This is a genomic window from Arthrobacter sp. 179 (assembly GCF_052379645.1).
Lineage (GTDB): Bacteria > Actinomycetota > Actinomycetes > Actinomycetales > Micrococcaceae > Arthrobacter_H.
The window spans coordinates 1-102525 of the sequence record NZ_JBQSYU010000012.1 but is presented as its reverse complement, the minus strand read 5'-3'; the positions used below and the strand labels follow the sequence as shown (position 1 = coordinate 102525).

Below are 102525 nucleotides of genomic sequence, written 5' to 3'. Positions count from 1 at the left end.
TTTGGTGGTGCCCCGCCCTACTGCAGCATGGTGCGGTCGTCGAGCTGGGCGCCCTTGATCTTCTCGAATTCCTTGAGCAGCCCGGGAACGGTCATCTTCGATTTGGCCTCGGCATCGAGATCCAGGATGATCTCCCCGTCGTGCATCATCACCAGCCGGGTGCCCAACCGCAGCGCCTGCTCCATGTTGTGGGTGACCATCAGCGTGGTGAGTCCGTGGCGTTCGACGATCTCCTCGGTCAGCCGGGCCACCAGGGCCGCCCGTTGCGGGTCCAGTGCCGCGGTGTGCTCGTCGAGCAACAGGATCTGAGGTCCACTGAACGTGGCCATGAGCAGCGAAAGTGCTTGCCGCTGTCCACCGGAGAGCAACCCGACCTTGGCCTTGAGCCGATGTTCGAGGCCCAATTCCAGAGATTCGAGCTCAGTGGCGAATTGCTCCCGCCGTCGTTTGGTCACCCCCAGGCCCAGCCCACGGAATTTTCCGCGGTTCAGGGCCAGGGACATGTTCTCTTCGATCGACATGCTCGGCGCGGTGCCGGCCATCGGGTCCTGGAAGACCCGGCCGATGTATTTCGCCCGCGCATGGTCCGCCAGTTTGGTGACGTCCTTGCCGGCGATCTTCACGTTGCCGACGTCGGGCTGGAGCTTGCCCCCGACCATGTTCAGGACAGTGGATTTCCCGGCACCATTGGAGCCGATCACGGTGACGAATTCGCCTTCGGTCAATTGGAGGTTGATGTTGCGTAGCGCCTTGCGCTCGTTGACCGTCCCGGCGAAGAACGTCTTGGACAGGTTGTTGACTTCCAGCATGCTAGGACACCGTCTCCTTCTGCTTCTCCGCGGCGTTGTTGATGGTGCGCATCCGGCGACCGAACTTATTGAAGCCCTTCCACTGCGGCAGAACGAGCGCGAGGACCACGAGGATCGCGGAGATCAGCTTCATGTCATTCGGCTCGAGACCGGCGTCCAGGGCCAGTTGGATGAAGACGCGGTAGAGGACGGCACCGAAGATGACGGCCAGCGTGGCGATGAAGATGTTCCGGGTCCCGAAGATCGCCTGGCCGATGATGACCGAGGCCAGACCGATCAGGATCAGGCCGATACCCATACCCACATCGGCGAAGCCCTGGTACTGGGCGACCATCGCGCCGCACAGGCCCACCAGGGCGTTGGAAATGGCCAGCCCGAGGATCTTCTGGTTGTCGGTGCTGACGCCCAGGCTGCGGATCATCTGTTCGTTGTCACCGGTCGCCTGCATGGCCAGACCGGTGTCGGTGTGCAGGAACCAGTCCAGGACGAACTTCAGCACCAGGGCCACCACGAAGAAGATCAGGATGGATACGACGCCACCGGTGAGCTGGGCCTCCCGCAGCGGGGAGATCAGGGTGTCCTCCCCCAGCAGCGGGACGTTGGCTTTGCCCATGATGCGCAAATTCACCGAATACAGGGCGATCATGGTCAGGATGCCGGCCAGCAGGCCGTTGATCTTGCCCTTGGTATGCAGCAGACCGGTCACGACACCGGCTGCCGCGCCGGCCAGCAGGGCCAGCCCGGTGGCCAAAAGTGCCGGCATGCCGTTGACGATGGTGATGGAGGCGACGGCGGCGCCGGTGGTGAAGCTTCCATCAACCGTCAGGTCGGGGAAGTCGAGGATGCGGAAGGTCAGATAGACCCCCAGCGCCATGATCGCGTAGATCAGGCCCAGTTCAACCGCAGTAAGCATGAAGAGATCCTTGGGTAGAGAGGGAAGAATGCGGGGTGCCCGGCCGCTGGAGGGCGGCCGGGCACCGTGATCCGGAAGATCGGCGCGGGCTACTTCTTGTAGACCTCGGCGGCCTTGTCGATCATGTCCTGCGGGATCTCCACTCCGGCCTTCTTCGCGGCGGCGGTGTTCACATACAGTTCGACATCGGTCAAGGTCTCCACGGGCATATCGGCCGGCTTCTCCCCGTCCTTGAGGATCTTCACCGCCATGTCGGCGGTCTGGACGCCGAGCTTCTCGTAGTTGATGCCGTAGGTGGCCGTGGCGCCACGCTTGACCGACTCGCCGTCGGCGGCGATGACGGGGACCTTCTTGGACTGCGCGGTCTGCAACAAACCTTCCAACGCGGAGACGACGGCGTTGTCGGTGGGCACGTAGTAGGCATCGACCTTCAGCGACTCGGCTGCCTGCTGGACCTCGGAGGAGGCGGAGATGGCCGCTTCCTTGATCTCCAGGTCGAGATCGGCCGCGGCTTCCTTGGCCCACTTCACCTGGACGGTGGAGTTGACCTCGCCGGAGGAGTAGACGATCCCGACGGACTTGGCGTCAGGGGCCAGTTCCTTGAGCAGTTCCATCTGCTCCTTCACCGGGTTCTTATCCGAGGTGCCGGTGACGTTTCCGCCGGGTTCCTCAACGCTCTTGACCAGTTTGGCTTCCACCGGGTCGGTCACCGCCGAGAAGAGGACCGGGGCATCAGTGATCGCCTGGGCGGCCGCCTGGGCCGCCGGCGTGGCGACGGCGAGGACCAGATCCAGGTTGTCCTGCGAGAACTGGTTCATGATCGCCGTGTTCGTCGAGGCATCCGCCTGAGCGTTCTGCAGATCGTAGCTGATCTTGTCCCCGGTATAGCCGGCGTCCTTCATCCCCTTCTTGAAGCCCTCGGTCACCGCATCCAAGGACGGATGGGACACGTACTGCGAGATGCCGATCTTCACGGGCTCGGTCGCATCCGCGGATCCGCTGGACTCCCCGGACCCTCCCGAGGATCCGCAAGCGGTGGCGAGCAATGCGGTGGCCATCAGGCCTGCGGCAAGCTTGCCGACGCGAGAAACGTTCATGGTGTTTTCCTTTCACGGGTCACGAGTTGATTTCCGGTCAACATCACCTTTGCTGCCACCGGATCCCGTCCCCCACTGCGAGTGATTCGACAATCTTTTGACCACCTCGTGCCTAAAGACACCTCGATACTACCTGTGAATCAACTCACATTGTCCATATGACTCAGGGGCCCATGGACGCCCTTGTGCGCCTCGAGGCCCATTGAAGACAAAACGTGTCCCATGCCACATTTCGGTATCATTCCGTACTTGGCCTCCCGACCACTTCCGGAAGCGCATCGGACGGCCGCTGGGCGCCGTCGTCGAGCGGACCCCCTTAGACTGGTTCAACCATGGCTGTAAAGATCACCTATCCCGAGTCCCTTCCGGTCAGCGCCCGCCGCGACGACATCATGGAAGCCATCCGCGACCACCAGATCGTCGTCATCGCCGGCGAAACCGGCTCCGGCAAAACCACCCAGCTTCCCAAGATGCTGTTGGAACTGGGCTTGGGCGAGGGCGGGATGATCGGCCACACCCAACCCCGCCGGCTGGCCGCCCGTACGGTGGCCGAACGCATCGCCGAGGAGACCGGGGTCGAGCTCGGGGCGGAGATCGGCTTCCAGGTCAGGTTCACCGGACACGTGTCGGCGTCCACCCAGGTCAAGGTCATGACCGATGGCATCCTGCTGGCGGAGATCCAGCATGACCGGCTGCTGCGTAAATACAACGCCATCATCATCGATGAGGCCCACGAACGCAGCCTGAACATCGACTTCCTGCTCGGCTACCTCAAACGGCTGCTGCCCAAGCGTCCCGATCTGAAGGTCATCATCACCTCGGCGACGATCGACCCGGAGAAATTCGCCACGCACTTCGGCTCCCCCGCCTCCGAGGGCGGAGAGGAGATCGTTCCGGCCCCCATCATCGAGGTCTCCGGGCGCACGTTCCCGGTGGAGCTGCGCTACCGTCCGCTGAATCCCGCCGAAGGGCGCGAGGACGACGACGACTACGACACGGACGAGGATCGGGACCCGCTGGACGCGGTCTGCGATGCCGTGGACGAATTGGCGGCCGAAGCCCCGGGCGACGTCCTGATCTTCTTTTCCGGCGAGCGCGAGATCCGCGATGCCGCCGAGGCCCTACGCGCCCGGGTGCGGACCAACCCCCGGCTGAGAGGCACCGAGGTGCTGCCGCTCTTCGCCCGGTTGTCCCTGGAGGAACAGCACAAGGTCTTCCACCCGGGGTCCAACCCTCGTCTGGTACTGGCGACCAATGTCGCCGAAACTTCACTGACGGTCCCGGGCATCAAATACGTCATCGATACCGGGACCGCCCGGATCTCAAGGTATTCGCACCGCACGAAGGTCCAGCGCCTGCCCATCGAACGGGTCTCCCAGGCCAGCGCGAACCAGCGGTCGGGTCGTTGTGGCCGCGTCTCCGACGGCATCGCCATCCGGCTCTACTCCCAGGAGGACTTCGAGGCCCGTCCCGAATTCACCGACCCTGAGATCCTGCGCACCAACCTGGCGGCGGTGATCCTGCAGATGTCCGCCATGGGGGTCGTGGAGTCCCCCCGCGACGTCGCGGGTTTCGACTTCGTCCAGCCCCCGGATTCCAAGGCCGTGAACGACGGCGTCTCACTCTTGCGCGAACTGGGCGCTGTCGGGGAGGGGGCCTCGGCAAAGGTCACCAGGATCGGGCGGCAGCTCAGCCAGCTCCCCGTCGACGTCCGGTTGGGCCGGATGATCGTGGAGGCAGGCCGGCGCGGCTGCGCCAAGGAGGTCATGATCCTGGCCGCCGCCCTGACCATCCGCGACCCCCGCGAACGCCCCTCCGAAGACACCGGTCAACGAGCCAATGCCATCGGCCTGCACCGCCGCTTCGACGACTCGACCTCGGACTTCTCGGGGTTCCTGAACCTCTACGCCTACCTGCAGGAGAAGCAGAAGGAGCTCTCCTCCTCGGCGTTCCGCAGGCTCTGCAAGAAGGAATTCATCAACTACATGCGGGTGCGCGAATGGCAGGACCTCTTCGCCCAGCTCCGCCAGCTCTCCAAACCATTGGGCATCACCCTGTCGACGGGGCCGGTGGACCCGGCAGGGCTGGAACGGGAGATCCACACCAGCCTGCTGGCCGGCCTACTCGGACACATCGGTGCCTGGGATGAGCGCAAACGCGAATATTCCGGCGCCCGCGGCACCCGGTTCTCCATCTTCCCCGGCTCGGCCTTGTTCAAGAAGAACCCCGAATGGGTGATGTCCGCCGAACTGGTGGAGACCAGCAGGCTCTGGGCCCGGGTCAACGCCCGCTTCGATCCCCTCTGGGTGGAGGAGGTCGGCAAGCACCTGTTGAAGTATTCGCATTCAGAACCCCACTGGTCCCGGAAGATGGGTTCGGTCATGGGCTACGAGAAGGCCACCCTCTACGGTCTGACCGTCATCCCCCAGCGCCGCATCCAATATGGGCGCGTCGATCCGGTCGTGGCCCGGGAGCTGTTCATCCAGCACGCCCTGGTGGAAGGCGATTGGAAGACCCACCATAAGTTCTTCCAACGCAACCGGCGCCTGCTGGCCGATATCGACGAACTCGAAACCAGGATGCGTCGGCGTGATCTGGGTGCCACGGACGAGGACCTCTTCGATTTCTACGATCAGCGGGTCGGTTCCGGCGTCGTCTCCGAACGCCACTTCGACCGGTGGTGGAAGAAGGCGCGGGCGGAGGAGCCCACCCTGCTGGACTTCGACCCGGAGGAACTCTTCAACGCCGACGCGGACGAACTGAACCAGGAGGACTTCCCCCGGACCCTGCAGCACGGGGACCTTGAACTGGAGCTGTCCTACGAGTTCAACCCGGCCGCGTCGGCCGGTGAATCCGACGGGTTGACCGTGCGGGTGCCCGTGTTGTTCCTGAACCAGCTGGACCCCGAACGTTTCCGCTGGCTCATCCCCGGTCTCCGCGAAGAACTGGTCACCGCCTTGATCAAGTCCCTGCCCAAGGCCATCCGCAAGAACTTCGTCCCGGCCCCCGACGTGGCCCGGCAGGCGGTGACCGCACTGAATGCCGATTTCGACCCCACGACCGATGACCTCGAACCCTCCCTGGAACTGGTGTTGCGTCGGATGCGCGGGGTGGTGATCCCGCCGGGATCCTGGGACTGGTCCAAGATCCCCGGGCACCTGTTGGCCACTTTCCAGGTCGTGGATGCCAGGGCCCGGATCCTGGATGAATCCACCGACCTGCCCACCCTGCAACGAACCCTGGCGACGCAGAACCGCCAGGCCCTGGCCGATTCGTTGGGAAGCGCGGGGCCTGCCCTGCTGGCGGCGGCCCGCGAGGCCGAACAACGCCACGGCAAGGAATCCTCGGGCGGTTCCGGAGCCGGAACCGGTGGGGCCCGGACCTCGCCCCGGCCCGGACGGGGCCGGGCGGGCACCACCACGCGGGAGCGTCCGACGCCGACGCTGGAGCAGACCGGGCTGACCGCCTGGCCCGAAGGGCTCGGCGACGGGGCCCGGATCGAGCGCCGGGTCAGCACCACGGTGGCGGGGGCGGAAGTCACCGCATTCCCCGGTCTGCTCGATACCGGGGACACGGTGTCGCTGACGGTGTTCCGCAACGAGGATGAACAGCTCACGGCCCATCGGGGCGGGGTGATCCGGCTGCTGCTGCTTCAGGTCCCCTCCCCGGCCAAGTACGTATTGGAGCACCTGAACAACCAGGAGAAGCTGGTCTTCACGCAGAACCCCCACGGTTCGGTGGAGAAGCTGATCGCCGACTGCACGCTGGCGGCCCTGGACCGGCTGGTCCCTGAGGAACTGCCCTTCAGCAAGGCGGAGTTCGATGCCCTGTTCGAGTCGGTGCGGGCCGAGCTGATCGACACGGTCTTCAAGGTCACCGCCATCGTCGAACGCGTCCTCTCCGGGGCCCGCCGCGTGGACCAACGGGTCTCCAAGGCCTCCTCGCTGGCACTGGTGAACGCGCTGGCCGATATCCGCAGCCAGGTGGAGAACCTGGTCTACCCGGGCTTCGTCGCCGGGACCGGCTACGCCCACCTCTCCCAGCTGCCCCGCTATCTGGAGGCGATCGGCAAGCGTCTGGATAAGTTGGAGGCCGGGAACGTGGCGCGGGACCACCAGGCGATGCTGGCGATCCAGGCGTTGGAGGATGAATACGATGCCGCCCGGGCCGCGGTGCCTGCCGGGGCACGGATCCCCGCGCCCCTGGCCCGGATCAAGTGGATGCTCGAGGAGTTGCGGGTGAGCATGTTCGCCCAGGAACTGGGCACCGCCTATTCGGTCTCGGAGAAGCGGGTGCGGACCGCCTTGCGCCAGGCCACCACCAGCTAACCGGCCGGTCCGAAAGGCCCGTCCCCGCCGTCGTCCCCGCGGCAGGGACGACGGCGGGACTGCGGGCCGGGATTACTGGTTCGGCACCATATCGGTATGCCCGTCCTCGCGCAGTGCGGTGCGCAGTCGTTCGGCATTGTCGTCCAGGTGGGCTTCCTTCGGGTCGGTATCGGCCCGGGAGAGGTCGAAGTCGGCCAGCGAGTTCGTCGGCCAGACGTGCACGTGCAGATGGGGGACCTCGAAGCCGGCGACCATCAGGCCGGCTCGTTCGGAGCCGAAGGCCCGCTTCTGGGCCCGCCCCACGACCCGGGCGACCGCGTTGAGCTTATTGAGCAGCTCGGGTTCGATATCGGTCCAGTCGTCGACCTCCTGGCGCGGCACCACCAGGGTGTGACCGTCGGTGATCGGTCCGATCGACAGGAACGCGACGACGTCGGGATCCTTCCAGACGAATCGTCCCGGCAACTCCCCGTTGATGATCTTGCTGAACAGCGTGCTCATGGTGTCCCTCTCTTCGGTAGTGGTCACGAATCTACTTGGCCTGCTCGGCCCCGGGCCAGTCAGCCGGTGGGGCCGGTGGCCACCTCCCGGGCGGGGTCGGAGGAAAACTGCGAATACGAGCCCGGATACAGGGCCGCGTCGATCCCGGCGATCGCCAGGGCGGCGATCTCGTGGGCGGCGGTGACCCCGGAGCCGCAGTAGACGGCTACCGGTGGGCCTCCTGCTGCCGGGCCCAGGGCGGCGAACTTCTCCCGCAGGGCTTCCGCCGACAAGAATCTGCTGTCCGCGTCCAGGTTCGCTGCGGTGGGGGCGTTCAGGGCCCCGGGGATGTGCCCGGGGCGTGGGTCCACCGGTTCGGTTTCCCCGCGGAAGCGTTCACCGGCCCGGGCGTCGAGCAGGACCCCGGTGGAGGGGAAGGCCGCCGCGCCGTCGGCATCCAGGACCGGCAGCGACCCGGGGTGCGGGACCCAGCGTCCCGGTAGCGGGGTGACCGGCCCGGTGGCGACCTCCCCGCCGGCCGCCGGCCAGGCGGCCCATCCGCCGTCGAGCAGGAACACCTCGGCCAGTCCGGCGTCCCGCAGCAGCCACCAGGCCCGCGCCGCCGACAGCCCGCCCACGGCGTCGTAGACCACCACGGTATCGCCGGGGTCGATCCCCCAGCGGGAGGTGGCGGCGGCGAAGGCTGCGGGTTCAGGCAGGGGGTGGCGACCGGCTTGCGGGCGGGCAGGGGCCGCCAGCTCGGTCTCCAGGTCCACATACACGGCCCCCGGGATATGCCCGGCCAGGTGGTCCTCCTCCCCCGTGGTCGAACCCAACGCCCACCGGACATCCAGGATGACGGTGCGCTGCCCGGCGGCGATCCGGGCGGCCAGGGCCTCGGTGGTGATCAAGACGTCCATGTCGGAACTTCCTCCCTCATGCCCCGCCGCCGGCTCCGGGGCGGCCGCCGAAGCGGGCCCGGGTAGGCTGGACGGGTGGATTCAACGATGCTGCCAACACTACCGCCGCCTGCCGGACGGGCTTGGGTCAACCAGGCCGTCCTGGCCCTGGAAGCCGATACCGCCCGCTCGGCGGATACGCACCTGCACCGGATCGGCCTGCCGGTGGTTTGGGGCATCGAGCTCTACCTGAAGGACGAGTCCACCCACCGCTCGGGCTCGTTGAAGCACCGCCTGGCGAAGTCCTTGTTCCTCTACGGGCTGGTCAACGGATGGATCACCGAGCGGACCACCATCGTGGAATCCTCCAGCGGGAGCACCGCGGTCTCCGAGGCGTATTTCGCCCGGCTGTTGGGCTTGCCCTTCGTGGCCGTGGTCGCCGCAACGACGTCGGAGCAGAAGATCGACCTGATCCGTGAGCTGGGCGGGACCTGCCACCTGATCGAAGAGGCCTCGGCGGTCGACGCCGAGGCACGCCGATTGGCTGCCGAAACCGGTGGACACTACATGGACCAGTTCACCTACGCCGAACGGGCCACCGACTGGCGCGGGAACAACAACATCGCCGAATCGATCTTCTCCCAGCTCGAACTCGAACCGCATCCGGTGCCCGCCTGGGTCGTGGCCGGGGCCGGGACGGGGGGCACCAGCGCCACTTTGGGCCGCTACATCCGCTACCACCAGCATCAGAGCCGGTTGGCCGTCGGCGACCCCGAGGGCTCGGCCTTCCTGCCGGCCTGGCAAGCCTGGAACGACGGCGGTGACCCGGCGGCTGTGACCGGGACCCCGAGCCGGATCGAGGGCATCGGCCGGCCGTCGCCCGAACCCAGCTTCGTGCCCTCGGTGATCGATCTGGTCCAGACCGTGCCCGACGGCGCCTCGGTGGCCGCAATGCGCCATCTCTCCGGATGGGCGGGGCTGCACGCCGGACCGTCCACGGGAACGAACATGTGGCAGATCTGGCGTCTGGTGGCGCGGATGCGGGCCGCCGGACAGCAAGGATCGGTCGTCTCACTGATCTGCGACGGCGCCGAACGCTATGCCGGATCACATTACGACCCCGGATGGCTTCACCGCGCGGGCATCGACACCACCCCCTATGAAGGGGTCATCGAGGCCTTCCTCGCCGGCGGCGACTGGGTGGAACCGTAGGATCCCGGCGTAGAATGACCCGGGCTGGTTCTTGGCCCACCCTCCTGAGTCGGAAGAAGTGCCGCATGATCGAAATCCTGAACCACAGCCAGCTAACCCGGGCCCGGACCAGCGGCGCCCTGGTCGCCAGGATCCTGCAGACCATGAAACGCCGGACCACCGTGGGGACGAACCTGCTGGACATCGACCGGTGGACCCGGCAGATGATCACCGAGGCCGGGGCCCGGTCCTGCTATGTCGACTATGCGCCGTCCTTCGGACGCGGACCCTTCGGCCACTACATCTGCACCGCGGTCAACGATGCGGTCCTCCACGGCCTGCCCCACGACTACGCCCTGGCCGACGGGGACCTGCTGACACTGGATCTGGCCCTCATCCTGGACGGGGTGGCAGCGGATGCGGCCATCAGCTTCGTGGTGGGTTCTTCACGCCCCGCCGAAAGCGTCGCGATGATCGATGCCACCGAGGCGGCCCTGGCCGCCGGCATTGCCGCGGCAGGCCCCGGGGTCCGCCTCGGCGATGTCTCCCATGCCATCGGCACCGTTCTGGACCGGGCCGGATACCAGATCAACGTCGAATTCGGGGGCCACGGCATCGGCTCGACCATGCACCAGGACCCGCATGTCCCCAATACCGGGCGCCCCGGCCGGGGCTACAGGCTCCGGCCCGGCTTGCTGCTCGCTCTGGAGCCGTGGGTCATGGCAGATACCTCACAGCTCGTGACCGACGCCGATGGCTGGACGTTGCGCAGCGCAACGGGGTGCCGGACCGCCCATACCGAACACACGATTGCGATCACCGAGGACGGAGCCCGGATCCTGACCCTGCCCTAGCCGCTCCGGGGCCCGGCCGCTCAGGCCTCGCGGGACTCCCCGACCTGCAGGTACTCGAATTCGGTGCCGTACCGGGCCCCGAACCGGGTGACATGCCCGGTCATCATCCCCAGCCCGGTCTCGTTGAGCAGCCCGTCGTGGATCGGGTAGGCATGGGCCGGCCGGACCGACACCACGAAGTCCACGACCTCGGCCAGCTTCGACCACGGGGCATGCAGCGGCACCAGCAGGGTCTGCACCGTGACCCCGTTCGGGACGATGAACGAGTCTCCCGGGTGGTACAGGTTCCCGTCGACGAGGTACCCCAGATTGGCGACCACGGGGATCTGCGGGTGGATCAGCGCATGCTGGCCGCCGAAGACCCGGACGTCGAACCCGGCGATCTGCCGGACGTCGTCGGGGGCCAGCACGTGGATCCTGTCCCCCGCCGCCCCGAGTGCCGGGTGGGCCAGCAGTTGATCGACCACCTCCCGCGGGGCGTAGACATGCACCCCTGCGGTGCGGTCCACGATCGGCAGGACGGCCGCCGCGTCGAGATGGTCGGCGTGCTCGTGGGTCACCAGGATGGCTTCGGCACCGGCCAGGGCCGCCGGCACGTCGGTGAATGTTCCGGGGTCGATGACCATGACGCGTGATCCCTTTTCCAGGCGGATGCAGGCATGTCCGTGTTTGATGAGCTTCATGCCCCCACCCTAGTTCGCCGCCGCCGCGCTGATAAGCTGTTTCTTCCAGTCGTCCGCGGCCCGTCCGGTCGACCCAGGACCCCTCACGTCGGGCCCGAAGCAAGACTCCAGGAGCACAGCAACGCATGTCGGAGAAGATCGTCCCCAAGCGCGGGCGGGAACAGCGTGTCACCAAGCAGCGGCTCGCCGTCGAGGCCGCCATGGGCCGGTTGGAGGACTTCGTCTCCGCCCAGGAACTCCACCGTCTGCTTCAGGACCAGGGCGATAAGGTCTCGTTGGCCACCGTCTACCGGATCCTGCAGTCCATGGCCGAGGACGGGCTGCTCGACGTCGTACGATCCGGCGAGGGCGAGGCCGCCTACCGCCGCTGCGAGGCCGAGACCCACCACCATCACCTGGTCTGCCGGACCTGCGGCAAGGGGGTCGAGGTCCAGGCTCCCGCCGTGGAGACCTGGGCGGCCCGGGTCGCCGCCGAGCACGGTTTCACGGAGGCCTCCCACACCGTGGAGATCTACGGCTACTGCCCCGAGTGCACGCTCAACCGGCAGGGAGCCGACGGCGCCTAGGCTGCGAGTTGCGGTGCCGCTTCCTGGATCCGCCGCACCCGTGAACGGCGCCAGTCGATGACCCGGCACACCACGTAGATCGCGAAGGAAATGGTGGTCACGTAGGGGCTGATCGGCAAGCGTCCGGCCAGGGCGAGCATGATGCCCCCGACCACGCTGGTCATCGCGAACACGATGCTCAGCGCCACCGTCAGGCCCGGGCGCGCGGTCACGCGGATCGCGGCGGCGGCCGGGGTGATCAGCAGGCTGAGCACCAGCAGGGCCCCGACGACCTGGATGGACAGGGCCACCGCGAGTCCGAGTAACAGCATGAACACCACCGAGAGCCGGCCGGCGGGGATCCCCCGGGCAGCGGCGACCGAGGGATCGACACTGACGAACATCAATGGACGCCAGATGATCAGCAGGCCCACGATCACCACGACCGAGCACACCGCCAGGACCCCCAGCTGGACGGAGTCCACGGCGACGATCTGGCCGGTGAGCAAGCCGAACTTATTGGCGCTGCGCCCCTCGTAGAGGGACAGGAACAGGATGCCCAACCCCAGCCCGAAGGGCATGAGGATCCCGATGATGGAGTTGCGGTCCCGCGCGTTGGCGCCCATGAGCCCGAGCACCAGGGACGCCGCGATGCTGCCCACCAGGGAGCCGGCCACCACATTGGCCCCGATGAGCAGGGCGAAGGCGGCCCCGGCGAAGGACAGTTCGGCGATCCCGTGGACGGCGAAGGCCATGTCCCGGGTCATCACGAAGACGCCCACGAGTCCGCCGACCAGGCCCAGGATCGCCCCGGCAATGATCGAGTTGGAAACCAGGGGCAGCAGTTCGGCATAGTTCTCGAAGCTGAAGATCGTCTGCCAGATGTCGTGCGCGTTCATGCCCGGCCCCCGTCCCTGCTGGTCGTCGACGCCGGTTCGGCGTCGGAGGGATGGTGGTGGCTCAGGGTTTCGGGCATCCCGACCACCACGATGCGTCCGTTGCTGCGGAAGACCTCGATCGGGCTGGAGTACAACTCGGAGAGGACCTCGGAGCGCATGACCTCTTCCGGGGTGCCGACGTGGAACCGCCCGCCGGCCAGATAGAGCACCCGGTCCACATATTGCAGGATCGGGTTGATCTCGTGGGTGACGAAGACGACGGCGCTGCCCTGGTCGCAGGCCTGCCGGTGGATCAGGGCGGACACCGCCTGCTGGTGGTTCAGATCCAGCGACAGCAGCGGTTCATCGCACAGCAGGAGTTCGGGGTTCCCGGCCAAGGCCTGGGCGGCACGCAAGCGCTGCTGCTCCCCTCCGGAGAGCAGCCCCACGGGACGGTCGGCATAGGCGGTCGCCCCGACCCGCTCGAGGAGCTCATCGACCCGGGCGTTGATCTCCCGGCGGTGGAAGATCCGTGGGCCCCAGCGGTGCCCGTCCACGCCCAGGGCCACCAGATCCCGGGCACGCAAGGCCGTATCGGGGGGAAACCCGCGTTGCTGGGGGATGCTGCCGATGGTGCGCGAGCCCCGGGTGACCGGGCGTCCGCTGATCTCCACGCTGCCGGTACTCAGTTCCTGCAGCCCCAGCAGCACCTTGAGCAGGGTGGATTTACCGGCCCCGTTGGGCCCGAGCACGGCCAGGAACTCCCCCGGCTGGACCTCCAGGTCCAGCCCGCTGAAGAGCCTCCGCGGGCCGAAGTCCAGGCCGGCGCCCCGCAAGGTCACCGCCGGTGTCGTATCGGGCTGGCTGTTCGGTGGCACGGGCGGCCTTCCTGGAGGGTGGGGGTGGCTGGCGGAGGGGAGCCGCGCCGCCCGTCGGCGGTGTCACGGCACGCATCCAACCCTAACCCAAATGAGACTCATTTTCATTATCGGCTTGTTGGTTGAAGCGACGGATCCCGCGGCGTTCGTTTGAATCGTTGATCTCCCCGACCAGCTGCTCCAGGACGTCCTCGAGGAACAGGATCCCCAGCGTGTTGCCGGCGGCATCGTTGACCCGGGCCAGGTGGGATCCGGTGCGCTGCATGACCCCCAGCGCATCCTCGACCTCGACCTCGGCGCCCAGATTGGCCAGGTTGCGCAGGCGGGTGACCGGGATCGGCTGGTCGTAGCGGGACTGCGGGATGGACATGACGTCCTTCAGGTGCAGGTACCCGGCGAGGTTCTCCTGGGCGTCGGTGATCACGAACCGGGAGAATCCCGTCCGTCCGACGGCCTTTTCGAATTGGGCCGGCGTCGTCTCCTGGGACAGGGTGACGACCTCGTGCAGCGGAACCATCGAGGTCTCGGCGGTGTAATCGGAGAACTCCAGGGCCCCATGGATGATCCCGCTGCCGTCCTCGACCAGGCCGGACCGGGTCGATTCCTGGACGATGGAGTGGACCTCTTCGAGGGTGAAGGAACTGGTCACTTCGTCCTGAGGCTCGACCCGCATCAATTTCAGCGCATGGTTGGCCAGCCAGTTCAACGAGTAGACGACCGGGTGCAGGATCCGGGACAGGAAGATCAGCGGCGGTGCCAGCAGCAGCACGGCCCGATCCGCCACGGAGACCGAGATGTTCTTGGGCACCATCTCCCCGAACGTGACGTGCAGGAAGGTCACGATGAGCAAGGCGATCACGAACGCGGTGGTATCGGCCACCGGGACCGGCACGCCCAGCGCCTCCAGCGGCCCGGCAAACAGATGGTGGATCGCCGGTTCGGCGACGTTGAGGATCAGCAACGAGCAGACGGTGATGCCCAATTGGCAGACCGCCAGCATCAAGGAGACGTGTTCCATGGCGAACAGTGCCGAACGGGCCCGCTTCACCCCGTTGTCGAGCAAGGGTTCGATCTGGCTGCGCCGGGCGGTCATGACCGCGAATTCGGAGGCCACGAAGAAGGCATTGCCCAGCAGCAGGATGATGAGCCACATGATTCCAAGCCAGGGATTCACTGCTCCTGCCCCCCTTCCTGGTCCTCGTCCTCGGAGGCCTCGAAGCTCAGCCGGTCCACCCGGCGGCCGTCCATCGCCTCCACGAACAGCTCCCCGTTGCCGGTATCGACGAAATCGCCGACGGCGGGGATCCGTCCGAGCATGGCCATGACGTAGCCGCCGACGGTTTCATAGGCGGGGTCGTCGGGGATCTTCAGCCCGGGGACCTGGTCCCCGAGTTCGTCCGGACGCAACAGGGCGGGGAAATGCCAGCGGCCCGTGGCCGAAACCAGCACCCCCGGTTGGGTCCTGTCGTGTTCATCGGTGACTTCGCCGACGATCTCCTCGACCAGGTCCTCCAGGGTGACCATGCCGGCGGTTCCGCCGTATTCGTCCAACACCATGGCCACCTGTTGGTTGGCCTCGCGCAGATCGGCGATCAGCGAATCCAGGTGCACGGTCTTGGGGACCGACATGATCTCCTCCATGACGGTCGCCGCCACCAGGCCCGCCCGCTTATGCCGCGGCACCGCGACGGCCTTCTTCACGTGGCAGACCCCTTCGACGTCGTCGGCGGAATCGCCGATCACCGGGAACCGTGAATAGCCGGTGCGGCGGGCCGTTTCGATGACGTCCTCCAGCGGTTCGTCCAGTTCGACGGTCTCCATGCGGATGCGCGGGGTCATCACGTCGGCGGCCGAGCGTTCCGAGAAGCGCAGGGTGCGGGAGAGGAATCGGGCGGTGTCGCCGTCCAAGGTGCCCATTTCGGCCGAGCGGCGGACCAGCGAATTCAGTTCCGCCGGGCTGCGGGCCCCGGAGATCTCCTCCTTCGCCTCCAGCCCCACGGTGTGCAGGACCTTGTTGGAGAAGCCGTTGAGCACCACGATGGCTGGCTTGAAGACGGTGGTGAACACCAGCTGGGGCCGGGCAATGGCCCGGCCGATGCCCAGGGCGCGGGCAATGGCCAGGTTCTTGGGGATCAGTTCCCCGACCAGCATGGAAAGCACGGTGGCGAAGATCATGGCGACCACCAGGGATACCGGGGCGGCGCCCGCACCGAGCCCCGCGGCCTCCAGGACCGGGGTCAGCAGCCGCCCGACCGAGGGTTCCATCACGAAGCCGGTCAGCAACGTGGTCAGCGTGATCCCCAGTTGGCAGGACGAGAGTTGCGTGGACAGTGACTTCAGGCAACGCATGAGCGGTTCCGCACCGCGTTCGCCGTCGGCCACCGAGCGCTGCACCGTGCTCTGGTCCAAGGCGACGAGGGAGAATTCAACGGCGACGAAGAACCCGGTCCCGGCGATCAGGAGCAGGCCGAGCGCCAGGAAGATCCATTCCACCTACGTGCTCACCGCCGTCGTTCCCCGCACGGGCATCACGGCACGACGGCGGGATGCGCGGTAGGTGGGTTTCATCGGTTCGGGGGAACCCGGTCTGGAAGGCTCCGATGAGCCGGCCGATGAGCTGGGCATGCTGAGACGGTTTGAGCCGGCGCTGCGCGTGGACGCGACAGGCCGGCACACTGAGTGGCTGTCCATAAGGGTTCCAGTCTACAGAATCGCACCCACGCCCGCGAGGACACCTCCGCCGGGAGCGGTGTCCTGGCCCGTGGCCCGTCCGTCGGGGCACCGACGCCCGTCATGACGGGGAACACATCCATTCAGGACAGGCCGCGTCTGATTGGCAACGCCGCGCGGAAAGTCATTAGACTGGCCAGAGGTCCAAGGCAAAGCCGGAGGACCGGCCCGGACACGATCGGGACCAGCGACGAGGCAATCAGGGAGAAGAGGCGTAATCGTGCCAGATCAACCACACCACCGACTGACCGAGGAGTTCGGCGGGAACGAGTGGCTCGTCGAGGAGCTCTACCAGCAGTATCTGCGGGACAGGAACTCCGTGGACAAAAAGTGGTGGAGCATTTTCGATTCGTTTGATTCCTCGGGACGCCCCGCCGCCCAGGACTCCGCCCCCGCCCAGAAGGCCCCGGCCAAGACCGGCTCCTCCCCCAGCCCCCGGGCTGCTTCCTCGGCCCGGGTGACCGAGGCCCCCGCGGAGCAGAAGACCGGGGCGGACGCCCCCTCCACGGCCACCACCTCCGGTGACACGCCCAAGGACACCCCCGAGACCCCGAAGGCCAAACCCGCGGATCCCGCCCCGAAGGCCTCCCCGATCCCCGCCGAACTGCCCAAGTCCAGCGCCGGGGAGCAGCAGCCCGAAGAAGACGTCGTGAAGCCGCTGCGTGGACCGGCCAAGGCCATCGCCAAGAACATGGAGGCCTCCCTCGAGGTCCCGACGGCCACCACCGTGCGTGCCGTGCCGGCCAAGGCCCTCATCGACAACCGCATCGTCATCAACAGCCACCTGGCCCGGGCCCGTGGTGGCAAGGTCTCCTTCACCCACATCATCGGCTTCGCCGTCATCCGCGCCCTGAAGCTCTTCCCCTCGCAGAACGTGAGCTACCGCGAGGTGGACGGCAAGCCCTCCTCGGTGCAGCCGGCCCACGTGGGTTTCGGCATCGCCATCGACATCCCCAAGCCCGACGGCTCCCGGATGCTCGCGGTCCCGAACATCAAGAAGGCCGAGACCCTGAACTTCTCGGAGTTCTGGAACACCTACGAGGACCTGATCCAGCGGGCGCGCGGCAATAAGCTGACCGCCGACGACTATGCCGGGACCACGGTCTCGCTGACCAACCCCGGCGGCATCGGCACCGTCCACTCCGTGCCCCGCCTCTCCAAGGGCATGGCCACCATCGTCGGTGTCGGCGCCCTGGAATACCCCGCGGAATTCCGTGGCGCCAGCGAAAAGACCGTGGCGATGCAGGGCATCGGCAAGGTCATCACCCTGACCTCGACCTATGACCACCGCGTCATCCAAGGCGCAGGCTCCGGCGAGTTCCTGCGGCTGGTCGAATCGCTGCTGCTCGGTGAGCAAGGCTTCTACGACGAGATCTTCGAAGCCCTGCGCATCCCCTACGAGCCGGTGCGCTGGGTCGTGGACAACCAGGTCGACGTCGATCTCCAGGTCAATAAGATCGCCCGCATCCAGCAGCTCATCCACGCCTACCGCGTCCGCGGGCACCTGATGGCGGACATCAACCCGCTGGAGTACGTCCAGCGCCGCCACCCCGACCTGGACATCCGCACCTACGGCCTGACGCTATGGGATCTGGAACGCGAATGGGTCACCGGTGGTTTCGGCGGCGCCGACCGCCTGACCCTACGCAAGATCCTCGGCGTGCTGCGCGACTCCTACTGCCGCACCACCGGCATCGAATACATGCACATCCAGAATCCCGAGGAACGCAAGTGGTTCCAGGACGAGATGGAGCATGAATACACCAAGCCCAGCCGCGACGAGCAGTTCCGCATCATGGGCCGCCTCAATGCCGCCGAGGCCTTCGAGACGTTCCTGCAGACCAAGTTCGTCGGCCAGAAGCGCTTCTCGCTCGAAGGCGGCGAATCCCTGATTCCGCTGCTCGATGGCATCATGTCCGACGCCGCGGACCAGGGCATGGACGAAGTGGGCATCGGCATGGCCCACCGTGGTCGCCTCAACGTGTTGACCAACATCGCCGGCAAGACCTACGCGCAGGTCTTCCGCGAATTCGAGGGAACGCAGGATCCCCGCTCCGTCCAGGGGTCCGGTGACGTGAAATACCACCTGGGCACCGAAGGCAAGTTCACCTCCGACAACGGCAACGAGACCCGCGTCTACCTGGCGGCGAACCCCTCGCACCTGGAAGCCGTCGACCCGGTGCTCGAGGGCATCGTGCGGGCCAAGCAGGACCGTCTGGACCACGGCACCGAATCCACCGGCTTCAGCGTCCTGCCGATCCTCATCCACGGCGATGCCGCCTTCGCCGGGCAGGGCGTGGTCTCCGAGACCCTGAACCTGTCCCAGCTGCGCGGGTACCGCACCGGCGGAACCATCCACGTGGTGGTCAACAACCAGGTCGGTTTCACCACCTCCCCGACTGCCTCGCGTTCCTCGGTCTACTCCACCGATGCCGCCAAGATCATCCAGGCGCCGGTCTTCCACGTCAACGGGGACGATCCCGAGGCAGTGGTCCGGGTCGCCCAGCTGGCGTTCAAGTACCGGCAGAAGTTCAACAAGGACGTGGTCATCGACCTCGTTTGCTACCGCCGCCGTGGCCACAACGAGGGCGACGACCCGTCGATGACGCAGCCGATGATGTACAACCTCATCGAAAACAAGCGCTCGACCCGCAAGCTCTACACCGAGGCGCTGGTCGGACGTAACGACATCACCCAGGACGAGGCCGATCAGGCGCTGCGCGACTACCAGGGCCGGCTGGAACGGGTCTTCACGGAAACACATGAAGCCCAGACCTCCCCGATCCCGGTCGTGAACTCCAGCGACGCCTCGGTCAACGACCTGGAGCTGCCGACCTCGCAGCTCGAGGACGCCCCGTCCACGAGCCCGGTCAAGACGGCCATCTCCGCCGAGGCGCTCGCGGCAGTGGGTGCGGCCCACCTGAAGATCCCCGAGGGCTTCACCATCCACCCCAAGCTCAAGGCCCTGCTGGAGCGTCGGGACACGATGTCCCGCGAAGGCGGGATCGATTGGGGCTTCGCCGAGATCGCCGCCTTCGGCGCCCTGTCCATGGAAGGCATCCCGGTGCGTCTGTCCGGCCAGGATTCACGCCGTGGCACCTTCGTCCAGCGCCACTCGGTCTTCCACGACCGCAAGACCGGCGACGAGTGGATGCCGCTGCGCAGCCTCTCCGAGGACCAGTCCAAGATCTGGTTCTACGATTCGCTGCTGAGCGAATTCGCCGCGATGGGCTTCGAATACGGCTACTCGGTCGAACGCCCGGATGCCCTGGTGTTGTGGGAAGCGCAGTTCGGCGACTTCGTCAACGGCGCCCAGACCATCATCGACGAGTTCATCTCCTCCGCCGAGCAGAAGTGGGGCCAGCGGTCCTCGCTCGTGCTCATGTTGCCGCACGGCTACGAGGGGCAGGGCCCCGACCACTCCTCGGCACGCATCGAGCGCTTCCTGCTGATGTGCGCCGAAGAGAACCTGATCGTGGCCAACCCGTCCAACGGCGCCAACCACTTCCACCTGCTGCGGCGCCAGGCGTACACCCGTCCGCGCAAGCCACTGATCATCTTCACCCCGAAGCAGCTGCTGCGCCTGAAGGCCGCCGCCTGCTCGGTGGAGGACTTCACCCAGGGCGGGTTCCAGGAGGTCATCCCCGATGTCCTGGACCTGAAGGGCCAGGAGGTCGAGCGGGTGCTGATGGTCTCCGGTCGGCTGTACTACGATCTGGAATCGGCCCGCAAGAAGGCCGGCGACGAGAAGACGGCGATCATCCGCATCGAGCAGCTCTACCCGCTGCCGGTCGGGCAGATCAATGCCGAACTGGCCAAGTACCCCAACGCCAAGCTCTACTGGACCCAGGACGAGCCGGCGAACCAGGGTCCCTGGCCGTTCATCGGCTTGAACCTGGCCCCGGAGCTGGACCGTCCGGTGGAGTTGGTCTCACGTACGGCGTCGGCGGCCACGTCGACCGGTTCGCATAAGCGCCACGAGGTGGAGCTGGCCGAACTCCTGCAGCACTCCTTCGGGAAGTAGCCGACGGACGAACGAACGCATCAGCCGAAGGGCGGGACCGTACGTCCCGCCCTTCGGTGTAGCAGGCCCCCCGTCATGGTGGGCGTACCGCGCAGAAAGGTCTTTCGTGGAACAACGAACCATTCGCATCGCCGCCATCGGCAACGAGATCCTCGCCGGACACGGTGACCCGCGGTCACTGGGTTGGTATGGTCGGGTCCTGGCCCGCACCACGGGTGATGACTTCCGACTCCAGAGCTACACGCTGGCTTCCCCGGACGAGGGCACCGAGGCACTGGCCGAACGGTGGTTGCAGGAGGCTGGCCGGCGTTTCGGCGAGGGCTGCGACAACCGTCTGGTGGTGGCCCTGTCCGATTTCGACCTCGACCTCGGGCTTTCCACCGCCCGCAGCAGGCTGAATCTGGCCAACATCCTTGATGCCGCGTCACAGATGAGCATCAAGGCCATGGTCGTGGGCCCGATCCCCTCCCTCGATCAGGAGCGCAACGCCCGGTTGGCCGATTTGTCGGCTGCCTATGCCGATGTCGCCTCCCGCCGCCACCACGCGTACGTCGACACCTTCACGCCGTTGCAGAACCACGAACAGTGGCGCAACGACCTGGCCGCCAACGGGGGCCTGCCGGGACAGGCAGGCCACGGTCTCATTGCCTGGCTGGTCCTCCACCGTGGCTGGTACAGCTGGTTGGATCTCGCGGAACCGACCGGGGCGTAGCTCCGTCCGGGTGCCGGTGAATAGGACCGGGTCCCCGGGTGTGACAAGATGGAGGGCAGCTAGAATCCCCGAGAAGAGCAGGAGGCAGCTATGAGCAAGCGTGCACGTAAGCGCCGCGGCCGCGCCAAGAAGGGCGCGAACCACGGTAAGCGTCCGAACACCTAAACCAGGTGAACAGCGAAGAGCCCACATCCTTCAGGATGTGGGCTCCTTTGTGTTGTGGGTCAGTCGTGCCGGGTCTCCACCCGCAGCTCGCTGATCCGGCTCATGATCCGGGTCTTGAGCGTATTCGGTGCCACTTCCTGGCAGCTGCGCTTCACGACCGACCGGATGATGCATTCAAGGTCGTATTCGTGGGTGCATTCCTCACACCCCTCGAGGTGTTCGCGGACGTCCTTGAGGTCATCCACCGACAGTGCACCGTCGAGGTATTCGTACAGACGGGCGATCCGTTCGTCTCCGCAGTCGCCCAACGATTGGCAGTCGCCCATCATTTCCTCCCTTGTCCGGCCGCCGCCGGGCGGTCCGTCTCCTTCTGCGCCGTGCCCAGTCCCCTGGTGGCGGCGTAGTCGGCGAGTAGTTCCCTGAGTTGCTTGCGCCCCCGGTGCAACCGCGACATGACGGTACCGATCGGAATGCCGAGGATCTCGGCCACTTCCTTATAGGCGTAGCCCTCCACATCCGTGAAGTACACGGCCAGACGGAACTCCTCGGGAATCGACTGCAGCGCCTGCTTCACGTCGGAATCCGGCAAGTGGTCCAACGCTTCCGCCTCGGCCGAGCGCAGTCCGGTGGACGTGTGCTGCGCGGCCTTCGCCATTTGCCAGTCCTCGACCGTATCGGTGCTGGAACGCAACGGTTCGCGCTGGCGCTTGCGATAGAGGTTGATATAGGTGTTCGTCAGGATCCGGTACAGCCAGGCCTTCAGATTGGTGCCTGGTTTGTACTGGTGGAACGCCGAATAGGCCTTGGTGTAGGCCTCCTGGACCAGGTCCTCGGCATCGGCGGGATTACGCGCCATGCGCATCGCCGCCGAATAGAGCTGGTCGACATATTGCAGGGCATCCCGCTCGAACCGTGCGCGCTGCTGCGCTTCGGTCTCGCGACCCTCGGGGACGGCTTCGGTCCCTTGCTGTGAAGTGCTCATCACGGCCCAGTCTAGACCGGGAGCCGGACGACTGGGCGTTGGCTGGGCCACTCGTTCGGCGCAAGTCAATGTCGGCATGCTCGGCAGCACCCCCTTTCGAAGTCTCATTAAGCCGCCATCGCGGTTGCGGTGGTTCTCTGCCACCGGCCTCTTGTACTTCACAACAGCACGATTTGGCTGCCTATTCCCTTCCGACGGTGATCGGGGCACCGTCCGAACCGAAAAAGTGCGAGACTAGGACAAGCATGTGAACGCACTCCCGACTCCTTGGAGGAATCGATGTCCCTGGCTCGCCTGATTGCCCGTCCCCTGCTGGCTTCCAGCTTCGTGTTGACCGGTCTGGACCGCGTCCGCAAGCCCGAGGAGAGTGGTGAGCGGTTGCGCCCGAATCTGCGTCGTGCCGCCTCGGTGTTCCCCCAACTGGAATCGGTTGCCGCGAAGCCGGCCCTGGCCGCCCGCTGCATCGGCGCAGCCCAGGTCCTGTCGGGGCTGATGCTGGCCCTGGGCAAGTTCCCGCGTTTCTCGGCCTTCGTCCTGGTCGGTTCCTCCGCCGTCACCGGTTTCAACGACAACGCCGGCGAGTCCAAGCTGTTGACGTCCAGCCGGGTCAAGAATCTTTCCCTCGCCGGAGGCGTCCTGCTGGCCAGCGTGGACACCGATGGTGCCCCGTCGATGGCCTGGCGTGCCCGCCACCTCGGCAAGGATGCCCGCAGGCAGCTGGCCAAGGCCAATAAGGAACTTTCCAAGACGGTGCGTGACGGGGCCCAGGATGCCCGCAAGGCCGCAGAAGACGTGGTCGGCCGCTAGAGCACACGTCATGAGCAGCAACACCATCACCCCCGAGTCCACCACCGACTGGCCGGCCCCGCGGGCGCATGGCCGGATCGATGCCACCGTGCAGGTCCCGGCGTCGAAGTCGTTGACCAACCGATACCTGTTGTTGGCCGCCCTGGCGGATGGCCCCTCGCGATTGCGCAAGCCGTTGCGTTCCCGCGATTCCGACCTGATGATCCAGGCCCTTCGGGTCCTGGGTGCAGGGATCGAGGAACGCCGCAGCCACGACGGGGCCGGGCAGGATCTGCTCATCACCCCCATCGACCGCACGGTGGCCCGTGGTGCGCTCACCGTCGACTGCGGCCTGGCCGGGACGGTCATGAGGTTCGTCCCGCCGTTGGCCGCCCTGCTCGATGCCACCGTGTTCTTCGACGGCGACCCGGCCGCCCGGGTCCGTCCCATGGCCCCCGTGGTCACCGCCTTGAAGGATCTGGGTCTGCAGGTCGTGGACGAGGACCCCGGCATGCTGCCCTTCACGCTCGAGGCCACGGGTGTGGTGGCCGGAGGGGATCTACGGGTCGATTCCAGCGGTTCCTCGCAATTCATTTCCGCCTGGCTGCTCGTCGGGGCCTTCTTCCAGCACGGCCTGCGGATCGAGCACGACGGCGATTCGGTGCCGAGCCTGGACCATATCCACATGACGATCGCCACGCTGCGCGAGGTCGGGATCCGGATCGATGAGCCCGCCCCCAACCAGTGGCTCGTCCACCCCGGGACCGTGGAGGCCTTCGACGTCGCCATCGAACGCGACCTTTCCAATGCCGGCCCCTTCCTCGCCGCCGCATTGGCCGCCGGGGGCACGGTCCGGGTGCCGGATTGGCCCGCCGAAACCACCCAGGTCGGTGCCCGTTGGCCGGAGATCCTCACCCGGATGGGGGCCACGACTTCATATGAGGGCGGGGTACTCACGGTCAACGGCCACGGAACCATCGACGGCATCGAGCTGGCCGACGCCTCGGAACTGGCCCCCACGGTGGCAGCGCTGGCTGCCCTGGCGGGTTCTGAAAGCCGCCTGACGGGCATCGGGCACCTCCGGGGGCACGAAACGGACCGGCTGGCCGCCCTGGTCACCGAGATCAAGGCCCTCGGCGGTGAGGCCGAGGAACTCGCCGACGGGATACTGATCCGCCGACCCGTCGACCGGGGAGGACTCTTCCACAGCTATGAGGACCATCGCATGGCCACCGCCGGTGCGGTGATCGGCTTGGCCGTGGACGGGGTCCGGATCGAAGACATCGGCACCACGGCGAAGACCATGCCCGATTTCCCCGGGTTGTGGCAGGAACTGGCTGCGACCGGCGGGGCCTGACGATGGCGCGTGATGCCCGCAGTTGGGACGAATCAGATGTCAGGATCCGCCCCAATAAGAAAGGATCCCGCCCGCGGACGAAGGACAGGCCCTCCTATGACGAGGCCGTCATCGGGCGGATCATCACCGTTGATCGCGGCCGCTATACGGCGATCCTGGACGAGGACACCGCCACCGAGCGGATCGTCATCGCGGCCCGGGCCCGGGAGTTGCGGCGCTCCCCCGTCGTCCCCGGGGACTTCGTCGCCTTGGTGGGCGACACCACCGGCCAGCCGGATACCCTGGCCCGCCTGGTCAGGATCCAGGATCGCGACACGGTGCTGCGACGCAGCGCCGATGACACCGATCCGGTGGAGCGCATCGTCGTGGCCAATGCCGATCAGCTGGTCATCGTGGTCGCTGCTGCCAATCCGGAGCCCAGGACCGGGTTCATCGACCGGGCGCTGGTCGCGGCCTTCGACGCAGGCATCGACGCCATCCTGTGCGTGACCAAGACCGATATCAAGGATCCGGCCGAGCTGCTGGAAAACTACCGGCATCTGGACATGGACATCGTCACCAGCAAGAGCATCGCCGCCGAGGGGACGGGCATCGACGCCCGTTCGGCCGACGGCGCCTCGGCCCGGCTGGACGAAGGCGCCATCGTGGAACTTCGACGGCTGATGGCAGGACGCGTGACCGTGGTGTTGGGGCACTCCGGGGTCGGCAAGTCCACCCTGGTCAATGCCCTGACCGGGGCGCAACGCGCCACCGGGGGCGTCAATGCCGTCACCGGTCGTGGACGGCACACCTCGTCTTCCGCCATCGCCCTGCGGGCCGAGCAGGCCCCGGCGGGGACCTGGATCATCGACACGCCCGGCATCCGCTCCTTTGGTCTGGCACTGGTCGACCCGGACCACATCCTGGACTCCTTCCCCGATCTGGTCCAGGGTTCGGTGGACTGCCCCCGCGGTTGCCGGCACACCCCCGACTCCCCCGGCTGCGCACTGGATGCCTGGGTCCGTCGCCCCGAGGCGGATGCCTCGGGGGTGGCCCGGCTGGCTTCCCTGCGGCGTCTGCTCGGGGTCGAGGAGAAGGCCAAGGGCAAGGAACTAGGGTCGGTCTAGGAGCACGGTCCGGAGCGGTTCCTGCGGTAGGTTTGAAGGCATGACCCGCGACGTAATGAGCTATAACGACGACCTGCGCCTGGCACATGCCATTGCCGATTCCGTCGATTCCCTGACCATGTCCCGCTTCAAGGCACAGGACCTGCAGGTGGAGACCAAACCGGATCTGACCCCGGTCACCGATGCCGACCGGATGGCCGAGGAGGCCATCCGCAGCCAGCTGGGCCGCACCCGCCCCCGCGACGCGGTGCTGGGCGAGGAATTCGGCAGCACCGGTCACGGCTCCCGCCGTTGGGTCATCGACCCCATCGACGGGACGAAGAACTTCGTGCGCGGGGTTCCGGTGTGGGCCACGCTGATCTCACTCATGGATGAAGGTCGCGCCGTGGTCGGTCTGGTGTCGGCACCGGCATTGGGTCGTCGGTGGTGGGGAGCCGAGGGCACGGGCGCCTATACCGGCAAATCCCTGGCCTCGGCCACCCGTTTGAACGTTTCGGGGATCAACGACCTGGCCGACGCATCCCTGTCCTATTCAAGCCTGGGCGGTTGGCGCGAACGAGGGCAGCTGGAGAACATGCTCGATCTGCACGACGCCGTCTGGCGCACCCGGGCGTTCGGAGACTTCTGGTCCTACTGCCTCCTGGCCGAGGGCGCCGTTGACATCGCCTGCGAACCGGAGCTGAACCTCTACGACATGGCCGCCCTGGTCCCGATCGTCACCGAGGCAGGAGGACGCTTCACGTCCCTGGACGGCGAGGACGGCTGCATGGGAGGCAACGCGCTGGCCACCAACTCCCTGCTGCACGAGGCCACCCTGGACCTGCTCAACGGTTCACCCGATTCCGTGGTGCCCGACTCCGGCGCCCCAGCCGACCAGCGGGCCGACCACGCCTCCCCGTGGGAACGCGCCTAGGCTTCAGCGCGCGGCGCGGCGTCCTGCGGGACGACGCCGGTTGCGGCGTTGGGCCTGCGCGTCGCTAGCCAGTTCCTCGCGCTTGAGCCAGTTCATGACTCCGCTGGCGAGTGTCAGCACCAACATGATGCCGGCGAGCCAGAGGTGTCCTGCACTCCACAACGCCGCCACACCCAGCAGGAACAGCACGTGGGCGACCACAGGGTGGATGGGCCATCCCAGCCGCCACGGCGCCTGGGGCGAGAGCAGGAGCCCCCAGAGGATGACGAGCGGGATCAACACCACGAGGACGGACACCACCGGTGCCAGCGGCAGGAACTCGATCGCCCAGAGCCCGGCGGCACACAGCAGTGCCACCTCCAGGACGAATGCCAAGATCCCGGCGGGACGGATCGGCGTTCCGGAAGGCTTGTCCGCCACGACTTCCGCAGCGTTCTGCGGTTCCTCTTCCATGCCTTCTGCCTTTCCCCTCGAGGGGCAGCCCGGGAGCGGGCAGCCTGAATATTTGGTACACCTTCTGGAACATTCGGGTCCCGGTGTCTCTTCCATTCTAAGCATGCGGCCCGCGATAGCCGGGACAGCACGCAAAAGGCCCCGGAATCACGAGGATTCCGAGGCCTTTCAACCGTGGAGATGGGGGGAATTGAACCCCCGTCCGATGTGGTGTTGCCAGGACTTCTCCGGGCGCAGTCTGCTATGGGTTTTCTCTGCTCCAACAGCCGTCTCACAAACATGCGGCTGGACCCTTTCGGGATACCCCGAGCACAGTCATCTGAATTATGCCCGACACCCCGATGACAAAGGTGTTGAGCAGTGGCTATCTAAACGACGCCAGTATCAGGGCCGATAGCAATCCCTGGCTGACGGACTGTCTGGCTGCTTAGGCAGCGAGAGCGAAGTCAGTGCGCTTTGAGTTGGCACTTGTGTTTTGCAAAGAGCGTTTACGAGATAACTTTGCGTCCTCGGCCCGCTTCTCCTGTCGCGACTCACATCGTCGAAACCGATCATCCCCGTATGAATTTCTCAATGCGGGTTTCCCCGCTCAACCTGCGGGCGAAACCCGCAGGACATCTAGCATAACCCACGATGGGCGGGATTCATTCCCTGCCCGAATCCAGGGGTCAAAATCAGGACACGCCGCGGTTCCGTTCGCGCAGGGCCCGTAGTGCATCGCGGTTGTCCTGCTTCTCGCGCAGGGTCTGGCGTTTGTCGAATTCCCGTTTGCCCTTCGCCACACTGATTTCCAGCTTGGCGCGCCCGTCACGGAAATACAGTTGCAGCGGCACGATCGTGTAGCCGGGGTCCTGGATCTTCCGTGTGATCTTGATGAGTTCCTCACGGTGCAGCAGCAATTTCCGCCGACGCCGGCCCGCATGGTTCGTCCACGATCCGTTGAGGTACTCGGGGATGTAGATCCCCTCAATGTAGAGCTCTTCGTTATAGAACTGGCCGAAACCATCAACCAGGGAGGCCTTGCCCTGGCGCAGGGACTTCACTTCGGTTCCGCTGAGCACCATCCCGGCTTCGTACGTGTCCAGGATCTGGAAATCGTGGCGCGCCTTGCGGTTGGTCGCAATGACCTTGCGCTCGGTGGTGTCCTTGGGCATGCCAACCTCCTCCTGTATACGTCATGGTGTCGGGCCGTGGCCGCGGTGAGTCGAACATCAATCCTACGTCATCGGGGCCGGCGCCCGGGCGGCACGGTTGCTCCTGCATGCGGGCACCATCTGCAGGTTCCCTGCCCGGAGCACCGGGCGCTGCGCGGGGTTGCTAGAGCAGTCCCGCAGGGTTGACGACCTTGCCGTCGAGGATCGTTTCGAAGTGCAGATGGCAGCCGGTGGAGTTGCCGGTGGTTCCGACATAGCCGATCAGTTGGCCCTTGGAGACCTTCTGGCCGCTATGGACGACGTAGCTGCTCAGGTGGTGGTAGCCCGTCACCAGGGCGTGGCCCTTGACGACGCCATGGCTGATCTGGACCTTGTTCCCCGAGGTCGGGGACAGGGTGGCATACCAGACCTCACCTGCAGCTGCCGCGTGCACGGGAGCACCGCACCGACCACCGAAGCCCCAGTCGAGCCCGGCGTGGACGTAGCCACCCCTGCCGCCGTAGTCGATGGTTCCTGCCGGAGTGGGGCGCCAGCCGAACGTGGAGGTGATATGCCCGCCGGAGGTCGGTTTGGACAGGCCCCAACTGCTCGTACTGCTGGAGGACCCGCTATTGCCCTGGCTGGATTTCTTCTTCGCCGGGGCGCTGGTCTTCTTGCTCTTGCTGCGTTCGGAAGCGGCCTTCCGGTCCGCCGCGTCGGCTGCTGCACGCTTCGCGGCGGCATCGGCCGCATTGGCCCGGGCGGCCTTCTCCGCGGCAGCACGTTTGGCCCGCGCCGCGGCTTCGGCCTTCGCCGCGCGTTCTGCGGCTTGTTCGGCGGCGACCTTGGCGGCCTTTTCCGCAGCGGCCTTGGCAGCCTCTTCCTTGCGCTTGCGTTCGGCGGCCTCACGGATCAGACGCTCCTGGCGCTTCTTGATCTTGGCGACCACCTGGTCGTGCTCATCCTCTTGCTTCTTGATCTGGGCCTTGATCTGAGGACGTTTGGCGTTGAGTTCCTCGCTGGCTTCCTGGGCGCCATCGATGAGTTCGTCGACATGGCGTTTTGAGGCTTCAGCCTCGTCCCGGGCCGCCTGCTCCCGGACCAGTGCCGCTTCTGCCTGGCCCTTGAGGTCGCTGATCTCCTCTTCGACGGCGGCCAGTCGTGCCTGGACGTTGGCATCGGTCGCCTGCTGTTGGCTCAGATCGCTCAGTACGGCATTCTGGCTGCGCAGCGCCTGGTTGGCCAGGCCCAGGCTGTCGGCGAGGTTTCCTTGCTCGGAGTTGGAGTTGAGCATCAGGCTCAAGTTGCTGGAGACTCCCCCACGCTTATAGGCCTGGGTGGCGATCTGCCCGATGACCTTGCGGGTGTCTTCCATCTTCTCGGCGTCCTGGTCCATTTGACTGCCGATCTGGTCCTTCGAGGCCTGCGCGGCATCCACGCGTGCGGAGAGTTCGTTCACCTGCTCCGTGGCACTCTGGACGCTGGCCCGGGCGCTCGAGAGCTTCTCCTTCGCCGCCGGAAGCTTGTCCTGGTAGCCCTTGAGCTTCTCCGCGGTCTTCTGGATGTCGGCATCGAGGAATTCCATATCGGTTTCCAGGGAATCAAGTTGCTTCTCGACCTGTTGCTTGTGGTCGTCCAACTTATCGGCCTGGGCCACCGGAGCCATCAGCGACAGGGACAGCAGGCTCACCAGGGCACCACTAATCACGGCACGGGACAGGCTCCGTCTATTGCGGTCCGCCACAGGGTCGGTCCTTTCAGTGGTACGGCAGGTTCATCCTCGAAGGAGCCCGGGGAACACGGGCTCGGAGCAACCTAAACCTTCAGGTAACGCCTTAAGGTCAGGACCGACGATACACCAGCCAGGACGATCCCCAACGCAAGCAAGCCGGGGGCGACCAGGAATACCTCGTTGGTGGCAATGAAGGCAGTGTCCGGATACTCGATCGCCAACTTTCCTTGGATCAGGTATTTCACCACCGCCCACAGCGTCCCCGAGGCCAGCACGGCACCGATGAGGGCGGCGATGACCCCTTCCAGGACGAACGGTAGTTGGATCACCGCCTTCGAGGCGCCGACCAGGCGCATGATCCCGGTTTCCCTTCGTCGGCTGAAGGCCGAAAGCCGGATGGTCGTCGCCACGAGGAGCACGGCGCAGAAGATCATGACCACCGCAATGCCCACGGCCACCAGGGAGGCGACATTCATGACCGAGAAGATCTTCTCCAACAAGTCGCGTTGGTCGATGACGGTGTCCACGCCCTTCATGGGGGTGAACAGTTCGTTGATGACGTCGTATTTTTCGGGGTCCACCATCTTGACGCGGAAGGACTCCGGGAGCTGGTCCGCCGTGACGGTATCCACGATCGGCGAGTTCTTGAACTGCTCGCGGAAATGCTCCAGGGCCTGATCCTGCGACTCGTACTCGTAGCTCTCCACATACGGCTTCACCGCTGCGGAGTCGAGCTGGCTCTTGATGGCCGAACGCTGCGAATCGGTCACTGCACCATCGGCGCAGGTCTGGGAGCCGTAATCGTCTCCACACAGGAAGATGGCTACTTCGACCTTGTCGTACCAGAAGCCCTTCATCTGCGTGATCTGCATTTGCGTCAGCGCGGCGGCCCCGACGAACGTCAGGGAAATGAAGGTCACCAGGACCACGGAGATGACCATGGAGAGGTTTCGACGTAGACCAGAACCGATCTCGCCGAGGATGAATGCGAGTCTCATGCTTCGTCCTCCTCGGTGTCAAAGGGGGCAATGGCCTGGTCCCGCGGGTCGGCGGTCCGCAATTCGCGCGAGCCATCCCGATTGACGATGGGGATCATGGCCGTGTATTCGCCTGCTTGTTCGTCGCGAACGAGTTTGCCTTCGTCCAGTTCGATCACCCGACGGCGCATCGAGTTCACGATGTCCGTATCGTGGGTGGCCATGACCACGGTGGTCCCGTTTTGGTTGATCTTGTCGAGGATGTTCATGATCCCCACGCTGGTGGCGGGGTCGAGGTTTCCGGTCGGCTCATCCGCGAGCAGGATCCCCGGTTGGTTGACGATGGCCCGGGCGATGGCCACGCGTTGCTGTTCACCGCCGGAGAGCTCGTGGGGCATCCGGCGTTTCTTGTCCTCCAGGCCCACGGTCTTGAGGACCTCGGGGACGGTGCTGCGGATCGAGGCCCGGCCCTTGCCGATGACCTGCATCGCGAAGGCCACGTTGGAGAAGACATCCTTATTGGGCAGCAGCCGGAAGTCCTGGAAGACGACGCCGATGCCCCGACGCATGCGAGGGACCCTCCAGTTGGGGATTCCCGCCACATTCTGGCCGGCGACGTGGACGGAGCCCCGTGAGGCCTGGTCCTCGCGCAGGACCAGACGGATGAACGTCGATTTACCGGAGCCGGAGGCCCCCACGAGGAAAGCGAAGTCACCGCGATTGATCTCGACATCGATATCGTCCAGTGCCGGACGGGACTTCTGGTCGTAGACCTTGGTGACGTGCTCAAATCTGATCATGGCAGTTCTGCCCACTCGGACCACCGGTCAGTGTCCGAAAATGCGGGGCTTTGCTGGGGGAACGTACAGCACCGGCATTGAGCACTCTAGCCCCGACATTCTGCCTCCGGGTGCAGGTGGAAGCGTGTGTCGGGGTTCCGGCCCCGAGAGAACGGGCCCGGTCCTTGCCGGACCGGGCCCGTGATCACGGGAGCTGCCGGGGCCTATGCGCCGGCGAGCTCTCCGCCCAAGGTCAGTTCCGGCTCGGTCGCGGCCCGGACCTCCTCGACGCTCACCCCGGGGGCGGTTTCCAGGAGCACCAATCCCCTATCGGTCACCTCGATCACCGCCAGGTCGGTGATGATCCGGTTCACCACGGCCTTGCCGGTCAACGGCAGCGAGCACTCGCGCACGATCTTCGCCGAACCGTCCTTGGCCGTATGGTCCATCAGGATGATCACTTCCCGGGCTCCTTGCACCAGGTCCATGCCCCCGCCGGGGCCCTTGACCATCTTGCCCGGAATCATCCAGTTCGCCAGATCGCCCTGGGTGGAGACCTGCATCGCTCCCAGGATCGCCACGTCGATCTTTCCGCCGCGGATCATCCCGAAACTCATGGACGAATCGAAGAAACTCGCCCCCGGGTTGACCGTCACGGTTTCCTTGCCTGCGTTGATCAGGTCGGGATCCATATCCTCCTCGAGCGGGTAGGGCCCGACCCCGAGGATTCCGTTTTCCGACTGCAGGACCAGGGTCCTGCCGGCGGGGATGTAGTTCGGAACCAGAGTCGGCATCCCGATGCCCAGATTCACATAGGCCCCGTCCACCAGCTCCTGTGCGGCCCGCTCGGCCATCTGCTCACGTGTCAGTGCCATCGTCTCAACCTTCCTTCGTCGTCGAACCGGCGGGGCGCACCGTGCGCTTCTCCACTGGCTTTTCGATGTCCTGGCCCACTTCCAGGACACGGTGCACATAGATCCCCGGCAGGTGAACCTGGTCAGGATCGATCTCCCCGGGTTCCACGAGTTCCTCGACCTGGGCGATGCACACCTTCCCGGCCATCGCCGCCGGCGGGCCGAACTGCCGGGTCGCCTTGTTGAACACCAGGTTCCCGTGCCTGTCGCCCTTGAGCGCGTGGACCAGGGCGAAGTCGGAGACGATCGCCTCTTCCAGGACGAAGTCGTTCTTCTCGCCTCCCGGGGCGAAGGAGCGCACCTCCTTGGGTTCCGAACCCTGCAGGATGTTCCCGTCGGCGTCGTACTTCTGCGGCAATCCGCCTTCGGCGACCTGGGTGCCGACACCGGCTGCGGTGTAGAACGCGGCGATCCCCGATCCACCGGCCCGCAGCTTCTCGGCCAGCGTCCCCTGCGGGGTCAACTCCAATTCGAGTTCCCCGGTGAGGTACTGGCGGGCGAATTCCTTGTTCTCCCCGACATAGGAGGAGGTCATCTTCCGGATCCTGCCGGCGGCCAGCAACACACCCAGCCCCCATCCATCGACACCACAGTTATTGGAGACCACCGACAGGCCCGTCGCGCCTTGTTCCAAGAGGGCCTCGATCAATGCCATCGGGTTGCCCGAGAGGCCGAAACCACCAACCGATATCAGGGAACCATCCCCGATATCCGCTACGGCCTCCGCCGCAGAACCGACACTTTTATCCATGGTCATTTCAAAGACCTCCCTCGCACGATGAAATATTGCCGCGGTCCCGCCGTCGGGCGTTGTGACCGTTATTACGTTCCAACCTATCGCTTTCGGTGGGGCCCGACCGCATTGGTCCGCCCTTCCCGGGGCACCTACATCATCGGGCGCTCCATCCGCCGTCGACGGTGTAGGAAGCCCCGGTGACCATGCCGGCGTCCGGAGAGGCCAGCCATGCCGCCAAGGATCCGACTTCCTCGGGCTCGACGAGCCGTTTGACGGCCGATTCGGTGAGCATGATCGAGGAGATGACTTCGTCCTCGCCGATGCCGTGGATCTTGGCCTGATCGGCGATCTGGTCCTCGACGAGGGGTGTTCTCACGTAGGCGGGTTCGATGCAGTTGCTGGTCACCCCGTACTCTCCCCCTTCCAATGCGGTGACCTTGGACAGGCCTTCTAGGCCATGCTTCGCGGCGACATAGGCACTCTTATAGGCGGAGGCGCGCAGCCCATGGATGCTCGAGAGGTTGATGATCCGCCCGAACCCACGTTCATACATGCCCGGAAGCACCGCACGGATGAGCAGGAAGGGCGCTTCGAGCATGAGCCGGTGGATCAGCCGCCAGTCGTCGGGAACGAATTCGTGCACGGGGTTGATGCGCTGGATCCCTGCATTGTTCACCAGGATGTCCGCTTCCAGGCTGAGGTCCTCCAGCGCCGAGGTGTCCCCCAGGTCGATCTGCCATGCCTTGCCGCCGATCTCGGAGGCGACCTGCTCGGCAGCTTCCCCGTTGAGGTCCGCGACCGTGACCGTTGCACCACGCTCGGCAAAGGCCCGGGCACATGCGGCTCCGATGCCGCTGGCTCCCCCGGTGACGATTGCCTGGCGTCCCTGCAGATATCCGCTCATTGCTTTGCTCCCGTTCTCGCACTTCACGCTGTTCCAGCGATCATCGAAGGCGGCCGGCCAAGCAGCACGCCGTTGATCGCTGCACTCGGATCATTGCACGGCAGCGGTGGAACTGTCAGGGGACGGCGGCCTCTGCGGGGCGTCGTGACGGGTGTTATTCGGCGTGTTCATGCCGGGCGTTGGCCCGCCAGCGGATTCCTGCGTCGATGAAGTCGTCGATCTCCCCGTCGAAGACGGCACCGGTATTGCCGACCTCGTGCTCGGTCCGCAGGTCCTTGACCATCTGATACGGGTTGAGCACGTACGAACGCATCTGATCGCCCCAGGAGGCCTTGACGTCACCGGCGAGCGCCTTCTTCGCCGCGTTCTCTTCTTCCTGACGCGCCAAGAGGAGCCGGGACTGCATGACGCGCAGGGCGGCGGCCCGGTTCTGGATCTGGGATTTCTCGTTCTGCATCGAGACGACGATCCCGGTGGGGATGTGGGTCATCCGCACGGCGGAGTCGGTGGTGTTCACCGACTGGCCTCCGGGGCCGGAGGAGCGGAACACATCGATTTTGAGCTCGTTGTCGGGGATCTCTACCGAGTCGGTCTTTTCGATGAGCGGGATGACTTCAACAGCAGCAAAGGAGGTCTGGCGACGTCCCTGGTTGTCGAAGGGACTGATCCGCACCAGCCGGTGGGTACCTGCCTCGACGGATAACGTCCCGAAGGCGTAGGGGGCATTGACCTCGAACGTCGCGGACTTCAGGCCGGCTTCCTCGGCGTAGGAGGTGTCCATGACCGTCGTCGTGTAGCCGTGGCGTTCGGCCCAGCGCAGATACATGCGCATGAGCATGTCGGCGAAGTCTGCGGCATCAACACCACCGGCGCCGGCACGGATGGTGACCACCGCGGCCCGCTCGTCGTATTCCCCGGCAAGCAGGGTGACGACTTCGAGCTGGCTGAGCGCCTTGCGCAGGGACTTCAGCTCCTTCTCGGCTTCGGCCCGGGAGTCAGCGTCGTTTTCCTCTGCCGCGAGCTCGACCAGGACCTCAAGGTCATCAATGCGGGCTTCAAGCCGCTCGATCTTGCCCAGTTCGGATTGCCGGTGGGAAAGCTTGGAGGTGATGACCTGCGCCGCAGCGGGATCGTCCCAGAGGTCAGGGACACCAGCCTGTTCGGATAGCTCGGAGATATCCGTCTTGATCCGCTCGATGTCGGTGACGGCTTCGATGGAGGCGAATGTATTGCGCAGGTCGCGGATTTCCGCGGGAAAGTCAGTAGAAGCCATGATCTTCCAAGACTACGTCATCTGGTGAGTCCGGTTCGGGCACTGGACTCGACGCTGATGGGAATCCCCTCGGGGACGAACCAACCAATAATGGGTGGGCGCACCACCGCGCTCAGGCGCACGACCGCCGTGGTGTCGTCTCCGCTGGAGCTGGCGCGCGCCAGGGCGAATCCGTCGAACCTCTCCGCCGCACCCACGTCGGCCACGTACTTGGCGGCGGCCGCCGCCACTCCTTCGTCGCTCAGACGCAAGTCCAGGGCACCGTCTTCGCCATTTTCCTCCACTTCGAAGCTGTCGGCCGCAGCCGTGACGGCACTATCGGCAACGCTCAGGAGTTTGCGGGCCTGCGTGTTGACCAGGGTTGCAGCCAGGGTCGCGCTGACGGCGAGGAGCACTATCAGTACATAGCCGATGATCAGGATCATCGATTGTCCGGTTTCCTCGGTCATGGGGGGTCGGTGGCGGCCCCACGCCCCGTGCACTCTGCGGCACCCGGGGTGGTGTCCGGTGAACCATCGTCTTCCGGTGGACATGTTCGACTCACCCATACCGATCAACGCGGACGGTTGCCGACGAGGAAGACCGCCCGAAATCAAGGTCCACTCCTGGTGGCAGGCACGGCAGTCCCACACGAATGGAGACATCCACCGTCACCGTCGACCCCGGCTCAAGGCAGGACGGCGAACACCGGTATTCCATCGTTGCCGCCTGGGAGTCCACGGCAAGATTTCCCAACGCCACCTCAACCGCGTTCCTGGCCCGGGCCGCCCCTTCCGTCTCGGTATCGGCAGTCGCGAACGTCCTTGCAGCATGGTCTGCAGCACCGACTGCAGCGAAGGAGGCAGCCTGCAACTGCGAAGCGCTGATGATGAGGTAGGTGACCGGAACCAGCAGGAGGACCCCGAGGAAGATGAATTCAACCATGGAGGATCCACGTTCCGATGAATGCCCATCGGCCCACGTCTGGCGGATTCGTTTCATGAGCTCCCTATCCGCCATATCGCGCCGCTTCCCCGCTGACATGCAGATGCCCACCCACCGCAAAGTACCCCAGCAGTGGTAAGGGAGTGCTGACTGTTATCTTGAGCCCAGGCTGACCGCCGATGGTCGTGGCTGTGAATTCGACGTCCTTGTTCAGTCCCGGCCCCAGCGAACCATCGATGAGTTCCCTCGTACGCTGCGCCCCCTCAGCCGGTGAACGATCAGCCAGTGTGCCGAACCGCGCTCCCGACGCGGCGGCGTCCATCAACGTGTTGCGTACGTGCAGGACAAGTGCCAGTTGCAGAACGGAGACGAACAGCATCGTCAACAGGGCAGATACCATGACGAATTCCGCGACGGCGGAACCGTTCTCCGGACCGGCTTCCGCGCCGTGCTTCGTGCGACACCTGTCGGCATGCTGCAGAGTCTTCATCGAGGCTATCTCGTCCTGGCTCCTCCTAGCCGAGACCGGATACCCGGTTGATGGCCTGGTTGAACAGATCGCTCAATCGCGGGCCCGCGACGGCGAGCAGCGCCGCCACCAGCACCGCAGACATCAGCGTGATCATGACCCACCCAGGTACATCTCCCCGTTCGTCATCGCGAAACCGCGAGCCGAGGCCTTGGACCCTGGCCATGCAGATCAACGTCGCCGTCAATCCGAGTGCCCTGGCTTGGCTCCATGCGTACTTCATTGTGTTGTGCCTTCCTGCTAGATGGCTGGATGCCGCGGATAAGACCCCATTCGGCATTCAGAGGTTCATGTCGATCAGCGAGAGACCCGGATAGACGGCGAAGACGATGGTGAGCGGGAGCATGCCGAAGACAACGGGGGTCTCCATTTGGGTAAGAGTGTTTAGACATAAGAAAAGCCCCGGCACGGCTGGAACCGTCCGGGGAATGGCAACCGCTTATAAGGAGCGCCTGCAATGCCTAACCATACCAACACCGCGCCGGCCGCAACAGGCTGGCAGCACCTCGACCAGCCAACCACCGGCCCGGCCGACACCCTCCACGCCTCAATCCACCCAGGCGGCCAGCTCGTCACACTCAACTACCGAGGCGGCGACCCGCTCGTCCTCGACGTGACCCACCTCGACGCCCTCGCGTCCCTGCTCGCACAAGTCAAGGCGGCCACCAAGTGAAGCGCACAGTCGACGCCGTCCTGCCCACCCTCGTCACGCTCGCACTGTTCACCGCAGCAGCGGCCCCGAGCCTCATCACCGGGCAAATGTAGCCGGCAACGGCACCCCACCCTCGTGTGGGATGCCTTGACCCGGTCACGGTGGCGGGGACTTCCCCTCCTTGGACAGCCGCCCCCGTGACCGGCTCTGGGTATCTCCCAGCGCGTTCCTGCCGCCCTAGCGCATAACCAGAGGCGGCGCGGTTTAGATATAGCAACGTTTGGCCCCGTACCGCCGGGGCACTGGTCGCAAAGGCCACGCGATCAGGTCCACCCCAGCTCGTCCTCTTTTAGAGGGCGGGCCAGAGGTGCTACTCCGAATGATGGTTGCCGGGGTTCGGGGTGCTTGTTGTGGTGTGGGGGACCTTGCAAAGCCAGCACCCCGCAGGGGTTCAGTTAGGGCCTCAGGCCCCACCCCCACTCCGCTACTCCCCCAGTCAGCTCAGGGTCTGCCCCTACACTGGATACCGTTTCACTCGCACGAAAGGCCAAACCATGAACCGCACAGCACTCGCCGCCCTGCCCATTATCGCCGCGCTCACGCTCACCGGATGCAGCACCAGCCCCGCGCCCTCCACAGAGACGGCCACGCCGGAACCAGTCGGGGCACAGGCCACCTATACCCCACCAGACGAGCCCGGCATGGACCAGGCCGTAGCCGAGGCCGCGTTGAATCGTTGGCTCAGCAACCAAGGCGTGGGCAGCATCGAAGGACTTGACACTCCGTGCAACATGATTCAGGAAGTGGAGAGCATCGAACGCGGGACCATCCTGCTAACCGTGGACGACCATATCGGCATAAGCGCCAATCCCGAGGCGGACTTATACGGAATCGCTGACAAAATGCTGGACAGTATCGGAGCCGACTTTCCCGAAGTCCTCAAAATCACCGCGACCGACCGGAAGGGCCGGTGGTCCTCTTCAGCTTTCTCCATTGTCCGGCCCAAGTGATCGCCGGCTGCAAGTCAGCCCACACACACAGATTCACCCGCACGAAAGGCAACACCGTGAACCGCACAGCACTCGTCGCCCTTCCCATCGTCGCCGCGCTCGCAGGATGCAGCGCCAGCCCCACCGAGACGGCCGCGCCGGCCACCAGCAGCAGCGCCAGCAGCTCCACCAGCGCCCCGGCCAGCAGCTCACCAGCCGCCAGCAGCCCGAGCGAGGCTTTGTCAGCCATCGAACAAAACTCGGGGCTCAACCTCGAAGCCAAGGAATCGAATACTTGGGCAATGGATATCCGCGACCAGTTTTTGGAATCCTACGAACGCACGGACGAGTCCCAGTTCTCAGACGGAACCCCCCACCAGAAAATCGACGGCTGGTACGAAACCAACCCCGGAACGCTCCTAGTTGAGCTGAAGGGTAACGACTGGCACCGCGCGCGTATGCGTTGGCTCGCCACTGAAATCACCGCCCGCGCCAAATCGGACGACCACCGGCTCGCCACGGTCACCGTTTCCACCGAGGACCACCACAAGTTCCGCACCGTTCACCCCGGCGACCGCGTCCAGTGAGCGAAGACACGGGAGTGGTGCGTAGAGTTTGAAATCCACCCTTCACCTATCCCGCATTGGACAATTTCATGGAACCTATTCTCACGTCTTTGATCACTCAGCTAGGATCACTCGTCGCCAAAGGCACGGCCGCAAGAATCACGACCCGTATCCAAACAGTCAAAGCAAATAAAGACAGAGACGCACAGTTCAACGAATTGTCAGAGATCATCAACGAGCTACTAGACGAACGTTCGCAACTCGTAGCGATTGCCCAAAGCTTCAAAGAGGAGCTGACTTCTCAGCGAATCACTGAAGAGGAAATCTCTTACATCACGGAACAAGTGATTCCAAAAGCCGAAGAGTTGTTCTTCACCCTCGACGAAGGTTCTGAAGGCGACGACGAGGACGAGACGAAAAAAATGCTCGAGGCCGTCAAGACGCTACTTTCGCCCGAGCTGCTAACGGTACTGCAGCTCGTTGGCTTCAACTACAAAGCCGCGATCGGTGAGCCACTTACAGACGTTGTGGCTTCATCGATCAGAAGCGCTGGACCGAGCGAATCGTAGAACGAGCCTGAGTAGCGACTCATTGCGTAGACAGACAATACCAGGATGGACCACGGCCGTTCTCCGTGGTCTGTCTAAGCCTTATTGACAAGTGCTCTTCGCGCGCACGCGCACACGCGACCCGGCCGGCACCCTCACGGGGAGAGGGACACTTGCCGGCGACTATTCGGGTCCCTGGGGGTCTCCAGGGATTGAGACGCCCCCTCCCCCACGGGGAGAGACAGGGCAGCCTGATTCTCCAGGGCGGGCCGGCACCAGCCAGGAGAGGCCGGCAACGGACCAGCAACGGCACCGAGGGCCGGCACTGTGCCCGGACACACGACAACGGCCGGCGACTGGACCCGGAAGGGGGAAGCAGTCGCCGGCCGCTGAAGTGGTGGCACGACCGGGCCAGAGAACGGAGGAAGCCGGCCCGGCCGCGCCGGTCTGTTAGGCCGCCGGCTCCGCCACGTCCACCTTGACGAACGCGCCGGGACGCTTCACGGCAACGTCGGCCCGAGTCTCCACGCGGAAGCGGGCCTGGTTCTTATCGAACAGGGCCCCGCCGGTGTCCACGTGCAGCGTGGCCTCCTGCCGCGTGGTCAGCTCCGCGCCGTCCCAGTCGCCCATGACAGCGGTGCCGACAGGCACGGCGACCGAGGGCACGCGAGGCACGCGCCACAGCGCCTGGGCGGCGTCAGCGGCCGGGTCACCGATCAGGTACTTCCCGGTGCCCTCACCTTCACGCAGCAGGTCCAGACGCTCAGCGTCCGCCGGATGCAGCACCAGGGCCGAGGGGTCAACGCCGGACACCTGCAGCGCGGTCACAGCCTTGCGCAGAGTGGTCAGCAGGTCCACGGCCCACGCCTGGGACAGAATGCCCTCCGTCTCCAGAACGCCGGTGAAGTTCTCCCCGAGCCCGTCACCGGTCAACGCCTGCCCCTCAGTGGCGACGGCGAGCCCGTAGCCCATTTCATTCGCCAGGAAGTCCCCGAGGGCCTTGTCGTCGTGGAAGTACCGCAGCGGCACCGGCTCCGAGATATGAGCGACCACCTTGTAGCGGCCCTCGACTTCCTCGAACGAGTACACCGAGGTGGGCTTCTGTGCCCCATCGGCCACCGGGGCGGCCTTGGAATCGCGGACGGTCTGGCGCAGGTAGGTGTAGGTATTGCCTCCGCCGCCGTCGCCGCCAAACACGGACGCCTCGAGCTGCCCCTCGTTTTCGTAGCGCGGCGCGTAGCCGGCCAGCTCACGCCCGTAGTCCGCGCCGGCCATGCCGGCGGCCGACTCACCGCGCAGCAGGTCCAGCACCGTGGTCGGCGCGGCACCCAGCGGCGTCACGCCCTGGGAGACCGGGTTAGCCAGGGAAACGGACCCGGACACGAGGGCCTTGGACCCATCGGCACGGCCCATCGACTCACGCACCGACTTCAGCGCGGACTGGCCCCACGCCTTCCGACCCACCGGGCCGGCGGACGACTTGGAACCGACCGGCCCGCCAACCTCAGCAGCCAGGGCCTTGGCCTGGGCCAGAATGCCCTCGTCAGACTTGGCCTGCTCGTACTTGCCCAGGTAGTCCCGAGCGGACTTCAATTCCGCTTCGAACTTCGCCCGGTCCTCAGCTGACAGGGACCGGCCGCCGGCCTCGCCCTTCTCCGCAATCTCACGGGCATTGGCGGCCGCCTCAGCGGCCTTCTGCTTCAGTTCTACGGACTTGCTCATGGTGTTTCTCCTGATTCTGTGCCGTTGTCCCCGGGTGTGGATAGACCACGACCAGGGGCCGGCAAAAGATGATTGATAGTGGCCCGGCCGGTTCTACGCGGCCCCAAATGAAAGCGGGGCGACGGAACCCTGGGCAGGGCTGAAGATTCGGTGGCACCTATGACGCCGAAACGGCGACCGGTACGGCCTGTCACTACTACGTCCGGCCGTTGACTCAGGTCCTCGAACTTGCCCCGTGGGGTCCTGGTTCTTGCCATCGCAACTAGCGGAACTTTCGCGCTGCCACAACCCTAACTCGACCGGCGTGACTGTCCAATCACCGCGCCGAGGTACCCGACCAGCTCCGCGTGAACCATCCCGGCGACCTCCGCCCGGTCCTGCCCGTCCAGGTCCGCCGGCCCATGCTCCGCGCCGAACTCCAAGCCGGCCCGGTACGCGGCCCGCCAGCTCATCGGCACCAGCGCCGCCAGCGCCAGGACCAGCCCGTCACGCTCGTCCGACGATAGGCCGGCGACGACGGCAGAGACGGCGGCCCCATCATCGGCCTCGAACGCCCGGACCATTGCCGCCGCGTCGCCGCTCAGTGGTGCCAGCTCGTGGCGTGTCTCGTTCGTGTTGCTCATCTCTTGTTCTCCCTTGAATTGCTGTGCGCCCGTCTCCGGGCCGTTCTAAAGTTCAGTGGGCCAATCACCCAGCCGGGGACCTATCAAGCCGCGTCCGTGGCGCTCGTGGACGCTTGCAGCGACTCAGACGCCCCGGCCACAGTCCCGTGCTCCTGCTCGACGGCCTCCGCCATATCGACCAACCGGTCCGCCAGCTCCAACGCGGCCGCCGGCGTCAGGAACGCCCGAGTGGCCCCAACGCCGGCCACCAAGCCAGGAATCCGGCCCTCACCGTCCAACCAGACCTTCCGCCGCAGATGGACCTTCCGCTGATTCATCGGCCGCGCCGCTTCTCGTTTCCGTCGTTCCCAGCTCATCCGTTGTCCTTCCGTCGTTTTCGCCATTCCGCCGCATACGCCCGAGCCCGCTCCCGGTGCCCGGGCCGTTCCCGATACTCCGCCGAGTAGTCCAGGACACAGACCCGGCACCACGTAGCGAGCCCATCGGCCCGCAGCCGGTTCAGGTGGAACCCCTCGACCGGCTTCAGCTCTCGACACCCTGGGCACCACTTCACCGGACCACCTCCCGCAGATGAGGCCGACACGTCAGGCACGGCACCGGCCGGCCCTCCGAGTCCTCACCGAGCCAACCGCCCACACAGGCCGCCGGATGCACCGGAGCCGGCCGGGGATGGTCGGGGGCCGAGGTAGCCGGCGACAATCCAAGGTCCGTAGGGTCCCGCTCAACCTCAACCACGAGGAACACCCCCCGCCGGCTCCTCACCATGCGGCGCGCAATACCAGCCGCCATACTCCCGCCGGGCGTATTCAGTGATGGGAGTCGGACAACCAGGAACCACACAGCCACTACTGGACGCCGGCACCTCCTCGCGTGTGCTCGTGTGTGTAGTCAGAAGCCTGTCCTGGCCTGGCCTAGCCTTTCCTATGTCGTCACGTGTTCCCGTCACGTGATCATCACGTGATTCCGTCACGTGTTCCCCGGCTTTCTTCCGTTGACGGTAGGACTTCGAACGGTCCGCGTCCTGGCGTTTCCGCAGCTCCAGCCCTTCGAGTTTGTCCCGGGAGGTTTGAGTGTTCAGGAAGTCCACGATCTGCCACCCCGTCCCGTCGTCAGCCGGGGTCCAGAGACCGGCGTTCACCAGGGCGGCCGCCGAGTCCAGCGAGCACCCGGGCACCATGTCCAGGTCCGCAACTTCGACCCGCCCATCGGTCCGATTCGACACGGCCCACGACAGGGACAGCACGAACGCCCGGAACACTTCGGGGCTCAGCCGCATAATTCGCCGGTCATTCAGCCACCGGTCAGGAAAACGCGCGTCCGTCACGCGGCATCACCACCTGCTGGCACCAGCTCGGGGCCGGGCTGAGGTATGGTCGACAAGTCCTCTGGTGTGTGTTTTCCGAGGTGACGGCCCTCGTCTTTGACGGGGGCCGTTCTCTTGCCCGCCCTCACTTGGCACCACCGCCGGAAGCCGGCTGGAGCTTAGAGGCAATGCGCGCGGCCTGCTCAGGTGACAGCGGCGGCGCGGCCGCGAGCGTCGCCTCCACGTAGGCAGCGAGTTTGGCAGCCGCTAAATCGCGGCGGGCCCCTGAGATTTCGTCCGCGCTGCCCTTGCGCGTGGCATTTCCGAGGACGGACCGGGCCCGAAGAACGTCGGTATTGGACATAAAAATAGCTCCCGAATGACGGCACCTCAAAGGGTGCAAACGTCACCGAGAGCTTTAGTTGCGCCTGCCCAATTGGGCCTCAGTGCTTGGCCGGTCCATGTGTCGCCGGGAGACAACACGACATTACCTTGACCATCAGGGCTACGGTCAAATACTCGGCCTTCTGCCCCATTCAAACCGCAACGGCCCAGGCCTACCCGATTGTTCCCATTTCACCGACGCCACAACGATCGAGGCCGCTATTTCTCCAACTGTCCACAGTTGGGGAAACGCCAGCCCGCCCGGCCCGTGGAGTTGCCATGTCATCCCCATACTGTTCCCCGGCGCACCTTCCGGAATGTGCGGGACGCTCACAACGCCCCACCGGTTCGCACGGACCTCGAGCGTCTTCGAGTCAACAACCCGAAGATCGAACCGTGCGCCAGTGTCCCGGCCATGCACAGTTGCCCGGGCCTGTTGCGTGAACCCATCCCTCCGTTGTGGCAAATATCCTTCCACCATCCGCACCAACTCAGGACCCACCCAGGCGCTGCGATTCAGCACGTCAGCGGTATCAGGCTCGATCCATTCCGACTCCTCAGGCCAGCCTGCCGATTCGTCCCAACTCATGCCGCCGGCACCTTCCACTCGATCTTGATGTGCTCGGGGCTAAACCGAATCCCCGACCCGGTAGGCAAAATAGTAATCTCCATCAGGTCCTCGACCACGCTCCGTCGAATATCCAGAGTCGCGGCCGCCCAGCGCTCCGCCGCATCCTCGCCGGCCAAGTCCAGAACAGCCGTGACTGGACGAAGTGATGCCAGCCGCCGGCGCAACTCTTCGAGCTGTGGGAGAATTTTCGCGTTAACTCGCCGCAGCTGGTCCCCCGTCATGCCACCGTCCGCGAACTCATCGGCGGCCAACTCCAAGCGCGCTTCCAGGCCCACGACTTGCGCCCGGAACTTTTCGATCTGATCGGAGTTGTCGCCAGCCATAGCCGCCGCCAAGTCCGGCATCAGCAGCCGTCCCAGAACCAGAACGGTGACCAGGTCATCCACTGATTCGAGCTTGCGCCGAACGCGATGGCAGTCCCGGCAAGAATACGCCGCCGGCTGTTTCTTCCCGGCCTTGATCGCGCCTGGCACCTTCCGCATCTTTCCGCCACAAAGACCGCAGCCAGCAATGCCGGTCAAGAGGGACCGGGGCTCCCGGCCCTTGTAATTTGCTTTCCGCACCGGGTCCGCCAGGATCGCCAACACCTGCTCGTGCTCATCCCCTGAAATCAACGGGTCACAGTTAGCACGTCCGGCCACCTCACCCCGGAACACCCGGAACCCGGCATTGATGGGCCGGCGGACGATCTGCCGGACCAACGTGTTGTTCCAATCTCCACCACGCGGGGCCCGAACCCCGCGAACGTTAAAGTCTCTGGCGATAGTGTGCAGCCAATCACCGCGAATGAACCGCGAAACCATCTCCTGGACCACCGGGCCGGCCTCAGGGTCCGGCACCTCCCACGGCGCGCCGTCCCGTTGGACCCGCAAATACCCATAGGGCACATGAGAATGCGGCTCCCCGGCGGCCGCCTTTTGCTCGAACTTCCGTCGAATGCGCCGCGCCTGCTGCTCCGACTCATGGCGCGCCACCATGCCTTTGATCCCCGCCGTCATCTTCCCCTGTGGCGTGGCAAGATCAATCTCACCGCCAACGCTGGCAAGCTCTACCCCAGAGCGCGCAGTCAGGTCGATCACGTCCTCCAGCTCCCGAGGTTTCCGCGTCAGACGGTCCACGTCCCAGACCACAATGGCCTGAATTCGTCCATCCTCCACAGCCTGCATCATCCGCTGATACTCGGGGCGAACCTTGGAGCGCGAGGCACTAACATCGTTGTCCACGAACGTTTCTGCCACCTCCCACTCCTTGCGCTCGGCCAGCTCACGGCAATCGGCAATCTGGCGCTCTACACCGAGGCGTGTGTCGTCTGCGTCGCGCGAGATGCGCGCATAAATTCCGGCCAACATGGGAAACATTCTACCCACAACTTGACTGGGATCATCATGCTGATTTCCTTACGCCCGGCAGTCTCCATCAACTCTCTTTTGGCTGCGTCCCGGACATCTTGGGCTTGGGCCCGCAACACTTCTGCCAATGGCGTCCCGCGCTCTGCTGCGACCGTGATTGCGTCGGAAAATCGGGTCATTGCGTTGAGATCAAGTCTTCTGGCCAGCCGTTGGAACGCCGTTGTCATGGGCGTTCCGGATCGAACATCCGCCAATAGGGCCTTGAATTCGTCCGGTAAATCGCCTTCGGCAGTGCTGCAGATACGCTCGATGGCCCCCACTGTGCTCTCCCCCGCCCCCACGGCCAAGGCGATGAGTTCGGCAATGCTCGGAAATTGCCCCAGAATCCTCCGGCTCCGTCGGGTCCCCAGCTCCGTGAGATGCCATTCTCGGAACGCAAATCCCGCTACCCCCGCGATCAACAGCACCGTGATTGCCAGGACCCCGTTGAAGTTCCCCCTCGCCGCCGATGCGACAACGAAAATGCTTCCCAGCAGAAGTCCGGCACCTGCATAAGTCAATTGCGATATCCGGTATTCGGTAACGCTCGCCACCAGTCCTGCCCGTTGGAGCCGCCGTTGAATTCCTCCCCCAGCCGGATTGAAACGGTTCAACATGGTGACAAGATCCTTCAGGACCGGCCAGAGGATCTTGACCAGCGGACCCAGTGGCGTTTCCGCAGCAACTTGACCGGGGCGGGTCCCGGAAGGATTCGCGGCCGGGCGCAATTGCCCGGAAATGCGATCTGAGAACTTCACCCGACGCAGGGCGGGAAGTCTCACAAAACACAACCAGAGTCCTGAGCCCAGCAGCAGCCCCAACGCCAGGGACCAGGCAATTGAGCCCGTCATTTGAGGATTCTTTCCTCGGAGGGCAATGTCCCAATACCCAGCATGATCCTGTAGCACAAGAAGGAAATGAACAGCCCGCCCAAAAGTACGACGGCGCCTCCGACCGTTGAATATGCTTTGACCGCTTGTGGCTGGGACGCCATGAGTAGCAGGATCACCCAGGGAGCAGCGACGGCCAGGCGCGCCGCGTTCACCGTCCATGACTGTCGAGCTTCGAGCTCGCCACGGGTGCGGGCACTATCGCGGAGGAACCCGCCCAAAGTCCCCAGCATCTCTCCCAGATCCGAGCCACCGACCTCGCGGGTGATCATCAGGGCCGCAACGATCTTGTCGGCGACGGGATCTGCCAGTCGGTACCGTAGTCGCTCCATCGCATCAACAAAATGCGACGTTGCCCGGTAGTCGAGCCCGAATTCCGTAAAGGCCGGCCGGAGTTGCTCGGGGCCTTGAACCCCCAATTGCATCAGCGCCTCCGGCAACGACAGACCGGCCCGGATGGCCGACCGAAGATGGTCGACCACATCCGGCCATTGCTCCCGGAGCACCATTGCTCGCTTGGCTGCACGCCAGCGGACGACCAACATCGGGACGAGTGCGCCAAAAGCTCCGAATATGGGAGCGATCAGCGGCGACAACGTCACAACAAAGACGATCACGGCGACGATGACGAAACAGAGCAGCATGGCAGACATGAAGCCAGCGACACTGACCTTATCCAGTCCGGCACGCAACAGCAGCGCCTGGATTCGGCGCTTCCGTGGTTTCGCCGGCTTCGCTGGTTCGCTCCAGCATGCCTGCCAAACCAATAGGAGTCCCAGGCCCAAGACCAGCCCCCAGACCAAAGTCATTGTCCGACCCCCAAGAGCAAGGTCGGGTCGATTCCAGCGTTGTCGAACTTGTCGTGGGCCAGATCCGCCGACGGAGCCATCCGTAGTTCGCCGTCGGTCCGTTTGAACGTCGTCGAGGACTCGATGATGCCGTTTTCGACCCTGCGACCTAGCTTGATGATCTCGGAAACCCTGCGATGCCCCGCAGCACTCCGCTCGCAGTGCACCACCAGGTCGATGCAGGAGGCAACGGTCGGCAGCACGAAATTGGAGTTGATGTTTTCTCCGGCCAGCAGGGGCAGCGTACAGATTTTCGTGACGGCGTCCCGGGCGGAGTTGGCGTGAACGCTAGCCATCCCCGGAAGTCCCGAGTTCATCGCGATCAGCATGTCCAACGCTTCTGCTTCGCGGACTTCTCCGACAATGATCCTGTCCGGCCGCATGCGCAGAGCCTCCTTGACGATGCGGCGCATGTCGATTTGGCCGTGACCTTCCAAGTTCGACTGGCGGCACTGCATGGCCACTACATCGCGCAGTGGAATCTTGAGTTCAAAGATCTCCTCCACCGTGATGACTCGCTCGCGGCTACCGATCCCCGAAGCCAGGCAATTCAGCAGCGTAGTTTTTCCTGCCTGTGTGGCCCCGGAGACCAGCACATTGAGTCCAGCCCCAACAGCGGAGTGCAAATAGTCAGCGGCCTGTCGGCTGAGCGATCCCAGCTCAACCAGATGATCAAGGCGAGATGCCCTGGCAATGAATTTCCTGATGTTGACCGACCAGTGTTTTCTGGTGATATCCGGGATGACCACGTGCAGACGCGACCCATCCGGCAGCGCGGCATCGACAAAGGGTGTGGATAGGTCCAGGCGGCGGCCCGACGTCTTCAACATGCGTTCCACCAGGATCCGCACATGCCCGTCGTCCAACCGAATCGAGGTCAATTCAGAACTGCCGCCCCGCGCAGCAAAAACCTCCGAAGGAGAGTTGATCCAGATCTCCTCGACCTCCGGGTCATCCAATAGCGGCTGCAACGGCCCGAAGCCCGCGATGGCGTCGAAGACCGATCTGCCTGCTTCCTCCAGGTCCCCGAGTCGTGGCAGCCCTTCCAATAAGGATCGTTCATCGTAGTCACGCACTGCCATGTCCACGATCCGACGGATCTCGGCGACATGTTCGGAAGGGTCCAGTCCCCGGCGCCGAACACGCTCGCGTGCCTCGTCCTCGATGGTGCGTTGTCCGTCCACCTGCATCTCCCGTGCAAAGTTCTGGGCACAGGACTTGATACCCGTGGTGTCCTCCGCTGGGACAACTCTTGTGACGTTACCCACACCGCATGCATCAAACAAGGGATTAGGCCCATGTGTGGAAAATCCTTGTGCATGTTATCCACAATATTTCGCTAATAAATATTGCGCTTGTGAATCCGGGCTAACGTGACCTGGAGCCGGGGATCATTGAGCGAAAGGCGCTTTCACATGACACTTCACGTCGCCGTCGTCCGACAGCCCTGGGGCCCGTTCGACGCTGCCCGGACAACGAGTTTCGAAGTCACCGGCCCCGAAGGTCTATCGGGGGCCGAGCTGGGAAGTGTCCTGACCGATCTGGGCTACGCGCGACTCCGTCTGGCCGGTGGCGGACAGCTGGATCAGGTGGAACAGCTCCCCACCGAGGGGATGGTGACCCTCACACCGTTCAGCCGACCATTTTCACCTCCGCCTACGCCCTCCGAAATATGGCTGGTTGCCATCAAAGGACCGGATTGTGGTCCCCGTCTGCTCCTGACCCGCGGGAGATACTCCATCGGACGCGGTGACTGCGACCTGGCTACTTCCGATCCCGGGCTTTCCCGCCACCATGCCGACATCATCGTCGACAAGACCTCCATTGCACTTGTGGAAACCACTGGTCCACGATCAACCGGACGCGGTGTCTCAAAACCAAGGAAACAGTTCCTCGGCGCCGACGACGAGTTCTCCCTGGGGAACACCACCTTCCGCATTCACTCCGTCCGGGTCGATGGCCATGCGCGGTCCCCCTATGATCGTCCGGCTCCATGGCCGCCACCTCCGACGCAACTATCACGCCCCGCTTCCGGCAGCAGGCCGTGGCTGATGATGACTACAGCGGCCCTCCCCCTCCTCATCGGTATCGTTCTGGCGCTGACCCTGGGTTCATGGTTCTTTTTGGCTTTCAGCGCTTTCGGCCTCGTCACCGGCGGGGTCCCGGCGACCATCGAGCTCAATTCACGTCGTCATTTGCGTCGACGTATCCACGGCATCTCGACGGAATTGATCCAGGACATGGAACACCTGGTCCCACCAGTCGGACTCCAGGTTCTCCAAAACACGAGAAGGGGCAGCGCCTCGCTCAAAGCACGGCAGCCAGCAGCTGTCTCCCACCCCCTGCGTCTTGGGTCAGGACGCGTGGTCCCACCACTCATCCTCCAGCCACCTTCCGACCGAGGTCCCCAGGTGCCTTCCGTCAACGCTCCCGTCATCATCACGATTTCTTCAGGTAAATTGGGGCTCCTGTCGGGACCAGAACCGGGCCTCGGCCCGCTCATCCGCTCGGCCGTCATCCAGCTTTCCCAAGCCTGTTCTCTTGCGGCTTCGACCCTGATGATCATCGGCGGGACCGATACCCTCCCAATGGAAGTACGGCTCATGCCGTGCCTGCGCGTGTGCAACGACGCGGATGAAGCCTTGCTGCTCATACCCGCCCTGCACCCTTCCTCGGTCCTGCTGGTCACGCCAGGGACCCTCGGTGGAGACCGCATCGCTGCGGCGATCCGCGGTATCGACGGGGACCGCCAGCCGCCGGCCCTGATCCTCACCACTCCAATATCCGAGGCCACGGCCGACTGGAGTCTCGACCTCACCACGTCCACGTTGAGCCACGGCGACGACGAGGTTCTGGTCGCGGTGGACGGCATCTCCTCCGCGACTTTCTCCACGGCCTGCAGGTCATCCCAACAAGAGCTGGAGTTTCCTGCTGCGGGGGCAGCCGCACGCGACGACGAACTCGATACACCTCGCGGAGGTTCGGCAGGGCACACCCCCGTCTGGCAGGCCTCCTCGGCAGAATCACTCCTGAGTCGATTTGGTGTCTGTGAGGGGACTGCCGTGTCCTTGGACTTCGTCTGCGATGGTCCCCACGTCCTCGTCACGGGAACCACCGGCTCGGGAAAGTCCGAACTCCTCAAGGCCATGACCCTGGATCTGGTCTGCCGCTACGGTCCGGATCAGTTGTCGCTGCTCCTGCTGGATTTCAAAGGTGGAGCCACGCTGGGGCCCTACGCAGAAACACCACATTGCCAAACCCTGGTGACTGATCTCAATGCCGAATCCGGAGAACGGGTCCTCGGCGGACTACGAGTTGAACTACAGCGCAGGGAATCACTCTTCAAGGAGGCAAAGGCAGAAGACTACGCCCGCTATCGGGCCCTTGCCGATTCGGTGTCCGGACCACTTCCGCGCCTCGTGGTCATCGTCGACGAGTTTCGTGTCCTCAGCGACGAACTGCCCGACGCCGTTCCTGAACTCATGCGCATCGCAACAGTGGGGCGGTCCCTGGGTGTGCATCTGCTGCTCGCCACCCAACGCCCGCAGGGAGTCGTCACGGCGTCCATGCGCGCCAACATCAACACGGTCATCGCCCTTCGTCTGCTCAGCCCACTGGATTCGAGCGAGCTCCTTGGCACTTCGGCGGCCGCCGAACTCCCTGCGTCCAGCCCGGGGCTCGGCTTCATGCGTCGAGCCGGTGATCCGCCCATGCCTTTTCGGTCCCTGCCCGTCGGCGACGACGCACCGGTCTGGAAGGTGTGGGAAACAGGCCCAGGGTTCCAGGACTGCCGTCCCATCACGACGATCCACCGACCACAGCCCGCGGATTCTTCCCCTGCAGGGCTTCTGGAACGAAGGACCTCGGATGTCCAGGAGCCGCCGTCCCCGGTCGCGACGTTCGCTGCACCGCTCCCTGTCGAACTCCATTTCATACCGCGACGGCTCCGTACGCAACGGCCCGAGGGGGCCATCGCGCTCGGCCTGATCGACGACATCGAGCATCAGCGTCTGCTGCCGCTGTGGTGGATTCCTGAATCCCAAAGACGCCTAGCAGTCATCGCCGGTCCAGGAAGTTCCGCTGCCGCTTCGCTCCTCGGACTACTCAACACCCTCGCTCAGGGGGAACCGGAGCGCCACATCTACGTGTTGGACGGGGCAGGACACTTCGGCCCCGGTTCCGGGAACCCACGTGTCGCCGGTTACGTCACTGCCGGGGAACCGGAACGTGTCCATGAACTCCTGGACGTCTTTGATGCACCGCCGGATGCCGCAGACCAACCGACAGCAACTCGGGTCCTGCTCGTCAGCGGACTCGCGGCATGGGCCACGGTGCTGGGGGTTTCGGACTTCGCTTCCCTCGATGACCGGCTCGCGGCCCTGGCCCGTACGACGGAGCGGGAAAACACGTGTCTCATCGTCACCGGGGATCGTGATCTGACCTCCTCCCGGTTCCACGCTTTGGCAGACCATCGGCTGTACCTCCGTTTTGGCCTGGGCGAAGAAACCTTGATGGGCTGGCCACGACTCAAGAACACCGGTCCATACCCGGGGCGCGCCGTATATACGTCCCCCCTTACCCCTGAGCGGGGGGTCGTCGTCCAACTCTGTACACCGGCGCCATCGACCGTCCAGGCCCAGGGCCCGCCGACCAATCTGCCGCTTCGCTCGTGTCATCCCCTGCCTTCACGGGTCGGCACAGACCAGCTGCCGCGCATCGACCGCCACCCGGGCCGATATCAGATCGGGCTCATGGCGCCGGAACACCGGCCGTGGATCTGGGAACCCGGCCGCGTTGGTCTCGTCCTGGGCGGCCCGGGAACAGGAAAATCGAACGTCCTGCGCATGATGGCCGGCCAGCTGGGGTCCGGCCTCGATATCCGCTGGTCCTTGGGCCCGGCCACTGACCCACCGGACTTGTTGTTCCTCGATGACGTTCTGGCACTCACCGACGCCGACCTGGCTCATCTGGATTCCCTGATCCGCTCAGGCACCCATGTCGTCATGTCGGCCTCACCCGAACGGGTCGGGCTCGCTCGGCTCCCCCCGGTGGCACGAATGCTGCCACCGGCTGCGTTTCTTCTGCTCAACCCCCGGCAAGCCAGTGACGGGGACTTCCCCGGATGGAGGCTCCGGCCACATCAACTGGCACTGCCGGGGCGGGCCGTCGTGCTGCGCCAGGGAAGGCTGACCCAGATCCAATGTGCCGTCGCGGATGGTGCCGACGCCTAGTTTTGTGGTGTGCGGTCTCCGAAGAATGCAGTGGCCTTCGGATCAAAAATCAGCAGGATGATCGCTGCCGCCGGGATCAGCAGCGTCAGGCCCAGCACCAGGCTCCACCCCCCGCTCCCGAGGAACGAAACAGCAAAGATGACCTGGAAGACCTGCCAGACCACGGCGGCCGCGCGTGTCCAGGCATTCCCCTTGAACACCTGGACCCCGACGTTGGCCTGCCATGCTGCCGCCCCGAGAATCAGAACGAGCATGAAGATGCGCCCACCCATCGACAAGGGTCCGGGTTCACCCAGCGACGTGGCGTACCAAGCAGCCGCGCCCAGTGCAGCGACGGCCTCGAGCAACAACAACATCGCCACCACGACGATCGATGGCGGGCGCCGACGGACGGCTGCCGGATCGTGGGGAGGGTGGGAGGGGGAACTCGGGGAACTCACCCCCCGAATCTACTCGACGAGCTGGGCAGGCCCAACCAGACGGTGTCCCCAGGGCACCCCCGGAGCGGGCCTTGACATGGGAACGCCTGCCCCGCAAGGCCTTGCTGGGGTGAGAAAAGCCTCAGTGTCATGAAACGATTGGTTGCGGTCCAACCCTTGTTTACACACAAGTAACATGACAATCTTATGGGGCAGGTGAACGGGAGCATTCGTGAGTGCTCTCTTTTGTGCTGCCACCGCCCCACTCTTCGGATTGACCGTGGTGGGTCGTCCCCCGAAACCTATTCCAAGGAGCATCAAAAAGCATGGATTGGCGTAGTCGCGCAGCCTGCCTGGACAAAGACCCCGAGTTGTTCTTCCCCGTGGGGAACACCGGACCAGCCTTGCTCCAGATCGAAGAGGCCAAGAGCGTCTGCCGCCGGTGCCCGGTCATCGACACCTGCCTTCAGTGGGCCATCGAATCCGGCCAGGACGCCGGTGTTTGGGGTGGCATGAGCGAAGACGAGCGCCGCGCCCTGAAGCGCCGCGCAGCCCGGGCCCGCCGCGCATCATAGCGAGACAGAACCTCTAGCCGTTCGGAGGGAGCGAATCCACGGATTCGCTCCCTCCGGCTGTTTAAGGACCTGAGCGTCACCCAACGATTCCGCCTCCCCCGAGCGGATGTCCACGGAAAGGCGCCGGGTTCTGGCTACCATCGTGGGGTGAGTGAACACGGAGCCAGTCCCGACCGGGGCACGATGATCGACGGCCGCTATCGCATTGTCGAGCGGTTGGCCGTCGGCGGCATGTCCACGGTCTATCTCGCCACCGACATCCGCCTCGAACGCAACGTGGCGCTGAAGATCCTGCATCCACACTTGGCCGAGGACCCGGTGCTGGTCGAGCGCTTCCGTGCCGAGGCGATCACCGCAGCCGGTTTCTCCCATCCGCATATCGTCGGTGTCCTGGATACCGGCGTCGACGGACACACCGCCTACCTGGCCATGGAGCTCGTCAACGGCCATACCCTGCGCGACCTGCTCAAGAGCCAGGGACGCATGGCACCGCGCCAGGCCTTGGCCCTGCTGGACGCGGTCGTCGAGGGCCTGGCCGCGGCACACGCTGCAGGCCTGGTCCATCGCGATATCAAGCCGGAAAACGTCCTGCTGTCGAATTCGGGCCAGATCAAACTCGCCGACTTCGGGCTGGCCCGCGCCGCGAGCAACCAGACCTCCACCGGCAACCTCATCGGCACGGTGGCCTACGTCTCCCCCGAACTCGTCACCGGGGCCCCCGCCGACGCCCGCAGCGACATCTACGCCGTGGGCATCATGTTGTACGAGATGCTCACCGGGCGCCAGCCCTTCGTGGCCGAAGCTCCCATTGCCATCGCCTACCAGCATGTCTCCAATGACGTGCCGGCCCCTTCGCTCCTCCTGCCGAACCTTGCTGCCGACCTCGATGAACTCGTGGAGTTCTGCACCCGCAAGGAACCCGAGGACCGGCCCCAGGATGCCGAAGCACTCCTGGGCGAGATCCGGCAGATCCGACGGACGCTCACCGATGAGGAACTCGACCAGCCCGTTGTCGATTCCGACGCCCCGGATACCGGGCCGGGATCCGCACCCACCCGGATCGTCGGGGCCCTGATGTCCCTGCCGGCCGCCGACGACGGCACGGCCCGGACCGAAGCCATCGGCCAGACCGGCCTTCCGGATGGGGCAACCGAGGTGTTGGGCGTCCCAGACAACGCCACCAGCGTCATTTCAACGCCTGCAGGAGCGACACAGGCACTGCCCCGATACAACGATTCCACCGATACCGGAGAACAACCCGCCCTCGACTCCGCGTCCGGAGCCGGCCGGTCGAAGCAGGCCATGCTGTCCCGGCGGGCCCGTGAACGCCAGACCCGCAAGGAGGCCAAAAACTCCCGCCGGCAGTGGGCGCGTGAAGCACAGAAACCCCGGGAGAGCCTTGCTTCCCCCTCGTCTCGACGACGTGGTTGGATCCTGGGCATCATACTTTTCCTGGTGACCGCGCTGGTGGCCACCGCAGCCTGGTTCTTCGGGATGGGCCCCGGTTCACCGGTGCAGATCCCCCAGCTCAGTGGCCAGTCGGCTGCCTCCGCCCAGCAGGCCCTGGAGGCGGGCCGCGTTTCGTCCAGTGCGACCCGGGTCTTCGACGACGAGATCAAGAAGGGCCTGGTGGTTGGTTCCGAACCGGAAGCGGGGACCACCATCCGCCGCTACCAGTCAGTCGAGCTCCTGATCTCCAAAGGTCCGGAGCTTTTTGCGGTGCCCAACGTGGTCGGGCTGGAGGAATCGACCGCCCAAAAAGCCCTGAAGGACGCCGAGGTCGTGCCGGGGAAGGCCAAGAAGGAGTACGACGAATCGATCGCCGCCGGTCAGGTCGTTTCGCAGAAGCCGAAGCCGGAGTCGAAGGTGCGCCGGGGGACCAAGGTCTCCTACGTGGTCTCCCGTGGTCGGGCCCCCGTCAAGGTCCCCGACGTCACCGGCCGCACCGAGAAGGACGCCAAAGCCACGTTGAAGGACGCGGGCCTGGAACCGGAGGTGTCAGGCAAGGAATTCGACAAGAAGGTCGACAAGGGGATCGTCATTTCGCAGGAGCCCTCCTCCGGAAAGGCCAAGCGGGGAACGACCGTCACCTTCGCCGTTTCCAAGGGACCGCGGATGGTCGAGGTGCCCAAGGTGCGCGGCAAGCAGTTGGAGAAGGCCGAGAAGATCCTCAAAGACGCCGGCTTCGAGGTCGAGATCAACGAAGGCAGCTTCGGCATCATCTTCGGCACGGTGGCCACGCAGGACCCGTCCTCCGGCGAACTCCCCGAAGGGTCCACGGTGACCCTCGGGGTCGTCTGAGCCACCCCGCCCGCTCGATCCTCCAACGACAAGGCCACGTCCGGGGTCTTCCCCGGGCGTGGCCTTCGTCGTGTGGCGCTTCAGGTCGATCAGTCGGTGCGCGGCTTGCGCTCGGCCAATGCGCCGGCCACCAGGAACGCCATCTCCAGGGACTGCCGGTGGTTCAACCGCGGATCGCAGACGGATTCGTAGAGATCGTCGAACTGGTCGGCGCGGATCGGGTCGGCACCGCCGAGGCATTCGGCCACGTCGTCACCGGTCATCTCCACATGCAGTCCGCCGGCGTAGGTGCCCAACGAGTTGTGGACATCGAAGAAGCCCCGCACCTCGTCCATGACGTCATCGAACTTCCGGGTCTTGTAGCCGTTCTCGCTGGTCACCGTGTTGCCGTGCATCGGGTCGGTGACCCAGAGGACCTGGGCCCCGGAGGCGGTGACCTTCTCCACGAGGTCCGGAAGCTTCTCGCGGATATTCTTCGCCCCCATGCGGGTGATGAACGTCAGCCGGCCCGGCTCGCGGTTCGGGTCCAGTTTCTCCACCAGGGCCAGGGCATCCTCGGGCGTCGTGTTCGGGCCCAACTTGACCCCCAACGGGTTGCGCACCCGGGAAAGGAAATCGACGTGGGCGCTGTCGAGCTGCCGCGTCCGCTCCCCAATCCAGAGGAAGTGCCCGGAGGTGTCGTAGGGCTGGCCCGTGCGCGAGTCCGTGCGGGTCAAGGCCCGTTCGTAATCCAACAGGAGGGCCTCGTGGCTGGCAAAGAACTCGGTGGTCTTCAGTGCTTCGAAGTCTGCACCGCAGGCGTCCATGAACCGCACCGCGCGGTCGATTTCGGCAGCCAGCGACTCGTACTGGCTGTGGGCCGGGTTGGCCCGGAAGCCCTTGTTCCAATGATGCACGCTGCGCAGGTCGGCAAATCCGCCCTGGGTGAAGGCGCGGATGAGGTTCAACGTGGCGGCCGAGGTGTTGTAGGCCTTGACCATCCGGGCCGGGTCATGACGGCGGGACTCGGGGGTGAACTCGAACCCGTTGACGATGTCACCGCGGAACGCCGGCAAGGTGACCCCCTCGCGGGTCTCCGAATCCGAGGAGCGCGGCTTGGCGAACTGCCCGGCCATGCGCCCCATCTTCACCACGGGCATCGAGGCGCCATAGGTCAGGACGACGGACATCTGCAGGATCGTCTTCACCCGGGCGCTAATGCGGTCGGCGGTTGCCCCGGCAAAGGTCTCGGCGCAATCGCCCCCTTGCAGCAGGAAGGCATGGCCCTGGGCCGCGGCGGCCAGCCGCTCGCGCAGGATGTCCACTTCTCCGGCGAAGACCAACGGCGGCAGGGAGGCCAGCTCGTCGACTGCCTTCGTATATTCCGGGCCGGACCACGTGGGCTGCTGTGAAATCGGGAGCTCGCGCCAGGCGTCGAGGCCGGGATCGGCAGCGGGCCCGGGGATGGGCTGGTGGAACGGGGCGGAAGTCTGGGTCGAATCAGTCACCAACCCAGCGTATCCGGGTCGTGGGCCGGCACCCTATTCGCGGCGTAAAGTTTCGTTTCGGCCGGTCATCCGGGGCAGGACGGTACTGCCGCCCGACCACCGCTCACGCCGGGTTGGAGTTGCCGTTCTTCCCGGGATCCCCGGGTAGTCCGGTGTCGCTGGGAGCATCGTCGTCGTCCGCCTGGCCGGTCCCCGTGGTCTGCTCCGCTGCCGGGGGCTCCTCCGTGGTATCGCCGTCCGCCCCGTCCTTGGGGGTACGGATGTGTTCGACCTCCTTCTTGGCGGCGTCCACCGTGGCCCGGACCTGGGCGCGGGCGTTCTCCGCCAGGGCCTCACGGGCCGCCTTGCGCTCGGCAAGCCGATCGGCAGTGATCCTGGCCTTCACGGAGGCGGCGTAGGAGTCGACGTATTCCTGGCCGGAGAGGCGCATCAGGGCGTACATGATCTCGTCGGTGACCGAGCGCTGGACGAAGCGGTCGTCCTCCATCCCCTCGTAGCGGGAGAAATCCAGTGGTTCGCCCACGATCAGCCCGACCCGTCGGATGTTCGGTACCGTCTTGCCGATCGGCTGGACCTTGTCGGTGCCGATCATGGCGACCGGGATGACCGGGACGCCGGTGGCCAGGGCCAGCTTGGCAACCCCGACCTTGCCCCGGTAGAGGCGCCCGTCGGGGCTGCGGGTGCCCTCCGGGTAGATGCCCAACAGGTTCCCGTCCAGCAGGGCCTGCTCCCCCGCCCCCAGCGAGTTCGCCGAGGCGGCACCCCCGGAACGATCCATCGGCAGCTGGTTGGAGAGGCGGAAGAACAAGGCAGTGAGCTTGCCCTTGATGCCCTTGCCGGTGAAATATTCCATTTTGGCCAGGAAGACGACCGGACGGTCCACCGCCACGGGCAGGAAGATCGAGTCGGAGACCGAGAGATGGTTGCTGGCCAGGATCGCGCCACCTTCGGCAGGGATGTTGTCCATGCCCTTGACCCACGGCCGGAACAGCAGGTTGGTCAGCGGTGCAATGAGCAGCCGCTTCATGATCCAATAAAACACGTGTGGGAGCCTTCCGCCGGGCAGGTCGTCGGGCGCCCGCCTCGCACGGACCCCATGTCGGTTACGCTCTACTCTAGGCACATATCCACCCCGGGGCACGATCCCCGGCCTGCTTGGGAGCGCTATGGAATTCTCGGCAACGGCCCCCTCCGACGCGGCTGAAGGCTTCCGGGTCCGCGGCGGCAACGGTGATGCGGTCCTGGTCATCCACGGTTTCACCTCCACCCCGCGCAGCATGCGCCCCTGGGCCGACGCCCTTCTGGCGGGCGGCTACACGGTCTCCTTGCCGGTGCTGCCCGGGCATGGGACCAGCTGGCAGGAACTGGCCCGGACCCCCCGTTCCGCGTGGACGGCGGCCGTCGAGGCCGAATTCGATCTCCTGGCCGCCGCCCACCGCAAGGTCTTCGTCGTCGGACTGTCCATGGGCGGGACGCTGGCCCTGCATCTGGGCATTGAACGCCGACCCGCGGGGCTCGCCCTGGTCAACCCCGCCCTGAGCATGGTGGACCGCACCGCGGCCCTGGCCGGGATCCTGAAACGGTTCGTCCCCTCGGTGCCGGCCATCGCCAACGACATCGCCCGCCCCGGCCAGGACGAGGGGGCCTACCCACGGACCCCGGTGGCCGCGGTGCACGAGCTGCGTCGGCTCATCCGCACCACCCGGAAGAATCTGGAAGCGATCCAGGCCCCGGTGTTCGTCTTCCGCTCGGTGGTGGACCATGTGGTCTCCGAACCGGGGTTGGATCTGCTGCGGCGCGAGCTGGTCGGCATGCACCCTTCCGGGGTGCCGCGGCTGCAATTGAGGTATCTGGAACGCAGCCTGCACGTGGCGACCCTTGATTACGACGCCGCAGCGATCTTCGAGGGCTCGCTCGCCTTCTTCGACGCGTTGGGAGGTCATGCCCATGGCTGATGACAACGCCCGCTCCCCCCGGGACCGGGCCGCCGACGAGGCCGCCTGGCAGGATCTGGTCAGCCGGCTCGACGACGTCGGGATGGATGTCGATCCGGAAGCCGAGGCCGCCGATCCACCGGGCCCGACCCCGGATCCCCTCGACGAGCCGGTTCCCCTGCTCCGCCCGGCCGGTGGGCCGCGGGACTACGAACTGCTCGAGGAGCCCGAGGAGGATTGGACCCCGGAGGATCCTCCGGCCCTGGGCTCGGGCAATCCGCTGACCGTGCTGGCCTGGACCTGTGCCGCCGGAGCACCGATCGCCCTGTTGCTTCTGGCCATCCTGTGGCGTTCGGCGCCGATGGGCGTCTGGCTGACCCTGTGCGTGGCTTTCGTGGCCGCCGCCGGTTATCTGGCCTTCAGGCTCCCGCGCCACCGGCAGGACGGCGATAACGGCGCCAGGGTCTGACCTCTGCCCGGGGACGGCACGGCCCCGCGGTCGTCACCCTCGGCTCGGGGCGGCTTCCTGCCGGGCGAGGTCGGCGGCTCCGATCAGCCCGGCGTCGGCCCCCAGCCCCGCCTGCCGGATGCCGGCGAACGGCCGGTAGCCCCGTCCGGTGAGGTTCTTCCGGTACGATGTCTCGGCTTCCTCGAGCAACCGGGTGGAGGCAGATCCCAGCCCCCCACCGATGACGAAGGTCCCCGGATCCAAGGCGGCGGCCAGATTGGCCAGGCCCAGCCCCAGCCACTGGCCGGCATCGATGATCAGCTCCTGGCAGGCAGGATCCCCGGCCGCTGCCAGCTCGGTCACCAACGACCCGTTGATGGCCTCCACGTCCCCTTCCACGGCGTCCAGCAGCGTGTGGGCCACCGGCGAGTTGGCCCGGGCTATTTCACGGCCTTCACGCCCCAGGGCGTTGCCGGAGGCATATTGTTCCCAGCAACCGCGGTTCCCGCATTCGCAGCGGTGGCCTCCGGGTTGGATGACCTGGTGGCCGAATTCCCCGGCCAACCCGAACCGGCCCCGGCGCAGCCGTCCCCCGGCGACCAGCGCACCGCCGATCCCGGTGCCCAGGGTCAGGCACACCAGGTTCGGTTCACCCTGCCCGGCCCCGAAACGATATTCCGCCCAGCCGGCCGCGTCGGCGTCGTTGACCACGCAGACCGTCCCGCCGAGCACGGTGGCCAGCCGGTCGCGCAGGGGTTCGTTGCGCCAGGCCAGATGCGGGCTGAAGAGCACGGTGCCCGTCTCGGGATTCATCCAGCCGGCTGCCCCGACGCCGATCGGGGCCCGGGGGGCGAAGCGGCGGAGGCCGGCCACCAGGTCCAGCACTGCCAGTTCGACGTCCTGGGGGCTCGATCCGGGGGTCGAACGCCGGTCGCGGTGCAGGAGGTTCCCCGCCCCGTCGACCACGCCACCGGCGATCTTCGTGCCGCCGATGTCCAGCCCGATGGCCTGGTCCGCTGTCGGTGCCGTACCCATGGCGATGCCCTTCCCTGGCCCGATGTTGGCACCATAAGTTACTAGCGAGTAGGTTAGTGATGCAACACACTATGCTTGGATGACGATCCCCATCGTCAGATGTCCAATCTGAATAGCCTACTGAAGTAGAGGAGCACATCGTGCGAGAGTTCAGCGTACCCCCGCTCGTGGTCAGCCCCGCGACGTCCAACACCACGGATTTCGTGCTGGAAAAAGCGAATGGGACCAACCCGATGCTGTTCTCGCGGCCCGACGGTCACGGCGGATGGATCGATGTCTCGGCCCGGGAGTTCAGGGACGATGCCAGCGCCTTGGCCAAGGGCCTGATCGCCGCGGGGCTCGAAAAGGGCTCCCGGATCGGCATCATGTCCCGGACCCGCTACGAATGGACCCTGGTCGACTTCGCGATCTGGTTCGCCGGATGCATCTCCGTGCCGGTCTACGAGACCTCCTCCCCCAGCCAGGTCGCCTGGATCCTGGGTGACTGCGGGGCCGCAGCGGCCATCGTGGAATCACCGAACCACGAGAACGTGATCCGCCAGGCCTCCATCCAGGAGCAGCTCGAGGACATCGGACACATCTGGCAGATGGACGGCGATGGACTCGACGTCCTGCGCTCGGCCGGAACCGGGGTCAGCGACGAGGAACTGGAGGCACGTCGCTCCTCCATGGGACTCGAGACCGTGGCAACGATCATCTACACCTCGGGCACCACCGGACGCCCCAAAGGCTGCGAGCTGACCCACCTGAACTTCGTGGAACTGTCCCGCAACGCCCAGGAAGCCCTGCCCGAATGTGTTCATGAGGGGTCCTCGACCATCATGTTCCTGCCCCTGGCCCATGTGTTCGCCCGCTTCATCTCGGTCCTGGCCGTCGCCGGCGGCGCCAAGGTCGCCCACACCCCCGACATCAAGAACCTGCTCCCGGATCTGCAAGGCTTCAAGCCCACGTTCATCCTGGCCGTTCCACGGGTCTTCGAGAAGGTCTACAACTCCTCGATGCTCAAGGCCGAGGATGCCAGCAACGTCAAGGCCAGGATCTTCCACGCAGCGGCGAAGACCGCCGTCCAGTTCTCCCGCGCCCAGGGCGAGGGCTCGGTGCCGCTGGCCTTGAAGCTGCGCCACGGCCTGTTCGACAAGCTCGTCTTCTCGAAGATCCGCGAGGCCATGGGCGGGCGCATCCAGTATGCGGTGTCCGGCGGTGGCCCGCTGGGCGAACGCCTCGGGCACTTCTTCAACGGTGCCGGGCTGATGATCCTCGAAGGCTACGGCCTCACCGAGACCACCGCCCCGATCACCGTGAACACCCCGAGCAAGCTGAAGATCGGCACCGTTGGCAGGCCGCTGCCGGGCAACGCCGTGAAGATCGCCGACGACGGCGAGATCCTCACCCGGGGCGTCTGCCTCATGGCCGGATACCACAACCGACCGGATCTGCGCACGGAGGCGTTCGACGACGACTGGTTCCGCACCGGCGACATCGGCGAGCTCGATTCCGACGGGTTCCTGAAGATCACCGGGCGCAAGAAGGAAATCCTCGTGACCGCCAGCGGGAAGAACGTCATCCCCGGCTTGCTGGAGGACCAGATCCGCGCCGACGCCCTCGTCTCCCAGGCCCTGGTGGTCGGGGACAACCGCCCGTTCATCTCCGCCCTGGTCACCCTCGACGAGGAGGCCCTGCCCGGGTGGTTGGGCCGTCACCAGCTCGGATCGCTGACCGTGGAGCAGGCCGCCGAGCACCCCAAGGTCCGTCAAAGCGTCCAGGCCGTCATCGACAAGGCCAACCAGACGGTTTCCCACGCCGAGGCCATCAAGGCCTTCCGCATCGTCCCCACGGACTTCTCCGAGGCCTCCGGCCACCTGACCCCGTCGTTGAAGGTCAAGCGCGCCCAGGTGCTCAAGGACTTCGAAACGGTCGTCGAGGAGATCTACACGGCCAAGAAGCCGTCCTGAGCCCCGGTAGACAACAGGCCGGGCCACGCACAGTGCGTGGCCCGGCCTTTTTGTGTGCTGCGGTGCGGCTCCGCTACAGCGGTGCGTCCTCCCCGGCGGGCAGCTCAAGGCCCAGCAACGCATTCTCCACGACCTCGGTCAACGCCGGGTGGATCCAGTAGGGGCGCCGGGCCATCTCGACGACCCCGAGCCCGGTGGCCATGGCCTGGATGAGCGGCTGGATGAGGATCGAGGCCTCGTGTCCCATCACATGGGCCCCCAGCAACAAGCCGGTCGACCGGGAGGCCACCAGCTTGAGGATGCCTTCCTGGTCCTCCATCGCCCATCCGTAGGCCGTGGAGCCATAATCCTGCACGACGGTGACGACGTCCTCGGGGTCCTGCGCCCGGGCCGTGGCCTGTTCGCCGGTCAGTCCCACCGAGGCGATCTGCGGATCGGTGAAGACCGCTGCCGGGACGAAGGACCGGTCGGTGGAGCGCAGCTGCCCGGGGTGTTCGAGGTTATGCGCCACCACCCGGGCTTCGCGGTTGGCGACATGTTTGAGCTGCTGTTCGTTGGAGGCATCGCCCAGGGCATAGCACCCGGGTAGCGCCTGGCCCCCGGAGAGCACCCGCTGGAACCCGTCCACCGCCAACCGGCCGTCATGTTCCAGGTCCAATCCGGCGGCTTCGGCCCCGATCCGGTCCGAGTTCGGCACCCGGCCGGTGGCCATCAGCACGACGTCGGCGACCACTTCCACGGGCCCTTCAGCGGTCTCGAAGTGCCCGGTGACGGTTCCGTCGTCGTTCTCGGTGACGGCACTGAGGGCATGGTCCAGTTTCAGGGTCCAGCGTCGGGCGGCGGAGGCGGTGAACCGGCGGGAGATCTCCTGGTCGTGATGGCGCAGCAGGGCCGCGGAACGGTTCGCTTGGATGACTTGGGAGCCCAGGCCATGGAAGACGTGGGCGAACTCGGCGGCGATGAAGCCGCCACCGACGATCAGCACCCGTTCCGGCAGCGCGTCCAGGCGCATCACGGTATCCGAGGTGTGGACCTGGGGCAGCTCCACACCGGGGACCTCGGGCAGCACGGCCCGGGAGCCGGAGGCCAAAACAATCTGGTCGGCGGTGATGACCTGCCCGGATTCGGTGACCAGCGTCCGCGGGTCACGCAGCCGGACGCTCTCGGTGTAGACGTCGACGTTCTCGAGCTCCTGGTCCCGGTAGCGCAGACCGTCGGCCGAAATCGCATCGATCCGCCCGAAGATCCTGTCCCGGATCCCCGGCCAGTCGGTTCCACGGTGTTCCAAGTCGACCCCGAGACGGGCCGCTTCCCGGGGGGAGGCGGCCAGGGTGGCCGGGTAGACGAACATCTTCGTGGGGATGCACCCCACGTTCAGGCAGGTCCCGCCGAAGGTCCCGGCGTCGATCATGGCGACCTTCTTATCGTCCCAGAAACCGGTGATCAGTGAATTGCCGGATCCGGATCCGACGATGGCCAGGTCATAATGCGTCAAGTGATTCAGCCCTTCAGTTCGTCCACGACCAACGCCGCGAGCTCCATCACGGCGTCGCGGGTGCCCGGTTTGAGCCGGTCCAGGGAGACCCGGGACCCTTCGGCCAGATGCGGATCATGCGGCAGCCGAACGACCGTGGCGACGCGCGAGCGAAAATGCGATTCGATCTCCTCGACGTTCACCCCGCGACCGGTTCCGGAGGACTGGTTGATGACCACGATCGCATTCTTCGCCAGCTCGGTGCGCCCGTGGGCCTCCAGCCAGGACAGTGTCTCGGAGGCCAACCGGGCTTCGTCGACACTGGCCCCGGAGACCAGGACGACGGCATCGGCCTTCTCCAGGGTGCCCTTCATGACCGTATGGACCATCCCGGTCCCGGAATCGGTGAGCACGATGGAGTAGTACTTCGAAAGCAGCTCGGTGACGGCACGGTAGTCGGCGTCGTCGAACGCCTCGGCCACCCGCGGGTCGGTGTCCGAGGCCAGCACGTGCAGACGTGATCCTTCCCGTGCGGCATAGGAGGAGAGCTTGGCGAAGGTGTCGACGCTGAAACGGTGTTGGACCAGGTTCCGGGCGGTGAACTCCGATTTGCCCGGCGAGCGGTCGCTGAGCGTCCCGCGGTCGGGGTTGGCGTCCAGGGCGATGACCCGGTCCTCCCGGATCTGCGCCAGGGCCATGCCCAGCAGGGTGGTCACCGTGGTCTTGCCGACTCCTCCCTTCCGGGACAGGACGGGGACGTAGCGGGTAGTTCCGGGCAAGGGGGCCGAAATCCGGTGTTGCATCTGCCGGCGGATCCGCACGGCGTCCGAATCCCCGACGTTGACCCGGCCTAAGGAGGCCCGGAACAACAGGCGACGCCATCCGCCCACGGGTTCGCGGTCCCGGGGTTCGAGCAGCCGGTCGGGCGTCAGCTGCGAAGCACTTTCGGGGGCCTTGGGCTGCGGGGCCGCGCCGGCTCCGGCGGTGGTTCCCGCCCCGACGCCGGCGGAGGCGGTGGCGGTGGCGGTGGCTGTGGCCGGGCCGGGGCCCGGGGTTCCCCCCACCGGACCGGCGGTGCCGGCCCCGGGGTCCTGCTGGTCGGTCGGTGCTGCAGGGATGACCATGCCCTGGGCCAGCGGGCGCGGATCGGAGGGATCCGCGGCCGTTGCCTCGTCCTGGTCCACCGGCTGCCAATCGGAGAGGTCCGGCAGGTCGGCGGCCCCATGGCCGGCCCCCGCGGATTTGAGGTCCTCGCCGAGGTCCTCCTCCGGGGTGTCGGTTCTGGGCTCCGACGGGTCCACTTCGTCGTGCGGAGCCGGTTCCGGGGTCTCCGGGGCTTCGTCGTCGTCGTGGTTCTGGTGCGGCTGGGTCATGGCATCCTCTGCGGAAAGTACTGGCTGTAGGAACGTCAGCCATCACCCTAACGCACCGACGGGACGCCCACCGTGTCGTCGGTGGACGTCCCGTCCTGCGGTGGTACGGCGGCCCTAGGCCTCCAGAACCACCAGGAGGTCCCCGCCCTGGACCTGGGCCGTGCCTTCGATGGCGATACGGCTCACCCGGCCACCGGCGGGCGAGGTGATCGCTGCTTCCATCTTCATGGCCTCGATCGTGGCGATGGTGCCGCCGGCGGGGACGGTGTCGCCGACCTCGACGGCTGCGGTGACCGCACCGGCGAAGGGTGCTGCCACGTGGCCCGGATTCGACTGATCCGCCTTCTCCGCGGCCTTGACCGTGGATTCGACGTTGTCGTCGCGAACCGTGATCTGGCGCATCTGCCCGTTCAGGGTGCACATCAGGGTGCGCATGCCCTTCTCGTCGGGTTCGGAGATCGCCTGCAGGGTCACCAGCAGGCGCACCCCCTTGCCCAGGGAGATCACGTGTTCGGCGTGCTGGACCAGCCCGTAGAGGTAGTCCCGGGTGTGCAGCAGCGACACGTCGCCGTATTCGGCCCGCAGCTTCTCGAAGTCACGGGTCGGCCCGGCGAACAAGAGCCGGTTCAGCGTCTGGCGGCGGGTCGACGAATCCCCGGCCAGGCCCTCCTGGTCCTCGGGCTCGAGCTCCTCGACCCGGACCTTGACGTTGCGTCCCTGCAGGGCCTTGGTCCTGAAGGGCTCGGGCCATCCACCGGGCGGATCCCCGAGTTCGCCGGAGAGGAACTGGATCACCGAATCGGGGATGTCGAATTCCTGCGGGTTGGCCTCGAATTCCTTCGGGTCCACGTTCATGCCCACCAGATGCAGGGCCAGGTCGCCGACGACCTTCGAGGACGGGGTGACCTTCACCAACCGGCCCAGGATCGCATTGGCCGCGGTGTACATCTCCTCGATGTCCTCGAAACGCTCGGCCAGCCCCAGCGCCTTGGCCTGCTGGCGCAGGTTCGAGAGCTGGCCGCCGGGGATCTCGTGGCGGTAGACCCGGCCCGTCGGACCGGGCAGCCCCGATTCGAACGGCCCGTACATCGAGCGCACGGCTTCCCAGTAGGGTTCCAGCGAGGCCGCCGCCTCGAGCGGGATCCCGGTATCGCGGTCGGTGTTGGCCAGGGCGGCGACCAACGCCGATTCCGAGGGCTGGGACGTGGTCCCGGCCATGGAGGCCACCGCGACGTCGACCGCGTCGACCCCGGCGTTGGAGGCCGCCATGAGCGTGGCCAGCTGGCCACCTGCGGTGTCGTGGGTGTGCAGGTGCACCGGCAGGTCGAAGCGTTCGCGCAACGCCGTGACCAGCTGTGCGGCGGCCGCCGGTCGCAGCAACCCGGCCATGTCCTTGATCGCCAGGATGTGGGCGCCGGCGTCGACGATCTGCTGGGCCAGATCCAGGTAGTAGTCCAGCGTGTAGAGCTTCTCCTCGGGATCGAGCAGGTTCCCGGTGTAGCACAGCGCCACCTCGGCGACCGCGGTCCCGGTCTCGCGGACCGCCTTGATGGCCGGGGCCATCTGCGAGACGTCGTTGAGGGCGTCGAAGATCCGGAAGATGTCGATCCCGGCTGCGGCGGCCTCCTGGACGAAGACATCGGTCACCTCGGTGGGGTACGGGGTGTATCCCACGGTGTTGCGACCGCGCAGGAGCATCTGCAACGGGATGTTCGGCAGCTCGGCGCGCAGCAGTTCGAGCCGCTTCCACGGGTCCTCGCCCAGGAAGCGCAGCGAGACATCGTAGGTGGCCCCGCCCCAGACCTCCATGGAGAACAGCTGCGGCAGCGTATGGGCGTAGGCCGGGGCCGCGGCAATCAGGTCACGGGTGCGGACCCGGGTGGCCAGCAACGACTGGTGGGCGTCCCGGAAGGTGGTGTCGGTGACCGCCAGTTCGGTGCGCGAGCGCAGTTCGGCGGCGAAGCCCTCGGGCCCGCGTTCGAGAAGGACCTGGCGCCAGCCGGCGGCGGGCTCGTGCTCCGAGGGGCCGTCGAAGGGGCTGCGCATCGGCTGGTCGGATTTGTCCCCCGGGTAGTACGGCAGCTTCTGCCGCGGGTCCAGGCCCTCACGGCGCGGGCCGTTGGGCTGGTTCACGGTCACATCGGCCAGGAAGGACAATGCCTTGGTGCCACGGTCCTGGCTGCGGTTGCCCTCGAGCAGATCGGGGCGCGAATCGATGAAGTCGGTGGCGACGTCCCCGGCGATGAACTGCGGGTCATCGAGCACGTTCATCAGGAACGGGATGTTCGTGGCCACCCCACGGATCCGGAATTCGGCCAGCGCGCGGCGGGCCCGGCGTACGGCGGCCTCGTAGTCCCGGCCGCGACAGGTCAGCTTGACCAGCATGGAGTCGAAGTGCGGTGAGACCACGGCACCGGTGTAGATGGTGCCTCCGTCCAGCCGGACCCCCGAGCCGCCGGCGGACCGGTAGACGGTGATGGTGCCCACATCCGGGCGGAACCCGTTGGCGGGGTCCTCGGTGGTGATGCGGCATTGCAGGGCGGCACCACGGATATGCAGCTGGTCCTGGCGGATGTCCAGATCCGTCAGCGAGGCCCCGGCCGCGATGCGCATCTGGGCGGAGACCAGGTCGATATCGGTGATCTCCTCGGTGACCGTGTGCTCGACCTGGATCCGCGGGTTCATCTCGATGAACACGTGCTCGCCGGCCCGCTCCCCCACCGTGTCCACCAGGAACTCGACGGTTCCGGCGTTCTGGTAGTTCAGGGCCTTGGCGAACTTCACGGCATCGGCGTAGAGGGCCTGGCGGATGCCCTCGTCCAGGTTCGGCGCCGGGGCGATCTCCACGACCTTCTGGTGGCGGCGCTGCAGCGAGCAATCCCGTTCGAAGAGGTGCACCACGTCCCCGTGGGCATCGGCGAGGACCTGGACCTCGATATGACGCGGGCGCAGCACGGCCATCTCCAGGAACATGGTCGGATCCCCGAAGGCGGTGGCCGCTTCGCGCATGGCGGCGTCCAGGGCCTCGGGAAGATCCTCCCGGGTATCCACACGGCGCATGCCGCGACCGCCACCGCCGGCCACCGCCTTGACGAAGATGGGGAAGCCGATCTTATCGGCCTCGCCGATCAGCCATTCGGCGTCGTCGCTGGGCTCGGAGGAGGCCAGCGTCGGAATTCCTGCCGCCTTGGCGGCCTTCAGCGCCTGGACCTTGTTTCCTGCCAGTTCCAGGACATCGGCCGGGGGCCCCACGAAGGTGATGCCGGCTTCCTCGGCGGCACGGGCGAGATCGGGGTTCTCCGAGAGGAACCCGTAGCCCGGGTAGATCGCGTCCGCCCCGGAGTCCTTGGCGACGCGGATGACTTCCTCCACGTCCAGGTAGGCGCGGACCGGGTGGCCCTCCTCGCCGATCTGGTAGGCCTCGTCGGCCTTCTGGCGGTGGATGGATCCGCGGTCCTCGTAGGGGAAGACGGCAACCGTCTTGGCTCCCAATTCGTAGCCGGCACGGAATGCGCGAATCGCGATTTCGCCGCGGTTGGCTACCAAAACCTTTGAAAACATGGTTCTCCTGCATGGTGTCTGTTCGGACAGGACGAACGCAACGGTCTCCCCGGGTCTCGGGGGGTTTTGCCTCCGTGCGTCAGGCGCGAAGCGTAGATTCAAGCCTGCGCTCACCTTACAGTGGGCCATCACACAGCTAAAACTCTATTTCTTCATGACCTGAGCCACACCGTGGCAGGGGGAGGCGCCGAACGGCGGGGCCACCCTATGATGGTTGGGAGCCGAATCAGCGTAAAAAAACAGTAAGGTCGTGGTCCGTTCCGTGCAGGTCGTGAGCATCAGCAGTCTCAAGGGTGGCGTTGGCAAGACGTCGGTCACCCTCGGTTTGGCGTCGGCGGCGCTGGCCGCCGGTATCCCGACCCTGGTGGTGGACCTCGACCCACATGCCGATGCCAGTACCGGCCTGGGCGTGGAACCCAACGGTGACAACGACATCGGACACCTGCTGAAGAACGCCCGTCGTGGCGACATCACCGCCGCAGCGGTCCCCAGCCCGTGGACCGGCAGGGCCCCGGCGTCCTCCGGCAAGACCGGGCCGGCCGTGCTCGACGTGGCCGTCGGCGGGGCCTTCAGCGGCATCTACGACCGTCCCGACCTGCGGTTGCGCCATCTGCGCCGCTTGAAACAGCTGCTCGCGCGCCAGACACGGTACGAACTGGTGCTCATCGACTGCCCGCCCTCGTTGAACGGGCTGACCCGCATGGCCTGGACCGCCAGCAACGACGTGCTCCTCGTCGCCGAACCGAGCCTGTTCTCCGTCGCCGGCACCGAACGCACCCTGCGGGCCCTGGAACTCTTCCGCAGCGAGTTCGTCCCGGGACTGCAGACCGCCGGGGTGGTGGCCAACCGGGTCCGCCAGTCCTCGGCCGAGCAGCGTTTCCGGCTCGAGGAGATGCGCACCATGTTCGGTGATGCACTGCTCTCCCCCGTGTTGCCCGACCAGGCGAACTGGCAGCAGATCCAGGGTGCCGCCTACCCCGTCCACCAATGGCCCGGCGACGCCGCCCGCCAGTCGGCGGAACGCTTCGATGAACTCCTGGCCGGGCTGCGCACCGGACCGGACAGCACCACCACGTCGCGCTAGGGGCTTCCCGGCCCCGGACGAGGAACGGCGCGCACCCCCTTCCCGGGGATGCGCGCCGTTCCTCGTTGACCGGTTCCACGGACCGGAACCGATGACGTCTCTAGCTGGCGGACTTCTTCGCCGCACGACGGCGGGCCAATTCGTCGCCCGGGAAGACCTCTTCCTCGACGACGGCATGCTCGCTGGGTAGTTCGGCCAGACTGCCTTCGACCTCGCGCCAGACACGGCCCACGGCAATGCCGAAGACGCCCTGTCCGCCCTGGACCAGGTCGATGACCTCGTCGGCGGAGGTGCATTCGTAGACGGAGGCCCCGTCGCTCATCAAGGTGATCTGGGCCAGATCCTCCACACCTCGTTCGCGCAGGTGCACGACGGCGGAACGAATCTGCTGCAGGGAGACCCCGGTGTCCAGCAGCCGCTTGACGACCTTGAGGACCAGGATGTCCCGGAAGCTGTAGAGGCGCTGGCTGCCGGAGCCTGCAGCCCCGCGTACGGCTGGTTCGACCAGCCCGGTCCGGGCCCAATAGTCGAGTTGGCGGTAGGTGATCCCGGCCGCCTTGCAGACCACGGTGCCCCGGTATCCCGCCCCTTCGTCCAGGACGGGCAGGTCCTCGGTGAACAGCAGGCCCTGGGAATTGTCTCCGGCGCCCGTCTGGCCGGGGCCTGACGCCCCGCTATGCTCACCTATCGGACTCACGTGGACCCTCCTAGTTGAAAACTCCCCCCAATAGGGAGTTTGCCAGCTGTCGGGGAACCGTGGCGGCATCGGATGCCGTCCACTGTGCCGAGTGATGGGACAGCGAAGCAATGGGATTCTTATGCTTTGACGGTACGGCTGAACCAGTCCCACGTCAAAGACCTTCAAGTTTAACTTGAGGGCGTGTCGCTACTTGTCGAAATCCTCGGGTTCGACGTCGGCGAGGAACTCGCGGAATTCGCGCACCTGGTCCTCTGCGGCCTCTTCGGTGGAGCCCTCGTCGTTGACCAGGACCCCCGCCTCCTCCAGTACTTCCTCGGCGCAGGTGATGGGGCATCCGGCCCGCAGGGCGAAGGCGATCGCATCCGAGGCCCGCGAGTCCACGGTGGCCCCGCCGTCGAACTCCAGTTCGGCGTAGAAGACCGTTTCCTTCACCGACACCAGCCGGGCCTCCACCAGGGGGTGGCCCAGTGCCGAGGTGATGGTCTCCAGCAGGTCGTGGGTCATCGGCCGGGGGGTGCCCATCCCCTGCTGGGTCATGGCGATGGCCGAGGCTTCGGGGGTGCCGATCCAGATCGGCAAGTGGCGGGGGCCGTCGATTTCCTTGAGCAGTACCAACGGCTGGTTGGAGGGTAGTTCGATCCGGACTCCGACGAGCATCAGTTCTCGCATGGGTTCCTCCTGCAGCGCCTAGTGGTCCATCTTTGCGATCGAGCCGTTGACCAGGGCGCTATGCAGGGCCAGGCAGGCGTCGCTGATTTCGCGCGCGGTCTCCGCCGCGCTGGCGCGCGAGGAGACGTCACGACGACTGGCCAGCGGGGCGACGGCCCGTTCGACCAATCCGATTTCACGGTCCGCGGCGGCGCGGAAGCCACGCAGGTGCCGTGGTTCGATCCCGTGTCCAGCCAGCTTGGCGCTGGCGGTGGCTATGCGCACGGCATGTTCGTCGAAGCGCTGGTCGTCCTCGGAGATGATGCCGTAGGCCAGCAGCTCGGAGACCAGGTCGTCCGAGGCCCCGGTGGCCCCTTGGAGTTCGGCCCGGGTCAGCGGCCGGGTGTGCCCGGCGATCTCCTGGGCCAACTGGTCGGTCACGCTGCGCGGGGTCAAGGTCAGCCCGCTGGCCAACTGGTCGGGGCGTTCACCCCGGTCGACGGCGTCCAGATAATCCTTGATGACCTTCAACGGAAGGTACTGGTCCCGCTGCAGGGACAGGATGAAGCGCAGCCGGTCGATGTCCGTGGCCGTGTACTTGCGGTATCCGGCGGCGGTGCGCTGCGGGGTGATCAACCCCTTTTCCTCGAGGAAGCGGATCTTCGAGGCCGTGGTCTGCGGGAAGTCCGCCGAGAGTTCGGTGAGGACCTCGCCGATGTTGAGCACACTGGGCCGGGAGGTGTCGGCGCCTACGCCGACACCCCGGCGGGAGTGCGCGGATGAAACCACAGGGATGACCGTCAGTCCTGCCGTGCGGCGGTCGTGGGGACGGTCCCCGAGTAGAAGGTCAGGCGGAACTTGCCGATGCGGACCTCGGAGCCGGTGCGCAGGCGGACCGCGTCCACCCGGTCGCCGTTGACATAGGTGCCGTTGAGGCTGCCGGAGTCGACGACCTGGAACCCCTCGCCGTCCCGGCGGAACTGGGCGTGCTTCCGCGAGACGGTGACGTCGTCGAGGAAGATATCGGCTTCGGGGTGCCGGCCCACGGTGGACAGTTCCCCGTCAAGCAGGAACCGGGCACCGCGATTCGGTCCGGAATGGGCGATCAGCAGGGCGGAACCTTCGGGCAAGGCGTTGACGGAGGAGCGCTCCTCCGTCGACAGCGAGGTCTCGGGAGAGACCTCGTCAGTGGTCGGAGGCAGGCCGATGCTGGTGGTTTCCGCAGCAGATTCCTTGCGGTCCGCAGCGGTGTCCTCCCAACGGTTTTCGCCACTCATGTGTTTCCTCCCTGAAATGCCATGTCCCTACTTCGGCCACCGGGGGCCATAACGCCCAAATGGCGCGCCCACTTTGTGTTTTATCCAGCCTAGCCTACCGGTTATCCCTCGACGCAAGCCGGTGGTCACGATCCGGGTGCGGACGGTTCACGCTGACGCTTCGGGGCACTTCGGGGCCCATGGCCGGCCGCGGCCTCCCCGGACGCGGAACCGGGGGCGGAAGAGGTTCCGGCCCCGTGGAGCAGAGCACGGCAAGAAGGACCTTGCCTGAACGATAGTTCGTTCTGACAAGGTCCTTCTTAGCCGGTCGGGCTAGCGGGATTCGAACCCACGGCCTCCTGACCCCCAGTCAGGCGCGCTACCAAGCTGCGCCATAGCCCGGCGGTTCCGCAGCCGTTCTCCCGTCCTCGAGGGGCGGGTGCCGTCTGCGAAAAGCTCCTCGGCTACTCTACCCTATTTTCCGTTCTACTTTGACCGCCCACGCTTCTCACGCACGCGCATGCTGACCTCGATGGGTGTGCCTTCGAAACTGAAGGTCTCCCGCAGCCGCCGGGTGATGAACCGGCGGTACCCGGGGTCCAGGAATCCGGTGGTGAACAGCACGAAGCGCGGCGGCCGTGACGAGGCCTGGGTGGCGAAGAGGATCCGTGGCTGCTTGCCCCCGCGGACCGGGTGCGGGTGCGCCGCCACGAGCTCGCCGAGGAAGGCGTTGAGCTTGCCGGTGGGAATGCGGCGGTCCCAGGACTCCAGGGCCAGGTCCAGGGCCGGGACGAGCCGGTCCTTATGCCAGCCGGTGGCCGCCGAGATGTTCACGCGCGGGGCCCAATCGACATGGGCCAGGTCGTGTTCAACTTCCCGCTCCAGGTAGTGCCGGCGTTCGTCGTCGAGCAGGTCCCATTTATTGAAGGCCAGGACCAGGGCACGTCCCGAGTCGATGCTGGTCTGCAGGATCCGCACATCCTGTTCACTGAGGACCTCGTCCACGGCCAACAGGACCACGGCGACTTCGGCCTTCTCGAGGGCCGACTGGGTGCGCAGGGAGGCATAGTAGTCGGAGCCGACGGCCATATGCTGGCGGCGTCGGATCCCCGCGGTGTCCACGAAGCGCCAGGTGCGTCCACCGATGTCGACCAGTTCGTCCACCGGGTCCCGGGTGGTTCCGGCGGTGTCGTCGACGACGACGCGGTCGGTTCCTGCCAATTTGTTCAGCAGCGAGGACTTGCCCACGTTCGGTCGCCCGATGAGCGCCACGCGGCGCGGTCCTCCCGTGGGGATCAGCGCGCTGACCGCCGAATAGGCCGGCAGCTTATCCAACAGGTCATCGAGCAGATCGGCGGTACCGCGCCCATGCAGGGCGGACACGGGGTAGGGCTGCCCGAATCCCAGGCTCCACAAGGAGGCGGCGTCGGCTTCCTGGGCTTCGCCGTCGACCTTGTTCGCCACGAGGAACACCGGCTTCTTCTGCCGGCGGAGCATCTTCACGACCAGTTCATCGGTGGCGGTGGCCCCGACGGCGGAGTCGACGACGAAGATGATCGCGTCGGAGTGCTCGGCCGCGATTTCGGCCTGGTCGGCGACCCGGGCGTGGATGCCTTTTGCATCGTGTTCCCAGCCGCCGGTGTCCACGAGGGTGAAATCGCGTCCGCTCCACTCGGCGTTGTAGGACACCCGGTCGCGGGTGACTCCCGGAACGTCTTCGACCACTGCTTCGCGGCGGCCGATGATCCGGTTGACCAGGGTCGATTTGCCGACGTTGGGGCGGCCGATGATGGCCACCACCGGGGGCGCCTTCTCCTCGACCTCTTCGAAATCATCGTCGTCGAGGTGGGACAGCAGCCGGGTGTCCTCGTCGTCGAGTTCGTAGTCGGACAGGCCTTCCCGCAGGGAAGCGGCGCGCTGCTCGGCTTCCTCATCGGTGATCAGTTCGAGTTTTTCGGCGACGTGGTCCTCTCCCGAGGGGACGTATTCGTCTCCGTCGCCGGTAACGGCGGCGTGATCGGTCATGTTCAGGGGTTTCCTTTGTTCGCCGCTTCCGCCGTACGCGGAAGCACTTACTATTTTTGCACGCTTGGGGCCCGTGGGTCCTCAGGCCGGGGCGTCGACGGCTTCCACGACGCCCAGCACGGCCTGGACCGTCTGCTCGAAGTCCAGGTCGGAGGAATCGACCGTGACCACGCCGTCGGCCGCAGTGGTGAAACTGGTGACCGTGGAATCCTTGGCGTCCCGGGCGACGACCTGGCGTTGCAGGTCCTCCCCGCTCTGGGTGCCGCCGAGCTGCAGGCCGCGGCGGGCCATGCGCACTTCCTCACGCGCGGTGAGCAGGATCCGGGCCGGCGCTTCGGGGGCCACCACGGTGGTGATGTCCCGGCCTTCGGCGACGATGCGCTCGTGGGCGGCAATGATCTCCTGCTGACGACGCACCAGTTCGGCCCGGACCTCCAGGATCACGGCGACGGAGGAAACGGCCTCCGACACGTGCGGTGCACGGATTGCCTCACTGACGTCGGCCCCGTTGACCATCACCTGTTCGGTATCGGTCTCGGTGCCGATCTGCACGGAGGCCGCCTTCACCGCTGCGGTGACTGCTTCGGCATCCTGCAGATCGGTCCCGGCCTCCAGGCAGGCATAGGTCAGCGCCCGGTACATCGCCCCGGTGTCCAGGTAGGCGGCGCCGAGCCGGCGGGCCACCTCCTTGGAGACCGATGATTTTCCGCTGCCTGACGGGCCGTCGATGGCCACCACTAGATTCTGCACTTACTGCACTACCTTCCATGAGCGTTCGGTGAGGGCTTCCATGAGTTCCTGGCTGCGCCCGGGTAAAACGGAGATTTCAACCATGCCGACCTGATGGCCCGAGGAGTGTTCCATCCTCAGGTCCTCCAGGTTGATTCCCGCGTCGCCGACGTCGGCCAACAGCTGGGCGATCTGCCCGGGGCGGTCGTCCACGATGACGGTGACCACGGCGAAGGCCTGCGGCGGGGACCCGTGCTTGCCGGGGATGCGTGCCTGACCGGCGTTGCCCTCCCCCATGAGTTCCGCCAGGTCCAACAGGGCTCCGGGGCCCTCGGGGTCCTCCAGCGTGGAGATCAGCCGGTTCAGGTCCTCCCGCAACCCGTGCAGGATGCCCACCAGCTCGGGGGCGTTGTTGCTCAGGATCTGGATCCACAGCCGGGGATCCGAGGCCGCGATGCGCGTGGTGTCGCGCAGCCCGTTGCCTGCCAGGGCCAATGTATGGGCCGGGGCGTTGAGCAGGCGCGATGCCAACAGCGAGGAGGCGATCTGCGGGAAATGCGAGATCAGTGCGACGGCGGCATCGTGTTCGGCGGCTTCCATCCGGTGCACGGTGGCGCCGAGGTCTATGGCCAGGTCCGCCGCGATGACGGCGCTGGCCTCCCGGGACCCGGGGTGGGCACAGACGACCCAGGGCATGGCGGTGAACAATTCACCGCGGGCGGCCGCGGGACCGGATTTCTCCCGCCCGGCCATGGGGTGGGTCCCCACGTAGCGGGACAGGTCGGCCTCGGTCAGCCGGTCATCGGCCCTCAAGGCCCGCAGGATGGAGGTCTTCACGCTGGCGATGTCCACCACCGTGGCCCCCGGATGGGCCCGCAGGGCATCGGAGACCACCGCAGCACTCACGTCCGGCGGCGCGCCGACGACGACCAGCAGCGGCTCGGGTGAGACACCGGGTTCGTACAGGGTGCCCGCACCGATGTCCTGCGCGACCCGTGCGGCGGTCGGGGAGGTGTCGGCCAACGAGACCTGGACGCCGAGCCGGCTCAGGCCGAGACCGACGCTGGCGCCGAGCAGTCCGGTACCGATCACCAGTACCGGACCTGGAAGATGTGCGGCAACCACCTGCTACATACCTACTTCGGAAAGCAGGTGGCCGACCTCGTGGTTGCCCAGCTGGCGGATGGTGCCCTGCTTCTGGTCACCCAGACGGATCGGGCCCATCTGCACGCGCACCAGGCGCTTGACGGGGTGGCCGACGGCGTCGAAGAGCCGGCGGACGATCCGGTTGCGGCCCGAGTGCAGGACGACCTCCACCAGGACCTTGCCCGGGGTGGAATCGACGAGCTTGAAGGAGTCCACGCTGGCGATGCCGTCCTCGAGCTTGATGCCGCTCTTCATCTCGGCACCCACCCCGTGGGCCATCGGTCCGGGCACCTGGACCAGGTAGGTCTTGGGGATCTCGTAGGAGGGATGGGTCAGCCGGTTGGCCAGTTCCCCGTCGTTGGTCAGCAACAGCAGTCCCTCGGTGTTCACGTCCAGACGGCCGACGTGGAAGAGGCGTTCGCCCTTCTTGCGCAGGAAATCCGAGACGCAGGGCCGTCCCTCGGGGTCCTCCATGGTGGAAACGACGCCGCGCGGCTTGTTGAAGACGAGGTATTTCATCGTCTCGTTGAGTTGGATCCGCATGCCGTCCACATGGATGGTCTCGGAGCCCGGGTCCACCCGGATGCCGAGCTCGGTGACGATCTCACCGTTGACCTCCACCCGTCCGGCGGTGATCATCTCCTCGCTGACCCGGCGTGACGCCACCCCGGCGTTGGCCATGACCTTCTGCAGACGCACGCCGTCCTGGTCCTGCGTCGGTTCGGTGCGCGGAGTCGTCCGTCGCTGGGGAGCCGGGCGGTTCTTCTTCACCGGTCCCAGGTTCCGGCCGAAGCGTTCGCCACCGAAGGCCTGGGGCCCCCGCGGGGCCGAGGATGACTGGTCCTTCTTGGCTGCGCCCTGCTTCTTGGCGCCGTAGCTGCCCCCTGATTTCGGGCCCTGCTTGGGTCCGTCCTGTCGTCGTCCGGAAGCGCCGCGCCCGGCACCCTGGCCGGGCGTCGACCGGCGTTGATTGCCGCGGCCTGCGCCTGAATTGGATCCCTGGGTCATGTCGATTCCTTCGTTGCTTACTGAGATGGTGGCCTAGAAAGGGTCCTCGTCGTAGTGCTCGAGGTCGTCCAGTCCGGGCAAATGGGGGGAGAGCTGCGGCAGGTCCGCCACGCTGTCCACCCCCAATCTTTCCAGAAAATAGCCGGTGGTCCGATACAGCATGGCACCCGAAGTCGGATCCGTCCCCTCTTCGGCGACCAAACCGCGCATCGAAAGGGTCCTGACCACGGAGTCCACGTTGACCCCGCGGATCGCCGCAATGCGGGCGCGGGAGACCGGTTGGCGGTAGGCGATCACCGCCAGGGTCTCCAGCGCCGCCTGGGACAGACGGGAGGTGGCGCCGTCCAGGACGAAGCGGGAGACAACGGGAGCAAAGTCACGTTTTGAATAGACCCGCCACCCTCCGGCAAGCTCGCGCAGCTCGAAACCGTGATGCAGGTCATAGTCGTTCTGCAGCTCGGCCAGCAGTTCGCGGACCCGCTGGACGTCCACCGCCAGGACCTCGGCCAGCCGCTGCGGGGCCACCGGCTCGTCGGCGACCATCAGCACGGCTTCGATGGCCGCCCGCGCCCCACCGGGAAGGTCATCGACGTGGGGGTCCTCGGGCGGTGGCGGCGCCCCGGCGTCGTTGCCGGTCATGGCCCCTCCTCCCCCGCCGCGGGGGCCGCCGCGACGGGTGGAGGCAGCTGATGGTCCCCGGTCACGGTTTCGGGGTCCCACGCCCCGGCATCCTGGTTCCAGCAGACCAACAGTTCCGCCAGCGGACCTGCCTGCTCGAAGCCGATGAACCGGTCACGGAACAAATCCAGCAGCGCCAGGAACCTGGCCACCACCACGGGGGTCCGGGAGTCGTCGGCCACCAGTTCGGTGAAACTGACCTGTCCGCCTCCGATCAAGCGGGTGGCGATCAGTTCGGCCTGTTCACGCACGTTCACGGCGGGGGCGTGCAGGTGCTCGATGCCGACTTCGGTCGGTTCGATCCGCTTGGGTTCCATGGCCTTGCGGGCCAGCCGGGCCAAGGTGGACGCGCTGGTGGTGAAGACCAGTTCGGGCAGCAGGGCCGCGAAACCGGGTTCCAGGGAGACCCGGCGCGGGTAGCGTTCGGCTTCGACGGCGAGGCGGTCGGAGAATTCCCCGGCGATCGCTTTGAACGCCCGGTACTGCAGCAGTCGGGCGAAGAGCAGGTCACGCGCCTCCAGTAGGGCGATGTCCTCGTCGGATTCGACCTCGCCGGTGGGCAGCAACCGGGCCGCCTTCAGATCCAGCAGGGTGGAGGCCACCACCAGGAACGACGTCGTCTCCTCCAGGGCGCCCTCCCCCGCGCCGTCGCGCAGCTCACGCAGGTAGGCGATGAATTCGTCGGTGACCTTCGCCAGGGCGATCTCGGTGACGTCGAGCTGGTGTTTGCCGATGAGGTTCAGCAGCACGTCGAAGGGCCCGGAGAAATTCTCCAGGGCCACGGCGAAGCCACCGCTGCCCTGCGGGTCGGGGGCGGCGGACGGCGACACGGTGTCCGCACGGTCCGCCGTCCTCATTACGGGGCGCCGCCGCGGCTGATGAGCTCCTTGGCCAGCATCCGGTAGGACTCCGCCCCCGGGTGGTTGGTGGCATAGCTGGTGATCGGCTCGGCGGCGACGTTGGCGTCGGCGAACTTGATCGTGCGTTTGATGACGGTCTCGAAGACCTGGTCCCCGAAGGCCTCGACGAGCCGGCCGATGACTTCCCGGGAGTGCAAGGTCCTGGCGTCGTACATCGTGGCCAGGACGCCGTCCACCTGCAGGGAGGGGTTCAACCGGTCCTGGACCTTGTCGATGGTCTCCACCAGCAGGGCCACGGCACGCAGGGCGAAGAACTCGGCGGTCAGCGGGATGATCACCCCGTGGGCTGCGGTCAGCGCATTGACGGTCAACAATCCCAACGAGGGCTGGCAGTCGATGAGGATGACGTCGTAGTCGTCGGAGACCTTGCGCAGGGCCCGTTCGAGCACCTGTTCACGGGCCACCTCGTTGACCAGCTGGACCTCGGCGGCCGAGAGGTCGATGTTCGCCGGCAACAGGTCGATGTTCTCGATGTCGGTGCCCAGGATCGCATCATGGATGCTGGTCTTGCGTTCGAGCAGCACGTTGTAGACGGTGATGTCCAGCTCATGCGGGTTGGTTCCGAATCCGGCGCTGAGGGCTCCCTGCGGGTCGAAGTCGACCAACAGCACCTTACGACCGTATTCGGCGAGCGCGGCTGCGAGGTTGATGGTCGAGGTCGTCTTGCCGACCCCGCCCTTCTGGTTCACCATCGCGATGATGCGGGCCGGGCCGTGGCTTTCCAACGGCTGTGGTTCGGGGAAATTCGTCAGGGGTCGACCGGTGGGCCCGACCACCGGCGGCTCCTTCAGCAACCCTGCTGTCCGAGTCCTCGAACCCTTTTCCTCGCTCACGGTATGAACCACGCTTCCGATCGTTGCTTACTTCTCTCACTGCCTAGCCTCTAGGCTATCGCTGCGACGGTCCGCAACCGCGCAGGTTTGCCGGCAAACGGCGAGCCTTTACCTTGAAGCTGAACTCGAGGGTTGACCCCGGGCGGACGGCTTCCACCGCCGGAAGGGCGCGGTCGACCGGTCCGCCCCATGGGCCGAACCGGTCGACGGCGAGGTGCATGAGGCGGCTAATGCGTGAGCGCCGGTTCGGGCAGGTTTTGCCCGGCTTGCGCCTCGGCCTCGGCCTCGAAAGCCTCTGGTTCCAGCGAGAGCTCATCGAACGGGCGCTGGCCGGAGAGCACCGCGCGGGTTTGCTCCATATCGATTTCGCGGGTCCACTTGCCGATCAGCAAGGTGGCGACGGCGTTGCCGGTGAAGTTCGTGAGTGCGCGGGCTTCCGACATGAACTTATCGATGCCCACGATCACTCCCATGCCGTCGAGTAGCTCGGGACGGTGTGATTGCAGACCGGCAGCCAGCGTGGCCAGTCCGGCGCCGGTGACTCCGGCGGCGCCCTTGGAAGCGATGATCATGAACACCAGCAACGATATTTGTTCGCCCAGGTTCATGGGCATCCCCATGGCGGTGGAGACGAAGAGCGAGGCCATCGTCAGGTAGATCGCCGTGCCGTCGAGGTTGAAGGAATAGCCGGTCGGCACGGTGATCCCCACCACCGGCCGGGAGACCCCGGCATGCTCCATCTTGGCCATGAGGCGCGGCAGGGCCGATTCGGAGGATGAGGTGGAGAAGATCAGCAGGTATTCCCGGGCCAGGTATTTCATCAGCTTCAGGATGTTCAGCCCCGTCACCGCCTTGAGGATCGAGCCCAGGATCACGAGGATGAACAGCGCACACGTGATGTAGAAGGAACCCATGAGGATGGCCATGGAGCCGATGGCCGCCCAGCCGGTGGCCCCCACCACTGCGGCGATGGCCCCGAAGGCGCCGATCGGGGCGGCCCACATGATCATCATCATCAGTTTGAAGACCACGCCCTGGATGTGCTGGATGCCCTTGAGCACCGCTTCCCCGGATTTGCCCATGGACTGCAGGGCGAAGCCGACCAGCAGTGCCAGCACGAGGGTGGGCAGCACCGGGATGGAACCGGGGATCAGGCTCATCAGGAAATCAACGGTTCCGCTGTCCTGATCCCCCGCGGCCGCATCGTAGGGCTGCAGATGCAGTCCTGAACCGGGGTGGATCAGGTTTCCCACGAGCAGGCCGATGGCCAGGGCAAAGGTGGACATCGTGATGAAGTAGCCCAGCGCCAGACCGCCGACCTTGCCGACCGTCGCGGCCCGGGCCACCGAGCCGACACCGAGGACGATGGTGCAGAAGATGATCGGGGCGATGATCATCTTGATCAGTGCGACGAAAGCGGTGCCCAGTGGCTTGAGCGATTTGCCGACCTCCGGGAAGACCAGTCCGATCGTCGCGCCCAGGACGACGGCGATGATGACCATGATGTACAGCCAGTGGGTCCTGTCCTTCTTCCGCACTGGAGGCTGACCGGCCGCCACGCTTCCGGGACTGGGTTCATATGCTGCTGGCTTCGTTGCCATGCCGGCTCCTTCTGCTCTTCGAAATATGGGTTCCCTCCATGGTCGGACCGAAAGTGATTCACCTCACGCTTGCGTTCATATTGGTCACGCGTCTCCGCGCCGGGTCCGCCGGTCCCCGTGCGAAACTTGGTGACGGATTCCAAGGAGGACCCCATGGCGGCGAAGGCACATCCAACGGTGCAGGGTACTTTTTCGCTGGCCAGCCGGTTGTTCCTGGCCCAGCTGCTGCTGGTCGTCCTGATCTGTGCCGCCGTCAGTGCAAGCAACTACGCCACGGCACAGACCCAGGCCCGGGAGGCGACGGCGGACCGGGTCCTCGGCATTGCGGTGACCCTCGCCAACGACCCCTTCGTGGAGGACTCCGTCACCGGTCCTGCCCCTTCTGACGCACTGCAGCCCTACACGCGGAAGGTCGATGCCATGGCACACGTCGACTTTGTGACGATCATGGCTCCCGACCGCACGCGGTTCACGCACCCGAATCCCGACGAGCTGGGCCGCCCCTATATCGGCAGCATCGATCAGGCCTTGGCCGGGCACAGCCAGGTCGAGGAATACGAGGGCACCCTCGGCCCCTCCGTCCGGGCGATCGCCCCGGTGCACGACGACGGGGGCGGGGTGATCGCGATGGTCGCCGTCGGGGTGACCCTGCAGAGCCTGTCCCTGGCTCAGGCGGCCTCCTTGCCCACGGTCCTCTGGGTGGCTCTGGCCGCGACGATCCTCGGCAGTCTCGGTTCCTGGCTGCTCAGTCGGTATTTACGCCGGGTGACCCTGGGATATGGTCCCGAGGAACTGCGCAGCCTCTTCGCCTACTACGATTCGGCACTGCATTCGCTGCGCGAAGGCCTGGTGCTCATTGATGACCACCGTCGCCTCGTGCTCTACAACGACCAGGCTGCAGACCTGTTGGCGCTCCCGCCGGCCGGAGCATTGAAACCTGCTCCGGTGGCGGAGCTGGGACTACCCGAGACGGTCCTGGAGCTCTTCGCGTCGGGCCGCAGGGCCACCGATGAGATCCATCTGACCCGCGAAAGGATCCTGGTGATCAGCCAACAGCGCGCGAGCGAACCGGATATCGGCCCTTCGCCCGTCTTTCCGTTCCGCAGGTCCGGTGGGCTGCGCCGGGGAGAGCCGGCGGCCCGTCCAACCCCGCGCCAGCTGGGCACGGTGGCCACCTTGCGTGACCACACGGAGCTGCAGGCGCTGACGGGGGAACTGGAGTCGATGAAGACGCTCTCCGAGGCGCTGCGGGCCCAGACGCACGAACATGCCAACCGGCTCCATACCGTGGCGACCATGATCGAACTTGGTCGCGAACGGGAGGCGCTGGAATTCGCCGTGCAGGACCAATACGAGTCCCAGCGGCTCACCGACGAGTTCGTGCAGTCCATCGACGAGCCGTTCCTGACCGCCCTGATGATCGGCAAGGCGGCCCAGGCCCACGAACGCGGGATCCGTTTGACGATGTCTGCCAGCGGGGACCTTCCTCCGGGGGCGCTGGATGCCCGGGATCTGGTCACCTTGACGGGCAACCTGCTCGATAACGCCTTCGATGCCGCCGCCACCTCACCGCTCCGCACCGTCTGGGCCGACTTCTCGGTGGCGGACCAGATGCTGATCATCTCCGTTGCCGATTCCGGGCCGGGGGTCGACACCGACCAGCTCGAGGAGATCTTCCGTCTCGGTGGCACGTCCAAGGGCCCCGGGGCTCCTGGGGGACGCGGACTCGGGCTGGCCCTTGTCCGGCAGGCCGTGGCCCGGCTCAACGGAACGCTCGAGGTTGAATCCGACGGTGGCGCAATCTTCACCATCACCTTGCCACTGGGCCGCCAGATCCCCGACCACCCATCATCAGGAGGTGTCGACCATGGCCACTGACCGCGAATTGCGCACGCTCATCGTCGATGACGAACCGATGACCGCCCAGGCCCACGCAGACTATGTGCGCCGGATCCCGGGCTACGTGGTCGATGCCGTCGTGCTCACCGGCGGCGGGGCGCTCGCCAGGCTCGACGCGGCGGCCACCGTCGGGGCCCCGATCGATCTGGTCCTGCTGGATATGAATCTAACCGACCTCCACGGCCTCGATGTGGCGCGGCGGATCCGCGGCCGCGGGCATACCGTGGACATCATCGCCATCACCGCCGTCCGGGATCTCCACGTGGTCAAAACGGCACTGTCGGCCGGGGTGACGCAGTACCTGATCAAGCCGTTCAGCTTCGCCGTGTTCCGGGAGAGGCTGGACAACCACCGGAACTTCCGGCTCAACCTTGCCGATGCGGAGGGCACTGCCACGCAGGCCTCGATCGACAGCGCCTTGGCTGCCTTGCGCACGGTGGCCCCCACCCGGTTGCCCAAGGGGTTGCAGGAGGAGACGCTCGCGGCGGTCTCCGGTGCCCTCCAGAGCAAACCGACGGCTTTGTCAGCCACCGAAGTCGCCGACGTCGTGCAGCTGTCCCGCGTGACCGCCCGCCGCTATCTGGAATACCTTGCCGGGGCCGATCAGGCGATCAAGTCACCGCGATATGGCACCCCGGGCCGGCCGGAATATGAATACCGTTGGCGGTAGGCACACCCGATCCTGCCGCCTCACTCCATCCGCAGGAACGGCAGCAGCGCCTCGATGACCGCGGGGTCCTCGATCGTCGAGGGTACCGAGTAGGCCTTGCCGTCGGCGATCTGACGCATCGTCTTGCGCAGGATCTTCCCGGAGCGCGTCTTGGGCAGGGCCTCGACCACCCGGACCCGGCGGAAGTCGGCCACTGGTCCGATCCGCTCACGCACCAGGGCCACCAGCTCGGTGGCGAGTTGTTCCTCGGAGGTGGAGATCCCCGATTTGAGCACCACGAAACCGCAGGCGCTCTGGCCCTTGAGGTCGTCGGCCACCCCGATGACCGCGCATTCGGCCACCGCGGGGTGGGCCCCCAGGACCTGTTCGATCGCCCCGGTGGAGAGCCGGTGCCCGGCGACGTTGATCACGTCATCGGTACGACCCATCACATAGAGATAGCCGTCCTCGTCCAGGTAGCCCGAGTCACCGGTGGTGTAGAAGCCGGGGAACTGGTCGAGGTAGGCCGAGCGGTAGCGCTCGTCTTTGCCCCACAGGGTCCGCAGCGCCCCCGGGGGCAGCGGCAGCTCCAGGACGATGTTCCCCTCCTGCCCGGGCCCGACCGGTTCGCCCAGCGGATCCAGGATCGTCACGTGGTATCCCGGGACCGGCACGGTCGGGGACCCCGGTTTGATCGGGAGTGCCTCGAGGCCCAGCAGGTTGGAGGCGATCGGCCAGCCGGTCTCCGTCTGCCACCAGTTGTCGACGATGGGCACCCCCAGGACCTCTCCGGCCCAGCTGAAGGTGTCCGGGTCCAGCCGTTCACCGGCGACGAAGAGCGCCCGCAACCGCGAGGTGTCGTAGTTCTCCAGCAGTTCCGCCCGAGGGTCCGCCTTGCGGATCGCCCGCAGCGCGGTCGGGGCCGTGAACATGACGTCGACCTCGTGTTCTGCCACGACCCGCCAGAAGGCACCGGCATCGGGGGTGCCGACCGGCTTGCCCTCGTACAGCACCGTCGTCGCCCCGGCGATCAGCGGCCCGTAGACGATGTAGGAGTGGCCCACCACCCAACCGACGTCGGAGGCGGTGAACATGGTCTCGCCGGCTTCGACTCCGTAGATGTTGCGCATCGACCATGCCATGGCCACCGCGTACCCGCCGGTATCGCGGACCACTCCCTTGGGGGACCCGGTCGTTCCGGAGGTGTAGAGGATGTAGAGGGGGTCCCCGGCGGCCATGTCCACCGGGCCCGCGGGCTCGGCCGCTGCGGTGAGGTCCTCCCAATCGAGCCACCCGGCAGGGGTGCCTCCGTATTCGGAACGGTCGTGCTGGAAGCCCTCACGGTGGTGCACGACGACGGTGCCCATTTTATGTGCCGCCGTCTCCATCGCCTCGGCAACCACCGGCAGGTATTCGACACGGCGGGCCGGTTCGACCCCGCCGGTGGCGGTGACAATGGCCTTCGGGCGGCAATCGTTGATCCGGGCCGCCAGTTCCTTCGCGGCGAACCCGCCGAAGACCACCGAGTGCACGGCCCCGATCCGGGCACAGGCCAGCATGGCGATCGCGGCCTGCGGGATCATCGGCAGATACAGGATGACCCGGTCCCCCGCCTCGATCCCCCGGTCCCGCAGGACCCCGGCGAAGCGCGAGACCTCGTCGAGCAGCTCCGCATAGGTGTAACTGCGCCGGGTCCCCAGGACCGCGGAATCGTAGACCAGGGCCGCCTGGTCCCCGCGACCGGCGGCCACATGGCGGTCCAAGGCGTTCACGGTGAGGTTCAGCCTCCCGTCCGGATACCATCCGTACAACGGTGCCCGGGAGTCGTCCAGCCCGCGTTCGGGGCGGGTGCTCCAGTCAACCAGCGTGGCCGCTTCCAGCCAGAAGGCGGCGGGATCCTCGGTACTGGCGGCATAGGTTTCACGGTAGTCAGACATCAGGCACTCCCTCGTAGATGGGCAGGTAATGGGCCCACTCTATGGCCCGGGTCACAGAGGCTCAACCATTATGTATACATAGATCCCGAATCTACTCACGAAAACTCGATAGGACCCCCAATCCTCTGGGCATCATCTCGAGTTCTTGTATACACTGATGGCATGAAGGCAAGTGATAAGGCCTACGCGGCGCTGCGACGGGACATCGTCTCGTGGGCCCTGCCGCCGGGCTCGGTGCTCGGTGAGGTGGAGCAGGCCGAACGACTCGGCGTTTCCCGCACCCCGCTGCGGGAGGCCTTGTCACGACTGGCTGCCGATGGTCTGGCCGTATCCCAACGAGGTCGCGGGGTCGTGGTCTCCGATGTCTCCCTGGACCATGTCGATGACCTGTTTTCGCTCCGCCGGGCCCTGGAGGTCGAAGCCGCGCGCAGCGCAGCCAGGACCGGCCGTCCGGCCGTCTTCAACGAACTGGCCCGACGCTTCGACGCCGCGGCCCGCACGCTCAGTGCCGCCGCCGAGCGCGATGGCTATTATTCCTTGGCCGGCGAGCTGGATGCCGCCATCGAGGACGCCGCATCCAATGCCTATCTCGCGCAGGCACTCCAGGGCCTGCGCGTGCACCTGGCACGGTTGCGCCGGCTCTCCCATGATGCCCCGGCGCGGCTGCGTGCCTCGGCCCGCGAACACGCCCAGATCGCCCGGGCCGTGGCCTCCGGGGATCCCGGACTCGCGTCGGCCGCCACGCTGCTGCACCTGCACAACAGTCTTGAACACATCAAATCCCATGCCCTACCGAAAGAGGCTTCAGCATGATCAACCACCCAGTCCGCGTCTACCGTTCGGAAGAGAACCTGCCCCGCGAGGAGCAGCTGGCCCATAAGATCGCCACCGTCGCCGCCGATCCGGTGGAGGTTTCCGCCGAGGTCACCGACATGGTCATCAACCGGGTGATCGACAACGCCTCGGTCGCCGTGGCCTCGCTGAACCGCGGCCCCATCATCGCCGCCCGTGCCCAGGCCCTCTGCCACGCACCCAGCTCCGGCGGCGCGGGCGCATCGGTCTTCGGGATCACCGAGAAGGTCTCCCCCGAGTGGGCTGCCTGGGCCAACGGGGTCGCCGTGCGTGAACTCGACTACCACGACACCTTCCTGGCCGCCGAGTATTCCCACCCCGGCGACAACATCCCTCCGATCCTCGCCGTCGCCCAGCACACCGGTGCCACCGGTGCCGACGTCGTGCGCGCCATCGCCACCGGCTACGAGATCCAGGTCGACCTGGTGAAGTCCATCTGCCTGCACGAACACAAGATCGACCACGTCGCCCACCTCGGCCCCTCCGCTGCCGCCGGAATCGGCACCCTGTTGGGTCTCGAGGTCGAGACCATCTTCCAGGCCGTCGGCCAGGGACTGCACACCACCACGGCGACCCGCCAGTCGCGCAAGGGCGAGATCTCCACCTGGAAGGCCCACGCCCCGGCCTTCGCCGGCAAGATGGCCGTCGAGGCCGCCGACCGTGCCATGCGCGGCCAGACCTCCCCCGTGCCGATCTACGAAGGCGAGGACGGCGTCATCGCCTGGATGCTCGACGGACCCGACGCCTCCTACACGGTGCCGCTGCCCGCCCCCGGTGAAACCAAGCGCGCGATCATGGATACCTACACCAAGGAGCACTCCGCCGAGTACCAGGCACAGGCGTGGATCGACCTGGCCCGCAAGCTCCATGGCGAACACCCCGAGGCCACCGACCCGGCGAACGTGAAGTCCGTGCTGATCAAGACCAGCCACCACACCCACTTCGTCATCGGTTCCGGCGCCAACGACCCGCAGAAGTACGATCCGACCGCCTCCCGAGAGACGCTGGACCACTCGATCCCGTACATCTTCACCGTGGCCCTGCAGGACGGCTCCTGGCACCACGTCGATTCCTACGCCCCCGAGCGCGCCGGGCGGGCCGACACCGTGGAACTGTGGCATAAGGTCACCACCGAAGAAGATGCCGAATGGACCCGCCGCTACCATTCGAAGGACATCGCCGAGAAGGCCTTCGGCGGATCAGTGGAGATCACGCTGAATGACGGCACGGTCATCACCGATGACATCGCCGTCGCCGACGCCCACCCCCTCGGGGCCCGTCCGTTCGCCCGCGAACAGTACATCAACAAGTTCCGCTCGCTGGCCGAAGGAATGGTCGCCCCGGAGGAGATCGAGCGTTTCATCGCGACCGCCGAGCGGCTGCCCGAGCTGGCCGCAGGGGAAATGGACCAGCTGAACATCGTGGCAGCACCGGGTGTCATCGACGCTGCCGCCGCACCGAAGGGACTGTTCTAGATGTTGTATTCCACCACCACCGCCGAGGCCAAGCGCCGCGCCCTGCGCGAGATGCTGGTCCCCGGGACTGCCCGCCAGTTCCCCGGAGCCTTCAACCCGCTCTCGGCCCGGTTGATCGAGGAAAAGGGGTTCGACGGCGTCTACATCTCCGGTGCCGTGCTCGCCAACGAACTCGGTCTGCCCGATGTCGGGCTGACCACGCTGAGTGAAGTAGCCGGCCGGGCCGGGCAGATCGCCCGGATGACCGATCTTCCGGCGATCGTCGATGCCGACACCGGTTTCGGTGAACCGATGAACGTGGCCCGCACCATCCAGGAACTCGAGCATGCAGGTCTGGCCGGTTGCCATATCGAGGACCAGTTCAACCCGAAGCGCTGCGGCCACCTCGATGGCAAGAACGTCGTGGATCTGGAGACCATGGTCAAGCGGATCGCTGCCGCCGCCGATGCCCGCAGGGATCCTAACTTCCTGATCATGGCCCGGACCGATGTGCGGGCCGTGGATGGGCTGCAGGCCGCCGTGGAGCGGGCCAAGGCCCTGGTCGATGCGGGAGCGGACGCCATCTTCCCCGAGGCGATGAAGGACCTCTCGGAGTTCGAGGCCATCTGCCAAGCCGTGGATGTGCCGGTGCTGGCGAACATGACCGAATTCGGCAAATCGGAATTGTTCACCCGTGACGAACTGGCCGCGACCGGCGTCTCCCTGGTGATCTACCCCGTGACCTTGCTGCGCAGCGCCATGGGTGCCGCCGAGCGCGTCCTGGACACCATCAGCGCCCAGGGGACCCAGCAGGAGCAGGTCCCGCAGATGCTGACCCGCGCCCGGCTGTATGATCTGGTGGACTATGAAGCGTACAACCGCTTCGATACCGGGATCTTCAATTTCCAGGTCCCCGGGCTCGAGATCGACGGCAATGGCGCAAATCTCCCATCGGGTTCAAAGGAGCAGTAAGCATGAGCGAAACCGAGACCGACATCAAAAAGGGCCTGGCCGGGGTCGTCGTCGACTACACCGCCGTCTCCAAGGTCAACCCCGAGACCAATTCCCTGCTCTACCGTGGCTACCCGGTCCAGGACCTGGCCGCCCGGAAGAGCTTCGAGGAAGTGGCGTTGCTTCTGTGGACCGGGGAACTCCCCAGCGCCTCGGAACTGGAGGAGTTCGTCTCCTTCGAGCGGTCCAATCGTGCCTTGCAGGACAACGTCAAGGCCGCAGTGGACCTGTTGCCGTTGGATTGCCACCCGATGGACGTGGCCCGGACCGCGGTTTCGGTGCTCGGGGCCAACCACCCGTTGGCCGAGGACGCATCCCCGGAGGCGGAACTGGAAAAGGCCAAGTCGTTGTTGGCCCGTTTCCCCGCGGTCCTGGCCTACGACCAGCGTCGTCGCCGGAACCAGGACGTGGTCGCCCCGCGTGATGATCTGGACTATTCGCAGAACTTCCTGTGGATGACCAACGGAGAAGAAGCACCCGCGGAGGTCGTGGACGCCTTCCGGGTGTCGATGGTCCTCTACGCGGAGCATTCGTTCAACGCCTCCACCTTCACCGCACGGGTGATCACCTCGACCCTGTCGGATATGCATTCGGCGGTCGTCGGGGCCATCGGTGCCTTGAAGGGCTCCCTGCACGGGGGTGCCAACGAAGCCGTCATGGACACCTTCGAGGAGTTGGGCATCCGCAAGGACGAGACCCGCGAGGACGCGGCCATCCGCGCCAAGAAGTGGATGGAGGAGGCCCTGGCCGCCAAGAAGAAGGTCATGGGCTTCGGACACCGCGTCTACAAGAACGGCGACTCCCGGGTGCCCACCATGAAGAAGGCACTCGATGCGATGGTCGCCTACTACGGCCGCGCCGAGCTCCTGGGACTGTATGACGGGCTGGAGTCCGCCATGGCCGAGGCGAAGGACATCAAGCCCAACCTCGACTACCCCGCGGGGCCGACGTACCACCTGATGGGCTTCGACACCCAGATGTTCACCCCGTTGTTCATCGCCTCGCGTATTTCCGGCTGGACCTCGCACATCATGGAACAGCGCGCCAACAACGCGCTGATCCGCCCGCTATCGGCCTACAACGGCCCGGATCAGCGCGAGCTCTAGCGCCGGATCTACTCTCCGGCGACGGCGGTGTCGGCCCCCAACGGGGGTTCGGCACCGCCGTTCTCCGTGTCGGGGCCCCGGTGCTCGGCGGTCGGCCAGACCTGCGCGAAAAAGGGGTTCACGGCGGCGATCCGGTCGAAGTCCCACGGAGGTGCCTGGCATTCCGGGCACCAATGCCCCGCGCGGAGGACCAGGTAGGGGGTTGCCGAAAATTCGTGGCCGAAGGCGCACCGCCAGAAGGCCGGGGTATGCAGCTCACCGGGTTCCAGGGACGACCCCAGATACTCGCCTCCACGGAACGCCGCGGCCGATTGCGCCTGGACGACCCCGAGTTCGGCGTCGGGGAGCTGGTCGTCGAAGCCGTGGCTGAGCGATCGTGGCGGGCCGGGTTCGCCGATCTCCTCCGCCCATCCGGGAATGGATTCCCAGTTTGTGCGCGTCCCGAAGAAGGCCGCGATGCGCTCGTGGTCGTTTCCCTGGATCCAGTGCAGAGGTCCTTCGGGCCTCCTGGCGATCCGTTTCATCAGCAGCTCCCTCAGCAGCCAGCCCGGCACGAGCCGCGCGACCCCTGCCTTCAGGTACCAGGAGGCCTGTGAAGCGACCTGGTCAAGATATTCCTCGAAGCCGTCGCGGCGGAATTCCAGGTGCTTTTCGAGGACGTCCGAGTCAAGGAACCACTGGCAATGGAAGTTCTTCAACGCGAACCACGAACGGCGGAAGAGTTTCCGGCTCGGGGGCAGGCCCAACCTGCTGAACACCCGGTCCAGGTATTCCAGGTACCCCACGCGGCAGTCCTCGCCACCACCGATGTTGTAGACGTGGCGCCAGAAGTCGCCTCCGACCCCCTCCTCGCAGGCGTTGGCCAACAGCCGGCCCGAGTCACGTGCCGTCACGAGCTCGAAGACGGTGTCCAACGGCTGGTGGAACAGGATCGGGTGCAGGAGGCTCAACAATCGCGGGATGCAGATGAAGGTCTGGCGCAGTGAGACCCAGTGGGCCAAGCCGGATTCCACGACGAGCCGTTCCGCCTCGATCTTGCTGACGGCGTAGTGGTCCCCCACCGCCGGGGCGATCGGATCCCCCACACGTCCCCAATGGATCGGCGGCAGCCTGCTGCCCGTCATCGCCACGGAGCCGATCGACACCAGGTGCACGGCATCGGGATCGGGTTGTGCCCGGATCGCCCGGAGGATGTTGATGATCGACCCGACGTTGATCTGATCGGTGGCCACCGGATCACGATCCGCGGCCGGGGAAATGAGGGCGGCCGCATGGAGGACGTAATCGGCTCCGTCGACCCCTTCGAGCACCGCGGCGTAGTCACGCAGGTCGCCCCAGATGATCCGGAGTCCGGGCATGGCCATGTAGCGCCGCAAGGCACGCCGGGCCCGGAGCGAATGCTGGACCAGTATCACGAGGTCGAACTTGTCCCGGCGTCGGACCAGTTCGGCCAGTGCGGCGGAACCCATCGATCCGCTAGCCCCCGTCAGGAAGACCGTCCTCTTCGGCACGGCGCGGCGTGTGCCCCCTGCCTGATGAGCCCCGACCGGCATCGGTGTCCTTCCGTTGAAAACCGTCCTTCCGCCTCGGGGCGGTCCCCCGGTGGCAGCTGGAGTCCGGGCATTGGACCGACACCCCCTTGCAGACATCCTGCCCGAACCGCGGGCGTTCGGCCATCGACGACGATGATTGGTCGTTCGGGACATCGCAGGGCCTCGAAAATGAGGAGTCAGGTCTCCTAGGCTACTTATCCACTAGATTATGAACGCCGCCCCTGGCTGCCGTCCTGCCGGGCCCGCCCGCGAAGGCTTGGTCCCGAGACGCGTTATGCCGGGGTGGGGAAATCGGATTCCGTGGCAGGGGCATCAGGCATTGTGCCCTCCGGCCAGGCAATCGTGGCAAAGTGCGCCACCGATTCGTTGTCATCACCCAACCGGACCAGGGCATCGAAGCGTTCACCACGGAACAGCCGGTCCAGCCACAGCGGGGAATCCTCCCACATCCGGTCCAACGGCAGGTGCCCGACCGGATACCAGCCCGGGAGGAGTTCGTCCGAGGCGGCGGCCATGCCGGAGAATTCCGTGGTCAGGAAGACCTGGCAGTCCATATCCGCCGCGGGGTTGGCCGGGAAACGGAAATAGACCCGGGCGGCAGGTTCCAGCGTGGCCGGATCGGTGAGCACCGAGGTTTCCTCGTGCAGTTCCCGTGCCGCCGCCTGGGCCGGGCTCTCCCCCGGCTCGATCTTCCCTCCGGGGGCCACCACGTGGCCGGCGCCGAAGCCCCGTTGCTTCAGCCCCAGGAGCACTTGGCGTCCGGTGAGCCCATTCAGGATGGGCAGGCACAGGACGACCTGCACGGGTGGGGTTGCCGGTGTGGGTGCCATGATGTCGAAGATCCGTTCCTAGTGGTTTGCCCGGGGGTGCGTGGCGGCGTACACCTCGCGGAGGGTCTGGGCATTGAGCATGGTGTAGACCTGTGTGGTCGTCACCGAGGCATGGCCGAGCAGTTCCTGGACGACCCGCACATCGGCTCCGCCTTCAAGCAGATGGGTGGCGAAGGAATGCCTCAGCGTGTGCGGGGAGACGTCCTTCCCGATGCCTGAGCGTTCGGCGGCGACCTTGAGCACCGACCAGGCAGACTGCCTGCTCAACCGACCGCCCCGGAGGTTCAGGAACAGCCCGGGTGTTCCCTGGCCCTTGGCGGCCATGCCGGGGCGTCCCCGGATCAGATAGGCCTCCAGCGCCGCGGCGGCATAGGATCCCAGCGGGACCACGCGTTCCTTGGAGCCTTTGCCGAACAGACGAACGACCGCAGGACCATCGGCGGGGCGTTCCAGATGCAGGTCATCGACGTCCAGGCCCACGGCCTCGCTGATGCGCGCACCGGTGGAATACAAGAACTCCAGAAGTGCCCGGTCGCGGAGACCTGCTTCGGAGTCGGTGGGAACCGCCTCGAGGATCGAGGTCACCTCGGCAACACTGATGGCCTTGGGCAGGCGCTGCCCGGCGGCCGGGGGGTGCAGATCCGCAGCCGGGTTGTCGGTGGTGGTCCCCTCCAGGGCCCAGAACCGGTGCAGACCCCTCACCGCGACGACACAACGAGCCGCCGAACGGGCGCTGAGAGGGGCCCCTCCATCCGATCCGTCACGCAGGGATTGGGTGAACTCGGTCAAATGATGGCGGGTGATTCCCGCCGCGGACTCGATGTCCCGGCCGGCGAGAAACGTGGCGTAGCGCTGCAGGTCCCGGCGGTAGGCGGCCACGGTATTGGCCGCCATCCCCCGTTCGACGGCGACGTGCTGGAGGTAGGAGGCCAGCTCTCGAGCCAGCGGTCCGGGAATCCCCCCGCCGTCACCGGTGGCTGCCGGTTCCGGTGTCACGGCCATGGACATGTGCTCACCCGATCCCTATCCCCCGGAAGCCCGCAGACGAGGGTGGGCCGTCCATGGTTCGTCGGCAGGGCGCAGGCCGGTGAAGTCCTGGGCCCTGGCGGTGGCCGCGGCCATGACCCCGGCAACCGCCGAAAGGTTGTGGATGTTTCCGGCCAATACCGCTTGGACGGCCTCGGCGAGCGGAACCCATTCCCACTGCATTTCCGCTTCTTCCTCGGTGCGTTCGAAACGCTGGCCGGCAGGAATCAACTGCGGGTCACGGGCCAGGTAGACGCGCAATGCCTCGCTGGAGGAACCCGGTGAATTGAACATATCCACCAGGACCTCCCACCGTCCGGCCGTCAGGTCTGCTTCCTCGGCCAGTTCACGGGCCGCCGCATGCTGGGGCAGCTCCCCCTCCATGTCCAGCAGTCCCGCGGGGATCTCCCATAGCTGCATGCCCACCGGGTGGCGATATTGACGCACCAACAGGACCCGGTCCTGGTCATCCAGAACCAGGATCGCCACGGCTCCCGGGTGGGCGACGTAGTCACGCACCAGCGGTTGGCCACCTTCGGACAGTTCGAAGGTGTCCTGCAGCACGTTCCAGATCCGCCCCGAATACACGGACTCGGAGTGGAGCACGCGGCGCCGACTGATTTCGTCTACCGGTCCCGCGTCCTGTCGCTCGGGGGTCGCCATGGTCTATCGACCGGCTTTCTGGTGGTCCAGCCCCGCCTTGATCAGCCCGGCGAACAGCGGGTGCGGCCTGGTCGGACGCGAGCTCAGTTCCGGGTGCGCCTGGGTGGAGACGTAGTACGGGTGCTTCTCGGCCGGCAGTTCCACGAATTCAACCAGGTCGCCGTCCGGGGAAGTCCCCGAGAAGACCAGTCCGGCTTCCTCCAACTGCTTGCGGTAGTTGTTGTTGACCTCATAGCGGTGGCGGTGGCGTTCGGAGACCTGCGTGGCTCCGTAGGTCGCGGCCACGACCGTGCCTTCGCCCAGGGTCGCGTCGTAGAGCCCCAGACGCATCGTGCCTCCCAAATCGCCCTCGCCGTCGACGATGTGCTGCTGTTCGGCCATCGTGGCGATGACCGGGTGCACCGAATCGGGCTCGAACTCGGTCGAGGACGCCTCGGCCAGGCCGGCGACGTTGCGGGCGTATTCGATGACCATCGACTGCAGGCCCAGGCACAGGCCCAGGGTCGGCATGCCGGTTTCGCGGGCGAATTTCAAGGCCCCGAGTTTGCCGTCAAGCCCACGGATGCCGAAGCCTCCGGGAACACAGATGGCGTCCACCCCGTGCAGGGACTTCTTGGCTCCTGCCTCGGTGGCGCAGTCGTCGGAAGGGACCCAGCGGATCTTGACCCGGGCGCCGTTGGCGAATCCGCCGGCGCGCAGCGCCTCGGTGACGGAAAGGTAGGCGTCGGGTAGCTCGATGTACTTGCCGACCAATGCCACTTCGAGCTCATGGTCCGGGTGATGGACCGCATGCAGCAGGCGGGTCCATTGGGTCCAGTCGACATCCTTGAACTTCAGGCCCAGGGACTGCACGATGTAGGCGTCCAGTCCCTGGTCGTGGATCGTCACGGGGATGTCGTAGATGCTCGGGGCATCGGCGCAGTTGATGACTGCCTCCGGATCGACGTCACAGGTGCGGCCGAGCTTCTCCCGCATCTCAGTCGGGATTTCGCGGTCCGAACGGATCACCAGGGCGTCGGGCTGGATGCCGATCGAGCGCAATGCCGCCACCGAGTGCTGGGTCGGCTTGGTCTTCAGCTCGTGGGATGGGCCGATATAAGGCACCAACGACACGTGAACGAAGAACACATTATTCCGGCCGACGTCCTGGCGGACCTGACGGGCGGATTCGAGGAAGGGCTGCGATTCGATGTCTCCGACGGTGCCACCGATTTCGGTGATGATCACGTCGGGGGCGTCCTCCGCCTCGGACGGCAGCCGCATGCGACGCTTGATCTCGTCGGTGATATGCGGGATGACCTGGACGGTATCACCCAAGTAGTCACCGCGACGTTCCTTTTCGATGACCCGGGAGTAGACCTGTCCCGTGGTCACGTTGGCCGAACCGTCGAGGTTCTCGTCCAGGAAGCGTTCGTAGTGGCCGATGTCGAGATCCGTCTCGGACCCATCATCGGTGACGAAGACTTCGCCGTGTTGGAAGGGGTTCATCGTGCCGGGATCCACGTTCAGATATGGATCCAGTTTCTGCATGGTCACCGTGAGGCCACGTGCCCGCAGCAGGTGACCGAGGCTGGAAGCCGTCAGCCCCTTTCCGAGGGACGACGCCACACCACCGGTGACAAAGATCTGCTTGGTAGTTTCGGACCGGGACTTGGAAATTGTTCGCTGCACCACGGGGTTCGAGCCTATCATCTATTTGCTGGACGGGTTGTCGTCAATCTATCTCCCGGACGCTGGTATCCGCGTCCGGAAAAGCTATGTCACGAAGCTCGATACGGCCTGACGAGCGCTTTCAAGCAATTCCTCCGCATGTGCCTGGGCCGTGTCGGAGTCTTCGGCCCCGGCCAGCATGCGAGCCAATTCACGGACGCGATCGCCTTCCTCGAGCCGGACGACGTCGCTGGCCGTGAAGCCCGCGCCTTCCTGTGCTTGGGCATCGGAGTTCTTGATCACGCGGATATGGCGCTGGGCGTAGGCGGCGACCTGGGGCAGGTGGGTCACCACGATCACCTGGACATGACGGGCCAGCATGGCCAGCCGTTTTCCGATCTCAACGGCCGCCTTGCCGCCCACGCCGGAGTCGACCTCGTCGAAGACGAACGTCGGAACCGGGTCGGTTTCGGCCAGCACGACCTCGATCGCCAACATGACCCGCGATAGTTCGCCGCCCGAGGCCCCTTTGCCCAGGGGGCGGGGAGCGCTGCCGGCATGGGGTTGCAACAGCATCGAGATCTGATCGGCCCCATGCCTGACCGGTTCCTCGGCGTCAGTGACTTCCACGACGAAACGGGCATCGGGCATCGCCAGCGCCATCAGCTCGGAGCTGACGCGTTCGGAGAGCCGCTGTGCGGCGTCACGGCGAAGGGCACTGAGTGCCGCAGCCTGTTCCGTCAGCCGCCCTTGCAAGCCGTCCAGCTGGGCCTGGAGCGACTCAACCCGTCCGGTGTCATCCTGCAGGTCCATATGCCGCCTCCGGGCCGTCTCGGACCAACTGATGACTTCGTCGATGGTGGGAGCGTATTTCCGGATCAGCTGGTTCAGGGCCGAACGGCGTTCCTCGACCTCGGCCAGCCGGCCGGGTCCGTCCCCGTCCAAGGTGCCCAGGTAGCTACCCAGTTCCATGGACACATCGGCGACCAGGATGCCGATCTCGTTGACCCGGTTCCCGAGCGCCTGCAGCTCGGGGTCGTCATCGGCGACGAGCTCGAGGGAACGCCGGGCCACCTCGACCAGGCCGACGGCGTTGGGGTCCTCGCTGAATTCATCTCCACTGAGTGCCGCGTGGGCGGTGACGGCAGCAGAACGGAGTCCTTCCACGTTCCCCAGCTTCTGGGCCTCGGCCTTGAGGTCCTCATCTTCGCCGGGCAGTGGTTCAACGGCATCGATTTCCTCCAAGGCCAGCTGCAGGGATTCCGCTTCGCGGGCCCGCTCACGGGATGCGGAGGTGATCTCCTCCAGCTCCACGGACACGGCCTTCCAGCCATCGAAGGTCTCCTGGTAGGCCGAGCGCGCAGCGGCCAGCTCGGGACCGCCGAATTTGTCGAGGGATTCACGTTGGGCCACCGCACTGCGCAGACGCAGCTGGTCGCTTTGCCCATGAACAGCCACCAGGTGGGAACCCAGCTCCGAGAGCAACCCGACCGGAGCGGCCGTGCCACCGACGGCGGCCTTGCTCCGGCCCTCGGCGCTGAGGATGCGCGCCAGGATCAGCTCGGCATCCCCCGCGTGTTCTTCAACCAGGGCACCGCTGTCTTCGGCCCGCGCCAAAGCCGGGCTATCGGAGGGCAGACGCAATATTGCCTCGGCCACTGCCTGCTTGGCTCCGTGGCGGACGGCACCGGCGTCGGCCCGGTCGCCCAGGAGGAGCCCCAGGGCAGTGACGACCATGGTCTTGCCTGCACCGGTCTCGCCGGTCACGACGGTGAAGCCCGGATCCAGTTCCAGTGTGGCCCTGGTGATGACGCCGAGGTCCGAAATGCGGATCTCCTCGATCATGGATGCTGCTCCGTATCGGGACGCGGCTGGTAGTGGCGGGGCTCGATGACTTGCAGGGGCGAGGTCACCACCGGTAGCGAGGACGTGGCGGTATCACGGTGTGCATCATCCACCGGGCCACGCCAACCGCTGGTGGGCAGTTCAAATTTGCGGACCAGCCGCTCGCTGAACGGCGTGCGGTTCACGCGGGCCAGTCGCACGGGTTTCGTGGAGCGGGTCACTTCGACGCGGGATCCGGGCGGCAGATCCAGGGTGCGACGGCCGTCACACCACAGCACTCCGCTGGCATCGGTACGCGTCAACATCTCGATCGCCATGGTCGACGTCGGGGCGACCACCAGTGGTTTGGCGAACAGTGCATGGGCGGAAATCGGCACCAGGATCAAGGCCTCGACACCGGGCCAGACTACCGGTCCCCCGGCGGAGAAGGCATAAGCGGTCGAGCCGGTCGGCGTGGCCATGACCATCCCATCGCACCCGAAGGTGCTGATGGGGCGGCCGTCGACCTCCATGACGACCTCGATCATCCGTTCCCGGTTGGCCTTTTCCACGGCGGCCTCGTTCAAGGCCCAAGTATGGGCAATCCTCCGGTTTCCGAGCCAGACCTGCACATCGATGGCCATGCGTTCCTCGACCACGTAGTGCCGGTTCACGACCCAGTCAACGGTATGGCGTAGATCAGCCCGCTCGCTCTCGGCCAGGAATCCGACATGGCCCAGATTGACGCCCAACAGCGGGACCGCCGATTCGCGCACCATTTCCGCCGCACGCAGCACGGTGCCATCGCCGCCGAGGACCATGCCGAGATCGATATCGCTCAAGGAGACGTCTTCGTCGAGGATCTGCACTTCGAGGCTCTTGCCATCGGGGGCGTTGCGCAGGTTTCGGAGTTCGTCGCGCCGCATCACGGGGATGAGCCCGGAGTCACGCAACCGAAGACAGGTATCCAACGCCGCTCTCAGGGCGTCTTCCCTCCCGGTATGCGCCAGGACGAGTATTCGTCTCATGCGTTCCTTCCCTTTTGTGAACCTACTTCACGGTAGACGAAGGCGTGCTTCTGACCGGTTCCTGACACGGAATCGTCCGGCCGAAACGGGTTCCCTTCAAGAGTAGTCAACTTCTGGCAATGCGGGGGTCTCCGCGTCCGGTTGTGGAAGGTCTTCGGTGGCTACGCGGCTCAGCCGCAGGAAGAACTCCACGTTTCCGTCTTGTCCGGGCAAGGGACTGCGGGCCAGGCCGGCCAGGGACAGTCCCGCCTCCCGAGCCGCCTGGACGACCCCTTCGACGGACCGGCGGCGCAATTCCGCGCTGGTCACCACACCGGTGCGCCCGAGGTTGTCCCGTCCCACTTCGAATTGGGGTTTGACCATCAGGACCAGGTCCCCACCCGGGCGGGTCACCCCGGCCAGGGGGCCTACGACCAGACGCAGTGAAATGAAGGACAGATCCGCGACGACGAGGTCGACGGGACCACCGATCATCTCGCGGGTCACCCCGCGGATGTTCATCCCCTCGTGCACATCGACCCGCGGGTCATCGCGGATCTGGCGCACGAGTTGGTCGTGTCCGACGTCGACGGAGACCACCTGCCCGGCGCCGTTGCGCAGGAGGACCTCCGTGAATCCACCGGTCGATGCTCCCGCGTCCAGACACCGACGGCCCCGGACCAGCACGTCGGTGAAGACCCCCAGCGCGCCGGCGAGCTTATGTCCGGCCCGGCTGACGTATTCCTCTCCCTCGGCCTCGCTGACGGCCAGGTCCTGGGCTTCCGCCACGGCCTTCGCCGCCCGGGTGACCTTTTGGCCATCGACACTCACCCGGGAATCGGCAATCAGCTGGGCGGCATGGGTCCGTGAACGGGCCAGGCCACGGGCGACGAGCTCCTGGTCGAGTCTGCTCATGCTTCGGAAGGGTCCTCATCGAGCGTGCGCTGCAGAGCTTCGTGCAGCTTCGAATAGACCGCCTCGTGGTCTTCTGCGGGCAGCCCGTCCACCGCCTTCAGCGATTCGAGTTGTGCATCAACAACGGCATCACCGGTCGTGTCGGTGTCCGGTCCGTCTTCTGGGGTGTCCATGGGGGTCCTCCTGGTCTGCAGGGCGGCGATGACGACGCCGTCCGGCGCCCTTATGAGTTGAAGCTGATTTCCGGCGTCGTCCGCTCCGTTGCATGCGGATTCGCGTACCACCAGGCACAGCACGCTGCCCGCCAGCTATTGAGGTCCTCCCGCGAACCCTCCACGGTGATCTTCCCGTTCTCCACCCCGGCACGGGAGTGCCCGCACACGATCTGTTTCCCGGTGGCCTGCACGATCGGATAGTCCAGGTACAGCTCCGCGAGGGTTCCCAGCAGGAACCTGGGCCGCTGATCTGCCGGGGCCCCCAGCACGGCAGCAGGATCGTCCACCCCGGTGAGGACCACGGCCGTGGCGAACCCGGCACGGTTGCCACCGAGGATGTCGGTATCTAGACGGTCGCCGACCACCAGTGGTTTGGAGGCCTCGAGTTGCTCCGCGGCAACCTGGAAAAGCAGGGGTTCTGGCTTGCCGGCGATGAGCGGTTCCGCCGAAGTCGCCGAGGATACCGCCCGCACCAGGGCTCCGTTGCCCGGGGCAAGCCCGCGGGCCCGTGGAATGGTCATATCGGTATTCGTGGCCACCCACATCGCCCCCGCGTTCAGCGCATGGGCTGCTTCGGCCAGATCGCACCAGTTCACATCCGGGTCGAACCCCTGGATGACTGCTGCCGGGGATTCCTCGGCAGACTCCGCCAGTGTCATGCCGCGGGACACCACACAATCACGCAGGTAGGCGCTACCCACCACGAGGACCTTGCTCTGGGGAGGAATGCGCTCGGCCAGGAGGTCTGCGCCGGCATCGGCCGAACCGAAGACCGTACCTGCCTCGGCGGGAGCCCCGAGTTGGCGGATATGCCGCGCAACCACTTCAGGGGACCGCGAGGCATTATTGGTGATGTAGGCAAGCTCGACGCCCATACCGGCCAAACGTCCCAATGCCTCGGGGGCACCTTCGATGGCGTTGGGCCCGGTATAGACGACTCCGTCCAGATCCGAAAGAACGGCGTCGAAGCAGGAAATCAACATGACGCGCTCGGCTCCTACTGTTCCGGCTCGGGAGCGCTCGAGGCAGTATCCGACTCGGTGGAGTCGGAGCCGACGCTCGAGGATGCCTCGGCGGCCTTGTCGGAGGTGTCTCCTGCCGCTTCCGGGCTCGTGCCTGCGTGGTTGATGAAGTCCCGTGCACGGGGCTTGTCATCCTCGATGGAGTCCTCGTCGTCACCAAGATCCATGATGTCCGGATCCTGGAATTCGCCGACTCCAAGGGCACGTTCAGCCAGGGAAATCTGTCGACGCCAGAGTTCGGCTTCGCCCTGCTTCCCCACCGCTTCGAGTGCCATCGCATAGGCCTCGAACAGGCGGGGGCTGAAGGAGAACGCCCGGTTGATGTCGAGTTGTGGAATCTGCAGCTCACTCACGGCAGCGTCTCTGTTGCCGAGGTCGGACTGGGCCCCGGCAGCCACGATGGCCATTTCCACACGTCCAGGAGTGTCCAATGTCGTCGCTTCTTCACTGTGGGCCGTCTCCAGCGCCTTCTCCGGCTTACCGAGTCCACGCTCGCAGTCGGCCATGACAGGAAGATGGATGTTGGAGCCGCTGATCCTCCGGAAGGTGCGGAATTCGCGAAGAGCTTCGGCGTAGTTCCCTGCGGTGTAGGCAGTGAGGCCAACGGCTTCGCGCACGACAGCAACACGCCCACCGCGCCGGCTGGCGGCCATGGCGTGCTCATAGGCGATTTCCGGTTCGAAATCTATCAGACGCCCGGCCATCACCAGGTGCTTGGCCACCCAATCAAAGTTCTTTTCGTCGAGGTAGCGCAACTCGGCGCGCGTGATGCGGTCCAGTTCCTTCCCCGTGACATCGGAATCGATCTCGGGAGAGCGCGGGCGGTCGGCCCTGTTGGAGACCCGCAGGTCTGCAGGGTTGTGCGCGGGGCGTTCCCCTTCTTCCAGACCGGGGAAATTGCGCCTGGTGTCGTCACCGCGCTTCAGTTCACGAGGTGGAGCTGACTGATGCCTGTTGTGGGAGCCTCCCTCGGAGCGCTGAGGCTTGCCACGGTAACCGCCATCGCGACGGTCGCTGCCACCGCGGAAGCCACCCTCGCTACGGTCACTGCCACCACGTGGGCCACCTTCACGACGATCATTCCCACCGCGGAAGCCACCTTCACGACGATCATTCCCACCACGTGGGCCACCTTCACGACGATCATTCCCACCACGTGGGCCGCCCTCAGAGCGATCGCTACCGCCACGGTAACCACCCTCACGTCGGTCACTGCCACCGCGGAAGCCACCTTCACGACGATCATTCCCACCGCGGAAGCCACCT

Annotated in this window: 92 protein-coding genes, 1 tRNA gene, 1 other RNA gene and 1 pseudogene; 29 read left to right on the top strand and 66 right to left on the bottom strand. The window is 65.9% G+C overall.

Going from position 1 to position 102525, the window contains the following annotated elements:
• Nucleotides 1–17 precede the first annotated feature (17 nt).
• The 3 genes from ACT3UE_RS09345 to ACT3UE_RS09335 form a co-directional block, all read right to left on the bottom strand.
• Nucleotides 18–809: an ABC transporter ATP-binding protein gene (locus tag ACT3UE_RS09345; protein WP_444555445.1), complete on the bottom strand. Its 792-nt coding sequence runs from the start codon at nt 807–809 to the stop codon at nt 18–20.
• Between the two features lies 1 nt (nt 810).
• The gene (locus ACT3UE_RS09340; protein WP_444555446.1) at nt 811–1722 is read right to left on the bottom strand and encodes an ABC transporter permease; all 912 of its coding nucleotides are present in this window, start codon (nt 1720–1722) and stop codon (nt 811–813) included.
• A gap of 89 nt (nt 1723–1811) precedes the next feature.
• Nucleotides 1812–2819, bottom strand: coding sequence for an ABC transporter substrate-binding protein (locus tag ACT3UE_RS09335; RefSeq protein ID WP_444555447.1), 1008 nt, complete (start codon nt 2817–2819; stop codon nt 1812–1814).
• A gap of 332 nt (nt 2820–3151) precedes the next feature.
• Here ACT3UE_RS09335 and hrpA point away from each other — a divergent pair, with 332 nt between their 5' ends.
• Entirely contained in the window at nt 3152–7147 is a 3996-nt protein-coding gene (gene hrpA / locus ACT3UE_RS09330) for an ATP-dependent RNA helicase HrpA (protein WP_444561840.1), read from the top strand.
• Nucleotides 7148–7219: 72 nt separating this feature from the next.
• Here hrpA and ACT3UE_RS09325 read toward each other — a convergent pair whose 3' ends face one another.
• Together ACT3UE_RS09325 and ACT3UE_RS09320 are read right to left on the bottom strand one after the other, a co-directional pair.
• A complete protein-coding gene (locus tag ACT3UE_RS09325; protein ID WP_444555474.1) occupies nt 7220–7648 on the bottom strand; it encodes an HIT family protein in 429 nt (142 codons plus the stop codon).
• A gap of 59 nt (nt 7649–7707) precedes the next feature.
• The gene (locus ACT3UE_RS09320) at nt 7708–8547 is read right to left on the bottom strand and encodes a sulfurtransferase (RefSeq protein WP_444555449.1); all 840 of its coding nucleotides are present in this window, start codon (nt 8545–8547) and stop codon (nt 7708–7710) included.
• A gap of 87 nt (nt 8548–8634) precedes the next feature.
• Between ACT3UE_RS09320 and ACT3UE_RS09315 the strand changes: the two genes are divergently transcribed.
• Complete coding sequence (locus ACT3UE_RS09315) at nt 8635–9738, top strand: PLP-dependent cysteine synthase family protein (RefSeq protein WP_444555450.1); 1104 nt, start codon at nt 8635–8637, stop codon at nt 9736–9738.
• A 65-nt stretch (nt 9739–9803) separates the two neighbouring features.
• Nucleotides 9804–10571, top strand: coding sequence for a type I methionyl aminopeptidase (gene map, locus ACT3UE_RS09310; RefSeq protein WP_444555451.1), 768 nt, complete (start codon nt 9804–9806; stop codon nt 10569–10571).
• A gap of 20 nt (nt 10572–10591) precedes the next feature.
• Here map and ACT3UE_RS09305 read toward each other — a convergent pair whose 3' ends face one another.
• Nucleotides 10592–11254, bottom strand: coding sequence for an MBL fold metallo-hydrolase (locus ACT3UE_RS09305; RefSeq protein ID WP_444566605.1), 663 nt, complete (start codon nt 11252–11254; stop codon nt 10592–10594).
• 125 nt (nt 11255–11379) lie between these two features.
• On the opposite strand from ACT3UE_RS09305, the gene ACT3UE_RS09300 reads away from it, so the two are divergent.
• Complete coding sequence (locus tag ACT3UE_RS09300) at nt 11380–11820, top strand: Fur family transcriptional regulator (protein WP_444555453.1); 441 nt, start codon at nt 11380–11382, stop codon at nt 11818–11820.
• On the opposite strand, the gene ACT3UE_RS09295 is transcribed toward ACT3UE_RS09300, so the two are convergent.
• The 4 genes from ACT3UE_RS09295 to ACT3UE_RS09280 form a co-directional block, all read right to left on the bottom strand.
• On the bottom strand, nt 11817–12698 hold the full coding sequence (locus ACT3UE_RS09295; protein ID WP_444555454.1) for a metal ABC transporter permease: 882 nt from the start codon (nt 12696–12698) through the stop codon (nt 11817–11819). The two genes, ACT3UE_RS09300 and ACT3UE_RS09295, sit on opposite strands and share 4 nt — an antisense overlap.
• On the bottom strand, nt 12695–13555 hold the full coding sequence (locus tag ACT3UE_RS09290) for a metal ABC transporter ATP-binding protein (protein WP_444555455.1): 861 nt from the start codon (nt 13553–13555) through the stop codon (nt 12695–12697). Before ACT3UE_RS09290 ends, ACT3UE_RS09295 begins: the two co-directional genes overlap by 4 nt.
• A gap of 82 nt (nt 13556–13637) precedes the next feature.
• A complete protein-coding gene (locus tag ACT3UE_RS09285) occupies nt 13638–14729 on the bottom strand; it encodes a hemolysin family protein (protein WP_444555456.1) in 1092 nt (363 codons plus the stop codon).
• Nucleotides 14726–16048 carry a hemolysin family protein gene (locus tag ACT3UE_RS09280; protein WP_444555457.1) on the bottom strand — a complete coding sequence of 441 codons (1323 nt, stop codon included), beginning with the start codon at nt 16046–16048 and terminating at the stop codon, nt 14726–14728. Before ACT3UE_RS09280 ends, ACT3UE_RS09285 begins: the two co-directional genes overlap by 4 nt.
• A 457-nt stretch (nt 16049–16505) precedes the next feature.
• Between ACT3UE_RS09280 and ACT3UE_RS09275 the strand changes: the two genes are divergently transcribed.
• The 3 genes from ACT3UE_RS09275 to ACT3UE_RS09265 all read left to right on the top strand — a co-directional run bounded on the left by ACT3UE_RS09275 (nt 16506) and on the right by ACT3UE_RS09265 (nt 21186).
• The gene (locus ACT3UE_RS09275; protein WP_444555458.1) at nt 16506–20309 is read left to right on the top strand and encodes a multifunctional oxoglutarate decarboxylase/oxoglutarate dehydrogenase thiamine pyrophosphate-binding subunit/dihydrolipoyllysine-residue succinyltransferase subunit; all 3804 of its coding nucleotides are present in this window, start codon (nt 16506–16508) and stop codon (nt 20307–20309) included.
• A gap of 106 nt (nt 20310–20415) precedes the next feature.
• Nucleotides 20416–21021 (top strand): GDSL-type esterase/lipase family protein, encoded by a 606-nt coding sequence (locus tag ACT3UE_RS09270; protein ID WP_444555459.1) that lies wholly within the window; start codon nt 20416–20418, stop codon nt 21019–21021.
• Between the two features lie 90 nt (nt 21022–21111).
• The gene (locus tag ACT3UE_RS09265) at nt 21112–21186 is read left to right on the top strand and encodes a 50S ribosomal protein bL37 (protein ID WP_444555475.1); all 75 of its coding nucleotides are present in this window, start codon (nt 21112–21114) and stop codon (nt 21184–21186) included.
• Nucleotides 21187–21245: 59 nt separating this feature from the next.
• Here ACT3UE_RS09265 and rsrA read toward each other — a convergent pair whose 3' ends face one another.
• Both rsrA and ACT3UE_RS09255 read right to left on the bottom strand, forming a co-directional pair.
• The gene (gene rsrA, locus ACT3UE_RS09260; protein WP_444555460.1) at nt 21246–21512 is read right to left on the bottom strand and encodes a mycothiol system anti-sigma-R factor; all 267 of its coding nucleotides are present in this window, start codon (nt 21510–21512) and stop codon (nt 21246–21248) included.
• Complete coding sequence (locus ACT3UE_RS09255) at nt 21512–22168, bottom strand: sigma-70 family RNA polymerase sigma factor (protein WP_444555461.1); 657 nt, start codon at nt 22166–22168, stop codon at nt 21512–21514. Before ACT3UE_RS09255 ends, rsrA begins: the two co-directional genes overlap by 1 nt.
• Nucleotides 22169–22447: 279 nt before the next feature.
• Between ACT3UE_RS09255 and ACT3UE_RS09250 the strand changes: the two genes are divergently transcribed.
• The 4 genes from ACT3UE_RS09250 to hisN are packed head-to-tail and all read left to right on the top strand — an operon-like array spanning nt 22448 to nt 26330.
• Nucleotides 22448–22975: a DoxX family protein gene (locus ACT3UE_RS09250; RefSeq protein ID WP_444555462.1), complete on the top strand. Its 528-nt coding sequence runs from the start codon at nt 22448–22450 to the stop codon at nt 22973–22975.
• 10 nt (nt 22976–22985) lie between these two features.
• The gene (gene aroA / locus ACT3UE_RS09245; protein ID WP_444561841.1) at nt 22986–24311 is read left to right on the top strand and encodes a 3-phosphoshikimate 1-carboxyvinyltransferase; all 1326 of its coding nucleotides are present in this window, start codon (nt 22986–22988) and stop codon (nt 24309–24311) included.
• Between the two features lie 2 nt (nt 24312–24313).
• Nucleotides 24314–25417: a ribosome small subunit-dependent GTPase A gene (rsgA, locus tag ACT3UE_RS09240; protein WP_444555464.1), complete on the top strand. Its 1104-nt coding sequence runs from the start codon at nt 24314–24316 to the stop codon at nt 25415–25417.
• Nucleotides 25418–25457: 40 nt separating this feature from the next.
• Nucleotides 25458–26330, top strand: a complete 873-nt coding sequence (gene hisN, locus ACT3UE_RS09235) for a histidinol-phosphatase (RefSeq protein ID WP_444555465.1) — start codon at nt 25458–25460, stop codon at nt 26328–26330.
• Nucleotides 26331–26333: 3 nt separating this feature from the next.
• On the opposite strand, the gene ACT3UE_RS09230 is transcribed toward hisN, so the two are convergent.
• The 14 genes from ACT3UE_RS09230 to ACT3UE_RS09165 all read right to left on the bottom strand — a co-directional run bounded on the left by ACT3UE_RS09230 (nt 26334) and on the right by ACT3UE_RS09165 (nt 36850).
• A complete protein-coding gene (locus ACT3UE_RS09230) occupies nt 26334–26783 on the bottom strand; it encodes a YrdB family protein (RefSeq protein ID WP_444555466.1) in 450 nt (149 codons plus the stop codon).
• Between the two features lie 172 nt (nt 26784–26955).
• Nucleotides 26956–27342, bottom strand: a transfer-messenger RNA (tmRNA) gene (gene ssrA, locus ACT3UE_RS09225).
• Between the two features lie 115 nt (nt 27343–27457).
• On the bottom strand, nt 27458–27937 hold the full coding sequence (smpB, locus tag ACT3UE_RS09220) for an SsrA-binding protein SmpB (RefSeq protein ID WP_444555467.1): 480 nt from the start codon (nt 27935–27937) through the stop codon (nt 27458–27460).
• Between the two features lie 163 nt (nt 27938–28100).
• Nucleotides 28101–29606 (bottom strand): peptidoglycan DD-metalloendopeptidase family protein, encoded by a 1506-nt coding sequence (locus ACT3UE_RS09215; RefSeq protein ID WP_444561842.1) that lies wholly within the window; start codon nt 29604–29606, stop codon nt 28101–28103.
• A gap of 125 nt (nt 29607–29731) precedes the next feature.
• Complete coding sequence (ftsX, locus tag ACT3UE_RS09210) at nt 29732–30646, bottom strand: permease-like cell division protein FtsX (protein WP_444555469.1); 915 nt, start codon at nt 30644–30646, stop codon at nt 29732–29734.
• Entirely contained in the window at nt 30643–31425 is a 783-nt protein-coding gene (gene ftsE, locus ACT3UE_RS09205) for a cell division ATP-binding protein FtsE (RefSeq protein WP_444555470.1), read from the bottom strand. The genes ftsX and ftsE overlap by 4 nt, the downstream gene beginning before the upstream one ends.
• 203 nt (nt 31426–31628) lie before the next feature.
• Nucleotides 31629–32279 (bottom strand): CoA transferase subunit B, encoded by a 651-nt coding sequence (locus ACT3UE_RS09200; RefSeq protein ID WP_444555471.1) that lies wholly within the window; start codon nt 32277–32279, stop codon nt 31629–31631.
• Nucleotides 32280–32283: 4 nt separating this feature from the next.
• A complete protein-coding gene (locus tag ACT3UE_RS09195) occupies nt 32284–33075 on the bottom strand; it encodes a CoA transferase subunit A (RefSeq protein WP_444555472.1) in 792 nt (263 codons plus the stop codon).
• A gap of 133 nt (nt 33076–33208) precedes the next feature.
• Nucleotides 33209–33958, bottom strand: coding sequence for a 3-hydroxybutyrate dehydrogenase (locus ACT3UE_RS09190; protein WP_444566604.1), 750 nt, complete (start codon nt 33956–33958; stop codon nt 33209–33211).
• A gap of 154 nt (nt 33959–34112) precedes the next feature.
• Nucleotides 34113–35231, bottom strand: a complete 1119-nt coding sequence (gene prfB / locus ACT3UE_RS09185; RefSeq protein ID WP_444555101.1) for a peptide chain release factor 2 — start codon at nt 35229–35231, stop codon at nt 34113–34115.
• Between the two features lie 17 nt (nt 35232–35248).
• Complete coding sequence (locus tag ACT3UE_RS09180) at nt 35249–35680, bottom strand: hypothetical protein (protein WP_444555102.1); 432 nt, start codon at nt 35678–35680, stop codon at nt 35249–35251.
• Nucleotides 35681–35771: 91 nt separating this feature from the next.
• Nucleotides 35772–36155 carry a hypothetical protein gene (locus ACT3UE_RS09175; RefSeq protein ID WP_444566603.1) on the bottom strand — a complete coding sequence of 128 codons (384 nt, stop codon included), beginning with the start codon at nt 36153–36155 and terminating at the stop codon, nt 35772–35774.
• A 64-nt stretch (nt 36156–36219) separates the two neighbouring features.
• A complete protein-coding gene (locus ACT3UE_RS09170; RefSeq protein WP_444555104.1) occupies nt 36220–36645 on the bottom strand; it encodes a TadE family protein in 426 nt (141 codons plus the stop codon).
• Nucleotides 36646–36670: 25 nt separating this feature from the next.
• Nucleotides 36671–36850 (bottom strand): hypothetical protein, encoded by a 180-nt coding sequence (locus ACT3UE_RS09165; protein WP_444555148.1) that lies wholly within the window; start codon nt 36848–36850, stop codon nt 36671–36673.
• A 291-nt stretch (nt 36851–37141) separates the two neighbouring features.
• Here ACT3UE_RS09165 and ACT3UE_RS09160 point away from each other — a divergent pair, with 291 nt between their 5' ends.
• The 4 genes from ACT3UE_RS09160 to ACT3UE_RS09145 all read left to right on the top strand — a co-directional run bounded on the left by ACT3UE_RS09160 (nt 37142) and on the right by ACT3UE_RS09145 (nt 39460).
• Nucleotides 37142–37357: a hypothetical protein gene (locus tag ACT3UE_RS09160; protein WP_444566602.1), complete on the top strand. Its 216-nt coding sequence runs from the start codon at nt 37142–37144 to the stop codon at nt 37355–37357.
• Nucleotides 37358–37890: 533 nt separating this feature from the next.
• Nucleotides 37891–38346 carry a hypothetical protein gene (locus ACT3UE_RS09155; RefSeq protein ID WP_444566601.1) on the top strand — a complete coding sequence of 152 codons (456 nt, stop codon included), beginning with the start codon at nt 37891–37893 and terminating at the stop codon, nt 38344–38346.
• A 56-nt stretch (nt 38347–38402) separates the two neighbouring features.
• On the top strand, nt 38403–38912 hold the full coding sequence (locus ACT3UE_RS09150) for a hypothetical protein (RefSeq protein WP_444566600.1): 510 nt from the start codon (nt 38403–38405) through the stop codon (nt 38910–38912).
• Nucleotides 38913–38980: 68 nt separating this feature from the next.
• Nucleotides 38981–39460, top strand: coding sequence for a hypothetical protein (locus tag ACT3UE_RS09145; protein WP_444566599.1), 480 nt, complete (start codon nt 38981–38983; stop codon nt 39458–39460).
• A gap of 429 nt (nt 39461–39889) precedes the next feature.
• Here ACT3UE_RS09145 and ACT3UE_RS09140 read toward each other — a convergent pair whose 3' ends face one another.
• The 7 genes from ACT3UE_RS09140 to ACT3UE_RS09110 form a co-directional block, all read right to left on the bottom strand.
• Entirely contained in the window at nt 39890–41161 is a 1272-nt protein-coding gene (locus tag ACT3UE_RS09140) for a phage major capsid protein (protein WP_444566598.1), read from the bottom strand.
• 290 nt (nt 41162–41451) lie between these two features.
• Nucleotides 41452–41784 carry a hypothetical protein gene (locus ACT3UE_RS09135; protein ID WP_444566597.1) on the bottom strand — a complete coding sequence of 111 codons (333 nt, stop codon included), beginning with the start codon at nt 41782–41784 and terminating at the stop codon, nt 41452–41454.
• Nucleotides 41785–43232: 1448 nt separating this feature from the next.
• Nucleotides 43233–43451, bottom strand: a complete 219-nt coding sequence (locus ACT3UE_RS09130) for a hypothetical protein (protein WP_444566596.1) — start codon at nt 43449–43451, stop codon at nt 43233–43235.
• Nucleotides 43452–44056: 605 nt separating this feature from the next.
• Complete coding sequence (locus ACT3UE_RS09125) at nt 44057–45451, bottom strand: recombinase family protein (RefSeq protein ID WP_444566595.1); 1395 nt, start codon at nt 45449–45451, stop codon at nt 44057–44059.
• Nucleotides 45391–46341: a type II secretion system F family protein gene (locus ACT3UE_RS09120; RefSeq protein ID WP_444566594.1), complete on the bottom strand. Its 951-nt coding sequence runs from the start codon at nt 46339–46341 to the stop codon at nt 45391–45393. The genes ACT3UE_RS09125 and ACT3UE_RS09120 overlap by 61 nt, the downstream gene beginning before the upstream one ends.
• Nucleotides 46338–47189, bottom strand: coding sequence for a type II secretion system F family protein (locus ACT3UE_RS09115; protein WP_444566593.1), 852 nt, complete (start codon nt 47187–47189; stop codon nt 46338–46340). The genes ACT3UE_RS09120 and ACT3UE_RS09115 overlap by 4 nt, the downstream gene beginning before the upstream one ends.
• On the bottom strand, nt 47186–48412 hold the full coding sequence (locus tag ACT3UE_RS09110; RefSeq protein ID WP_444555107.1) for a CpaF family protein: 1227 nt from the start codon (nt 48410–48412) through the stop codon (nt 47186–47188). The genes ACT3UE_RS09115 and ACT3UE_RS09110 overlap by 4 nt, the downstream gene beginning before the upstream one ends.
• 231 nt (nt 48413–48643) lie before the next feature.
• Between ACT3UE_RS09110 and ACT3UE_RS09105 the strand changes: the two are divergent.
• Together ACT3UE_RS09105 and ACT3UE_RS09100 are read left to right on the top strand one after the other, a co-directional pair.
• Nucleotides 48644–49111, top strand: a pseudogene (locus ACT3UE_RS09105) (FHA domain-containing protein); the annotation flags it as partial.
• A 168-nt stretch (nt 49112–49279) separates the two neighbouring features.
• Nucleotides 49280–52459 (top strand): FtsK/SpoIIIE domain-containing protein, encoded by a 3180-nt coding sequence (locus ACT3UE_RS09100; RefSeq protein WP_444555149.1) that lies wholly within the window; start codon nt 49280–49282, stop codon nt 52457–52459.
• Here the strand turns inward: ACT3UE_RS09100 and ACT3UE_RS09095 are convergent.
• On the bottom strand, nt 52456–52899 hold the full coding sequence (locus ACT3UE_RS09095; RefSeq protein ID WP_444555108.1) for a hypothetical protein: 444 nt from the start codon (nt 52897–52899) through the stop codon (nt 52456–52458). The two genes, ACT3UE_RS09100 and ACT3UE_RS09095, sit on opposite strands and share 4 nt — an antisense overlap.
• 305 nt (nt 52900–53204) lie before the next feature.
• Here ACT3UE_RS09095 and ACT3UE_RS09090 point away from each other — a divergent pair, with 305 nt between their 5' ends.
• Both ACT3UE_RS09090 and ACT3UE_RS09085 read left to right on the top strand, forming a co-directional pair.
• On the top strand, nt 53205–53453 hold the full coding sequence (locus tag ACT3UE_RS09090) for a WhiB family transcriptional regulator (protein WP_086994524.1): 249 nt from the start codon (nt 53205–53207) through the stop codon (nt 53451–53453).
• Nucleotides 53454–53600: 147 nt separating this feature from the next.
• On the top strand, nt 53601–55754 hold the full coding sequence (locus ACT3UE_RS09085) for a PASTA domain-containing protein (RefSeq protein WP_444555109.1): 2154 nt from the start codon (nt 53601–53603) through the stop codon (nt 55752–55754).
• A gap of 89 nt (nt 55755–55843) precedes the next feature.
• Here ACT3UE_RS09085 and ACT3UE_RS09080 read toward each other — a convergent pair whose 3' ends face one another.
• Together ACT3UE_RS09080 and ACT3UE_RS09075 are read right to left on the bottom strand one after the other, a co-directional pair.
• Nucleotides 55844–57241: a class II 3-deoxy-7-phosphoheptulonate synthase gene (locus ACT3UE_RS09080; RefSeq protein ID WP_444555110.1), complete on the bottom strand. Its 1398-nt coding sequence runs from the start codon at nt 57239–57241 to the stop codon at nt 55844–55846.
• Between the two features lie 103 nt (nt 57242–57344).
• A complete protein-coding gene (locus ACT3UE_RS09075) occupies nt 57345–58283 on the bottom strand; it encodes a lysophospholipid acyltransferase family protein (protein ID WP_444555111.1) in 939 nt (312 codons plus the stop codon).
• Nucleotides 58284–58407: 124 nt separating this feature from the next.
• Here ACT3UE_RS09075 and ACT3UE_RS09070 point away from each other — a divergent pair, with 124 nt between their 5' ends.
• Together ACT3UE_RS09070 and ACT3UE_RS09065 are read left to right on the top strand one after the other, a co-directional pair.
• Nucleotides 58408–59196: an alpha/beta hydrolase gene (locus ACT3UE_RS09070; RefSeq protein ID WP_444555112.1), complete on the top strand. Its 789-nt coding sequence runs from the start codon at nt 58408–58410 to the stop codon at nt 59194–59196.
• Complete coding sequence (locus ACT3UE_RS09065) at nt 59189–59644, top strand: hypothetical protein (RefSeq protein WP_444555113.1); 456 nt, start codon at nt 59189–59191, stop codon at nt 59642–59644. Before ACT3UE_RS09070 ends, ACT3UE_RS09065 begins: the two co-directional genes overlap by 8 nt.
• A gap of 33 nt (nt 59645–59677) precedes the next feature.
• Here ACT3UE_RS09065 and ACT3UE_RS09060 read toward each other — a convergent pair whose 3' ends face one another.
• On the bottom strand, nt 59678–60658 hold the full coding sequence (locus ACT3UE_RS09060; protein WP_444566592.1) for an ROK family protein: 981 nt from the start codon (nt 60656–60658) through the stop codon (nt 59678–59680).
• 140 nt (nt 60659–60798) lie between these two features.
• Here ACT3UE_RS09060 and ACT3UE_RS09055 point away from each other — a divergent pair, with 140 nt between their 5' ends.
• Nucleotides 60799–62610, top strand: coding sequence for an AMP-dependent synthetase/ligase (locus ACT3UE_RS09055; RefSeq protein WP_444555115.1), 1812 nt, complete (start codon nt 60799–60801; stop codon nt 62608–62610).
• Between the two features lie 73 nt (nt 62611–62683).
• Here the strand turns inward: ACT3UE_RS09055 and ACT3UE_RS09050 are convergent, their stop codons facing one another.
• The 3 genes from ACT3UE_RS09050 to ACT3UE_RS09040 form a co-directional block, all read right to left on the bottom strand.
• Complete coding sequence (locus tag ACT3UE_RS09050; protein WP_444566591.1) at nt 62684–64105, bottom strand: mycothione reductase; 1422 nt, start codon at nt 64103–64105, stop codon at nt 62684–62686.
• A 5-nt stretch (nt 64106–64110) separates the two neighbouring features.
• Nucleotides 64111–65457 carry a MinD/ParA family ATP-binding protein gene (locus tag ACT3UE_RS09045; protein ID WP_444566590.1) on the bottom strand — a complete coding sequence of 449 codons (1347 nt, stop codon included), beginning with the start codon at nt 65455–65457 and terminating at the stop codon, nt 64111–64113.
• A gap of 114 nt (nt 65458–65571) precedes the next feature.
• Nucleotides 65572–69018: a pyruvate carboxylase gene (locus ACT3UE_RS09040; RefSeq protein WP_444555118.1), complete on the bottom strand. Its 3447-nt coding sequence runs from the start codon at nt 69016–69018 to the stop codon at nt 65572–65574.
• 262 nt (nt 69019–69280) lie between these two features.
• On the opposite strand from ACT3UE_RS09040, the gene ACT3UE_RS09035 reads away from it, so the two are divergent.
• On the top strand, nt 69281–70102 hold the full coding sequence (locus ACT3UE_RS09035; protein WP_444555150.1) for a ParA family protein: 822 nt from the start codon (nt 69281–69283) through the stop codon (nt 70100–70102).
• A 100-nt stretch (nt 70103–70202) separates the two neighbouring features.
• Here the strand turns inward: ACT3UE_RS09035 and ACT3UE_RS09030 are convergent, their stop codons facing one another.
• The 13 genes from ACT3UE_RS09030 to ACT3UE_RS08970 all read right to left on the bottom strand — a co-directional run bounded on the left by ACT3UE_RS09030 (nt 70203) and on the right by ACT3UE_RS08970 (nt 81646).
• On the bottom strand, nt 70203–70790 hold the full coding sequence (locus ACT3UE_RS09030; RefSeq protein ID WP_444555151.1) for a MerR family transcriptional regulator: 588 nt from the start codon (nt 70788–70790) through the stop codon (nt 70203–70205).
• Between the two features lie 198 nt (nt 70791–70988).
• A complete protein-coding gene (locus tag ACT3UE_RS09025; protein ID WP_444561758.1) occupies nt 70989–71471 on the bottom strand; it encodes a bifunctional nuclease family protein in 483 nt (160 codons plus the stop codon).
• An 18-nt stretch (nt 71472–71489) separates the two neighbouring features.
• Entirely contained in the window at nt 71490–72239 is a 750-nt protein-coding gene (ftsR, locus tag ACT3UE_RS09020; RefSeq protein ID WP_444561757.1) for a transcriptional regulator FtsR, read from the bottom strand.
• Nucleotides 72240–72250: 11 nt separating this feature from the next.
• Nucleotides 72251–72727 carry an FHA domain-containing protein gene (locus tag ACT3UE_RS09015; protein ID WP_444555121.1) on the bottom strand — a complete coding sequence of 159 codons (477 nt, stop codon included), beginning with the start codon at nt 72725–72727 and terminating at the stop codon, nt 72251–72253.
• A gap of 307 nt (nt 72728–73034) precedes the next feature.
• Nucleotides 73035–73108, bottom strand: a tRNA-Pro gene (locus ACT3UE_RS09010).
• A gap of 84 nt (nt 73109–73192) precedes the next feature.
• Nucleotides 73193–74731 carry a ribosome biogenesis GTPase Der gene (gene der / locus ACT3UE_RS09005; protein ID WP_444555122.1) on the bottom strand — a complete coding sequence of 513 codons (1539 nt, stop codon included), beginning with the start codon at nt 74729–74731 and terminating at the stop codon, nt 73193–73195.
• An 81-nt stretch (nt 74732–74812) separates the two neighbouring features.
• Nucleotides 74813–75481, bottom strand: coding sequence for a (d)CMP kinase (cmk, locus tag ACT3UE_RS09000; RefSeq protein ID WP_444555123.1), 669 nt, complete (start codon nt 75479–75481; stop codon nt 74813–74815).
• A complete protein-coding gene (locus tag ACT3UE_RS08995; protein ID WP_444555124.1) occupies nt 75482–76585 on the bottom strand; it encodes a prephenate dehydrogenase in 1104 nt (367 codons plus the stop codon).
• A 3-nt stretch (nt 76586–76588) separates the two neighbouring features.
• Nucleotides 76589–77614 (bottom strand): pseudouridine synthase, encoded by a 1026-nt coding sequence (locus ACT3UE_RS08990; protein ID WP_444561756.1) that lies wholly within the window; start codon nt 77612–77614, stop codon nt 76589–76591.
• Between the two features lie 33 nt (nt 77615–77647).
• Nucleotides 77648–78253, bottom strand: a complete 606-nt coding sequence (gene scpB, locus ACT3UE_RS08985; RefSeq protein WP_444561755.1) for an SMC-Scp complex subunit ScpB — start codon at nt 78251–78253, stop codon at nt 77648–77650.
• Nucleotides 78250–79122: a segregation and condensation protein A gene (locus tag ACT3UE_RS08980; protein WP_444555127.1), complete on the bottom strand. Its 873-nt coding sequence runs from the start codon at nt 79120–79122 to the stop codon at nt 78250–78252. The genes scpB and ACT3UE_RS08980 overlap by 4 nt, the downstream gene beginning before the upstream one ends.
• A gap of 26 nt (nt 79123–79148) precedes the next feature.
• Entirely contained in the window at nt 79149–80045 is an 897-nt protein-coding gene (locus ACT3UE_RS08975) for a ParA family protein (RefSeq protein ID WP_444555128.1), read from the bottom strand.
• A gap of 227 nt (nt 80046–80272) precedes the next feature.
• Nucleotides 80273–81646 carry a cation:dicarboxylate symporter family transporter gene (locus ACT3UE_RS08970; protein ID WP_444555129.1) on the bottom strand — a complete coding sequence of 458 codons (1374 nt, stop codon included), beginning with the start codon at nt 81644–81646 and terminating at the stop codon, nt 80273–80275.
• Nucleotides 81647–81799: 153 nt separating this feature from the next.
• Here ACT3UE_RS08970 and ACT3UE_RS08965 point away from each other — a divergent pair, with 153 nt between their 5' ends.
• Both ACT3UE_RS08965 and ACT3UE_RS08960 read left to right on the top strand, forming a co-directional pair.
• Entirely contained in the window at nt 81800–83524 is a 1725-nt protein-coding gene (locus ACT3UE_RS08965) for a sensor histidine kinase (protein ID WP_444566589.1), read from the top strand.
• On the top strand, nt 83514–84215 hold the full coding sequence (locus ACT3UE_RS08960; RefSeq protein WP_444566588.1) for a response regulator: 702 nt from the start codon (nt 83514–83516) through the stop codon (nt 84213–84215). Before ACT3UE_RS08965 ends, ACT3UE_RS08960 begins: the two co-directional genes overlap by 11 nt.
• 20 nt (nt 84216–84235) lie before the next feature.
• On the opposite strand, the gene ACT3UE_RS08955 is transcribed toward ACT3UE_RS08960, so the two are convergent.
• The gene (locus tag ACT3UE_RS08955) at nt 84236–86131 is read right to left on the bottom strand and encodes an acetate--CoA ligase (protein ID WP_444566587.1); all 1896 of its coding nucleotides are present in this window, start codon (nt 86129–86131) and stop codon (nt 84236–84238) included.
• Nucleotides 86132–86293: 162 nt separating this feature from the next.
• Between ACT3UE_RS08955 and ACT3UE_RS08950 the strand changes: the two genes are divergently transcribed.
• From ACT3UE_RS08950 to ACT3UE_RS08935, 4 genes are read left to right on the top strand one after another with little or no spacing between them, the layout of a single operon-like run.
• Nucleotides 86294–86944, top strand: coding sequence for a GntR family transcriptional regulator (locus ACT3UE_RS08950; protein ID WP_444566586.1), 651 nt, complete (start codon nt 86294–86296; stop codon nt 86942–86944).
• A complete protein-coding gene (locus ACT3UE_RS08945; RefSeq protein ID WP_444561754.1) occupies nt 86941–88458 on the top strand; it encodes an MmgE/PrpD family protein in 1518 nt (505 codons plus the stop codon). Before ACT3UE_RS08950 ends, ACT3UE_RS08945 begins: the two co-directional genes overlap by 4 nt.
• The gene (gene prpB / locus ACT3UE_RS08940; protein ID WP_444555135.1) at nt 88459–89409 is read left to right on the top strand and encodes a methylisocitrate lyase; all 951 of its coding nucleotides are present in this window, start codon (nt 88459–88461) and stop codon (nt 89407–89409) included.
• A gap of 2 nt (nt 89410–89411) precedes the next feature.
• A complete protein-coding gene (locus ACT3UE_RS08935) occupies nt 89412–90554 on the top strand; it encodes a bifunctional 2-methylcitrate synthase/citrate synthase (RefSeq protein ID WP_444566585.1) in 1143 nt (380 codons plus the stop codon).
• Between the two features lie 8 nt (nt 90555–90562).
• Here the strand turns inward: ACT3UE_RS08935 and ACT3UE_RS08930 are convergent, their stop codons facing one another.
• The 12 genes from ACT3UE_RS08930 to ACT3UE_RS08875 all read right to left on the bottom strand — a co-directional run.
• Entirely contained in the window at nt 90563–92107 is a 1545-nt protein-coding gene (locus ACT3UE_RS08930) for an NAD-dependent epimerase/dehydratase family protein (protein WP_444561753.1), read from the bottom strand.
• 272 nt (nt 92108–92379) lie between these two features.
• The gene (locus tag ACT3UE_RS08925; RefSeq protein WP_444555138.1) at nt 92380–92937 is read right to left on the bottom strand and encodes an NUDIX domain-containing protein; all 558 of its coding nucleotides are present in this window, start codon (nt 92935–92937) and stop codon (nt 92380–92382) included.
• An 18-nt stretch (nt 92938–92955) separates the two neighbouring features.
• Nucleotides 92956–93939 carry a site-specific tyrosine recombinase XerD gene (xerD, locus tag ACT3UE_RS08920; protein WP_444561752.1) on the bottom strand — a complete coding sequence of 328 codons (984 nt, stop codon included), beginning with the start codon at nt 93937–93939 and terminating at the stop codon, nt 92956–92958.
• 21 nt (nt 93940–93960) lie between these two features.
• Entirely contained in the window at nt 93961–94626 is a 666-nt protein-coding gene (locus ACT3UE_RS08915; protein WP_444555139.1) for an NUDIX domain-containing protein, read from the bottom strand.
• Between the two features lie 3 nt (nt 94627–94629).
• Complete coding sequence (locus ACT3UE_RS08910; RefSeq protein ID WP_444555140.1) at nt 94630–96318, bottom strand: CTP synthase; 1689 nt, start codon at nt 96316–96318, stop codon at nt 94630–94632.
• Between the two features lie 63 nt (nt 96319–96381).
• Nucleotides 96382–98121 carry a DNA repair protein RecN gene (recN, locus tag ACT3UE_RS08905; RefSeq protein WP_444566584.1) on the bottom strand — a complete coding sequence of 580 codons (1740 nt, stop codon included), beginning with the start codon at nt 98119–98121 and terminating at the stop codon, nt 96382–96384.
• On the bottom strand, nt 98118–99128 hold the full coding sequence (locus ACT3UE_RS08900) for an NAD kinase (RefSeq protein ID WP_444555142.1): 1011 nt from the start codon (nt 99126–99128) through the stop codon (nt 98118–98120). Before ACT3UE_RS08900 ends, recN begins: the two co-directional genes overlap by 4 nt.
• Nucleotides 99129–99224: 96 nt before the next feature.
• On the bottom strand, nt 99225–100022 hold the full coding sequence (locus ACT3UE_RS08895) for a TlyA family RNA methyltransferase (RefSeq protein ID WP_444566583.1): 798 nt from the start codon (nt 100020–100022) through the stop codon (nt 99225–99227).
• Nucleotides 100019–100195, bottom strand: coding sequence for a hypothetical protein (locus ACT3UE_RS08890; protein WP_444555144.1), 177 nt, complete (start codon nt 100193–100195; stop codon nt 100019–100021). The genes ACT3UE_RS08895 and ACT3UE_RS08890 overlap by 4 nt, the downstream gene beginning before the upstream one ends.
• Before the next feature lie 50 nt (nt 100196–100245).
• A complete protein-coding gene (locus ACT3UE_RS08885) occupies nt 100246–101220 on the bottom strand; it encodes an HAD-IIA family hydrolase (protein WP_444555145.1) in 975 nt (324 codons plus the stop codon).
• Between the two features lie 14 nt (nt 101221–101234).
• The gene (locus ACT3UE_RS08880; protein WP_444555146.1) at nt 101235–101981 is read right to left on the bottom strand and encodes a hypothetical protein; all 747 of its coding nucleotides are present in this window, start codon (nt 101979–101981) and stop codon (nt 101235–101237) included.
• Nucleotides 101982–102181: 200 nt separating this feature from the next.
• Nucleotides 102182–102525 (bottom strand): hypothetical protein (locus ACT3UE_RS08875; protein WP_444566582.1); only part of this gene is annotated, 344 nt, incomplete at its 5' end.

Excerpts from the sequence above, each read along its gene's own strand:
- ACT3UE_RS09345 (WP_444555445.1), bottom strand. The coding sequence starts at position 809 with ATGCTGGAAGTCAACAACCTGTCCAAGACGTTCTTCGCCGGGACGGTC.
- ACT3UE_RS09340 (WP_444555446.1), bottom strand. The coding sequence starts at position 1,722 with ATGCTTACTGCGGTTGAACTGGGCCTGATCTACGCGATCATGGCGCTG.
- ACT3UE_RS09335 (WP_444555447.1), bottom strand. The coding sequence starts at position 2,819 with ATGAACGTTTCTCGCGTCGGCAAGCTTGCCGCAGGCCTGATGGCCACC.
- hrpA (WP_444561840.1), top strand. The coding sequence starts at position 3,152 with ATGGCTGTAAAGATCACCTATCCCGAGTCCCTTCCGGTCAGCGCCCGC.
- ACT3UE_RS09325 (WP_444555474.1), bottom strand. The coding sequence starts at position 7,648 with ATGAGCACGCTGTTCAGCAAGATCATCAACGGGGAGTTGCCGGGACGA.
- ACT3UE_RS09320 (WP_444555449.1), bottom strand. The coding sequence starts at position 8,547 with ATGGACGTCTTGATCACCACCGAGGCCCTGGCCGCCCGGATCGCCGCC.
- ACT3UE_RS09315 (WP_444555450.1), top strand. The coding sequence starts at position 8,635 with ATGCTGCCAACACTACCGCCGCCTGCCGGACGGGCTTGGGTCAACCAG.
- map (WP_444555451.1), top strand. The coding sequence starts at position 9,804 with ATGATCGAAATCCTGAACCACAGCCAGCTAACCCGGGCCCGGACCAGC.
- ACT3UE_RS09305 (WP_444566605.1), bottom strand. The coding sequence starts at position 11,254 with ATGAAGCTCATCAAACACGGACATGCCTGCATCCGCCTGGAAAAGGGA.
- ACT3UE_RS09300 (WP_444555453.1), top strand. The coding sequence starts at position 11,380 with ATGTCGGAGAAGATCGTCCCCAAGCGCGGGCGGGAACAGCGTGTCACC.
- ACT3UE_RS09295 (WP_444555454.1), bottom strand. The coding sequence starts at position 12,698 with ATGAACGCGCACGACATCTGGCAGACGATCTTCAGCTTCGAGAACTAT.
- rsrA (WP_444555460.1), bottom strand. The coding sequence starts at position 21,512 with ATGGGCGACTGCCAATCGTTGGGCGACTGCGGAGACGAACGGATCGCC.
- ACT3UE_RS09255 (WP_444555461.1), bottom strand. The coding sequence starts at position 22,168 with ATGAGCACTTCACAGCAAGGGACCGAAGCCGTCCCCGAGGGTCGCGAG.
- ACT3UE_RS09250 (WP_444555462.1), top strand. The coding sequence starts at position 22,448 with ATGTCCCTGGCTCGCCTGATTGCCCGTCCCCTGCTGGCTTCCAGCTTC.
- aroA (WP_444561841.1), top strand. The coding sequence starts at position 22,986 with ATGAGCAGCAACACCATCACCCCCGAGTCCACCACCGACTGGCCGGCC.
- rsgA (WP_444555464.1), top strand. The coding sequence starts at position 24,314 with ATGGCGCGTGATGCCCGCAGTTGGGACGAATCAGATGTCAGGATCCGC.
- hisN (WP_444555465.1), top strand. The coding sequence starts at position 25,458 with ATGACCCGCGACGTAATGAGCTATAACGACGACCTGCGCCTGGCACAT.
- ACT3UE_RS09230 (WP_444555466.1), bottom strand. The coding sequence starts at position 26,783 with ATGGAAGAGGAACCGCAGAACGCTGCGGAAGTCGTGGCGGACAAGCCT.
- smpB (WP_444555467.1), bottom strand. The coding sequence starts at position 27,937 with ATGCCCAAGGACACCACCGAGCGCAAGGTCATTGCGACCAACCGCAAG.
- ftsX (WP_444555469.1), bottom strand. The coding sequence starts at position 30,646 with ATGAGACTCGCATTCATCCTCGGCGAGATCGGTTCTGGTCTACGTCGA.
- ftsE (WP_444555470.1), bottom strand. The coding sequence starts at position 31,425 with ATGATCAGATTTGAGCACGTCACCAAGGTCTACGACCAGAAGTCCCGT.
- ACT3UE_RS09200 (WP_444555471.1), bottom strand. The coding sequence starts at position 32,279 with ATGGCACTGACACGTGAGCAGATGGCCGAGCGGGCCGCACAGGAGCTG.
- ACT3UE_RS09195 (WP_444555472.1), bottom strand. The coding sequence starts at position 33,075 with ATGACCATGGATAAAAGTGTCGGTTCTGCGGCGGAGGCCGTAGCGGAT.
- ACT3UE_RS09190 (WP_444566604.1), bottom strand. The coding sequence starts at position 33,958 with ATGAGCGGATATCTGCAGGGACGCCAGGCAATCGTCACCGGGGGAGCC.
- prfB (WP_444555101.1), bottom strand. The coding sequence starts at position 35,231 with ATGGCTTCTACTGACTTTCCCGCGGAAATCCGCGACCTGCGCAATACA.
- ACT3UE_RS09180 (WP_444555102.1), bottom strand. The coding sequence starts at position 35,680 with ATGACCGAGGAAACCGGACAATCGATGATCCTGATCATCGGCTATGTA.
- ACT3UE_RS09175 (WP_444566603.1), bottom strand. The coding sequence starts at position 36,155 with ATGGTTGAATTCATCTTCCTCGGGGTCCTCCTGCTGGTTCCGGTCACC.
- ACT3UE_RS09170 (WP_444555104.1), bottom strand. The coding sequence starts at position 36,645 with ATGAAGACTCTGCAGCATGCCGACAGGTGTCGCACGAAGCACGGCGCG.
- ACT3UE_RS09165 (WP_444555148.1), bottom strand. The coding sequence starts at position 36,850 with ATGGCCAGGGTCCAAGGCCTCGGCTCGCGGTTTCGCGATGACGAACGG.
- ACT3UE_RS09160 (WP_444566602.1), top strand. The coding sequence starts at position 37,142 with ATGCCTAACCATACCAACACCGCGCCGGCCGCAACAGGCTGGCAGCAC.
- ACT3UE_RS09155 (WP_444566601.1), top strand. The coding sequence starts at position 37,891 with ATGAACCGCACAGCACTCGCCGCCCTGCCCATTATCGCCGCGCTCACG.
- ACT3UE_RS09145 (WP_444566599.1), top strand. The coding sequence starts at position 38,981 with ATGGAACCTATTCTCACGTCTTTGATCACTCAGCTAGGATCACTCGTC.
- ACT3UE_RS09140 (WP_444566598.1), bottom strand. The coding sequence starts at position 41,161 with ATGAGCAAGTCCGTAGAACTGAAGCAGAAGGCCGCTGAGGCGGCCGCC.
- ACT3UE_RS09135 (WP_444566597.1), bottom strand. The coding sequence starts at position 41,784 with ATGAGCAACACGAACGAGACACGCCACGAGCTGGCACCACTGAGCGGC.
- ACT3UE_RS09130 (WP_444566596.1), bottom strand. The coding sequence starts at position 43,451 with ATGTCCAATACCGACGTTCTTCGGGCCCGGTCCGTCCTCGGAAATGCC.
- ACT3UE_RS09125 (WP_444566595.1), bottom strand. The coding sequence starts at position 45,451 with ATGTTGGCCGGAATTTATGCGCGCATCTCGCGCGACGCAGACGACACA.
- ACT3UE_RS09120 (WP_444566594.1), bottom strand. The coding sequence starts at position 46,341 with ATGACGGGCTCAATTGCCTGGTCCCTGGCGTTGGGGCTGCTGCTGGGC.
- ACT3UE_RS09115 (WP_444566593.1), bottom strand. The coding sequence starts at position 47,189 with ATGACTTTGGTCTGGGGGCTGGTCTTGGGCCTGGGACTCCTATTGGTT.
- ACT3UE_RS09100 (WP_444555149.1), top strand. The coding sequence starts at position 49,280 with ATGATGACTACAGCGGCCCTCCCCCTCCTCATCGGTATCGTTCTGGCG.
- ACT3UE_RS09090 (WP_086994524.1), top strand. The coding sequence starts at position 53,205 with ATGGATTGGCGTAGTCGCGCAGCCTGCCTGGACAAAGACCCCGAGTTG.
- ACT3UE_RS09070 (WP_444555112.1), top strand. The coding sequence starts at position 58,408 with ATGGAATTCTCGGCAACGGCCCCCTCCGACGCGGCTGAAGGCTTCCGG.
- ACT3UE_RS09065 (WP_444555113.1), top strand. The coding sequence starts at position 59,189 with ATGGCTGATGACAACGCCCGCTCCCCCCGGGACCGGGCCGCCGACGAG.
- ACT3UE_RS09060 (WP_444566592.1), bottom strand. The coding sequence starts at position 60,658 with ATGGGTACGGCACCGACAGCGGACCAGGCCATCGGGCTGGACATCGGC.
- ACT3UE_RS09045 (WP_444566590.1), bottom strand. The coding sequence starts at position 65,457 with ATGACCCAGCCGCACCAGAACCACGACGACGACGAAGCCCCGGAGACC.
- ACT3UE_RS09040 (WP_444555118.1), bottom strand. The coding sequence starts at position 69,018 with ATGTTTTCAAAGGTTTTGGTAGCCAACCGCGGCGAAATCGCGATTCGC.
- ACT3UE_RS09025 (WP_444561758.1), bottom strand. The coding sequence starts at position 71,471 with ATGCGAGAACTGATGCTCGTCGGAGTCCGGATCGAACTACCCTCCAAC.
- ACT3UE_RS09015 (WP_444555121.1), bottom strand. The coding sequence starts at position 72,727 with ATGAGTGGCGAAAACCGTTGGGAGGACACCGCTGCGGACCGCAAGGAA.
- der (WP_444555122.1), bottom strand. The coding sequence starts at position 74,731 with ATGACCGATCACGCCGCCGTTACCGGCGACGGAGACGAATACGTCCCC.
- ACT3UE_RS08990 (WP_444561756.1), bottom strand. The coding sequence starts at position 77,614 with ATGACCCAGGGATCCAATTCAGGCGCAGGCCGCGGCAATCAACGCCGG.
- scpB (WP_444561755.1), bottom strand. The coding sequence starts at position 78,253 with ATGACCGGCAACGACGCCGGGGCGCCGCCACCGCCCGAGGACCCCCAC.
- ACT3UE_RS08970 (WP_444555129.1), bottom strand. The coding sequence starts at position 81,646 with ATGGCAACGAAGCCAGCAGCATATGAACCCAGTCCCGGAAGCGTGGCG.
- ACT3UE_RS08965 (WP_444566589.1), top strand. The coding sequence starts at position 81,800 with ATGGCGGCGAAGGCACATCCAACGGTGCAGGGTACTTTTTCGCTGGCC.
- ACT3UE_RS08960 (WP_444566588.1), top strand. The coding sequence starts at position 83,514 with ATGGCCACTGACCGCGAATTGCGCACGCTCATCGTCGATGACGAACCG.
- ACT3UE_RS08955 (WP_444566587.1), bottom strand. The coding sequence starts at position 86,131 with ATGTCTGACTACCGTGAAACCTATGCCGCCAGTACCGAGGATCCCGCC.
- ACT3UE_RS08950 (WP_444566586.1), top strand. The coding sequence starts at position 86,294 with ATGAAGGCAAGTGATAAGGCCTACGCGGCGCTGCGACGGGACATCGTC.
- ACT3UE_RS08945 (WP_444561754.1), top strand. The coding sequence starts at position 86,941 with ATGATCAACCACCCAGTCCGCGTCTACCGTTCGGAAGAGAACCTGCCC.
- prpB (WP_444555135.1), top strand. The coding sequence starts at position 88,459 with ATGTTGTATTCCACCACCACCGCCGAGGCCAAGCGCCGCGCCCTGCGC.
- ACT3UE_RS08935 (WP_444566585.1), top strand. The coding sequence starts at position 89,412 with ATGAGCGAAACCGAGACCGACATCAAAAAGGGCCTGGCCGGGGTCGTC.
- ACT3UE_RS08930 (WP_444561753.1), bottom strand. The coding sequence starts at position 92,107 with ATGCCGGTCGGGGCTCATCAGGCAGGGGGCACACGCCGCGCCGTGCCG.
- ACT3UE_RS08925 (WP_444555138.1), bottom strand. The coding sequence starts at position 92,937 with ATGGCACCCACACCGGCAACCCCACCCGTGCAGGTCGTCCTGTGCCTG.
- xerD (WP_444561752.1), bottom strand. The coding sequence starts at position 93,939 with ATGGCCGTGACACCGGAACCGGCAGCCACCGGTGACGGCGGGGGGATT.
- ACT3UE_RS08915 (WP_444555139.1), bottom strand. The coding sequence starts at position 94,626 with ATGGCGACCCCCGAGCGACAGGACGCGGGACCGGTAGACGAAATCAGT.
- ACT3UE_RS08910 (WP_444555140.1), bottom strand. The coding sequence starts at position 96,318 with ATGATAGGCTCGAACCCCGTGGTGCAGCGAACAATTTCCAAGTCCCGG.
- recN (WP_444566584.1), bottom strand. The coding sequence starts at position 98,121 with ATGATCGAGGAGATCCGCATTTCGGACCTCGGCGTCATCACCAGGGCC.
- ACT3UE_RS08900 (WP_444555142.1), bottom strand. The coding sequence starts at position 99,128 with ATGAGACGAATACTCGTCCTGGCGCATACCGGGAGGGAAGACGCCCTG.
- ACT3UE_RS08895 (WP_444566583.1), bottom strand. The coding sequence starts at position 100,022 with ATGAGCAGACTCGACCAGGAGCTCGTCGCCCGTGGCCTGGCCCGTTCA.
- ACT3UE_RS08890 (WP_444555144.1), bottom strand. The coding sequence starts at position 100,195 with ATGGACACCCCAGAAGACGGACCGGACACCGACACGACCGGTGATGCC.
- ACT3UE_RS08885 (WP_444555145.1), bottom strand. The coding sequence starts at position 101,220 with ATGTTGATTTCCTGCTTCGACGCCGTTCTTTCGGATCTGGACGGAGTC.